Source organism: Virgibacillus profundi, assembly GCF_002287375.1.
GTDB classification, from domain to species: Bacteria; Bacillota; Bacilli; order Bacillales; family Amphibacillaceae; genus Virgibacillus_K; species Virgibacillus_K profundi.
Genome location: NZ_NPOA01000002.1, coordinates 230687 through 346029 on the forward strand (window position 1 = coordinate 230687; position 115343 = coordinate 346029).

Consider the following 115343-nt stretch of genomic DNA (forward strand, 5'->3'; position numbering starts at 1 on the left):
CTGGGTACCTGCAGCAGTGCTAATCCTATTACTGATGCTTGCTGTAAGAAATGTCGGTGAAGCATTAAAACGTGCAGCCGATGCAAGGCAAAGAAGAGGATAATTTTAAGGGGGTGACTACTGAGGAAGCAGAAATGTAAAAATATTAGCTTATGTTACCTACATTAATACGTAGCTTATGTATTAATGTTGAGTATAAATTATCGGTCAGACTATAAAAGGTATGGCCGATGCAAGAAAAAGAAGGGTTTTAAAAAAAAGGGAGGTTACAAGGATGAAGAAGATTAGCTTTAGTAAAGCGCTATTTGCGCTAATGCTTATCTTGTTACTTGCTCTTGCAGCATGTAGCGGTGGTTCCGATGATGAAGGATCAGACGATTCCGGTTCTGACGATACGGGAACTGAAGAGGGTACAGACGAAGGCTCCGATGAAGGTGCCGAAGACGAAGGCGGAGATGAAGAACCTGCAGAAGAGGATGACGGGCTTTATTCTGTCGAAGATTTCGCTCCTTCTAAAACAAATGAAGGTGAAGCAATTGAAGGTGGAACACTTAATTTTGGTTTAGTTTCCAGTTCTGCATTTGAAGGAACATTAAACTGGAACTTCTATGCTGGTGCTCCAGATGCAGAAATTTTAGCTTGGTTCGATGAATCATTACTTGGTAATGATGAAAAATATCGATACAACAATGATGGTGCTGCAACTTATGAAATAAGTGATGATAACCGAACATATACGTTTACGATTAAAGATAATGTAAACTGGCATGATGGTGAACCTGTAACAGCTGAGGACTGGGCATACTCCTATGAAGTAATTGGCCACCCTGAGTACACTGGGGTACGTTACGGTTCTGACTTCACAAACATTGAAGGTATGGAAGCATACCATAATGGAGAAGCTGATTCTATTTCAGGTATTGAAATAGTTGATGAAAAGACATTGAAAATCACTTTCATCAAGGCAACGCCATCACTTCTTACAGGTAGTATTTGGCCATATGCAATGCCTAAACATGTTTTCCAGGATATTCCGGTCGCAGAGATGCAAGAATCTGCAGCTGTTCGTGAAAATCCAATTGGAATGGGGCCATTTAAAGTTGAAACAATTACACCAGGTGAATCTGTAACATATGTTAAGAACGAAGACTACTGGCAAGGTGAGCCAAAGCTTGATGGTGTAACATTAAAGGTTATTAACCCAAATACGGTTGTTCAAGCATTAGAAACAGGAGAAGTTGATATGGTTGATTCTTTCCCAACAGATCAATATCCTGATAATGCTGAAATGTCAAACGTAGAGTTTTTAGGAATGACTGACCTTTATTATGCGTATATTGGATTCAAATTGGGTTCATGGGATGCGGAAGCTGGCGAAGTAGCTACAGATGATTCGATGAAAATGTCTGATGTAAACTTGCGTAGAGCAATGTGGTACGCAGTTGACAATAATGCTGTAGCTGAGAATTTCTATAATGGTTTGCGTTGGGCTGCGGATACATTGATTGCGCCATCACATCCTGAATTCCGTGATGAGTCAATTGAAGCACCAACATATGATCCAGAAGAGGCGAAAAAGATTCTTGATGAAGCTGGATATGAAGATACAGATGGCGATGGAATGCGTGAAAATCCTGAAGGGGAAGAGCTAGTAATTAACTATGCTGCCATGGAAGGTGGAGATGTTGCTGAGCCACTAGCAAACTACTACATGCAAGCATGGGAAGCTGTAGGTCTTAATGTACAACTTCTTGATGGTCGCTTGCAAGAGTTTAATGCTTTCTATGACCGTGTAGGACGGACTGGAGAAGACGATCCTGCAGTTGATATTTACCAAGGTGCATGGGGCGTCGGCTTTGATGTAGATCCTAGAGGTCTATATGGACGTGACGCGATGTTCAACTTCTCCCGTTATTCAAGTGAAGAAAACGATCAATTATTGGAAGATGGCGTTTCTGAAGAAGCATTTGATGTTGAGTATCGTCAACAGGTATACAGTGACTGGCAACAGCTAATGGTTGACGAAGTTCCTGTATTCCCAACACTTTACAGTGCAGTGTTAGCACCAGTTAATAACCGTGTGCAAAACTACTCCATTGCTGTAGATTGGAATGCACCACATGAAATTTCGGTAACTGCAGAAGAGCCGGTTGTAGCTGAATAATTGACTACTGTTGGTTAAGGAGACTCGCTTAGGCGGGTCTTCTTTTTTTGGCAGTTAAGAAAGTATAACTACTTTCTTACTGCATAAGTGCAAGCTATGAGCATTCACCTAAAGGGTTGGTGAATACCAAGTTTTCTAATTTTGGAGAGCGGATATATTTAGAGGGGATTGGATTTATCGTCATTAGAGCGGATATATCTGCCAGAGAGAAAATATATCATCCGTAGAAAGAAGGTTCAACGATATATAGGTATTTTTAATCTTAAAAAATATTCTGTTATCCATTAAGCTAGATGTATCATGCTTATATCAAAGGAGGCAGAACATTGACTCAGAAAATTGCGGTTGCAGTTATTCACGGGGCAGGTACTCCAGATGAAAATTTTGCAGAGGCAATCATTAAACGTATTTCCAGGGACTTTACAAAAGAGCTTGCGATTGAAGATGCAGAGCAGGAATTAGTATTTGAACCAGTGTATTGGTCGTCGATATTTGAACCCGAACAAAAGGAATTATGGAATAGGTTGCAAGCAACTTCAGATCTCAACTTCTCCGGTTTAAGACAGTTTATTATTGAATTTTTAGCAGATGCTATAGCATATCAGCCAACAATGCTTGGAAACCAGAATTATGATAAAGTGCATTCCTTCATAGCAAAGGCAATCAATAGATTAAGAGAAAAAGCTGGACCGAGAGCCCCGTTATGCATTATCAGTCATAGTTTAGGCTCTATCGTTTCCAGTAATTATTTTTATGATCTGCAATTCAAGCGTAAAAATAGAGGAATAGAAACGGTAAAATGTACAAGCAATTCCCCAATCGAACAATGTGAAACACTGACACTGTTCTACACACTTGGCAGCCCAATGGCATTATGGTCACTTAGATATATCGATTTTGGTTCACCGATTACTGTTCCGGCACCGATGATTCATTCATTTTATCCGGAAGTTCAAGGAGAGTGGCTTAACTTTTATGATAAAGATGATGTGCTGGCATTTCCTTTAAAAGGGGTTAATGATGCATATAGAATGGCTGTTACGAAAGATGTGGAAGTGAATGCCGGCGGATTATTTACGAGCTGGAATCCATTATCACATAATAAATATGATACAGATCATGAAGTGATTAAGCCTATTGTAGCTGGTCTCGTGCGTACCTGGAAAGCGATTAATAAATAGATGGAGGAAATAAGTATGTTAAATGAAAAGGATAAAGTAAAGAAGTTAGTCGGTGAAGCATCGGTAGAATATATTAAAGATGGAATGAATATAGGGTTGGGATCAGGATCAACCGTATATTGGATGGTAAAAAAACTTGGAAAGCTTGTTGAAGTAGGCTTAGATATAAAGGGGATACCTTCTTCTAATCAAACAGCGGAATGGGCAGAACAATTTGGAGTATCTCTTACTGACTTTTCCCATGTAAAACAGCTTGATCTGACAATTGACGGTGCAGACGAAGTGGATCAAGATTTTCAGCTTATTAAAGGTGGTGGGGGAGCACTTTTTAGAGAAAAAGTAATTGCAGCTGCCGCAAAAGAATTAATCATTATCGTGGATAAATCAAAAATGGTAACACAGCTGGGAAAATATCCTTTACCTATAGAGGTATTGCCATTTGGTTGGCAAATGACTGCTAATGAAATTTCCCGGTTGGGGTGTGTACCTCAAGTGAGGAAAAAAGCTGGTGGGCCTGTTGTAACTGATAATGGAAATTATATTTTGGATTGTCCTTTCAAGCTTATATCCAATCCGAGAAAGCTGGATGAAGAATTAAAGAGAATTGTTGGTGTTGTAGAAACCGGTTTGTTTATAGGAATGGCTGATAAGATTATTGTTGGGGATGGTGATGGAATAAGAACGATGAATGTATGAACTAAACTTGTACCCATAGAATGGTAATAACTGTCATGTGGTTTCCATAAAAATTTCATGAAAAGGAGTACATTATGAATATTGTCGTTGCACCAGATTCATTTAAAGGAAGCTTAACATCAATTCATGCATCTGAAATAATAAAAAAAGCTATTAAGGTCGTTCTCCCTTCATCAGAGGTTGTATTAAAACCAATGGCTGATGGGGGTGAAGGGACACTAGAAGCATTGCTAAGAGCAACGAAGGGGGAGCGGGTTCCTATAGTATGTACGGGCCCTCTAGGAGAAAAAGTTAATACAAGTTATGCAATTGTTGATGGGAAAAAAGCTATTATTGAGTGTGCAAGCATAGCGGGTTTAATTCAGGTTCCGGAAGAGAAGCGGAATCCAGATTTTACAACTTCTTATGGTATTGGCGAAGTCATCATCGATGCATTAGATAAAGGTTGTACAGATTTTGTGCTTGGTCTTGGTGGTAGTGCTACAAATGATGGCGGACTTGGAATGCTGCAGGCATTAGGCATGAAGGCGCTGGATGCAAATGGGGCAGAGGTTGGATCTTATGGTAAGAACCTGCACCATGTAAAGAAGATAAGTTTATCAGAATTAGATTCAAGACTAGCAAAAGTTAAGATAAAAGTAGCTAGTGATGTGGATAATCCACTTTGTGGTGAAAGGGGGGCAACAGCTGTTTATGGACCACAAAAAGGTGCTACAGATGAGCAAATCAAGCAATATGATCAGTATTTAGACGATTATAGTAATCTAATAGAAGCAGAAATGAAACAGTCATTAAAAGATATCCCAGGATCCGGTGCTGCAGGTGGGCTTGGTTTTGCCATGCTGGCACTTGGTGCGAATCTTGTTTCAGGGGCAGAGCTTTTAGCTAACACTATAAAGGTTGAGGAAGCAATTCAGCACGCTGGCCTTGTTATTACAGGAGAAGGACAAAGCGATGAGCAGACACTTTATGGAAAGGCGCCTGGCTATATTGCAACACTGGGTAAAAAGCATCACGTGCCGGTTATTTTACTATCGGGAAGTCTTGAGGGGGATTTAGATATTTTAAGGGAGAGATTTTCAGGCTGCTTTTCCATTGTAAATAAACCGCTATCTCTTAGTGAATGTATGGAAAATGCAGATAAGTTGCTTTATGAACAAACGAGGCAGGTAATTCATTTGATCAGTTCAATTCAGGGAGGTTAATAGATATAGCTTTAGCTTAGGTGCTTCTTGTGTCAATATAATCCAACAAACTGTTCAATTAAAAAGGATTTTGCTAAAAAATGTCGAATTATATGTTGAAAGGAATTTGAACAGGGGGATATGAAAATTGGACACGAGTGCTTATAAATTAGATGTACCTCAGAAGAAAAAGAGGAACAAGAAAAAAATAGTCCTGATTGTGTTAGGTATTATCATTATCATAGGGGTTATTTTATTTATTTTTGCAAACGTATACATAAACCGTACACTTCCTCAAGTTGAGGGGGAAATTGAACTGCCAATGCTTGAACAGGAAGTAACTGTCATTACAGATGAGAATGGTGTGCCTCACATTCAGGCTGCCAATGAGCATGATCTGTACATAGCACAGGGCTATATTCAGGCACAGGATCGTATTTTTCAAATGGAAATGTCACGCAGACAGGCTTCAGGGACATTGAGTGAAATTGTTGGTGAATCAGCGGTTGATCATGATAAATATTTTCGATCACTTGGATTAAGAAGAGCAGCAGAGAAGTCATATGATATATACACAGATGAGTCTAAGGAAGTATTACAGTGGTTTGCTGATGGTGTAAATCAGTATATAAATGAAGCGAAGGAAAATAACACATTGCCAATTGAATTCACATTAATGGGCGCAGTACCTGCAGAATGGACACCTCTTGATTCACTGACGATTGGAAAATATATGGCATTCGACCTTGGTGGGCACTGGGAAAGGCAGGCATTTAACTATTATGTGATGAATAATTTTGAAGAGGAAAAAGCATATGAGTTATTCCCGAGCTATCCTGAAGAGAAGCCGACAATAATTGGGGACAATGAAATTGATATTGCAAGCAGTTTTGAAAAAGCTGTCATCCCACATGCATTCAATGGCAGTAATAACTGGGTGGTAAGTGGGGAGAAAACAGCATCAGGCATGCCGTTGTTGGCTGATGATCCACATCTCGGCCTGGCAACACCTTCCATCTGGCTGCAAATGCATCTGGAAACAGAAGATATAAATGTCAGTGGCGTTATTTTTGCAGGAGTGCCCGGGATTATACTGGGGCATAATGAAAATATCGCATGGGGTGTAACAAATACTGGCCCCGATGTGCAGCAATTATATATGGAGAAGCGAAATCCCGAAAACCCTCATGAATTTTTATTTGAGGATGTATGGGAAGAAGCTGATGTAATTGATGAACCTATCAAAGTAAAGGACAGTGAAACAATAGACTATCAGGTTGTGGAAACAAGGCATGGGCCGATTATCTCAGAATTTGCCGAGGATAGTGGGAAAGATACGGTACTTTCATTGAGGTGGACAGCTTTGGATCCAACTACTGAGCTTGAGGCAATTCTCGATATTAATAAGGCTCAGAATTGGGAGGAATTTGAAGCGGGCTTGGAAAAATTTCTGGCACCTGCACAGAATTTTGTTTTCGCGTCCACTGATGGAACCATTGCCTATAAAGCTAATGGAAATATCCCAATCTATGAAAATGGTGATGATGCGCTCCTGCCATTGCCGGGCTGGGAGGCAGATCATGAATGGAACGGATTTATTCCATTTGATGAATTACCGCGGGTTGTAAATCCGGATAAAGGATTCATCGCAACAGCAAACAATAAGATTGCCGGAGATGACTATCCATACCATATCAGTAATGTTTGGGCTCAGCCCTATCGTTATGAGCGGATAGCTGAAGTACTTGAGTCAAGTAATGATTTAACAGCTGAAACTATGATGGATTTACAAATGGATGTTGGTAATTTACAGGCGAGGGAGTTTGTGCCGATCTTTTCAGATGTATTAGGGGGTGTTGAATTAACTGAAATCGAAACAGAAGCTATGGAACTTTTAAATGATTGGGATTTCATGGATGAAGCCGGATATGCACAGCCATTAATTTTCCATAATTGGATGGATGAAATGGAAGCATTACTATATAATGATGAAATTCCTGAGAATGTAAGGGGATTATTTGGCAGTCGAGCCCAAACGACAGATGAATTATTAAGAAAAGCAGCAAGTGGGGACGGCTCCATTTGGATTGAGGAAAATGGCGGAATTGAAGAAGTGCTGCATAGCGCTTTAAAAAATACACTTACTGATCTGGAAGAAGAACATGGAGAGGCTATGAGTGAATGGCAATGGGGAGATTATCACAAGGTACAGTTCCATCATCCATTATCAGGAATCCATCCAGTCCTCGCATTCTTTTTTAATAATGAGAAGTCAATGTCTGTCGGCGGAAGCAGTGTGACACCAATGGCGGCGAGTTATGATGCTTCCGATGGTGAGGTGGATCATGGTGCATCCTGGCGATTTGTCATTGATATGAATGATACAAGCAGGGGCCATCATATTGTTGGACCAGGACAATCCGGCCATTTCAAGAGTGATTGGTACCATGATCAGATGGATGATTGGGTGGAAGGAAATTATCATGAAACGAAACTGGATGGAGTGGAAGGCAAGCGGTTGGAGCTTGTGCCATAGATGTTGAGTCGTGTTTAGAGAAAGTGATAGACTGAACAGCATGGACTGAGAGATAGAAAGGTTAAGTTGAGAGATAATCCTATTAGTTGAGAGAAATTCGTATATAGTTGAGAGAAAAAAATGGAAGTTGAGAGACAGTTATGTAAAGTTGAGAGATAGCCGTTTATGATTCGATTATCTCTCAACTTTCTCCCGCTATGTCTCAAGTTGACTGGTATATCTCTCAACTTCCAACCAAAATCCATACCACATGCATTCGAAAAATTCATATATAATAGAAATAGACTACGGGAAAGGAAGATAGCTATGAAATATTTTGCAGTATTTTTACCAATGTTGGATGAAGAAAAAAGTAAGCAGTACAGACCGGATCACTTGGCGTATTTGGAAGAGAAAGGCAGCGAGGGGAAAATCTTTGCCAAAGGGCCTTTTGTAGATGGTGCTGGTGGACTTGTTATTTATAAAGGAGAAAATTTAAAAGAGGTAGAGGAAATTGTGAAGCAGGATCCTTATATTGTCTATGGTGCCAGAGGATCTGAAATACATGAATGGGATATGGCGGTTATTGAAGAAAGGTAATGTTAATTGGAAAGCATATTATGAATAAAGCGAGAGGTGAGGGCTTTAATGGTATTAAAGAAGAATTTTATTCGTCATGGCTGGCTTGCTCTCTTGCTACTTGTATTAGGATCGAATATTGCATTGTATCATACAACATTCGGGGTTAACATCCTGCCCGAGAATACAAATGGTGTCGTCATCGGGTCAATGTTTGATTTAGTATTGGTTTCCCCGATTTTACTTATTGCCTGGCTCAGAAAATGGAACTGGAAATTATTCATAGTGACAATGGCTTCGGGGCTTATACTGGTGCGCTTCTTCATCCCTATGGAATTTTTAGCACCATTCGAAGCGGTAACATGGATTGGATTTGCTATCGAAGGTTTTCTTATTTCACTAGAAATTTTACTTATTGCGACACTTTTTAAATATCTTCCGGGAATTATTCATTCAGTAAAGAAAAATCCTTTACCAGTTATTTTCTCTTTTACCGATGCAGTTCATGAAAAAGTGAATGATGTTCCAATCATACGGGTCATTTGTTCAGAAATATTGATGTTTTACTATGCATTTGCCAGCTGGCGGAAAAAGCCCACAGTAAATAATCATAATTTTACCTTGCATCAGAAATCGAGTCTGGTTGCACTGCAATTAATGCTTGTCCATGCAATTATTTTTGAAACAATCGGGATTCATTGGTGGTTACATGATAAGTCGCTTATCCTATCGGCGGTTTTATTAATTTTGAACATTTATTCGGTAATTTTATTGGTTGCGGACATCCAAGCAGTAAGATTAAATCCATTACGGGTAACGGGGAAGCGGATGTACATATCGCTCGGTCTCATGAAACGAATGAAAATCAGCTGGTCTGATATCGAAGAGGTAATTGAAGAACCAAAGATTTTACAGAAAAAACCTCCCAAAGATACAATTGAATTCATTGCACGTGATTTTGAACAAGTACAACCAGATGTGATTTTAAAATTAAAGTATCCAGTTGAGGCAACGCTTATTATGGGAATCAAAAAGAAATATAATCAGGTAGCTATTCGGGTGGATGATCCGGAGAAATTTAAAAGTGTGGTAAAAGAGAAGCTATCAAAATGAAAACTGAAATATCCGCAGTAGCCAGAAAGTTATCTTTGTTTTAAAAAAAGTAGGAAAACTCAACCATTATTTGTTATAATATGGCTTCCGTGGGTGAGCTAATCGCTGAGAGTCCGCAGTTTTTATGACAATGAAGAGGTAGACAAGTATAGGAGTATCACTTGATAATTTCAATTCTCAAGGGCAATCTTTTACGGGCTGCTCTTTTTTGCACTGATAGGAAAGCATAACTTTTTAGGAAATCAGTATAATTGCAATTAAGCTTGGCGATCAGCCAAGGTTACTAAGAGTGCCTAACCATCAGTATGGTAAAGTGTAAATGAAAGTTATCGAAAATACGATGAGTGTCTTAAATCTGTTACAGTAATCAAATCTATCAAAAACTACATAAGAAATATTATCCCAGCACAGCTTATATTATTCAATTAATTTAAAATATTACTTATATAATAATAAGTTGCATTATTAGGTAATAAATACTATAATTAAAAATAGAATGATAGCGCTTGCATAGTTTACACCTTTAAAAACTATTATATTTTAAGGAGTGGTTGGTGTGTCAGGAAACAAAGCAATTGTTTATGTCAAGCCAGGAGAGGTAGAGGTAAGCGACATTAGCTATCCGGATTTAATATTACGAGATGGCCCAGGTGTAAATCCACTGAATGTTGGGAGAAAATGTAACCATGGGGTAATAGTTAAGGTTATTTCAACAAACATTTGTGGTAGTGATCAACATATGGTGAGAGGGCGGACAACTGCCCCAAGTGGATTGGTTTTAGGTCACGAAATTACAGGGGAAGTTATCGAGGTAGGCAGTGATGTTGAATTTATTAAAAATGGAGACATCGTATCTGTTCCGTTTAATATTGCCTGTGGTCGTTGTCCAAGCTGTAGAAAACAAGATACACATATTTGTGAGAATGTAAATCCAGATCGCCCTGGATCAGCCTATGGTTATGTAGACATGGGGGGCTGGGTTGGCGGACAATCCGAGTATGTTATGGTTCCTTATGCTGATTTCCAATTATTAAAATTCCCTGATAGAGACCAGGCTATGGAAAAGATCCTTGACTTAACGATGCTTTCTGATATTTTCCCAACTGGATATCATGGTGCAGTAAGTGCAGGAGTAAAAACGGGATCGACTGTTTATGTTGCTGGAGCGGGTCCTGTAGGTCTTGCTGCTGCTCACTCGGCTCAATTACTTGGTGCATCAGTAGTTATCGTCGGTGATTTAATCGAGGAACGCTTAGCACAGGCAAGAAGTTTTGGATGTGAGACGATAAATCTGCGTGAGCATGACGATGTTGGTGAACAAATTGAACAAATTTTGGGGACACCAGAAGTGGATTGTGCAATTGATGCAGTAGGTTTTGAGGCAAGTGGTCATGGAGAAGATGGTGGAGAAGCACCTGCTACAGTACTGAACTCCATTATGGGAATAACAAGAGCAGGGGGACGTTTAGGAATTCCGGGTTTATATGTAACTGGAGATCCTGGTGCCTCAGATGCTGATGCAAAAGAAGGAACCCTGAAAATCAGATTTGGCTTAGGCTTTGCTAAAGCACATACATTTGTAACTGGACAAACTCCAGTAATGAAATACAATCGTGATTTAATGAAAGCGATATTAAGTGGCAGAGCCCAAATTGCTAAAGCTGTTAATGCCACAGTAATTTCTCTTGATCAGGCACCGGATAGCTATAGAGCGTTTGACGGTGGAGCATCGAGAAAGTTTGTGATCGACCCACATGGAATGATAAGTAAGACACAACATCTTGAAGCAGCCCAGCAAATAACAAAATAATAAATTTTTACCATGAAATTTCACCCAGTTGCACACAGATTATTTCCTAATCTAACTAAATAACTGTTGACAACGCTTTCAGGATAAGGTAAAATTTTTGGTACAAGTTAATTATGTGGTGGAGAGATGAGACCCACACTTTAATAGTACTTTCCTAGGAAAAGTATGTCTATTAGAGTGTGGGTCTTTTTGTATCTAAAATTAACTGGCTTGAAAGATTGTTAGATAATAAATGGACAAGGGGTGTTTCAAATGTCGGAGTTTTTAGCTGAGTTGATTGGAACAATGATTCTCGTTATTCTTGGTGGCGGTGTAGTAGGTGGTGTTGTTTTAAAGAAAACAAAAGCAGAAGGTGCAGGATGGGTAGTTATTACAATTGGTTGGGGACTCGCTGTTACAATGGGAGTTTATGCAGTTGGAAATTTTACAGGTGCACATATTAATCCAGCAGTAACATTAGGCTTTGCAGCTGCAGGAGAGTTTCCTTGGGCAAAAGTTCCCACGTATATTTTAGCTCAAATGATTGGTGCAATAATTGGAGCGGGCATTGTGTTTTTGAATTATTTGCCACATTGGAAAGCAACAAAGGATCAAGGTGCTAAATTAGGCGTTTTCGCAACAGATCCTGCTATTCGCAGTCCTTTTTCAAATCTGCTCAGTGAAATGATAGGTACATTTATATTATTAATGGGCCTTATGTTTATTGGAGCAAATGAATTTACAGAAGGTCTTAATCCATTAATTGTTGGGGCTTTAATTATTGCGATTGGAATGTCTCTAGGTGGGGCAACGGGTTATGCGATTAACCCTGCTCGTGATCTTGGACCAAGAATTGCCCATGCACTTCTCCCAATACCGGGTAAAGGAGGTTCTGATTGGGGATACTCCTGGATTCCTGTAGTTGGGCCAATTCTTGGAGGTGTTTATGGTGCAGTATTTTACAATGCAATGTTCTTAGGTAATTTTTCGCTTGTTTTTTGGATATTAAGTGCTGTTGTAGCTGTAATTATAATTGGAGCTACTACGGTAGAACTTAAAAAGAACGAAAATGATTCTGAAGAAATTAAAAAAAAAGCAGTATAGGAGGAGTTTAAATGACTAATCAATTTATTTTATCAATAGACCAAGGAACAACTAGCTCGCGTGCAATTCTTTTTAACCATCAAGGTGAAATTGTGGAAACAGCTCAAAAGGAATTTGAGCAATTTTTTCCTAAGCCTGGTTGGGTAGAGCATGATGCAAATGAAATTTGGACTTCTGTATTGGCGTGTATAGCAGAGGTATTAAGGAAAGCAGACGTAGAGCCAAGTGATATTGCTGGTATTGGCATTACAAACCAGCGTGAAACAACGGTAGTTTGGGATAAACATACCGGAAAGCCAATCTATAAAGCAATTGTCTGGCAATCCAGACAGACAGAAGGTATTTGTAAAGAATTAAGGGAGGCTGGACATAACGATTTATTCAGAGAAAAAACAGGTTTATTACTTGATCCTTATTTCTCTGGAACAAAGGTGAAATGGATTCTTGATAACGTTGAAGGAGCAAGGGAAAAGGCGGAAAATGGCGATTTACTATTTGGAACAATGGATACATGGCTTGTTTATAAGCTTTCAGGTGAAAAGACACATATTACCGATTATTCCAATGCATCAAGAACGTTAATGTTTAACATCTACGACCTTAAATGGGATGAGGAATTACTGGATATCTTAACCGTTCCGAAAAATATGCTTCCTGAAGTCCGTCAATCATCTGAAGTGTATGCGAATACAGTAGATTATCATTTCTTTGGTCATGAGGTACCAATCGCTGGTATTGCTGGTGATCAGCAAGCAGCACTATTTGGTCAGGCGTGCTTTGAAAAAGGAATGGCTAAAAATACGTATGGAACGGGCTGTTTCATGCTGATGAATACTGGTGACAAAGGTGTTGCATCAGAGCATGGATTGTTAACAACGCTAGCTTGGGGTGTTGATGGAAAAGTAGAATATGCTTTGGAAGGTAGTATTTTTGTTGCTGGATCGGCAATTCAATGGCTTCGGGATGGATTGAAAATTATCGAGAATGCACCACAAAGTGAAGATTTTGCAGCTAAAGTAGATTCGACTGATGGTGTATACATGGTACCAGCATTTGTTGGACTTGGTACGCCGTATTGGGATAGTGATGCACGTGGTTCTGTATTTGGAATAACCCGTGGAACAACGAAGGAACATTTTATTCGAGCAACACTTGAATCATTGGCATATCAAACGAAAGATGTATTAGATGCAATGATTGCCGATTCTGGAATTGATTTGAAAACACTGAGAGTAGATGGTGGTGCGGTTAAAAATAACTTCTTAATGCAATTTCAAAGTGATATGCTCGGGGTTTCTGTTGAACGACCTGTTGTTCAGGAAACAACTGCATTAGGGTCTGCATATTTGGCAGGATTGGCTGTAGGCTATTGGAAAGATAAAGAAGAGATTGCTAAACAATGGAAGAATGAAAAGACATTTAAAGAAAATCTTGATAGCGAAAAGCGAGATGAACTATACGCGGGATGGAAAAAGGCAGTAGAAGCAACAAGAACGTTTAAATAAGGGTATTTTATAAAGAGAGATCATAATTATCTTTAACAGAAGGTAAGTTGATCTCTCTATTTTTACTAGATATAGGAAGAGTCAAATTATTTAACAAATTTCCATAAGAATAATAGTATTATAGACAAAGGATAAAATGTAGGGAGAGAAAAAGATGAAGAAGATTATTAATGATCCAAACCATGTTGTACAGGATATGATTAAAGGCATGGTTATGGCAAATCCAAAAACTGTAAAACAATTAGAGGATACTTTGATTATTGCCAGGAGTGAAGCACCAATTGCGAATAAAGTAGGGCTTGTAAGCGGTGGTGGCAGTGGTCATGAGCCTGCACATGCAGGTTACGTAGGGAAAGGGATGCTTGACGCAGCGGTGGCTGGAGAGGTTTTCACTTCGCCCACGCCAGATCAAGTGCTGGAAGCAATTAAAGCACTTGATAGTGGTAAAGGTGTATTTTTAGTAATTAAAAACTATACTGGAGATGTACTCAATTTTGAAATGGCTCAGGAACTGGCTGAAGCAGAAGGAATCAAAGTAGAAAAAGTTGTTGTAAATGATGACGTTGCTGTTGAAGACAGTTCATTTACTACAGGAAGAAGGGGGATCGCCGGAACGGTTTTTGTCCATAAAATAGCTGGAGCAAAAGCAGAAAGTGGTGCTTCTCTGGAAGAAGTGAAAGCAGTTGCTGACAGGGTAGTGAAAAATGTTCGATCAATGGGAATGGCCCTGACACCATGTACAGTGCCTGCTGCCGGTAGGCCAAGTTTTCAATTGGATGAAAATGAAATGGAGATTGGTATTGGAATTCATGGGGAACCTGGAATTGAAAGAAAATCAATAGCAACAGCAGATGAAATAGCTACTGAACTAACAAATAAAGTACTAGAGGATATTGAGTTCTCGATTGGCGATGATGTAGCAGTTATGGTAAATGGATTAGGTTCCACACCGGAAATGGAGCTTTATATTTTAAATAGCAAAGTTCATGAAATTTTAAATGAAAAAGGTATTAATGTATACAAAACATTTGTAGGGGAGTATATGACCTCATTAGAAATGGCGGGTTGCTCTGTTACCTTATTAAAATTAGATGAAGAACTCAAAGTATTATTAGATGCAGAGTCCCTTGCACCAGCTTTTCTTAATTAAGAAAGGAGATAAAACGTGGAACTTCAGGTGAAAGATATTATTCAATGGTTTGAATTAACAAATGAAAAAATACAAGCAAATAAAGATTACCTTACCTCTCTAGATCAGCCAATAGGTGATGGAGATCATGGGATAAATATGGCCCGCGGTTTTAAGGAAGTAGTAAATAAAATATCTACACAGGATTACGAGAATGTCGCTGATGTATTAAAAGATGTTGCTATGACATTAATGTCCAAGGTTGGGGGAGCGTCTGGACCAATATTTGGAACTGCTTTTTTAAAGCTATCTATTGCTGTAAAGGGCAGTGATTCCTTAAATTTTGAAACTTTTACGAAAGGGCTTGAAGAAGCGGTTAATGGTGTGAAACAACGTGGTAAAGCAACTGAAGGAGAAAAAACGATGATCGATGTTTGGTCGCCAGTTGTTGATTATCTCAAGAGTGAAAAGGATTTTCAAGGAGATCAAATCCGGAAAACAGCCAAACAGGCTATGGAAAACACGAAAGAGATCATGGCTACGAAGGGTCGAGCCTCTTATTTTAAGGAAAAATCTATTGGGCATATTGATCCTGGGGCTGCATCATCTTTTTATATATTCGAAGCACTTGCAGAAGTTATAAAAGGAGGAAATTAAAATATGTCCCGTGTGGGTATTGTATTAATCTCTCATAGTTCTAAAATAGTTGAAGGAATTAAGGATCTTATCGGGCAAGTTATTCAGGATGTACCAATCGAATTAGCAGGTGGTACAGAAGAAAACGATATTGGTACAAGCATTGATATAATAGGAAAAGCGATAAATAATGCCGATCAGGGGCAAGGTGTTTTGCTTTTTTATGATATTGGCAGCGCAAAAATGAATGCAGAAATTGCAATTGAAATGGCAGAAACAAAAGATATAAAACTGGTGGAGGCACCATTGGTTGAAGGATCTTATGTAGCAGCTGTTGAATCCAGTATGAGGAAAAGCCTGCAAGAGGTTTATGACTCGGTAGTTAAAGCTTTTTAGATAGCTAGACATATTGATGTTTTTCCATTCCTAATAATTCGAATATAAGTGGTTAGCGGTACAAACAGAAACTAAGTAATACATTCTTCTATAGATAGGGGGATGTATTTTTTTAATATTTTAAATAGAATATGTTAAAATTGAATTTACAGAATTAATAATAATATTTTGTCGGAAATAGGAGGCTAAAACATGGGAGAAACTAATCAAATCATGAAAGAAGCTGAGGAATTTTATTTCCCGGGTAATAAAACAGGGGTTCTTGTCATACATGGCTTTACTAGTTCGACATAAAGTATGCGATTTCTCGGTGAGCAGTTAGCAAATAAGGGATTTACAGTACTTTTATAGTATGATAAGTTTAAATACTATGAAAAATGCTTTCATTGGAAAGGGCAACAGTTATGAACAGATTCTCTTTACAAACCAAAATACTCGTATTGATCATTGGCTTGATTTTACTAATTACTATCCTTTTAACAGGGATTAATGCATATTTTGAATCTCGTGATATCGAAGAACAAATTGGTGAACGGGCACTTCATGTAGCAACAACGATTTCATTTATGCCATCAGTAAAAGAAGCATTCGAAATGGAACATCCTGAAGAAGTTATACAACCAATTGCTGAAGAGGTAAGAGAGTTTATCGGTGCGGAATTTATTGTAGTTGGTAATAGAGATAGTATTCGAGTTGCTCATCCGGATGAAGAGAAGATAGGGAAGCATATGGTAGGTGGCGACAACGATAGGGCGCTGATTCATGAAGAATATTATACGTCAAAAGCAACTGGTAGTCTCGGTCCATCATTACGGGGGAAAGCTCCAATTTTTAATAATCAAGATGAAATTGTTGGAATTGTGTCTGTTGGTTTTATGGTTGAAGATATTAAATCCATTGTTTTTAATAAATTACTGAAAATAAGCGGGGCATCATTTCTTGTTCTTATTATCGGTATTCTCGGAGGTATATTTCTAGCCCGGGACATACGAAAAGATACTTTTGGATTGGAACCATACCAAATTGCCTCGTTATACAGGGATCGTACTGCAATTCTTTCCTCTATCAAAGAAGGCGTTATTGCGATAGATAAAGATGGGAAAATAAACTTAATGAATGAGTCGGCTCAAAAAATTCTGGGATTATCCAGGGATAACCTCAATAAAAAAATTGAAGAGGTGTTTCCTAATACGAAAATGTACAATGTTCTTCTCTCAGGAGATGTGATAAAAGATGATGAGATGACATTGAATAATCGTCAAGTTATCGTCAATCGTACACCTATAATAGAGGATTCCAAGGTGGTAGGGGTGGTTGCAAGTTTTAGAGATAAGACAGAACTGAATGAAATGATCAATACGCTATCAGAAGTTCGAAAATATTCGGAAGATCTGCGTGCTCAAACGCATGAATATACAAATAAATTATATGTATTATCCGGGCTGCTTCAATTAGGTCATTATAAAGAAGCAATTGAACTGATTCAAATAGAATCCCGGTTAACTGGCAGTCAAAATAAAATTTTACTTGGTCAGATAAATGATAGAACTGTTCAAGCTATTTTATTAGGAAAGATTGGTAAAGCTTCAGAGAAGAAAATTGACTTTGAAATTGAACCTAATAGTTATCTGGATCTGCTGCCAAATCGTATTGATATGGGTAAATTGATCACTATTTTAGGTAATTTAATTGATAACGCACTCGAAGCCGTTGAAAACAATGACCATAAGCATGTGGTATTCTTTGCTACAGATTTAGGAGAAGATATTGTATTTGAAATAGCGGATAATGGAGCTGGGATTACGGATGACATGCTTACCCAAATTTTTGAACAGGGATTTTCAACAAAGGATAAAGAAAATCGCGGTTATGGATTAGCAATTGTAAAAGAAACAATAAACGAGTTGCAAGGGCAGATTGAGGTACATAATCAACCAGGTGGGGGCACGGTGTTTTCTGTATTTATACCTAAGCAATTCATGGGTAAGGGGGATATTCATGATTAAAGTTATTATTGTAGAAGATGACTATCGAATAGCTGGTATTCATGAGGAATTTTTAAATAAAATCAGTAATATTACAGTTACAGGAAAAGCATTAAACGGGAATGAAGCGATAAAACAAGTTGCGGCTACACATGTTGATCTTGTGTTACTCGATATTTATATGCCGGACATTCTTGGAACTGATATTATACAAGAATTGAGAACCATTAATCCTGATATAGATATTATAATGATTTCTGCTGCAACAGAAGCGGATATAGTTAAAGAAGCAATCCGAAATGGTGTGTTTGATTATATTATAAAACCTGTCAAAATGGAAAGGTTTATTGAGACAATTGAACGATATAAAAATGTGAAGAAAAGGCTCGACGCGGAGGAAGATGTGGATCAATCGTTTTTGGATGAATATTTTGGACATAAAACAGATGCAATTCCTCATGAAAAACAGACACCTAAAGGGATTGATCCTCTCACGCTTGAAAAGGTAAAAGAAATTATTAACCGTATTGATGAAGGGATTACCGCAGAAGAAATGGGTACAAGGATTGGAGCTTCCCGCACAACAGCCAGAAGGTATTTGGAATATTTAATTTCAGTTGGGACGATCACTGCAGAACTGGAATATGGCGTTGTTGGAAGACCGGAACGAAGATATCATAAAAAATAAAAATCTAAACTGAAAGATGTCATGTGTAAGTATGTGTGACATCTTTTTTTATGGGATGAACTTTATGAACTAAATATACTTTAAGAACTTTTTACGCATTATTTTGAAAACGGTTACAAGATGGAAAGGTTTATTTATAATTCTTATTAAGGAAAATATTTGTACTATTATTAACAAATTATGAGGGGGAAGAAGAATGAAAAAATTAATACCATTAATCGCAATGATGTTTTTATTGTTAATTGCTGCAGCCTGTGCTGATGAAGAAGAAGCTAGCGGGTCAGGTGATTCGGGGGACACAGCAGAATCATCAGACTGGGCACCTGAAAGTCCAATTGAAATCGTTGCACCAGCTGGGGCAGGCGGAGGCTGGGATACTACAGCGAGAATGGTAGCAAAGGTTTTCACGGAAGAGGGAATTATTGATGAAAGTATTGGTGTAGTGAATAAAGCTGGAGGTGGGGGTGCAGTTGGCTGGGCATATATTGCCGGCCAGGATGGAAGCCCTCATAATATGTTTGTTGCATCACCTCCACTATTGTTCATTCCATTAAATGGACAATCCGAATATGGACATGAAGATTTTACACCAATAGCAAATGTGATTGCTGACTATGCAGCTTTTGCGGTTGCGGCAGATGCAAAATGGGATAATTTAAATGAGCTTTTTGATGATATGAAAGAGGATCCATCAAGTATTACTGTAGTTGGAACATCTTCTCCTGGTAGTATGGACCACATTCAATTTGTACAAATTGCAAAAGCAGCGGGTGTTGATGTTACAAAAATCAAATATGTATCTGATCAGGATGGCGTTGGTCTAACTCAGCTTCTAAATGGAAGTGTTGATGTATTCTCTACTGGAGTTTCAGAAACGGTGGAGCAAGTAAAAGCTGGAACAATCAGAGTATTGGGTGTCACTTCTGAAGAAAGATTAGAAGGTGAAGTGTTAGAGGATTTCCCAACTGCTATAGAACAAGGTATTGATGAAACATTTGTTAACTGGAGAGGATTCTTTGGACCACCAAACATGGATGAAGCAGCAATTGCTTACTATGAGAAGAAATTCAAAGAATTAAGTGATTCAGAGGCATTTGCTGAAATTCGTGGACAGTTTGGCTGGGACGAAATGTATATGGGAAGTGAAGAGTACAGTCAGTTCTTAGATGAAGAGAAAGAAAATATTCAAACATTGTTAGATGAATTAGGACTTGGTGAATAAGAACAGATCATATGGAAGTCAATGATCAGATACAACGATCATTGACTTCCCTTATTTAAAGCTTAAACTTTAAAATTTTCAGGTGGTGATTCAATGTTAAAAACACTAAACCAAAGAATAAGTGTGATTTTAGTTTTAATAGCTGCAGGATATTTAATATTGGCCTTTCAGCTTCCGTCCTATCCATATGCTCCGGTTGATGCGGATTTGATACCTATGGTGCTGGGATTTTTATTAATTATTTTAGCTGTTTGTTTATACTTTTCAAAGGACTCGGAAACAGAGGAACAAAAAGCAAGAAGAGACATACCCAAGAAAGATATAGGAGCTTTATTAGCAGTTTTTACATTTATTCTGCTGTACATCATGCTTCTTGAAATACTTGGGTTTGTAATTATTACTTGTGTTTTTATCTTTTTTTGTTCATGGTTTCTTGGGTATAAGAAGCATATTACGAATCTGATTGTATCTATTGTTTTTCCTTTATTTATGTATATTATGTTTACTGAATTTTTAAGAATTAGTTTACCACAGGGAATTATGCCGTTTTAAAGGAGGGATCATATGGGCTCAATAGAAGGAATATTAACAGGTTTTCAAGTTGCGTTTAGTTTAGAGGGAATTTTATTTGTAATGATAGGTGTTTTCGTAGGTACATTTATTGGTATGCTTCCAGGACTTGGACCAATTAGTGCCATTGCAGTTATGATTCCAATTACCTTTGGAATGGATCCCACACCTGCATTAGTAATGATGGCCGGAGTTTATTATGGAGCAATATTTGGTGGTTCAACTTCCTCTATATTATTAAATGCTCCAGGAGTCTCCGGTGCGGTTGCCACTGCATTTGATGGGTACCCAATGGCACAGCAAGGGAAGGCTGGTAAGGCATTAGCAATTGCAGCAATTTGTTCTTTTATAGGGGGGACGGTCAGTGTTGTCCTGCTAATGCTTCTGGCACCTTTGCTTTCGAGTGTAGCAATATCTTTTGGACCACCCGCATATTTTGCACTTATGCTGATGGGACTAACAGCAATTTCCAGTTTATCAGAAGGAAGTACCATAAAAGCTCTAATTTCAGCTGTTGCCGGATTCATAATTGTAACGATTGGTATCGATGCACAAACAGGAACACAGCGCTTTACTTTTGGAAATGTAAATTTACTTGAAGGATTGGACTTTCTCGTTATCGCCTTGGGCCTATTTGCATTGGCTGAGGTTTGTACACTGATTATTAAAAGAAAGGATCTTTCTCAGGACACACATAAATTAGGGAGCATGCGTCTCAGTAAGAAAGATTTTAACGAAATGAAGGGACCTGTTACCAGGCAGTCATTTTTAGGTTTTATCCTTGGTGTTTTACCTGGTGCCGGTGCTACGATAGCTTCTTTCATTGCTTATATTACAGAAAAGAAAATTTCCAAAAATCCGGAGGAATTTGGAAAGGGTTCTGTTAAAGGTCTGGCTGCACCGGAGACAGCGAATAATGCTGCAACAAGTGGGGCATTTGTTCCATTACTAAGTTTAGGAATTCCTGGATCTGGAACGACAGCGGTTATGCTGGGAGCCTTCCTGGTTTTAGGTGTACAGCCCGGGCCTTTGTTAATGACGGATCGTCCGGAGATTTTTTGGGGGATCATAGCAAGTATGTATATTGGTAATGTATTCCTGCTAGTTTTAAATTTACCGTTAATCCCTTATTTTGCAAAAATATTAAAGATACCAAGACCACTCCTCATCTCACTTGTTATTATGTTTAGTATTATCGGGGTATACGCAATTAGCTTTAACACATTTGATTTATACATGTTGTTATTATTTGGAGTTGTTGGATTCTTAATGAGGATTTTTTCTTTTCCTGCACCACCATTTATCCTTGCATTTATTCTCGGGGGAATGATGGAGCAAGCATTTAGACAATCGTTGACCATATCAAATGGCAACTTGATGGTTTTTGTAAATGATCCAATTGCTATCTCACTATTAATTGTTGCATTGCTTTCATTTATATTCCCACTTATCCGGGTATTACGTAAGCGTAAAGGATAGTTCTGTATGAGAAGCTTTTTAAGAGATATCTATTGGAATAAAAAATTACTGCAATTCTTGTTTTTTGCGATCGTTATTATTCTAGTAATATGGATGAACCATGCTGATTTTGTCATAAGCTTTACGGATGAGCAGCAGCGTACATTGTTATTGTTAGGTATAGCTATATTTTTATGGATTACCACACCAATCCCAACAGGGGCAAGTAGTATATTCATTTTAGCACTGATATTGTTGTTTGGTTTGGTGGATAGCATGGATGAAGCTGTAGTCGGCTTTTTATCTCCTGCACTTTATTTTATTTTAATGCTATCCATTATAAGCCAGGCACTTGTGAAGGTTGGAATTGACAGGGTCATTGCTCGTTTCCTGTTAAAAATAAGCAAAGGTGGACCTCTATTTATTATACTGGGCCTGCCATTATTTATTTTAATCCTGCCAATATTGCTTCCTTCAGCAGTTGCGAGATTTAAAATGTTACTTCCATTAGTTAGCCGTTTAAATAGTTATTATGGGTTAGATGAAAAAAGCACCTTTAAAAAATTTTGCCTATATGTAATCGGAATGATGAATCAAAATGCTACCATGATTATCTACACTGGTGGTGGGTTTCCCATTCTTGCATCCCAGCTTTTACGTGATTATAATATTGCAAATTTAGGGTGGTTGGATTGGTTTTTGATAATTGCTCCGCCATTATGGATTGGCTCGCTAATTATGGTGTTTTTTGTATGGCGGTATTTGAAACATTATGCATTGGAAAGTGACGAAGTAATAATAGATTCAACACGTGAAGAAACACAGGAAAAGGGAGAAATCCCTGTGAAGTTTTGGGTTGTTATTATTAGCTTTCTGACAATGATTGTTATATGGATTGTTACAGATCAACAGCAGATCCCGCTACTTATACCACCAATGTTACTTGTGGTGTTTTATTCCTTACCAAAAATAGGACTTGTTACAAATAAGGTTATTCGAAGTTTTGATTGGGAGAATTTTTTGCTGCTTGGTGCATCTTTTTCACTAGGCATTATAATGGAGGAAAATGGAACTGCAGCTGCTTTAGCGAGTAAATTAATCGAAGTAATACCTCAAGACGCAGGTATAATAATTAAAGTAATTATTATTGCTCTTATTATCTTTACACTTAGATTCTTTTTTATTGTTCCGTCATCTGCGGTTATTGTTATCTTTCCAATTGTTATGTCCTATTCAGAATTGATCGGTCTGCCACCTATTCAATTAGCATTTCTGGTGATCATGATTATCGGAAGTATGATGGTTCTGCCAATCCATGCTACGACAACGTATCTTGCTTATGATACAGGTGTCCTGATGAAAAAAGAACAATACGTTATAGGATTTTTCTCCAGTGTCTTTTTTATGGTTGTCGCCATTTGTGCAACACTTTTTTATTGGTAAAGAAAAGGTATCATGCATTTTATAATGCCTGATACCTTTTTAATTTTACAGCTTATAGCCTGTCCGACTCTTAAACCGCTTCAAAATCACAGAGCTTTCCACGCGGGTAATTCCACTAACCGCATATAACTCTGTATTGATAAAAACTTCAAGCATTTGAAAATCCTCAACCAGAACATGCATATGCAGGGTGCTTGGTCCTGTCATCTGATAAATACTTGCCACGTTCGGATTATCTGCCAGGTTTTGTGCTACTTCCTGTAATTGCTTTGGCTCCACATCGACTTCAAAAAAAGCGGAAACCTTTTTGCCGAATTTTTCCGAGTTAATAACGACAGTGAATTTTTCAATAACACCTTTATCCTTCAGGTTTTTAATTCTATCTTTTACAGCTACACGGGATAGGCCAACTTTTTCGGCAAGCTCAACGTAAGATAATCTGCCATCTTCGGCTAATTCTTCCAGTAGTTTTTTATCGATTTCATCATATTTCATAGTAGTGACCCCTTTACTTTACTAATTATAACACATAAAGAAAGGTTTATAATAGAAGGTTGTCTAAAATGTAAGTACAATCACTAATAAACTTTATTTTTGTATTGACAAATAGCTTATAATTTTGTATTATGTTATATAATTCAGAAAATAACTTTCATATTGAAAAAGGAGTGTTTACATATGATGTCTTTTAATAATCAATCCTCTCCATATCCGGTAACGCGAAATGCTACCTATGCTAAAAAAGGGATGGTGGCGACATCACAGCCACTAGCTTCACAGGCAGGATTGGATATCTTGAAAAAAGGTGGAAATGCGATTGATGCTGCAATTGCTACAGCAGCCTGCCTGACAGTCGTGGAGCCTACCTCCAACGGTATTGGTGGGGATGCCTTTGCTTTGGTATGGACAAAAGATAAACTGCATGGATTAAATGCAAGCGGCAGATCCCCGAAGAATATTTCCATCGAAGCTGTGAAGAAGGCGGGCTATGAGGAAATTCCAGCACACGGCTGGATTCCGGTAACTGTTCCTGGAGCACCAGGTGCATGGGCTGAATTATCGAAAAAATTTGGAAAGCTGCCATTAACAGAAGTTTTAGAGCCAGCGATTACCTATGCTTCTGAGGGATTTCCTGTATCACCAACTTTGAGTAAGTATTGGAAAAAAGGATATAATTCTTTTAAAAAGCATTTAACAGATGATGTTTACGAAAATTGGTTTAAAACATTTGCACCAAACGACCGTGCACCAAAGGCGGGGGAAATTTGGTCATCACCTGATCATGCAAAGACATTACAGTCAATTGCCGAAACAAATGGAGAATCTTTTTACCGTGGTGAATTAGCTGAAAAAATTGCTGCTTTCTCTAAAGAAAATGGCGGATTTCTAACTGCTGAGGATTTGGCTGAACATAAGACCGATTGGGTTGATCCAATCAGCGTCAATTACCGTGGGTATGATGTGTGGGAAATTCCTCCAAACGGGCAAGGGATTGTTGCACTTCAGGCATTGAATATTTTAAAAGGATTTGAGTTTACGGAAAAAGAATCTGTTGAAACATATCACAAGCAAATTGAAGCCATTAAACTGGCATTTGCTGACGGTCAGGCCCATGTAACAGAAGAGGGGAACATGAAATATAGGTCTGATGATATTCTGAGTGATGTTTATGCAGAGACAAGAAGAAAACTAATTTCAGAGGAAGCACTGCAGCCGGAAGCTGGCGAACCAACAGGAAGTGGCACGGTTTATTTAGCAACAGCGGACAGTGAAGGGAATATGGTTTCATTTATCCAAAGTAATTATATGGGCTTTGGCTCAGGCTTAGTTGTACCAGGTACTGGAATTGCGCTGCAAAATCGCGGGCATAACTTTTCCATGGATTCAGGCCATGTTAATGCATTAGCTGGTGGAAAAAGAACTTATCATACAATTATTCCTGGATTTTTGACAAAAGACAATCAGCCGGTTGGGCCATTTGGTGTGATGGGTGGATTTATGCAGCCACAGGGTCACCTTCAAGTAGTGATGAATACCATTGATTTTGGACTGAATCCACAAGCAGCACTGGATGCACCGAGATGGCAATGGATGAAGGAGAAGACAGTGGAAGTGGAAAATAGATTTGGCCATCATCTTGCACAAGGTTTAGCAGATAGAGGGCATGATATTCAAATACAGCTTGAGCCAAATAGCTTCGGGAGAGGTCAGATCATTTGGAGAGACCCTGAAACTGGCGTGCTTGCTGGTGGCACCGAGTCGCGAACAGATGGCACGGTTGCGCCGTGGTAGGCTAATTAAATTACTGCAAAGGTTAGTGACATATGAAAACACATTGGAATTTATTTATTGCGTTTTTTCGTGTAGGAATGCTTGGTTATGGTGGTGGTCCAGGATCGATTCCTTTAATCCATAAGGAAGTAGTGGGTAAATATAAATGGATGAGTGATGAGGAGTTTGGTGATTTGTTGGCACTGGGAAATACATTGCCTGGGCCAATTGCTACAAAATTGGCAGGATATATTGGCCACCGTGTTTCCGGTTTTTGGGGAATGATTAATGCTGTATTAGCTACTATTTTTCCAACGATTGTTTTAATGATCGTTTTACTCGCATCATTGTCATCGATTAAAGAATTTGACTGGGTACAGGGAATGACCGCTGCAGTGATACCCGTTGTTGGTGTGATGCTTGCCGTTTTAACCTGGCAATTCCTTGATAAAGCTGGAAAAGGAATGGGCTGGATACAGACAGGAATTATGGGGCTCATCATTTTTGTCCTGCTGCAATTTTTATCTGTACATCCAGGAATTATTATCGGTGCATTGATACTCATCGCGTTGTTGAAAAAAGATAAACCGAAAAACGATGACCCAGCAAAAGAAGGTGATCCATCATGATGAAATATTGGGAAATATTTCAAGCGTTTTTTATTCCAGGAATACTCGGATATGGTGGGGGACCTGCATCTATCCCACTTGTTGAAAATGAAGTCGTTACACGCTTTGAATGGATGAGTGTTCAGGAATTCAGTGAAGTGCTGGCACTGGGAAATTCATTGCCAGGGCCAATTGCAACCAAAATGGCAGGATATATTGGTTATGATGTTGGTGGTATCTTAGGTGCAGTGATTGGAGTTTTTGCCGCTGTAGCACCTTCACTGATCATCATGATATTATTGCTTGGACTACTTACTAAATACAAAGATTCTCCTAAAGTAAAACGGTTAACTCTTTATGTGAGACCGGTTATTGCAATATTACTTGGTGTAATGGCCTGGCGCTTTTTATTTGAATCCTATGAGGGAATAGGAATATGGCAGACAGCCATTATAACAGTTGTAAGTTACTTACTGATGGAACGGTTTAAGGTGCATCCCGCATTTGTAATAGCTGGAGCGCTGTTGTATGGTGGGTTTTTGTTGTAGGTTTATTGGGGGAGCGTGTGGATGTGTGGCTGGAGGACGATATATCATCCGAAGAGCGAGGATATCCTCCAGAGAGCGAATATATCATCCGGAGCCAGAATATATCGTCCGGAGCCAAGATATATCCTCCGGAGCCAAGATATATCCTCCGGAGAGCGAATATATCATCCGGAGCCAAGATATATCGTCCGGAGAGCGAATATATCATCCGGAGCCAGGACATATCGTCCGGAGAGCGAATATATCATCGGGAGCCAGAATATATCATCCGGAGAGCAGATATATCGTCCGGAGAGCGAATATATCATCCGGAGCCAGAATATATCGTCTGGAGAGAGAAAATATCCTCCGGAGAGCGAATATATCGTCCGGAAAGAAAATATATCAGCAATACCTCAAAAAAAGCCTTTCATGACAAATCATGAAAGGCTTTTCTGCATCATCCATTATTGCACTAACCCTAACTTTTTTAATCCATTAAAAATCCCTGAATTCGTTACAGAGCTTGTCTTGTGTTTTGCGTATTCGAATAGTGCCGGATCGCCATTTTCCATAGCAAATCCTTCACCGACAACCTGAAGCATCTCTTTGTCATTCATTCCGTCTCCAAAAGCGATTGCCTGTTCTGCGGATAAGTTCAAGCGTTGAAGTATCCTATTTATGGCTTCACCTTTGTTCACATTTTTACGGATAATATCGAAGCTGTCCTGTGCGCCTTCAACGTTTACCTGGGAAAGTTGGATATTTGCATCATGTTCGTAAAGTGCTGCCTGCTCTTGATTTAAATTCATTGCAGTTGCACCTAAAATTTGATCGGCTACACCATTCGTATATATTTTATTTCGTTTCAACTGAAAGATATCTATAAAATTTTTAACGATAGGGCTGTCAAGTGATGTAAAATAGTTATTTTCCGATGTGTACAGTACCATCTCATGTCCATTTGCCTGAGCAGCATCTAGAAACTTGCCGATTGCGCTTTTGCCCATCGGTTCATCAACTACAGTTTCATTTTGATACACAGCATAGGCACCATTATATCCAATGATCGACTCGACATTCAGTTCTTCAGCAAGTTCCTTAACCTCATGTGATGGTCGACCAGTACATAAAAATACTTCTATATCCTGCTTCTGCAGTTGGGAAATTGCCTGCTTTGTTGATTCCGTATAGGTGTGATCCGGTTTTAAAATGGTTCCATCAATATCGAGAAAAAGTATTTTGTAATTCATGAAGTTCTCCTTTATATATGTAATCAAATATAAGTAGATTTTATCATAGATGGACAGAATCTGGTATTAATCTACATCTAACTGTAACTGAAGGCCTTGTTTCAAGCATAAAAAAGCACCACCGGAATGGATATCCAGGGTGCTTATTATTGATGTTACATTTTATTTATAATGCTTTGTCATCCACTGAATCAAGCCATGCCTCAATCGTACCAATAACTTCTTCAACAGTTCCTTCTTTAAATGGTGAGCTCAGGTTTGCAGCTTCCACAAGCCCAAGGAAGGATTTTGACCCACCTAATTTACATAAATTAATATAATCACTCCAAGCTTCTTCCTGATTTGATCGTGATTTTTTCCAAAATTGGAATGCACAGATTTGTGCCAGTGTATAATCAATATAATAAAATGGCACTTCATAAATATGCCCCTGACGCTGCCAGAACCCGCCTGCTTCTAAATAAGCATTTCCATCATAATCGCGATGTGGCAGATAGGTTTCCTCCAGCTTTTTCCAAGCTTGCTTTCTCTGGTCCGGTGTCCATTCCGGGTTTTCATAAACAAGATGCTGGAATTCATCCACGGCAACACCATATGGCAGGAACTGAAGTCCATCTGCCAGATGTGCATATTTGTATTTATCTGTATCCTCTTTAAAAAATAACTCCATCCATGGCCATGTGAAAAATTCCATGCTCATGGAATGTATTTCGGCTGATTCGCTGGTGGGGACCAGGTATTCAGGAATTCCGATATTGCGACTGGAATAAAACTGAAAGGCATGTCCGGCCTCATGTGTAAGTACATCAATATCTCCAGAGGTACCATTGAAATTTGAAAAGATAAATGGGGATTGGTAGTCTTCGATAAAAGTACAATATCCGCCAGCTTCTTTTCCTTTCTTGGCTTCCAGATCCATTAGATTTCTATCCAGCATAAAGTGGAAAAAATCATTGGTTTCATCAGATAATTCCTCGTACATTTGTTTTCCATTTTCAATAATCCAATCAGGTGACCCTTTTGGCTTCGCATTCCCATTTTTGAATTTAAAGTTTTCATCATAAAATTTTAATTTCTCCACACCAATGCGCTTAGCCTGTTTTTCATACAGCTTTGAAACTAATGGTACAATAAAATCACGAACCTGCTTACGGAAAACTTCGACCATACTCCCGTCATAATCAATTCTTTGCATGCGAAGATAGCCAAGCTCTACAAAATTTTTATATCCAAGTGTTGTAGCTATTTCATGGCGGACTCTTACAAGCTGGTCATAAAGATCATCAAATTTAGCTGCATGACTTTCAAAAAATCCGGCACTTGCATTAACTGCTTCCCTGCGAATAGACCGATCCTTGACTTCAGTATATGGAGCAAGCTGGGCAAGTGTATAGGTTTCTCCCTGAAAATCCACTTCTGCAGATGCTACAAGCTTGGAGTATTCGGATGATAATTTATTTTCCTTTTGAAGCAAATGAATGACTTCCGGTGAGAAAGACTTCATTTCAAAATCAGCAATCCGGAATAATTGTGAACCCCATCGGTTTTCCAGTTCTTCACGAAACCCTGAAGTAACTAATTCCTTATAAAATGCCGTATTCAATGCTTGTATCTCAGGCTCTAATTCATCAAAAAAGTCACGCTCTTTCTGGTAGTATTCGTCATTAGTATCGATTGACGCCCGTACGTAAACCAGATTAAATAGAGTTGATAACCTATTACGAAATTCATTTATTCCTTCAATTGCTTTGTTTGCCTCTTCCAATGAATCAGCATTCTTAAAGGTATTCAAAAGCACGGTAAATTTATCCTTTTCCGCTTGTAGATTCGGCCGTTCATACTTATAGTCTTCGAATTTTAACATATGTAGTCCTCCTTCTGTATAATTATATAGTATTCGACATTGGGGGTGTGAATTCCTGTTTCAGTATAGATACAAGTTGTAAAACTATTTTATGGGGCATTCGGCAATAGTCTTGATAAATGCCATGTCTTCTATTGTTTCAAAATATCAGGCGATTAGTGATAAACTATAGATAATATTATACATAAAGGAGATTTCCATGAAACCAAAATTCGAACTAACTAAAGAACAAAAAGACGAAATGATTGGATCAATCAAAGGCTATTTCGAAAAAGAACGGGATGAAGAGATTGGCGATTTAGCGGCAATGCTTATGCTGGAGTTTTTTATGGAAGAGCTCGCACCAATGTTTTATAATATTGGGGTGGCGGACAGCCACGCATATTTACATGAAAAACTTGAAGATATATTCGAGATCCAAAAATAGGGTGGGAAGCAAATGACAATTGATGGAAGACATCGGAAAAATATTTATCCTGGATTAGAAGTGGAAATTGTTCTAAAAAAGGATCAAAGAACAGGTAAAACGACAAGCGGGATTGTTAAAGATCTACTGACAAATTCCCAGTTTCATCCACATGGAATTAAAGTTCGTTTAGAAGATGGCCAGGTAGGGAGAGTTCATACAAAATAATTAAAAATGTCTGTTGGTTGTCTGAATAAGATGATTGACAGATTTTTTAGCTTAAAGTCCTATGACTATATAATCATTTATGAATTTTTTTAGTATTTTTCCAGTTGAATATGTAGTTAAAAAAGCTCATTTTTGCTAAATAGCTTAAATTCTAATATTTACCAATCCAATGTTTGATACAATAATATAGGTAATTTAAGTCACTAACAGGAGGGACAAAATGACCAGAAAAATATATTATTTTGGTTTGGTAATTTTAATTATTTTATTAGCGGCATGTTCTTCGGATTCATCAAATGAAGAAACACCTGTTGCAGAAGAAACATCCAACGCGGAAGCACCATTGGAGCCGGAGGTTTTATTTTCCTATGAAGAAGGGGAAGATGACCGGTATGAAATTCATAATATTACTAGTTCATATGATGCAAGTACCGTTTTATTCAATACAAAAGAAACGATAAAACGAGATGATGAAAGGTATGACTATGTCGTATATGGTGGAAAAGATGCAGTGGAACTGAGGGAGCTTTCAACATCAGGGGATGAAGAAGAGGCTTGTCAACAGGAGAATATTTCGCCAAATGGGCAGTATCTGATTGTTAAATGCCTGAAAATGGATCATGCGTTTATGATTTATGATTTAGAAAAAGATGAGATCATTCATGAAGAGCCTGAATTTGAAGACTATGGTACAGATGTTATGGGGATTACAAATGATATGGAAGTAGTCTTGAAATCAATCGATGGGGATCTATTATCCATATACAATGTGGAAAATAAGCAAACAGAGGAATATTCTTTACCGAAATTAACCGGTATTGAAGATGAAGTATTTGAGAATTTTGCTATTTCCAATGATGGTCAAAAAATTCTAATCAATGCATTTTATCGGCTTTATTTAGTAGATAGGGGTACAGGTGAATTACAGGAAATCCTCAATCTTGATTCCTATCAGGAGCAATTTGAAACAGAAGAACTCTATCTTTATAGCCAAAGATTCTCTCCTGATGGAAAATATGCTTTTATCAAAATAAGTGAAAATACGTCGGATCCAATATACCAAAGTCATAATTTTATCAATCTGGAGACGGGTGAGATCCAGAGTTTTTCCGAATTTGAGTATAATCGTATTGGTGATATTGATGAAAATGGGAGAGTGCTTTTGACGGATTCTGATGATGAAATATATATATATTCCATTCCGGATGAAGAAACATACCGTATTCCTGATTTAGATTTAAGCACATATGCAGATGAGTTTACATTATCTACGGATGGAAACTATTTATTATACAGTGATAAAAAAAGCGATGAAGTAAAAACAAATTATGTATATAAGGTAGCTCTCGGTGATGTCAGTACATATGAGACTACAGATTTCATGGCAACACCAGAGGAATTAGAGGAACTCGAGTCGAGCCCTGGTGAAGGTGATACTACTGCTGATAGTATTGAATTATCACCAGTGGAAGAAGATGTGAACAATCTTTACATGGAAAATTGGAACAATATATCCAATGTACTGTACCCTACTGAATTTCCGGAAGAGGTTGAAAGTATCAGCTACCGAGTGAATACGGGCAGATATGGGCAAACTATTAAATTTGTTTCTGATTCTACCGTACGGAAGGATATGTCATTCACCGCTGTTGACCGAACAGGTGAAGACCATCCAGCTGTTTGTATTGATGATGATTTAGAGCTGACAGAGACGAAAGATGGCATAGACTACTATTTTTATTTATTCAGCAATGATGAAGGGGAAATTTCCTTTGTAAAGGATGAATGGTGCTATACAATAGAAGGGGAAGACTTTACGGAAGAGGAATATTTTACTGTTGCTTATTCACTGGCTAAGGCCGGAGAGATACCGCACGAGCTACCAATTGATGAAGTATCATTTCCAACAGAATTGCCTATTCAGGATGTAATTGTTTCAAGGAATGCACTTTATCATTATGATGAAATGAAACATAAATATGTTGTAGATTATTATGGTGACAACGAAAATGATGTGAAAATCGATTTTGAAATAGATCAAAATGAACCGGATTTTTATGATTATGAGGAAAATGAATCGATAGAATTAACAAATGGCATGGAAGGTTCGTACAACGAAGAGTATTTAAGGGTATTTATGTATGACGATAAATATTATTATACAATTAAAGCAGATATTGATAATGAATTGATTGATAAATTAGGTATTGAAAATATAAAAAATGCCTTGATTGAAGTAGGTAATTCGGTGGAATAGATACACTCAGGTATCTGAACCGTCACTTGTTAGGGAGGAACCCTTCAAGTGACGGTTTGTTTTTTTATGAAGCTTTTGCTTCCCGCTTTCTTTCCGATGCTTCTACAACAACACTTGCAGTTGCATCACCCATGATATTTACAGATGTCCGCATCATATCAAGCACCCGGTCAACACCGGCAATCAATGCAATCCCTTCAAGTGGAAGGTTAATTGCTGCAAGAACCATCGTTAACATGACAAGACCAGCACCAGGCACACCAGCTGTTCCAATAGAAGCAAGTGTTCCTATTAATACAACCATCATAATTTGGGCAAAAGTTAACTCCATTCCAAAATATTGTGCGATAAAAACGACAGTAATCCCCTGGTATAATGCTGTTCCATCCATGTTTATTGTTGCACCTAATGGAAGAACAAAGCTACTGGTTTCCTTGGATACACCAAGACTTTCCTGTGTGTTTTTCATCGTTACAGGCAGCGTACCAGAGCTTGAGCTTGTACTGAATGCGACAGCTGCTGCAGGGAAAATACCTTTGAAAAAGTGAACCGGATTCATTTTTCCGAGTGATTTTACAGCTAAAGAATAAATAATTCCCGCATGAATGACACATCCTATTAGTACAGCAATAATTAACTTGATTAGCGGAAGAAGTACGGATATTCCATACTCTCCTACAATCGGAGCAAGCAAGCCGAAAATACCAAAAGGTACCAGTATCATGATGAGTGCAGTAATTTTGTACATGATTTCTGCCAGTCCATCAAAAAATCGCTGTACCGGAGCAGCCTTTTCGCCAACTAATATGATACCAATTCCTAAGAAAATGGCAAAGAAGATAATTTGCAGTACATTTCCTGTCGTTAAGGATTCCATTGGATTTGTAGGAATAATATTTAATAATGTTTGGACGACACCTTCTGTTTCCGTTGGTTCTACTGCTGTATCCTCAACTGTAATATCAGCGCCGGTCCCAGGTGAAATGACAAATCCAGCAGTTAGACCGATTGTTATTGCGATAAAACTTGTCACTAAATAAAAGGAAATTGTTTTACCGCCTAACCTGCTCAGTTTTTTAATATCTCCTGCACTGGTTACGCCAACAATAATGGTTGAAAGGATTAATGGAACAATGATAAATTTAATAAGACGTAAAAATATATCACCAATCGGCTGAACAAAATTCGCTCTTTCTCCAAAAATTAAACCAACAATAATAGCGAGGATAAACGCGGCAATAATTTGCCAAACTAAACTTTTCTTCATGACATCCTCCTTTAAAAGGTGATTAAATGCTAGTAAATACCTCCTTTTCAAGTTTGTACTATTATCCTATTCAGCTATATGTGTAAAAATTCAATTATTTGGTGAAATGACTTTCCTTGAGATCAAAAAGGCTAAGAAAAAAATGTCCGGTTCAATTGACTTTATTCGGGTTCAATTGTAGACTATATAAAGATACATATTTATTTTATGAGGTGAAAAATCATGATACAATCAGTCTTTCTAATAGGGGCTATTTTAACAGTAGCTATTGTTGTAATTAACATTGTTCTTCTTAAAGCTTCACCAAAGGAAAAGTATACTTGCTATTATCCAAGTTTCGTTTTCATTATTGCAGGCCTACTATTCCTCGGTCTTGCTTCCCTTATGGACAAAGTTGAAGTTATGGGAGCAGGCTTAGGTGGATGGGGAATTGCATCCCTATTCGCAGCAGCTATCGGACTAATTGTTACATCCATTTTAGATTCCAATGCAAACAATGCAAATGCTTAAGTAAGAATAAAAAAAGAGCGACGGATCGCTCTTTTTTTGTGGGCAAAATATATGTGAAACATGGATTGTAAACCAGCTCACGGGCTGATGTTCTCGCTGATGAGCTGATGCCCCAGCCCTCGAGCTGATGTTATTTCAAATACGTATTCCCATCAAGCTGTTCAATTTTTCCTTCTTTCATTAATTTTCCGAGTGCACGTTTGAAAGCTGCTTTACTTATATTGAAAGTCCCACGGATATCTTCTGGATCACTTTTGTCACTGAAAGGAATTACTCCATCACCAAGTTCCAGCTGTTCTAAAATGGCGTCTGCATCTTCGCCCATACTATGCTGCTTCAATGGCCGGAGTGAAACATTCAATGTGCCATCTTCTTTTACCTCGATTACACGACCTTCAACCAATTCTCCCAGGCGGGGTTCCACTTTACGCTCGGTATGGTGGATGAATCCACGATAATCTTCTTCTGTTATAATAGCTGAACCTTCTCTATCCGTACGGTAAACGTTGCCGGATACTTTTTGATTCAGTAATTCATCTGGAGCAAGCGCTATTTCTCTTGCAAAAACGCCTTCTGTTGCAGGGATGGCAAGTAGTCTCCCATTTTGATCCTTACCTAATGTAACAAATAGTTTGTCGCCTGCCTCAGGCCAAACGTTTTCAAATAATGGCAGATCATCTTTTGAAACAAGCATTTCTTTCGTCGTGCCAATGTTGACGAATGCTCCGAGATTTGGAATAACCTCCACAACATCAGCCCAGCCAAATTCATCCATTTGCACAGTGGGTAATTGTGTTGTTGCTGTAATATTTCCTTTTTTATCGGAGTATAGAAAAACTTCTACCTGCTGATCAGGCTCCAGCTCGATTTCCGTTTCATTATGATGCAACAAGGCTTCTTCCATATCTTTTTGCAAAACATATCCTGAGTCGATTTTTCGTAATACAGTCATTGTTTGAATGGTTCCCAGTGGTAACATAGCTCAACCTTCTTTCTTTTATGTATGTATTGGAAAAGGGGTACCCTTCTATTAAGAGTACCCCTTTGAATTCTAAAGTAACACATAAGTTTCATTTTTATTTTTAATCCCGATGAATTCGGGTGGGAAATTCTCATTTGGTGTGCTCATTTAAGCATTTCTTTAATGTATCATGGAATAACATTAACTTCTTTTTTTCTAAACTCTTATCGAATTTCACTTTACCGCGGTACATGTTCCACTGGTTGTCTTTTAACTTAAGCAACGTAAGCCCTACCTGCTCTTACGTCCTTGCGACCCCTTAGTCGCGCCAGTGTGAATAAGCATCTTCAAAAACATTGTAGAATGCCAGATGACTTATTTGTTACTTCAATTTGTTAACTTGACTAGAATATCACATGCCTCAATATTTGTCAAATTTCAAAGATCCTTTTTCAAATAGAGCAGTTGTGATAGTTTCATGGATAGATAAAAGATTACAACCGAAGCCAGCACTAAAATGATAAATGGCTGGTACGGTATATATTTTTCCACTACCAATACAAAGCCAGGATCAAGTTCATTAAAAATAATCACTTCTTCCAATTCCAATACCGTCACAAGTGGTGTTAATGAATAGTAACTTCCTAGCATCAAGAGAACCATTAGACAGCCAACAGATAGTGTAAATGATCGAAACAGGTAGAAGAAGGGAACAGTAATAGCTATTATGATTACGCCAATGCTGAAACATACAATAATATCCTTCCAGCCGTAGATATATCGATCGAGATCAGTGAAGGATATTATCGCATAACCGATTATCCATTGATACAGGATGATGCAAATGGATAACAGCATAATAGATTGGTACCTTCGCTTGACAACCTGAGAAGCCTGAATAGGTAGGCTTCTCAGGAACTTATTCACATTTGCACGATCATCATAATAAAACAGTGCGATAATAAGGGTTAAAGCAGTTGCGATAAACATGAAAATAGGCGGTAAAAATACGAAATATGTTATTGATAAAAATAATAGTATGGACAGGTAGGTTATCCAGGTGTTTATAAATAAATCCTGTTTGATTAGCTGCAGCATTTCTGTACCTCCTTTACAAAATGTCTTTTTTTACATAAATCCATGAAGCCAGCCTATAGGAAAGATATAGACTACCAAGCGAAAAACCAATAAGAATAAGAACAGGTTGCAGGTCGATGATATCAAGGATGAAGCGTATTATCTTATCACTTACCTGAATATATGGGTTTCCAATGATAATTACGATACCAAATATGATTGAAAACAATAGAATAATTTGAATTAAAAAGGCTTTTATATAGGACTGGAAAACATAATAAATCGGAATCGAAATGGACAGCATCATTGCAATGGAAGTAAATATTAATAAAACTATAAACCAATCCATCGGTTTTGATTCCAGGTACGGCAATCCGAATCGGGCAATTTTGTCAATCAGCCAAACGTATAGTAAAAAAGCTGAAGTAACAATAAGAAAGAATACATATTTACCCAGGACGATATATTTTTTTCTGAAAGGAAGGCTTGCTGTGAATCGATTAACATGATTTTTGCTGTCATAGTAAAATGCATTAAAAATAAAACCTAGTATTGTACCAATGTATAAAGAAGTACTGGGCATATTCATTACAAAGGATAATGGGATAAATAGAATAAGAAAAATTATATAGATAAGATTTAACTGAAATTCCTTCTTTATTAATTGAACCACGAATCAATTCTCCTTTCGTGTCATGAAATACATAATATCTTCAAGTGCTGCTTTCTCAATAATAATTTCTTCGCCATATGGGTCGAAAATAGATGGATCCCCTTCAAATAACCCGCTAAATCCGATTTTTGTTTTCTGGAGACCGGAAAATAATTCTTTTGTATCAGCATCAATGATGTCTGATTTTCCTTTAATAATATGAAACTGGCTCTGTAATTCCTCCATGCTCTTTTGAAAAATAACTTTACCCTGAAAAATGAATACAACATAATCTGCCATACGATCCAAGTTTGTCGTTATATGGGTTGAGAGAAATATCGTTTGATTTTCATTCACCATCAATTCCTGAAGGTGATCGAGTAATTCTCTTCTGAAAATAGGATCAAGCCCAGAGGTTGGTTCATCCATGACGATAAATTCCGGTTCATGTGATAGTGCAAATAATAACGAGCATTTCATTTTCATCCCTTTAGAAAAGTGCTTTATTTTCTTTCTTAATGGCAATTCAAATTTTGCAAGATTTTCCTGAAATAATTCCTCGTTCCAGGTTTCATAAAAAGGCGCAATAAAGGATTTCATCTTTTTAATGGTAAATTCTTCGTACATATAAAGGTCATCATACACAAATCCAATTTTTTGTTTGACATGATGATCCTTGTGACTCCTGCCGAAGAGTTGAATGTCCCCTTCGTCCACTTGCAAAATGTTCATCATCAGTTGAATTGTAGTTGTTTTCCCACTTCCATTTGGACCAATAAAACCTGTTATATAGCCTTTAGGTATGGTTATATTTAAATCTTCAACAGAAAACCCCTTACGTTTCTTTGTGACATTATGAAATTCAACCGTATTCATATTACAACTCCTCTTCAAAATAAATAGATATCAACTCAAATAAATCCGCTTTCGTTAAGCCAAGTCTTTTTCCCTCAAGTACAATTTTTTCCAACTCATTTTCCAGCTCGCGAACCTGCCATTCCTTGAGCACATGAGGCTGCTGCCCGGCGACAAATGTTCCTTTACCAACAGCGGAAATTAAATAACCTTCCTTTTCAAGGTCTTCGTAAGCCCGCTTTGTTGTAATCACACTGACTTTCAGATCCTTCGCCAACACCCTCATGGAAGGAAGTGCATCGCCTTCTTTCAGTTCGCCTGAAAAAATATGCAGTATAATTTGTTCCTTGATTTGCTGGAAAAGTGGCTCCTTACTATTGCTTGCAATTAGAATATTCATGGAATAATCCCTCGTTTTTAATTGTATATATACACTATATACAATATATACATACTTAAAAGATATGTCAAGAAGTGAATTTAAATTTTTGCGTGCTTTAATGCTTTAGAGGAGCAGGGGGACAGGTGCTTTTTAGTATGATAGACTTATAAATGTTCTAATTATTTAATGGAGTTGTCATCATGAGTTTATTTTTAAATGTTATTTTACCTATTATGGCTATATTTACTTCGGGGTTTATCCTGCAAAGAATCCGACTTCTGGATGTGAAGTCGATTTCAGCAGTGACATTGTACATATTGTCACCAGCTTTAGTATTTGTATCTTTGTACGATGCTGACTTTGATAGTGGATTTTTGATTATTTTTATTTATATGTTCGTCCTATTTTTTATCATGGTTCTTTTGAATAAAATACTTGCCCGCATTTTTAAGTGGTCGACATCTGTGGAGAGTGCTTCCATATTAGCTTCGGGATTTATGAATTCAGGAAATTATGGACTTCCCGTTGTGCTGTTCAGTGTAGGGGAGACAGCCCTGCCATATGCGATATTTATTATGGTGGTACAGGCTTTGCAGAATAATTTCTTCGGCGTATACTATGCATCTCGCAGTACGAGTGGGATGAAACGTGCATTTGTAAATGTGATGAAAATGCCGACAACTTATGCGGCAATTTTGGCATTTGTTTTTCAGCAATTTTCAGTGGGGGTGCCTGAATCCATCCATTCCACATTATCCATGGTTGGTAATGCAGCAATTCCGGTTATGATGGTCATGCTCGGCATGCAGCTCGCTTCCATTACAGCATTAAGTCTAAATTGGCAGGTAATCATCTCTTCTGTAAGCCTAAAAATGATCGTTGCACCATTGATAGCATTTGGATTCATAACGTTGGTTGATGTGGATCCAATAATCGGGACAGTATTAATTATTATTTCAGCAATGCCAACAGCCGCTACGACAACGATGTATGCCATTGAATTTGATACCGAACCGGATCTGGTTTCAAGCATTACATTTTTAGCTACACTAATCAGTATTGTTACATTAACAATTTTATTGAACATAATCACCTGAAGATAAAGCTGATGTTTTCATCTTTTCAATTATGGGTAACTTATAGACATGAGCATTATAAGTGAAACCTGATTTCCCTCCCGAGAAAGGATGAAAAAAATGTTACGTACTATATTAATGATTATTGGTGCAATTGTTGTAATTGGCTGGATTATTTCATTACTCTAAAAATAAAGACTATAACTTTGCAATACCCGAACTCCCTTCTTTATAATGAAGTTAGAGAGTTCGGGTATTTTTAGGTAGAAAGCATAAAATACTTCCTTACTGCATAAGTGCAACTAAGACATTCGCCCAACCTAAAGCGAATGCCAAGTTTTCTAATATTGCATTACTTTTTACATTGCAGGTGGAATACTGCTGAGTGAAACTTCACAGTTCAAAGAATATGATAAACCTAATAGGGGAGTGGGAAGAATGGATTTTGGTTTAAAAGGAAAGTCAGTAATTGTAACAGCTGCAAGTAAAGGACTGGGTAAAGCTGTAGCGACAGAATTTGCAAAAGAGGGTGCACATGTTTTAATCAGCAGCCGGAATGAGACGACTTTGCGTGAAACAGTGAACGAAATCAAAGAGATGTCAGGAAATGAATCAATAGATTTTGCTGTTTGTAATATGAAAAGTGCAGCGGATATCAAGCAGCTTGTGAATAAAGCAGTTGAATGGAATGGTGGAGTTGATGTATTAATTAATAATGCTGGTGGTCCACCTGCAGGCAGCTTTTTGGATATGACCGATGAAGATTGGTACCACGCATTTGAATTGAATTTACTCAGTTTTGTTAGAACGATTCGTGAGACTGTACCTTTTATGAAAAAACAGAATGGCGGACATATTGTTAATTTAGCTTCATCGTCCATTAAGCAAAGTCTTGATAACCTGGTACTCTCAAACACGATGAGACCAGGCATCGTTGGACTTGCTAAAACATTGGCTCAGGAACTGAGTGAAGATAATATTTTAGTGAATACAGTTGGACCAGGCACAATTGAAACAGACCGCATTCTGGAATTGAATCAGGTGCGAGCTAACAAGCAAAATATTTCCACAGAATCATTAAGAAAAAATGCCGAGCAGAAAATTCCGATGAAACGCTATGGACAGCCGTATGAGTTTGCAAAAGCTGTTGTATTTCTAGCCTCCGGTGCAAATACGTATATAACAGGACAGTCACTTATTGTGGATGGTGGGCTGGTTAAAGCGTTATAGAATATTGAAAAACCCCAGTGCAATTAATAATATTGGTGGCAAAAAAGTCATGCCCTGTAATTGTTTGTTTTTGGATAACAGAATTCCTGTTCGAATACCGCAGAAAACAAATAATCCACTCATGAATGCAATAAGAATAGCAGTTAAAATTGGCGAATAGCCAAGCATCGAAGCACCAATCCCTGCGCCAAATGCATCCAGGGCAAGCGCAGCGCCGAGCAATACAGCTTCGTTGGCAGAAATGATTCCTGACTGATCCAGATCTGCTTTGTCCGGCGTTGTCAGGACAGCTGTTAATATGTTTTGATTCGATTCGTCCGAAGTATTTTCCCGTTTCGGACGAACAATATTATAAAGCGAAAAAAGTCCTAAAAAAATTAAAATACTTCCACCGATTATTTTAGCGATATCCGGTGATATAAATGAACTAAGGAGAGATCCTATTGTCATTGCCAGTAGCACAATAATTCCTGAGCAGCACATAATAATGAACAATGCATTGAATGGAACGATGATTTTACGCATTCCATAGGTCACCCCAACACCAAAACCATCCAAACTTACAGCAATTACTAACAGAAATAACCCCGTATAAAAAAGCATTCTACCAATTCCTTTGCTATAATTCTAGATTATTGTATGGAATAGTCGCCGGCGATGTGAGTAACATTGAACTTCGAGGAGCGCACGAAAATGAATTCCACTTCACTACCTGCACGTAAGCACCCACTTATGGTAAAGTTATGATAGATGTTTTTTTACAGAGAGGATTTTTATAAAATGAGTAAAACAGTTGTATTAGCAGAAAAGCCTTCCGTTGGCCGGGACATTGCACGTGTACTTAATTGCAATAAAAAAGGCAATGGTTACCTGGAAGGATCAAAATATATTGTGACATGGGCACTCGGTCATTTAATCACATTGGCTGATCCTGAAGTGTATGATGATAAATACAAAACATGGAAGCTTGATGATCTGCCAATGCTGCCATCCCAATTGAAACTGGTTGTGATCAAGAAGACTGGTAAGCAGTTTAGTTCAGTGAAAACACAGCTGAACCGAAAAGACGTAAGTGAGATTGTTATCGCAACAGATGCTGGTCGTGAAGGGGAACTGGTGGCACGCTGGATTTTGGAAAAAGCACGTGTTAACAAGCCTGTGAAGCGATTATGGATTTCATCCGTTACTGACAAAGCGATTCGTGATGGCTTTAAACAGTTAAAACCGGGGGCAAAATATGAAAATTTATATGAATCAGCAGTGGCACGTTCAGAAGCGGACTGGTATGTAGGACTCAACGCGACACGTGCACTGACAACCAAATTTAATGCACAGCTTTCCAGTGGGCGGGTTCAGACACCTACTCTGGCGATGATCGCTGCACGTGAGAAGGAAATTAAAGAATTCAAACCGAAGAAGTTTTATGGACTGGAAGCGAAAACGAATAAAGGCTTTAAACTTACCTGGCTGGACGGGAAAAATAACAGCCGAATTTTTGATAAAAAAAGAGTTGACGACTTGCTTGGCAATCTGAAAAGTAAGCCGGCAAAAGTAGTTGACATAAATAAAGCCTATAAAAAGAAATTTGCTCCACAGCTGTATGATTTGACTGAATTGCAGCGGGATGCGAACCGAATTTTTGGCTATTCCGGAAAACAAACTTTATCCCTGATGCAAAAATTGTATGAACAGCATAAAGTTTTGACATATCCAAGGACTGATTCACGGGTGATTACAACAGATATTGTGCCAACATTGAAGGATCGTGTGAAAGCCTGCGGGGTTGATGAATATGCCCGTTTTTCCGGTAAAATTGCGCGAAAGGACCTCAAACTTGGGAAGTCTGTTGTCGATAATGCGAAGGTTTCTGACCATCATGCAATCATCCCGACAGAACAGCATGTGATTCTGGATGAGTTGAATGATAAAGAACGTAAAATTTATGATCTTGTTGTGAAGCGGTTTTTAGCAGTCTTGTCAGATCCATATGAATATGAACAAACAACCATCACAGCACAAATCGAAAATGAGCGATTTTCCGCAAAAGGCAGGATTGTTAAGAAGCAGGGCTGGAAGGAAATCTATGATAATCGTTTTGAAGACAGTGACGGCAGTGATGATCAGCAATTGCCTGTGGTTGAAAAAGGTGATGCCATGAACGTGCGGATTTCCATGACAGAGGGCGAAACAAAACCGCCAGAGCGATTTACAGAAGGGGCACTGCTTCAGGCGATGGAAAATCCCGTACGTTACATGAGCTCTGAAGAAAAGCATTTAGCAAGTACAATCAATAAAACTGGTGGTCTTGGAACTGTTGCAACACGTGCCGATATTATTGAAAAGCTGTTCAATGGGATGTATATGGAAATGAAGGGCAAGCATATTTTCATCACTTCCAAAGGCCGACAGCTGCTTGATCTGGTACCGGAGGATTTGCGTTCACCTGCACTCACAGCAGAATGGGAACAAAAGCTTGGACAGATTGCTGAAGGGAAATTAAACAAGAACAAATTTATTTCCGAAATGAAGAGCTATGCGAAAGAAGTTGTTCAGGAAATAAAAGGCAGTGACGAAACATTTAAGCATGACAACATGACTGGCACGAAATGTCCGGACTGCGGCAAACTGATGCTGGAAATCAATAATAAACATGGGCGCATGCTCGTCTGTCAGGATCGTTCATGTGGACACAAGAAAAATATTGCCAAACAAACAAACGCCCGCTGTCCAAATTGCCATAAACGCCTGGAATTACGTGGGGAAGGTGAAGGGCAAATGTTCATATGCAAATGTGGTCATCGTGAAAAGCTGTCCACCTTTAATAAGCGAAAACAGCAGGAGAAAAAGCATAAAGTATCGAAAAAAGATGTGAATCAATATTTGAAGAAACAGGATGAAGGCTTTGCGAACAACGCATTAGCCGAACAGCTGGCTAAGCTGAAGAAATAGTATGATGGAGACTCTCTGCACAAGGCAGGGAGTCTTTTTTTGTATGGAATCTGAGGAAATGCTGAAGTTCACATTTAGACTAGCTCTTGTTTCAGCAATTCTAGGTAATGAAAAAGGATGCTCACTCCAACAGTGAGCATCCCTCTCAATATCTTCTCTTTTCCACTATATTATGATTTTTATCTAAAATTTCCACCTTACTTGGACTGTTTTCCTTCGCCATTTTTTCTGCAGCAGCTATGGCATCATCTTTCGCATCATATACTTCTTCTGGTGCCACATCTTCTAATTTTACGAACCAGCTTGTGGCATCTACATTTGGTGCTACACTATAGGTCTTCATCTATTAAAAACTCCTTTAGTCTAATTTAGTTATCACATTCCCGCTACAGGGCACTAGTTAAACATATTATATTTTTGGTAAAGCTGTTTACTTGCTATTACATTTTCATGTATCATTAAATCAGAGATAGAAACTTTTTGATAGCATATAAGGGAGGTATCATATAGATGGCTTTTGTAATTTTGGATCCCTGTGGTCCGGAGAAATCAGCAGAGTGTGTGAGTGTTTGTCCAGTAGATTGTATCGAAGAAGGGCCGGATCAGTTTTACATAGACCCGGATGTTTGTATAGATTGTGGTGCATGTAAAGCAGTTTGTCCGGTTGAAGCAATCGAGGAAGAATATGATCTCACACCAGATCAGGAAGTATTCCTGGATAGGGCAGAAGAATTTTTTGCAAATAGGTAAGCTGCGTGAGCAATGCATAGCAGACGAAAAAGGGTAGTTTTAAACAGGGCGCTCATTCATGGTATGGGTGCCTTTTTAAATTGTATACCCAGGGATACATTACACCGCTAAAGGACTATGCTAAGATAAATTCAGTTAAAGGGAAGTTAGGGTGAGGGGGAAATGGGTTGGTTAATGAACAAATACCAGTCAAAAGTCTTACATATGATCAGGAATGGGTTTATTTGATTACACTTGCGAAAGAATCAGGATTAAGTAAAAGTGAAGTACTCCAATTTCTAAAACTGGCTAGCGAAAAGGAAAAAACAATGAAACGTTAAATTCAGGTACCTCAATACATCACTCATCCAGAAAAACTCCACTCAACAAATTTACTGAAAACTCACATTATATACCTAGGTATACATTACATCATGTGCATACCGTGTTATTATTTTCATAACGTCGAAGCCAATCAGGATAGCTTTTTCATTACTTTTTATTTAGTAAACATGAAGCAATTGGCATAGGGAGGTGTTGTAATGTCAAAAGAAATGAATACAGAGGAAACACCTGTAGTAATTCAGCAGGAAGAATCTGCTGATGTAAAGGAAAATAAAGGGATGGCTATTCTAGCATATATTATTTTCTTTATTCCGCTTCTTGCAGCAAAAGACTCGAAGTTTGCTATGTATCACGCAAATCAGGGACTTATATTATTTCTTTGTTGGATTGGGGTATCTGTTCTTGGAACTGTTTTGCCATTTATCGGGTGGTTATTAATTTTGCCGTTTGGTAGTCTGGTTCTTGTAATATTTGCTGTGATGGGGATTATTAATGCAGCAAATGGCAAGGAAAAACCTTTACCAATCATAGGGAAGTACAAATTGTTAAAATAATAATCAAGGGAGTCAGTACATCACGTCTGTCTCCCCCTTTAAAAACCAATTAAATAATTTCCATAATTCTTTTGATCAACTGGGTTCTGTTCCTGGCTTCAGCCTTGGATAGAATTCGGGTAATATGTTTCTTCACCGTTACTTCTGCAATATAGAGCTGACTTGCAATTTCGGCATTGCTTTTTTCATCGAGAATCAGTTTAACAATATCCACTTCGCGATCAGTGAATGCAAAAGTACTAGTAATCATTTCGATTTGATTGCTAACCGAATCTTTAGAAGTGAATTGCTTTAAATAAACAGCTAATTTTGGACCGCTCACATCTAGTATATAGGTTGATGATGGATAGTTCTCTCCGTAATCGTAGTGCAGAGCGTCTGGAACCTCCTGGAATCCAAAGTTCTTAAGTAAGTGCTGGAAAAAAGGTAAAGGAGTAGAAACAATAATTTTCCCTCCGGATAGCAGCAATGGAAATAAATTATATAGTGAAAAGGAACGAGCTTCTGTATTTGATGAATCAACATAGTCAAGCATTCGGATAAACCATCCGGCATTTCTGTCTTCTGGAACAGCAAATTCCTTCTTTTCGCTTTCAGTCAGTCGCGAAAAAAAGGCTCTCGAGACAGGCTCTTTTGTTAAGTGGGGCAGTGTGTTTTCATTAATTGGTACAAGAATGGAAAGTCCCAGCGTCTCGCCATATTCGTTTTTTAAAATACGTGCCACATGTTTCCCCATTTTTTCAATATATTCTGCGTTCATCAATTCCAGTTCTTTTTGATTATGCTGTAAAGATGCATGGAAATGATAGGAATTATTTGTTCCTCTATTATAGAACTGCACATCACTTGTTGATACATTTCCTTTTTTATATTCAAAGAAATCTGTAACTTCATGGAAATTATAGGATTCCACTTGTTCAAAATACATTGTTGTGTCAATCGAGTCTTGAAAAAAGGCAGATTGAATAAACTCATCCCCAAGATGATAAAAAAACTGAGCAATATCGTGACGTGATCGGGTGGAAATTGTCTTGTGATAGTAAAATGCGGCACTTCGCTCACTCAAGGCTTTAAACCGCTCGGGATTTCGATGTTTTAACTCAACTCGAATAGCATCCCGTATTAAATCATGCATCGCCCAGTCACTTCTTGTAGGCTTGATAAAGGATAAAGATGTAAGTTCATGAAATTTCGATAAGCTGACTTCACGATTCAAAATGGAGGACAGGCTTTGTTGATCAAAGTGATGCAGAATTGCCGCAGCTTCAACCAAATTATGCAAATTCTCACTTTTCACCTCAAGCAGCCATCTTCTAGTTAACTCCATTAAAATTTGAGGAATGTTTTCCGTTAATTGATCAGCTGGATCTATCTCCGGCTTTTCATCCGTAATTGCTGCAAGGGACAAAGTGAGTGGGTGCCCCTCAGTAAATTGCCATAAGGACTTAATATGATGTTTGTTTTTAATTCCGTAATGACTTAAATACGAGCTTGTTTGCGCGAGACTGAAATCCTTCAGTTCCAGCTGTTTTGTTATCCTCCTCCAAGCAGGGGACTCTTTCCATTCTCCTTTTAAAGCTTGCCGTCCCGCCAGAATAAAAAATATACTTGAATCAGCATGCCGGACAAAGAGTTGTCGAAACCACCGATCAAGATCATCCATTTTTTCATACGTATCAATGGCAATAATAATTCTGCGTTCTATTGCCAGATCCTCGAGATTTTCAAAACAATTTTGCAGATTGTTTTGATTATGGTAGGTCACATTGCTTGTTTTCAATTCAAGTAGAGTGAGTAAATACTCGGCAAATCCTGAAGGCGTATGGGGAAAATCTTCGCTGTCCAGCTTTAAAAAAAGTACCCCGTTTTCTTCAGCAATGCTGGAATACTTTGATAATAGATAGGTTTTACCAATTCCACCGGTACCATAAATGCTAAGCACTTTTTCATAAGGATTATCTGATTGGATAAACTGCTGGAAAACTTCAATCTCATGTTTTCTTCCAATGAAAAAGTCCTTTTCTATTTCTGTAATGATGTCATTCATGCTTTTTTGTTCTGTGGTAATGTTTTTGTTTACCTCCAAAACAATAAACCCCTTCCGGATGAAGCGTTTATATAGAAAAATCTAATTATTATAAATATAGTCAATAACTACTATAATGTCAATAGTTATATGGAACTTATTGTCTAATAGAAAAAACAGAAAGGAAAAGAACCAGTAGCATTGAGGAGGTTTCGTGAAATAGTTGAAAATTGAGTGAAAGTTATCCCCGTTACAAATGGCTGGCTGTAGCGGGGATTTCTTGCGTTTGGTATGGGAAATTATTCTATGAAGTAATTCTTGCGGGAGTAGGGAATCAATCTTCGCGGAGGATTCTAATTAAAAGTTAAATTGATTTTTGAATCTGGCAAACTCTCTTTCATTTCGAACTGCTTTCTCCCAGATGTGATCCTGATCCGATTCTATGCTTTGTAATTTCCCCATAACCACATGATGGCGGGACTTGCTTTCTTCCCTCATAGATCTCTGCTCTAATTTTACTGTAGTTAGTTCTTCACGAATAGAAGCTTGTTCTTCTTTCATAGCGTTTTGTTCTTTACCCTGAGCATTTTGTTCTTCCACTACTTTTGCTACTGTCGTAATTAGCTGTGTTACCATATTCTCCATGCGGTCTAATTTCTCATCCTGAAGATCAAAGCGTTTCCCCATCTGATCAAATTTCTGATCCTGAAGATCAAAGCGTTTCTCTAAACGGTCAAAACGTTCTTCACTCATTTTCTTCACCTCCTTCGTTCAAGTATAGCTCATATTACTAGCGAAATCCATGCAGAAAATATCGAATTCTTGGCTTAGTTTTCCTCAGCTTTTACCGCAATCTTGCTGGCAATCCAGCGCTTCGCAACTGTTTCATCAATTTCATAGATTTTTCCTGCACGCAGCAGGTCACCATGGTATGCTGTTTGGACATTCATTTTTACTTTGATCATTAGGTGTGCTCCTTTAATGTATTATGTGTTAAGTATACATGATTTTTTCGGAAAAAATAAGTGACATTCCTTTGTAAGGATACGCCACTTAATGTTTGTATATTATTCTAAAATCATCTGCAATGCTTTATCCATATCAGTTGTTGGCTGCTGACAGGCAAAATTTTCACAAACGTAAACGGTAGCTGCATTATTGATTTGTTTATATTCAGTAGCAAATGGGGCTGCTTCTGATAATTGTTCAGGATTTTCTGTATTAATGATCGTAACATTGGGCAGGAATTTATCCTGTAATTGCTGCAATAATTTTTCCCTTTGTAGATCTTTTTCCGAACCGATAATAACAACTTCCTTTGTAGGGTTTTCCGTCAGTAGCAGGCTTTGGACAAAAAATGGACTTGCAGAAGCATACTCCCCAAGATTATCAAAAAAGCTATAATACATTTCTTCCACTTTGTCCAAATAATCTGTCTCCCCGGTTAAATAACCCAGCCTTGTTAGCATTACTGCTGCGACACTATTGCCTGAAGGGATCGCACCATCGTAAACTTCTTTATCCTTAGCAATCAAAGCTTCACTATCCTTGCCACTAAAGTAAAAGCCACCATCCCTTTCATCCCAAAACAAATCGATCATCTGGTCTGAAAGCTCCCGTGCTTTTTTCAGGTATTTTATCGAAAATGTTGCATCATATATTTCAATATATCCCCATAAAAGAAAAGCATAATCATCAATATAAGCTTTGAATTTTGTTTCCCCATCACGGTAACGAGCCATTAACCTGCCATCACTGAAAAGTTTGTCCTCAATGAAATTCATTGCTTTTTCAGCTTTTTGAACATAGTCATTCACTCGGAAAACCTTGCCAGCCTTCGTAAGTGCTGCAATCATCATACCATTCCAAGCTGTTAAAACTTTATCATCCACATGTGGATAAATTCTTTTTTCCCTAGTCTCCAGCAGTTTTACTCTTGCTTTTTCCAGTTTTTCTTGAAGTCCCTCGATTGATAGGTTATTCTCAAGTGCCGACGACTCCAGATTCGTTTTGATCAGATTTGGAATATTTTTCCCTTCAAAATTACCATTTGGCGTGATGTCATATATATCTGTGTATATTTCTCCGAGTTCTTCGCCCAAAATATCGAAAATCTCCTCATAATCCCACACATAATACTTACCCTCCACACCTTCTGAATCAGCATCGATCGCGGAATAAAAAGCACCAGCTGAACTGGTCATTTCACGCTCTATAAATGTAATGATTTGCTCACTAATCTTCTTATAAAAAGGATTTTTGGTTACTTGATAACATTCCGTGTAAGCAATCAACAAGAGTGCATTGTCATAGAGCATTTTTTCAAAATGGGGAACAAGCCATTTCTCATCAGTGGAATATCGGGAAAACCCAAATCCAATATGGTCAAAAATTCCACCTGCAGCCATTGACTGTAAGCTGCTTTCAACCATTTTAAGCGCAGCTGTTTTCCCTGTAAAATGATAGTATTTCAGCAAGTACAGTAAATTTTGTGGTGTTGGAAACTTTGGTGCAGCTCCGAATCCACCATTTGTAAAATCAAAATTATTCCCTAACTGCTGAAATGCTGTTTCAGCCGACTCTTTAGTTAGGCGATTTTTACTTTTTGCTGTCACTGTTTTTTGAAGTACATTGGTCACACTTTGCGTAACTTCCGCAATATGATTAGGATCCCGGGTGAATTTTTCATGCAGCTGAGTGAGTGCTTCCATTATTCCGGGTCTTCCGTATTTACTTTCTTTCGGAAAATAAGTGCCCGCATAAAAAGGAATCTTGTCAGGTGTCATGAAAATGGTTAAAGGCCAACCACCATGACCTGTCATCATCTGACAAACCTTCATATAAACTGAATCCACATCCGGACGCTCTTCCCGGTCGACTTTGATAGAGATGTAATTTTCGTTTAAAATTGCAGCAACTTCCCCGTCTTCAAAGGACTCATGGGCCATGACATGACACCAATGACATGTGCTATATCCAATAGAGAGGAAGATTGGTTTGTTTTCTTGTTTGGCTTTTTCGAATGCCTTCTCGCCCCAAGGAAACCAGTTCACAGGATTATGGGCGTGTTGGAGTAGGTATGGGGATTTTTCTTTGATTAAATGATTAGATTTATGAGTCATCTGACAAACCTCTTTTCATAAAAAATCTCTTTGTATTTAAGTTTCCCTAATATAATAAAAAGACACCTCATGAGTATCTCTTGTTTTAGGCCAAATCTCTATTTCAAGTTCTTCAGAAACCTCTTTATCGAGATGCCACCACCATTCATCTTGGGACCCGGTAGATTTTGTGAAATCAATAATAAAGCGGCGATGATTACAGATAATTATACTAATAATTCGAATCAAACGCTAAGGTTGATGTAGGTTACATTCGCCTATAGGCATGGCGAATGCCAATTTTTCTAATATTTAGAAATATGCCACAGGCGCAATTGGTTTCATAATGAATTTATGCTAAAGTAAATACAATACCTATCAAATATAAGCAATTGGGGGCGAGCAATAACTATGATAAATAACAAGATAAAATCCGGTGAATTAAAAGTTATTTGTACTGAAGATTGCGGAAATGCACCAAAGAAACAGCAACTTAAAGATTTCAACATAGCATTTGCTAAAAATGATCTGGAATTTTTAATGGAATATGTTACTGATGATATTATCTGGAATATTGTCGGTGAAAAGCAAATCAAAGGGAAGGAGAATTTTGAGGAAGAATTGAGGAAAATGAATACTGATATTGCTGAAGAACTTCAGATGACGAATATTATCACACACGGCAAGACGGGAGCTGTTAATGGTGTGTTAAGGTTTGATAAGAAGAAAAACTACTCTTTTTGTGATGTGTATACTTTCAGTAGTGCAGGGAAAAAAGCAAAAATTAAAGAAATAACTTCGTATGTGATTGAAGTCGTTTAACGGCAGAAAAACTATCTTAATCCTGAAAAATCATTTTATTTTTAAACCATCCTTCACAATAAAAGCAATACATGGAATATGTTTAGAAGCAACTACATCATCAACTTCAAATACATTGACTAATTCATAGGGCTGTCCATCTGCTGCGAGCACATATTGTTCAATAACCTGATTTTTATGGTCGACAATCCAATATTCCGGAACACCAAAAGAAGCATAGCTATCCTTTTTCATGATTCGATCCCGTTTTGCACTGTTTGGGGAGAGTATTTCAATCACTAAATCCGGGGGCCCAACCACAGCATGCTCATCAATTATGTGCTCACGACTGCGGTGAATCATAAGTATATCAGGCTGTCTTGTTTCATTATCAGATAGGATGACATCAATAGGTGCATGCATAATAATATAGTCATTATCACACGAATCGGTTAAAGTCTGTACTAAACGATGACTAACACGCTGATGGGTAGTTGTGGGAGAAGGCTTTAAATCAAGTTGGCCGTTAATTATTTCGTATTGATTCCCGTCCATCGGTAATTTATAGTAATCGTCTACAGTCCACCCGGTTTCTTTGATCAAAGGCTTTTTATCAGTTTTCTTTTGGTACATAAGAATCAGCTCCTTTTCTAAGCTTATTATCTCATTATTTGAAAAAAAACTCCAGATAAATCAAATGTTCAAATGTAACAAAATAAACACCAATTCTTCATATAGAAGAACTGGCGCTTGGGATGCTTTTATTTATACCTCTAACAATCAACTCTTCGAAGCGGCGGTAAACCCTTTAATTACATGTGTATGGCCATCACTCTCTGTTGTTTTAATTTCAGCATAATGTGTGTGATACCCGTTTGGCAAAGGAATCGCCGGGCTGGTATTTGCTTCATAATGGTGGATATGTTCATCATCAAATGTCGTATTTCCATAGATTTTATGGATATGTCCTTCGCTTGACTCAATTGGTGGGCCTGTGACTCCCGGATGCAGATGGGTATGTCCGTCATTACAGGTTGTTGCACCATAATGGGCATGTGTGTGACCACCGCTTTCTGCTGGGTTTGTGTGCTGCCTCTCATTCATGCTGTACATTTTTCCGTCCGGATGATTCAAATTATGTGGGTGTTGCATTCTGTTTTGCATTTGCGAGTAAGAAGCATAAGAAATTGGTATCATACCATAATACATCGTGGTTTCCTCCTGAATTATTTTTTACATCAATAGTATGATATGCATGATGGGCTTGTGGGGTAACAGTAAAAATAACTATATATCTACCTAGATAATCATGTATTCAAGTAGTACCAGACTTTATATGTTTCCATCAGACATTGATTATCTTTTCAATCATGAGGATCGCCAAATAGAAGGATAACAGCGGTGACCATATCATCCTTTTTGTTTGTAAAACATGTAGTGTTACATTTTAATACGCATAAACAAAATTATTCTTTGGTCGGTGATAGAAAGATTATTTTAATATCATGTATTCCACCTTTGGACAAACGTTTGCGCAAAATAATAATTGAAATGTGATATAACAAAGTTGTGATCTCAAACTAGGGTCACTTTTTATGCTGTTATTATAGCCGTTATTATAAAAACTGTAAGCGTTAACCTTATTATAATACTAAGGATTATAAAAATTAATAGAATGAGAGTTTTAAGCTTGTTTTTTTAAAATATCGATGTATAATAAAAGTACAATGTATGTGCAAACGATTTCATGAACTGGCTTAAAACAGACATTGTTAATTCTTACAAAACATAGGGGAGGTTAATTGAATGAGAAAGTCGTTAATTTATATTTTTGCAATGTTACTTATCGTCGGAATACTTGCAGCATGTGGTCCGGATGATGCTGAACCAGCAGATGAAGGTGCAAGTGAGGGAGATAGTACGGAAAGTACAGAAAGTGAAAAGCCTGAGAAGTTAATTGTTTGGGAAGATCAGGATAAAGGAGCCGCATTGGAAGATGCTGCAGTAAAGTTTGAAGAAGAGTATGGGATAGAAATTGAATATGTGGAATATAACATTACGGAAATACAAGAAAATTTAGCATTAGATGGTAACACTGATAATGCTCCAGATGTGGTTACCATGTCTCATGATGGCGTTGGTCCATCAGTAGTTAAAGGGTATATTTCACCAATCGAAGTTAGTGAGGACATTTTAAGTCAGTTCACAGACTCTTCTGTCGAGTCACTAAAATATGAGGGTGAGTTGTATGGATTACCGAAAGCAACTGAAACGACAGTTTTCATTTACAATAAAGACCTTCTACCAGAAGTTCCGGAAACAATGGAAGAAGTATATACATTATCTCAAGAAGCTACATCAGGAGATGATTTCGGATTTTTAGCAATATGGGATGATTTCTATCATAGTCATGGTATTTTTGAAGGATTTGGGGCCTATGTCTTTGGTGACGACGTAACAGATATTGGTTTAAATAATGAACAAGCAGTAGAAGCATTAGAATATATTAATACATGGTATGAAGAAGGCTTATTCCCTAGGGGAATTATAGGCGAAAATTCAAATGATCAAATGAATGCTCTATTTAAAGAAGGAAAAGCATTTGCTGTTCAAAATGGACCATGGGCATTCAAGGATTACCGTGATTCAGGAATTAATATAGGAATTGCTCCAATGCCAACTTTACCAAATGGAGAAGAAGTAGGAACATATATGGGAGTTAAAGGTTGGTTTGTCACAAACTTTACTGAAAATAAGGAATGGGCACAGAAATTTACAGAGTTTATAACAAATGAAGAAAATGCAAAAATACGTTATGACCTAACTGGCGAAATCCCACCATTAATATCATTAATTGAGGATGATGAGTGGGTTAGTGAAAATGAAGGTGCCGCAGCCGTAATGGCACAATCTCAAAACGCAATCGCAATGCCATCCGTTCCAGAAATGGCTGAAATATGGGATCCAATTGCAGCAGCAGTTCAAACAGTTGCTACTGATAAAGCGGAACCGAAAGAAGCATTAGAGCAAGCTGTTGAATTAATTTCTCAAAATATTGAAATGAATCATGGTGGCGCAAACTAATAGTGATTGCAGGCGGTATTTTCTTCGATGAAATACTGCCTGTGTTTTTAAGAAAGGAGTCTCTTTCTGTGGATAATATATATAAATCAAACCACCGAAAAATTGCAACATGGCTTTCAATTATTCCAGGGATTGGACAATTTTATAATCGGCAAATTCTTAAGGGAACTTTATTTTTAATCCTAGGTGTATCATTTTTAATTTCGTTTTGGGATTTTATCGATCTTGGTATATGGGGAATTATTACACTTGGTGAACAATTACCTAGAGATAATTCAATATTTCTAATGGTATATGGAATAATTTCGATTTTTTTACTTGTACTGGCTGCTATTTTTATGGTCATCAACTTGCGTGATGCATATAAAAATGGACAAAGAAGAGATATGGGACAACAACTTAATTCTGTACGCAGTCAATATCGTAATTTGATAGACAATGGATTCCCGTATTTAATGTTGACTCCTGGATTTTTCCTTTTGTTATTTGTTGTTATTTTACCAATTATCTTTGTGCTGTTGTTAGCATTTACGAATTATGATTTATATCATACATGGCCTGCACAATTATCAGATTGGGTGGGATTGCAAAATTTCACTAATCTATTTACATTAGAAGTTTGGCGTGAAACCTTTATTAGTGTTTTTGCCTGGACTATCATTTGGACGTTTGGTGCAACAACTTTACAAGTTGCACTTGGAATATTCCTAGCAATTTTAGTAAACCAGAAAGACTTGAAAGGAAAAGCGATTATACGTACTGTTCTTATACTTCCCTGGGCGGTTCCGGCATTTGTGTCCATCCTCATTTTTTCCGGAATGTTTAACGAATCATTTGGGGCAATAAATACAGTTATTATGAATGCATTGGGTATTGATTCAATCCCTTGGATGACTGAAGTATTGTGGACTAGAATAGCATTGATTGTAATTCAAACCTGGTTAGGATTTCCATTTATTTTTGTTATGGTTACAGGTGTATTACAGGCAATACCGAATGAATTATATGAAGCAGCCACAGTTGATGGAGCAAGTGTCCTCCAAAAGTTCAGTAATATTACTTTTCCGCTAGTAATGTTTTCGGTAGCACCAATATTAATTACTCAATATACATTTAATTTCAATAATTTTAATGTAATTTACCTATTTAACAGTGGTGGACCTGCCGTTCCTGGTCAAAATGCGGGAGGAACGGATATTTTAATTTCGTGGATCTATAATTTGACTATGTCTACTCAGCAATATGGCATGGCTGCTGCAATTACAATGGTGATGTCTGTAGTAGTTATTGCTGTTGCAATTTGGCAATTCAGAAGAACAAAATCATTCCAGGAAGAGGATATGATGTGATATGAATACAAAAATTACAAAAGTTCTTAGGCTGACAGTAAGCTATTTAATTATAGCTATCATGGCGGTAATAATAATTTATCCACTTGTATGGGTGTTCGGAGCTTCTTTAACACCCGGGACAAGTTTATCGAACTTCAGTATTATTCCAAAAAACCCAACATGGGAACATTATAAAGAATTATTTAATCCAGATGAGAGTCTTTATTTAACGTGGTATTGGAATACGTTAAAAGTAACGGTAATTACGATGATTGCTTCTGTATTTACGATAAGTTTAATGGCGTTTGCATTTTCCCGATATCGATTTGTCGGTAGAAAAAATGGTTTAATGACTTTTTTAATTTTGCAAATGATTCCGAATTTCGCAGCTCTAATTGCTATATTTGTTTTAGCAAATGTGACTGGATTAATTAATACACACTTAGGTTTAATTCTTTTGTATATGGGTGGTGCTATTCCTATGAATACATGGTTATTGAAAGGATATTTAGACACCATCCCGAAGGAATTAGATGAAAGTGCCCGTATGGATGGAGCGGGACATTTCCGAATTTATTGGCAAATTATTATGCCATTAGCTAAACCGATGTTAGCTGTTGTTGCAATCTTTTCATTTATAACTCCATTCACAGATTTTATTTTAGCAAAGGTACTACTGAGACAACCAGAGCAATATACACTTGCTGTTGGGCTATATGAGCTGGTATCACGTCAATATGGCAGTGAATTTACGTTGTTTGCTGCAGGTAGTATTTTGATTGCTGTACCAATATCTATATTGTTTTTGTCATTACAAAAATATTTCGTATCTGGCCTAACAGCAGGTGGAATAAAGGGATAATGAAAAAATATTAACTAATTACTTCATCGATGAAGGAGAGAAAAAAATGCTTGGAGATACTAGTTTTGCAATTCACCCAGGAAAAGAAAAACAATCGGCTGCGGTTGTATATAGAGATATCGGAAATATAATAAGTAATAAAAAAACGGATGATACCTACTTGTTTGTGTGTGTGAATGGAAGTGTAGCTGTGCAGTTTTATTCGGATTCAATTGTACGGATAACCATGAATCAGAAGGGTGATCCGAAAATAGATCAATCCCAAACAGTTATGAAAAAACCAGATAACGTAGCTATTACGGAGGACTTTTCAAAAGATATTTATACGTTAAAAACAAGCAAGATCAAACTTGTAATATATAAAGCCCCCTTCCGCTTAATTGTAAAAGATGAGAATGGACAGATTATAGTTTCTGAAAGCGATCGTGGCATGGCTTTCAGGGAAAATGGAGAAGTGACAGTATTCAAGAAAATGCATGAAAATGATCATTTCTATGGTTTTGGTGAAAAATCAGGTTTTCTTGATAAGCGTGGTGAAAAATATGAAATGTGGAATACAGATGTGTATGCACCACATAATCCGGAAACAGACCCGCTTTATGAGTCTATTCCATATTTTATGACATTACGCGCGGGCAAAGCACATGGGGTATTTTTTGATAACACATTCCGCACCGTTTTTGATATGAAATCTGAATCTGATTATTATTCTTTTTCTGCTGAGGGTGGTCAGATGGATTATTATGTGATGGCCGGGCCTGAGCCGAAAGACGTTTTGGAACAGTACACACATCTGACAGGGAGAATGCCGATCCCGCCAAAGTGGGCATTAGGTTATCATCAATCCCGCTACAGCTATGAAACAGAGGCTGAAGTTCGTGAACTAGCGAAAATTTTTGTGGAACGTGATATTCCAGTTGATGTGATTCATTTGGATATTCATTATATGAATGGTTATCGAGTGTTTACATTTGATAAGGAACGTTTTCCAAATCCGAAAAAACTAATAGCTGATTTGAAAGAAATGGGCATTCGCATCGTTCCAATCGTTGATCCAGGTGTAAAAAAAGATTCTGAATACACGATTTACCAGGAAGGTGTGAATCAGGATCAATTCTGTAAGTATATTGAAGGTGAAACCTACTTTGGTGAAGTTTGGCCTGGGATTAGTGCTTTCCCTGATTTTACGGATGAAAAGGTTCGTAAATGGTGGGGTGAAAAACATGCATTTTACACAGATATGGGAATCGAAGGTATTTGGAATGATATGAATGAGCCTGCTGTTTTTAATGAATCAAAGACGATGGATGTCTCTGTAATGCATCGAAATGATGGGAATCCCACTACACATCGGGAGCTTCATAATGTATATGGATATTTAATGGGACAGGCAACGTATGAAGGAATGAAGGAGCAGCTTCAGGGCAAGCGTCCATTTTTACTTACCCGTGCAGGCTATGCCGGTGTGCAGCGGTATGCATCTGTCTGGACAGGAGACAATCGCAGCTTCTGGGAGCATTTGCAAATGTCCCTGCCAATGGTGATGAATCTTGGACTGTCAGGTGTACCTTTTACCGGACCGGATGTTGGTGGTTTTGCACATGATACAAATGCGGAATTACTAACGCGTTGGATGCAGGTTGGAGCATTCACACCATATTTCCGAAACCATTCAGCTCTGGATACGGTAAATCAGGAGCCATGGCAATTTGGTGAAAAATATGAAGCTATTATGAAAAAATATATTCAAATGCGGTATGAATGGATGCCACAGCTCTATTCCTTATTCTACCAAGCGAGTATTTCAGGACTTCCTGTAATGCGGCCATTATTGATGGAGTTTCCGGAAGATGAGAAAACCTACAACCTGAATGATCAGTTTATGATCGGTGATAATGTGGTGGTGGCACCAATCCTTGCCCCAGCAATTACAGACCGTGCAGTTTACCTGCCGAAGGGTGAGTGGGTGGAATTTTCTACAGGTGAAGTGTACGATGGAGAAAAAACACACTTAATCCATGCAGAGCTTGAGGATATGCCTATTTTCGTAAAAAAAGGGACTACAGTCATGCAAGGTGAATGGATTTCCAATAAGGATAAAGTTGCCAAAAACATACAAATGAATATTTATGCAGGGGATTCCGGGGAAACCTACCGATTCACGTATTATGATGATGACGGGGAAACATTTGATTATGAAAATGACAGCTACATGGAATTAGATATTGAAGTTGTCTCAAAAACGGATGCGATTGAGTTGAAGGTACTGAATCAGAAAGGTAATTTCAGCCCGACATATAAAGAAATAGATGTGAATGTAATTGGTCTGAAAAAGACACAAAAAGTAATAATAGACGGTAAAATTAGCCGTGAGAATAATTATAAAATAAGTATTTAAGAAAACAAGAGGGTGAGTAGAATGGTGACAATTAAAGATGTAGCAAAAGCAACAGGTGTATCACCCTCTACTGTATCCAGAGTGATAGCGGATAACCCGAGGATCAGTCCAGACACCAAGAAGAAAGTCAGAAAAGCAATGAAGGACTTAGGGTATCATACAAACATAAGCGCACGAAATCTTGTAGTTAAATCAACGAAAGCGATTGGTGTCATCATGCCATCATCTGCAGACAAAGCATTACAGAATCCTTTCTTTCCGGAAATTTTACGTGGAATTGGTTCAGTGACACACCGGATGAAATATTCAGTAACACTTTCCAGTGGACAAACCGAAGAGGAAATTTATGAGGAAGTGCAGCGCATGGTATTTGGCAGCTATGTTGATGGCGTGATTTTACTTTACTCGCGGTTGAATGACCGTGTAACCAACTTTTTAATTGAAAGGGGATTTCCATTTGTCATCGTTGGAAAGCCATATGAAAATGTGAATGGAATTACACATGTTGATAATGATAACTTCACAGCAGGCAAAGAAATAACAGAACATCTAATCGACCAGGGCCATGAAAAAATAGCTTTTATTGGAGGTTCTAAAGATTTATTTGTAACAATAGACCGTGAAGCAGGCTATGAAGCAGCATTGCAGGAAGCTGGCCATGAGGTTTCTGACAGCTACAAGATCCACACCGAATTTTTAAAATCCGGTGGAAGGGAAGCAGTGGAAAACCTGATGTCACTAAAAACACCTCCGACCGGCATTGTTGTCAGTGATGATTTAATGAGTGTCGGTGTACTTAGCATGCTTGAAGAATCTGGTGTGAAAGTACCGCGTGATGTTTCCCTTGTCAGCTTCAACAATGTATATCTTTCTGAAATCATTCTTCCTGCATTGACGACTGTTGATATCCAAATACATGAGCTTGGTGCACAATCAGCCAAAGCTTTAATTGAGAAAACAGTGAATAAAACAGAACCTGTGAAACGGATTAGTATCCCGTACGAAATTGTTTATCGGGATTCGGTGAGCAGGCTACCATGATATATTAAAAACCGTCACGTGAGGGCGGTTTTCTAGTTAGGAATACTGCGAAGTGAACTTTTAATAATGTTTCATAGCAGACGAAGGGATACCTGGAAAAATGATGGATGAACAAACTGCCACAATTCTGGTACCACTCATTAAGAGATAAATATAAATATACAAAAGAAAAACTATTTCTCTATTGCACCCATGGTTATTGAAGAATTGCGTAATAATATTCCATGATTTTGTCAAAAGCTGAATCATATTGATTTGGCTTTTTTATATTAATTCACAAAAATGTAAAGCCATTTTAAACCGCCACAACTTAGACAAATATAAAACGGTAAATAGGTGCAATTAATTGAAATCGATTCTCATTATCAATTATAATAAACGTAGGAATGGATCGCTTTCATGTGGAGGAATTAGAAATGAATAAAATTCTAATGCTTTATGCGAGCACTACCGGAAATACTGAATTAATGGCTGAAGCAATGGTTGCATACCTTGAAGATAAAAATTATGAAGTGGTTACAAAAACATTCGACTTCGATCCGATTGATGTCGGGGAGCTTTTGGACTATGACGCTATATTGGTCGGAACACATACATGGGATGATGGCGACCTCCCGTATGAAGTGGAGGATTTTTATGAAGAATTGGAAGATGTAGATATAACCGGGAAATTATTCGGTGTGTTTGGATCCTGTGATTCTTTTTATGATACGTACGGAGGGGCAGTTGATTTAGTGGGAGACCGACTGAAAAATCTAGGTGCTGTATTGGTGCCGGAAAGATTAAAGGTTGATTTGGATCCGGATGCTGAGGACATTGTGCGATGTGAGGCGTTTGTAAATACGCTTTGTAAAATGCTAACAGAACCTGGGGTCCGCTCACGGATCTAAAATTATTTTTATTCCTATCACTAATTTTTTACTTAAAGACCAATCTCAAGGGCTTGGTCTTTTTACTGTTTTAAAAGTAAACAAAATTATCCCCATCAACTGCTAGTACATATCCGATTCGTTCATTTAACAATCAGTGGGAAAGAAAAACCCCCACTGATTGAAGATTCACCTTCTATGGAACCTTTTAAATCCCCGATAAGACGAGAACAAATTTTCATAAGAATTAAATCACTTCAATAAAATTTTAGTACATTATTATTTTAAAAAACTGATTTTATATTTCGAAGTTGAATATTCTATGTTATAGTAAAAGTATCATGAAGGAAACATAATGCACTCATTAATTTTTGAATACTCCTAATATTACATAATGCTTTTAATGACATCAATTGACAACGCTGTCATTGGGGGGGTTCTTTTATCCTCCGTGAACTTTCAGTAAGACCCCACTTCAGGATTACAAGGGAATCTATGAAAGATAAGTGGGGGATAAAGAAAACACCATTGAATGAAGTTTCACTTTATGAAATCTGCTCTGCTGGAGGGAGAAAGAATTCTATAAATGCGTACGGCTTGCAATGGAGATAATGACGCAAGTGAACGTAGGAGATTACCGTCTGAAAATTATTAGGGGGGTTATTTTTTGAAAATTAAAAAGTGGATTCTTTTATTATTCACTGTGGTACTTTTTTTGTTGCTTTTTGCAGCTTGCAGTGAGGATGTCACTGAAAATGATAGCAAAGAAAATTTGGATAATATTACTGATGAAGGAATGCCGATTGTCGAGGAACCAATTACCCTGGAAATGTTCGCAACACAGCAAAGAATTCCAGCGGATTGGAACGATTTTTATATTTGGAATGAATATGAAGAAATGACAAATATAAACGTTGAATGGGAGCAGGCACCGGGGGAAGCAGTGGAAGAAAAGAGGAATCTTGCACTGGCAAGCGGGGATTTGCCTGATGCTTTCTATATTTCTTCAATTCCCACAGTCGATATATTCAAATATGGCAAGCAGGGAACTTTCATAAAACTTAATGATTTGATTGAAGAGCATGCACCAAATCTCACAAAGTTAATGGAGGAGAACCCTGAAATACGAAAAGGTATGACCTTTCCTGGCGGGAATATCTACTCCCTTCCATCAATCGTATCGCCGGAGTATTTATCCTTTCGGGTTAGCAGCAGACCCTATGTGAATCAAGAATGGCTTGACACCTTGGGAATGGAAATGCCTGAGACAACAGAGGAATTTTATCAATATCTTAAAGCTGTTAAGGAGAAGGATCCCAATGGAAATGGGAAAGCAGATGAGATTCCATATGGGGGAACAGGGATGGGCGATCTTATCGGCTGGCTTAAAGGCTCATTTGGCATAGGCAATAAAGGTGTGCGAAATGCAAATATTGACTTGAATACCGAGGAAGATAACGTCCGCTTTTTTCCGATTACAGATGGATATAAAGAGATGCTGGAGTATGTAAATAAACTCTATAGCGAAAAACTGATTGAACAAAATATTTTTACCATTGAATGGAATCAATATCTCGCAAATGCTTCAGAAGGTGTTTATGGCAGTACGGTATTTTATGATCCTGTAGAACTTTTTGGTGAAGAGGCTGGAAAGGAATTTAATAGCGGCCATGCTTTGGAGGGACCAAATGGGGACAAAGCATTTATTAAAGTTGCTCCTACAGTTGCAAGCATCAGCAATTTCGCAATTACAAATGAAAATGAAAATCCGGCAGCCACAGTCAGATGGCTGGACTATTTTTATAGTGAAGAAGGCACCAGATTCTTTTATATGGGTGTCGAGGGGGAAACTTATGAAAAAACCTCTGACGGGAAATTTGAATATGTTGATAAGATTAAAAATAGTCCGGATGGTTTAACAATGGAACAGGAAGCAGCAAAATATTTTGCTTGGATTGGTGGATTTGTTGGGATTGTTGACGCGAAATATTATAAGGGGTCGGAAAGTACCCCGTCTTCCATTGAGGCTGCAGAGAAATTGGAACCTTATATACCTGAGGAACTGTGGGCTGGATTTACGTATACGGAAGAGGAAAATAAGACATTATCCGCTTTGGGATCAGATATTGATAAATACGTACAGGAAATGCAGGATAAATTTATTACTGGTGAAGTTGCATTTTCCGAATGGGATAATTATGTCGAAACAATAAAGGATATGGGACTGGATGAATATATGGAAATTCAACAGGCGGCCTATGTGAGATATAAAGAATACTAAAATGATATTTTCTAAAGAAAAGTTCTGTGTGGGCGGATGTTTTATCCTGCCCACACTTCAATAAAAGGAGGCAATAAAAGTGAATTTAGTATTATTAGGTGCACACTGCGGAGATGTAGAGCTCCAGGCTGGCGCTATCGCACATAAGTATGCGAAGGCCGGTCATGAGGTTACATTTGTCCATCTAACAGCCGGTGAAAAAGGGAATCCGCCTGGTATATCTGTAGAGGATTATCGCTTGCAAAAAATAAGGGAGTCGGAAAAAGCAGCAGAAGTTTTAGGTGTAAAGACTATCACGCTGGAGTATAAGGATGCAGAGTTAACTTTTAACGATGAAATAATCACACGTGTCGCTACATTAATGCGGAAATTGAAACCAAATGTTGTCATTACACACTGGGAAAACAGCATTCATCCCGATCACGCTCTTTGCCCGAGAATTGTCCAGGCTGCCCAATTAAAGGCTGGACTTCCGGGATTTGATTTAGATGGTTTGCCGGCACATTATTATGGATTCTATCATAGTGAAAATTGGGAGGACATGGAAAAATATGATCCAGATATATTCATAGATGTAACGGATGAATTTGATACATATCTAGAAGCTTTATCTCAATATTGGTTTGTGATGAATTCAAGTTCTTTCCGCTACTATGATTATTACAAAGCACTTGGAACTGTCAGAGGATGTGTTAATCGTACAAAGTATGCACAGACCCTGAAGTTTCCAACAGGTTCAAATGTGAAGAAAGGTGGAAATATCCCAGCATACGAACTGTCAACTTAGGAGGGTTTTTATTGAAAATAAATAAGTTGTTATTATTCATGCTTGCATCAGTTCTTTTGATTCTTGCGGCATGCAGTGATGAAGAAGCAGATTCAGAAGATGGCAAGTCAAATGAAGAGGCACTTGAAAATCTTAACGATTCCGGTATGCCTATTGTGGAAGAACCAATAACATTAAAATTATTTGCGGGAAAGTCTGCACAGAATACAAATTCAGATTGGAATGATATTTTGATTTGGAATGAGTATGAAGAAATGACCAATATAAATCTGGAGTTTGAACAGATACAATCTGATTCCTTAGAAGAAAAGCGAAATCTTGCATTAGCCAGCGGGGATTTACCCGATGTTTTCTATTTAGCTCAACTAACAAACTTGGACTTATATAAATATGGTCAACAAGGCACTTTTATTGAACTGAATGATTTAATTGATAAATACGCTCCAAATTTGAAAAAACTGATGGAAGAAAATCCGGAAATTAGAAAGGCTATTACTTTTCCAGATGGAAACATATACTCACTTCCATCAATTGTATCACCGGATTTCTTATCTGTCCGTCTGAGCAGCAGGCCATGGTTTAATGAGGAATGGCTTGATGCTTTGGGAATGGATATGCCTGAGACAACAGATGAATTTTATGAATATCTGAAAGCTGTTAAAGAGGAAGATCCAAATGGAAACGGAAAAGCTGATGAAATTCCATATGGCGGAACTAGTATTGGTGAATTGATTGGTTGGCTCGAAGGCTCATTTGGAATAGCAAATAGAGGTGTAAGAAATGGGAATATCGACATGGATCCAGAAAGTGACAAAGTAAGGTTTTACGCAACTACAGATGAATATAAGGAAATGCTTGAATTTGTGCACAAATTATATAATGAAAAGCTGATCGAGCAAAATATCTTCTCCATTGAATGGGGGCAATATTTGGCTAATGCTTCACAAGGGGTATACGCCAGTACGATGTTTTACGATCCAGTAGAGCTTTTTGGTGAAGAAGTAGGCAGTGCATATGAAAGTGGTTTAGCACTTAAAGGGCCTAATGGCGATCAGTCGTTTATAAAAGTAGCTCCGGCAGTCGCCAGTATGGGAAATTTTGCGATTACCTCACAAAACGAAAATCCTGCGGCCACAGTTAGGTGGATGGACTATTTCTATAGTGATGAAGGAGCTAAACTTTATTATATGGGTGTTGAAGGAGAAACCTATGGGGAGACTTCAGATGGTGATTATGAATATTTGGATAAAATCACTAACAGCTCGGAAGGATTAACATTTGAACAGGAATTATCAAAATACCTCACTTGGCTTGGTGGTATTATGGGAATTATTAAAGAAGAGTATTTTCATGGTTCAGAAAGCTCACCAGGTTCTTTAAAGGCAACGGAAAAATTAGAACCTTATGTACCTGAGGAAATATGGCCGGGGTTCACCTATACAAATGAAGAAAATAAAGTATTATCCTCAACAGGTGCCGATATTGACAAATATGTTGAAGAAATGCGGGATAAGTTTATTTCTGGTGATGCTTCCTTTTCAGAATGGGATAATTATGTAGAAACGATAGAAAACATGGGTCTTGATGAATATATGGAAATTCAACAGAAAGCTTATGAAAGGTATAAAAGTGAGTAAGTTTTTCTAGTTTTCTTCCCCTGGAAAGCCGATGCAACTATCGTTTTTTTCAGGGTTCTTTAGTAGTATCCTTCCAATTTCATTGGAAAAGTTGATTCAGTCTTGGAATAATGTTGATTGCTAAGAAGTCATTACCAAAATATAAAATTAAAGTCGGTGAGGCAAAATGAAACTTGGATTAGATATTTTTCTTGAAGAAGAGTACAAACAATTTAAAGGAAAGCGTATTGGTTTAGTTACTAATATGACAGGTGTTAATGAAAATCTAATCCCTTCAATTGATTTATTCCACGAACATTCAGGTATCCAATTAACTGCTTTATATGGTCCCGAACATGGCATTCGAGGAGACGCAAAAGAAGGAGAAAAGGTTGAATCTGTGAAGGACCCTTATACGGGGTTGCCAGTATTCAGTTTATATGGAGCAAGCAGGAAACCTACCGGAAAAATGTTGGAATCAGTTGATGTGGTAGTATTCGATCTTCAGGATATCGGGTCAAGGTATTATACCTTTATTTATACAATGGCCTATGTCATGGAAGCATGTATGGAATTTGGGAAGCATTTTGTTGTATTAGACCGGCCAAATCCAATTGGTGGTAACAAGCTGGAAGGAAATCTGGTTGAAAAGGACGTCAGATCATTTGTTGGATTGCTGCCGATTCCAAATAGGCATGGAATGACTGTAGCAGAGCTTGCATTATTATTTAAAGGTGAATTTGGTTATAATTGTGATTTAACAGTTATCTCGATGCAGGGCTGGAGCCGCGATATGTATTTTGATGAAACAGGATTGTTCTGGGTCCCGCCATCACCAAATACGACAACAATTGATATGACTACTTTATATCCGGGGACATGTCTGATTGAAGGGACGAATCTGTCTGAAGGAAGGGGCACAACAAGACCCTTTGAGCTGGTTGGCGCACCTTTCATTGATGGTCAGAAGCTTGCAAATACATTTAATATAAAAAATATACCTGGTGTACTGGCAAGGCCTACATCATTTATTCCCACATACCAAAAGCATGAGGGTGATATTTGTGGGGGGATACAATTACATGTGACAGACCGCAGTGTATTTAATTCCGTGGAGACTGGACTTTTATTAATTGAGATAATAAATGAATTGTACCCGGTTGACTTCACTTTTTTAAGCAATGAAAATGATAAGTATTTCTTTGATCTTCTTGCAGGAACAAAATATTTAAGAGATTATATTGTTAATGGTACATTAAGAAAATTCTTGATTAAAAGTCATGATCAAATAGAAAAATTTAAAAAACAAAGAGAACCATATCTTTTATACAAATAGGGTGGATGATGGATGAATAAGATTGCAGCACTAACAACAGAAATGAGAAATGAAACCTCAAAAAATATTGATAATATGGATACTTTAGATATATTAACAACAATTAACAGGGAAGATATAACCGTTGCTCAAAGTGTACAGGCAGTTATTCCTCAAATTAAAGAAACTGTCGACAAGGTGCACCAAGCCTTCAAACAAGGAGGAAGGTTATTCTACATAGGTGCTGGAACAAGTGGGCGGATTGGTGTGTTAGATGCAGTGGAATGTCCACCAACCTATAGTACCCCCCCAGACTTAGTGCAGGCAGTAATAGCTGGTGGAAACGATGCTTTTGTAAAAGCTGTAGAGGGTGCCGAAGATAATGAACAGCTAGGAGCTAACGATTTAGAGGGTAGAAATGTGACCGAGTTGGATGTAGTTGTTGGAATTGCAGCTAGCGGCAGAACACCATATGTAGTAGGTGCATTAAAATATGCTAATGAGATAGGAGCTAGTACAGTAAGTCTATCTAGCAACGAAAATGCTATCATAAGTCAACATGCAGGTATTAATATCGAGGTATTAACAGGACCTGAGGTTTTAACAGGATCTACTCGAATGAAAGCTGCAACTGCCCATAAGCTGATTTTAAATATGATTACAACTACATCGATGATAAAAGCTGGTAAAGTCTATGAAAATCTTATGGTGGACGTAAAAGCTAGCAACCATAAGCTTAAAGAAAGAGCTAAAAGCATTGTCTCTACAATTACCGAAGTTACATTCGAAAAGGCGGAAGAAGCATTAAGAATAACGAATTTCGAAGTGAAGCCTGCAATTGTGATGCTCAAAACAGGTATAGAGGTGCAACATGCAAAAAAGTATTTAAATGAAGCAAATGGACTTGTTCGAAAAGCTATTGAATTAGCAAATAAAGGAGAAATAGAATGATTTCATATAGATGCTACCAATCAGGGGACGAAAAACAAATCGTGAAATTATGGAATGAATCATTATTGAAAGATCCAATTACTTCCAAACGTTTTCGTAATTTAGTATTATTAGATCCGAATTTTGATCCTAAAGGATTGCGGTTAGCATTTGATCATGAAAATCTTGTTGGGTGTGTCTATAGTGTCAGAAGACTGCTGCCAATGTTCGGAACGGATTTAGAACCTGAAAATGGCTGGATTTCTTTCTTTTTCGTTGCAGAGAAATACCGAAAAACAGGTGTTGGAGAACAACTCATCAAGGAAGCAACTGAATTCCTTAAAGATAATGGCAGAAAATACGTTTTCTTTGCTTCCTACGCACCAAATTATATAATGCCGGGGATTGATGAAACAGCATACCCTGAGGCGCATCAATTTCTGCTGAATCAAGGATTTACGAAGCTTTATTCACCTATTGCAATGGATAGAAATCTTGTTGATTTTCAGCTGGATGAAGACATCAGGCAGCTTGTGACTCAACGTGAGAAAGAGGGCTATTCCTTCAGAAGGGCAAAGGATAAAGATCTCTATGAAGTTATCCAATTTGCCAATTTGCAATTCAATCCCGATTGGGGCAGAGCAATCCGTGAAGGAGTTCTCCAAGGCCTGCCAATGGAACGTATTCTTGTTGCAAGACATGATGAAAAAGTGGTAGGATTCTGTATTTACGGTGGATATGAAGGGGTCCCTGAAAGATTTGGACCATTTGGAGTGGCTCCAGAACAACAAGGGAAAAAGTTGGGTAAAATCCTGCTGAATGTATGTTTACAGCAAATGAAAGCAGAAGGTCTGCATGGTGCCTGGTTCCTGTGGACTGGTGAAAAGACTTCTGCTGGCTATCTTTATAAAAAAACAGGTTTTAAGATTACGCGGACATTCCATGTTATGAAAAAGGATTTATAAGAGAGAGAGCTGATATGATGTCAACAACTGGAGGACTTGTCATACTTACAGAGATGCTGCCACTGCTGCCACCATCCGAAAAAAAAATAGCTAATTATATTATTGAGCACCCACACAAAGCAATTACATTAACTGCAATGGAATTAGGCAAAAGGAGTTCAACCAGTAGTGCTGCAGTTATTAGGTTATGTAAGTCATTGAATTTAAAAGGTTTTCAGGATTTAAAATTGCGAATTGCCGGAGACCTTCAAAAAACAAATGCATCTGGATTTAGTGATATTGAACCAAATGAGCCTTTATTATCGGTCATTGAAAAAATGACCAATAATAGCATCCAAACCATTCGTGAAACTGCTGAATTATTAATCGTAGAAGAGCTGGAGAAAGCAGTGGAAGCGTTAAGACAAGCCAGAAGAATTCATTTTATAGGGATAGGAGCCTCAAGCATTATTGCGCAGGATGCACAACAGAAATTCCTCAGGATTAATAAGTCTGCATACACTTTTTCAGATATGCATATGGCTGCGACTCAGGTAGCGAATGCGTCTAAAGAGGATGTTGTAGTGGGAATATCGTTTTCCGGTGAAACGAGTGAGGTAGCTAAGGTGTTACAGCTGGCGAAGCAAAATAATGTTTGTACTATTTGCCTTACGAAATATGGAAATTCCAGTGTGAGTGCACAGGCTGATATCAAACTGTATACATCAGCAACAAAGGAGCCTACTTTCAGAAGTGCTGCGACCTCTTCGCGAATTGCACAATTACAGGTTATTGATATTCTTTTCATGTCTGTCGCATCACTGCAATACGATGAAACAGTTATGCATTTGAATGCAACACGGGATGCTGTCCATTTTTTAACTAAAAATGGACAGAAGAAGAGCTGACTCAGGATGAGTTGGCTCCTTTATGATAAAGCTACGATTTAGCAGGGGGATTCGAATATGTATGTACTGGGAATCGATGGTGGCGGAACAAAAACAAAAGGTGTAATTACAAGCATAGATGGCAAGACTGTTGCTGAAGCAACAGTTGGTGCCACTAATCCAAATAGTATCAAACAAGATGATTTGAAGAATGAATTACATAAACTTATCCATTCTTTAAAAGAACAAAGCGATAAAGAGTTCCCCAAAATAGTAAGTGTTTTCGCGGGGATGTCTGGTGTGGATCGTCTAACTGATAGAACTGAAATGGAAAAAATCATTAGAACACTGGTACCGGAGACGGTCATGGTGTCTGCAAATAATGATGCCATCATTGCATTATATTCGGGAACGCTGGGAGACCCTGGAATTGTTCAGATTGCCGGCACAGGATCCATTACGTTTGGACTAAATGAAAAAGGGGTCCTAGACCGGGTTGGCGGCTGGGGTTATTTGCTGGGAGAAAGGGGCAGTGGATATGCCCTGGGAAGCGATGGACTGCGGGCAGCTTTTTTAGCTCATGATGGGCTTAGCGAAGCAACTGCAATACATCATCTGATTCTTGAACATTTCCAGGTAAAGTCGCTACCGGGAATCCTGGATTCCATTTATCAATCTAAAAATACAAAGGAAGTCATTGCATCATTAAGCAAACTGGTGGTTAAAGCAGCTGATCATGGTGATAAGACTGCTAAAAGTATTATAAAGGAAAATGGTTTATATATTGGCAAATCTATTTCCTGTTTAATAAAAAAACTTTTTTCTGAGAAGGTAATTCAAGAACAAATACCAGTTGTCATTACGGGGGGGCTTTTCAAGAGAATTGATTTATTTGAGGAATCCATTGATAAGGTATGTCGTGAAAATAATATAGATGCTAGATTAGTAATACCAAAAATGGATCCAGTTGGGGGAGCTGCTATTGCTGCATTAAAAGAAGCAAATATAAGTGTTGATAACAATTTCCCGGATATTTTTAGTCACCACATAAATTACAATTATTTGGAGGGAAAAAAATGAAATATGTTCCATGGAAGCTGGATAGATTAGATGATTTAATAAACCTCTGGAATAAAGAATTAAGCGAAGAATTCCCGATGCGGAAGGAATTATTTGTTCAAAACAGTTTTAGGGATATCAATGTTTTTGAAGAGGGTTCACTGATTGCAGTAGATGAAGAAGATCAGGTAATTGGTTTTATTGTAGCCAAAAAGTGGAATGACGAACTTGATGTTGGCATTAGCAAAAAAACTGGTTGGATCCAAGCTTTGCTAGTTGATCATAACCACCGCCATCAGGGAATTGGCGAAAAATTACTAAATCATGCTGAGTCAAAGTTGAAAGAGAGAGGTACTAACCATATCTGGCTCGGCAGAGATACCTGGCACTATTTCCCAGGGGTGCCTGCAGAATATAAAAATACTGGAGACTGGTTTGAAAGAAGGGGCTATCAGTATAATGGAGAAGATTTTGATTTAGATCACCATTACAAAGCTTCTAATAGAATAGAATCAATTCCTGAAAAAGAAGGTGTTGAAGTATCATTACTAAAAGTAGAGGAAAAAGATCCACTTCTTTCATTCCTGCACCATTCCTTTCCTGGAAGATGGGAATATGAGGCCATTCAATACTTTCAAAAAGGCGGTACCGGCAGAGAGTTTGTTGTTCTTAAAAAGCAGGATAAAATTATCGGGTTTTGCAGGATTAATGACTCCAAATCACCAGTAATTGCCCAAAATGTAAATTGGGATCCATTATATCAAGGTGAACTAGCTGGCATTGGTCCACTAGGGATTGCTTCAAGTGAACGTAAACATGGGTATGGATTATTTATTGTAGAGGCAGCTGTAGCCTTTTTAAGGCAACGTCGAATTCACTCGATATTAATTGATTGGACTGGATTGGTGTCATTTTATAATAAGCTGGGATTTGAAGTTTGCAAAAGTTATTATTCTTATCAAAAGTATTTATAATAATGAGGACGGCGATTAGTAATGCAAGAAAAAGTGCTTCATTTTCTCCAAGAGGAAATTGAAATGAACCATATCCCGGGGGCTGTTATTAGCGCATCCTATAAAGGGGAAGTTATATTGCAAGAGGCAGTTGGAAATAGAATTGTATATCCGGCAAAATTACCTATGAAATTAAATAACGTATTCGATCTTGCTTCCTTAACAAAAGTAGTTGTTACACTTCCTGCTATACTCCAATTAATTGATAACGGAGAGATTAGGCTTGATGATCCTGTTGCTTACTTTCTTCCAGAGTTCGCTCAGAATGGGAAGGAGAACATAAGGCTCAGACATTTATTGACACATACATCAGGATTGCCATCACACAAGCAATATTACCTTGAGGATTTAACAACTGAAGAAGTCATTCAAAGAATATATTCAGAGGAGCTGTCAGCTTCAACTGGCAGTAATGTGATTTATAGTGATCTTGGTTTAATGATGCTTTATAAAGTAATAGAAATAATCACGGAAGAGAAATTTGATCATTTTGTTCATAACGAAATCTTGGCACCACTTGAGATGTTCGATACTGGATTTAATCCAACTTTTGAAAAGAATAGGTATGCAGCAACAGAGTATAGTAACAAATTAAAGGTCTATAAACAAGGAATTGTCCATGATGAAAATACTGAAACAATGGGTGGAATCAGTGGACATGCTGGTCTTTTCTCTACGATTCATGATTTACAAAACTTTACAACTATGATAGAAAATAATGGAGTTTTCAAAGGGAAAAGGATATTATCACAGGCTGTACTGGAATTATCAAGAAAAAACTACAGTCCGTTTGATAGCGAGTTTCGAGGATTAGGCTGGATTTTAAAAAGTCCTGTCTTGTCTTCCTGCGGTGATTTATTTTCAGAAGTATCTTATGGTCATACAGGATTTACAGGTACAAGTATATGGTTTGATCCTACGATTGATCTTCATGTGATTCTTTTAACCAACCGTGTGCATTTTGGGAGAGAACCACATATTTTAAGACTAAGGCCAAGATTGCATAATATGATACGAGCTTATTTTTCATAGTTTCATATAGAAAGGAAAATGATCATGACCAGGACCAGTAAAACTGTTAACTATGTTGTTGGCCTCATGTCAGGGACTTCGTTAGATGGTATTGATGCAGGATTAGTAGAAATTAAAGCTGATACAAATGATGACATCGATATTAAACTAATCCATTTTCAATCACAGTCTTTTTCTAGTGAAATAAAAGAGAAAATATTAAATCTTTGTATTGCTGATGAAGCTAGGATAGAAGACATATCAGCAATGAATATGTTACTAGGAGAATTATTTGCTGAAGCCGCCGAAAAAGTGATAGAAGAGGCGGGATTATCTCCATCTGATATTCTCTTAATTAGCTCACATGGGCAAACAATATACCATCAGCCCAATCCAATTCCAATAGATAAACGGAAAATAACCTCTACTTTACAAATAGGAGATATTAGTGTTATTGCTGAAAGAACAGGGATTACAACAATTGGGGATTTCAGGACACGGGATATGGCAGCTGGCGGGCAAGGTGCCCCATTAGTTCCATATGCTGATTATATGCTGTTTAGAAGTAAGGAATTTGGCAGAGTGCTTGTTAATATAGGTGGTATTTCGAATATAACGGTTCTCCCAAAGAACTGTACAGAGAAAGAAGTAATTGCCTATGATACTGGCCCAGGCAATATGCTTATTGACGCTTTTACAAATTGGGCTACAAATGGAGAACAACCATATGATAAAAATGGATTATTAGCTGCAAAAGGGAAAAGTAGTAATAATTGGTTGGAAAAGCTTTTACAGCATAATTACTTTAAACTTCCATCACCAAAGAGTACTGGTAGAGAATTGTTTGGTATCCAGTATGCTGAAGTTCTATGGGATGAAGCTCAACGACTAGCTATCGATAATCATGATAGACTTGCAACAGTTACTGAATTAACTGCTAAGAGTCTTACAATGGAGATTAATAATTATATTGAATCAGGTATTGTAAAAGAAGTTTTAGTAAGTGGTGGCGGGCGTTACAATGGAACTTTAATGAAAAGTATCTGTTCTCATCTTCCGAAAGATGTACAATTAATGGGCACAGAAGAATATGGTATGTCTGCAGAAGCAAAGGAAGCAATAACTTTTGCATTACTTGGCTACCAATGCTATAACAAAAAAACAAATAATTTCCCCTCTGCAACAGGAGCAAATCATGATGTTATTATGGGAAAAATAGCATGGTGAATACAAATATAATGTCGATACAAGAAGTGCTGACCGATAATGGTTGGCGCTTTTTTTTGGATTTTTATGTAACGAATTGTTCATTCCCCAGAACATAATGAAGTTTTTAAGACTAAAATTATCTGTTTGTCTCATTAACTTCAAATACATAACATATAATTTTAAAAAAGGAAGGGGGAAAAAGATTGAATAAATTTCTAAAATATAATGTTTTATTATTACTGATTACGTTAATTATGTTATCACTTATGGTTGCTTGTTCATCTGGTAATGAAAAAGGAGAAGATGGCACGGAAAAGTCAGATGACTCAACAGCAGAAGGCGGAGAAGGAGAAATTTCAGGGGAGCTTGAAATTCAATACTTTGTTGGTGGATATGGAGATTCCTGGTGGAAGGAAGTTATTGCAGACTTCCAGGAAGAATATCCGGATGTAAGCATTGTTGAACATGCTGGACCGAATATTAATGAAGAAATGCGTTCCCGTTGGGTATCAAATGATCCACCTGATGTTGTATACATTGATGGTGCAGGTTCGAGTGAAACACAAATGGTTGAAGACGGACAACTAATGAATTTGACAGAATGGCTTCAGGAAATGGAGCTTGAGAATGGCGACAAACTAGCTGATAGTTTTATCGTAGAACCAGCAACATACGATGGCGAAATTTATAGTCTCCCATTAGTTTTTGATACATGGGGCACATGGTATGACAAAGCTTTATTTGAAGAAAAAGGTTATGAAGTTCCAACTGACTTTGATAGCTTTATGAGCTCTATGGAAGAAATAAAAGAGGGAGAGGATATTGATCCATTGGTAACATCTGGACAACACCCTTATTACTTCCTTCGTGGAATGCTTTATCCTGCATTTGGTGCAGCTGGTGGAGATGAGTTGTTAGCTGATTTGATTCAGGGTAAAGAAGGTGCATGGACTCAAGATGTTGTTCTGGACACAATGAAAAAAGTAGAAACAATGGCAGCAGAGGGCATGTTTGATTCTGGTTTAGGTGCATTAAACCATACCCAATCACAAATGAACTTCTTGCTTCATGAAAATGTATTTGTACCTGTAGGTTTCTGGCTGCCAAATGAGATGGCGAATGATATTCCTGAGGGATTTGAATTTGGCTTTATCCCATCACCAATGCAGGATGCCGGTGACCCATATGCGGTAGTTCCGGATTTGCGTCCATTAGCAATTGCTGAAAATGCAGAGAATCCCGAAGCTGCAAAAGCCTTTGTAGAATTTGCATTTACCAGAGACTATGCAATGTCATTCTCCGAACATACCGGTGCAATTATGAACCTGACTGGTGTTGATCTATCTCAAAGTGATGATGTCCCTAGTTATTTAACTGAAGCGAATGCAATGATTAATGATCCAGAGCAAGTACAAATTTATCACAAGCCACATCCAATGAGTGCAGATTTGGAAACACCTATTGGTAATGCATTAATGTCCTTAATGCTTGGCAATATGACTGCAGAAGAGTTTGTGGAAGAGGCAGAAAAAGCTGCGGCAGAATATCGTAGTTAGTTGAATGAAGCAGGTATGGAATATAGATATAACCCTCTAAATTCCATACTGTTATTTCTTTTTAGAAAAGAGTGATTGGATGGTACAGTCTAAAAAACAAAAATATATGTTTTTGGCCTTTTGTTTAATTCCTACCTTTATTATGTTTGCTATTTTTACACTTTATCCTTTGTTTAGTGGTTTGTACTATTCCTTTTTTGACTGGTCAGGATCGGCACAGAATAAGGAGTTTATTGGAATTGACAATTATATAAAATTAATAAAAGATGCGATTATCCCCAATACGATTATCCACGATTACTTCCTGGTTGTTACAAAGGTTATCGGCATTATGATTCTGGCAATGTTTTTTGCTGTTGCTTTAACACAATTAAAAATAAAAGAGGCACCATTTTACCGGATTGTGTTTTTCTTCCCGAATATTATGTCCGTTGTAGTAATTGGGATCCTATGGACATTTATCTATAATCCAAGCATGGGGCTTGTTAATTCTGGACTTGAGTTTCTCGGACTTGAGTCTTTGGCCAAACCATGGCTGGGGAGTGAAACATGGGCACTTCCAAGTTTGGTATTGCCATCTATCTGGGCTGGGATCGGTTTATTCATGTTAATGCTCATGGGGGGTATTGCGAATGTCTCGAAAAGTTATTATGAAGCGGCTGAAATTGATGGAGCAACAGAATGGCAGCAATTTTGGAAGGTGACCTTGCCACTCGTATGGCCACAAATAAAAATCTCCATTCTTTATATTGTTATTACGACATTAAACGGCTCTTTTATTATTGTACAGGTTATGACAGGTGGTGGGCCAAATAACTCCACACATGTTATGGGTTCCTACCTTTATCAGCAGGCATTTGTACAATATAACTTTGGATATGGAGCAACAATCGGTGTAATGATTTTAATTCTGTCATTAATCACTGTATTAATTTTACAATTCTTTATGCGAAGAGATAAAGTCGAATACTAGAATTTAAAGAAATGGAGGGATAGTAGTGAAACGAAGTGTTGGTCAGATTTTAGGCAAAACTGGAATACGAATTCCACTCATATTATGGACAATCGCCGTGTTATATCCAATATTTTGGATGTTCCTCGGTTCATTCAAATCAAATGCTGAAATATACAGAAATCCCTGGGGCTTCCCAGAAACTTTTAATTGGCAAAACTTCGCCGATGCATGGACAAATTATAATATTGATACAAGTGTGTTTAATAGTTTAATAGTAACAGTAGTTGGAGCAGTGCTAACGCTGGTACTTGCTATCCCAACTGCATATGCGATTGAACGTTTGAATTTCAGGGGGAGCAAGTTTTTATTTACATTGTACGTTTCCGGCATGATGATTCCGATGGTGTTAGGTTGGATTCCACTTTTCTTTCTATTGATGGAATTTAATTTACTCGATAATATTTTTGGATTGGCTATTGTTTATGCAGTTAGTCAGCTTCCATTTACAATATTTGTGTTAACAAGCTTTATGAGTACCATTCCTAAATCACTAGAGGAATCAGCCGCAATTGATGGGCTCTCACCATATGGTGTGTTATGGAAAATCATCACACCACTGAGTATGTCCGGTATTATAACAGTAACAATTATGAATGCCATTCAGTTCTGGAATGAATATTTCATGGCTTTAATCTTTCTACAAACGGAGGAAAATTACACACTTGCCTTGGCAATTGACTATATCAGCAGTGAGGCACAGTATACAAATGCCTGGGGAACGTTATTTGCAAGTCTTGTCATCGCAATAATTCCGGTTATTATTCTTTATGCGATTTTCCAACGGAGAATTGCAAAGGGAATGACGGAAGGGGCGATTAAGGGGTAGGAAAAAAGCAACAATCAGCTATTTGATTGTTGCTTTTTTATGCTAAATATGTGAAGATTTTTTCTGTTTTTCAAGTAGAATAAGTATAAGTGAAGAAAATCTTATAGATAAGGAGATTGTTAATATGTCCTCATTAAATAAATATGAAGCAAGCTTAAAAGAATTTTATATACTAAGAGGAGACTCTGATCAATTGATGGGATAGTTCATATGACACCATCTCCGTCAACAATACATCAAAGAATTTCCGGTCGTTTACATGCGAAACTTTTTAACTTTTTGGAACGAAAGGACTTTGAAGTATTTCATGCCCCATTTGATGTGGAATTAAGTAAGGGTGATTCCCCTTATCAAAATGGTAGGTCTGGATCGTCAATATTAAAAGTTCCATCTACTATCTTCTTGGGTATCTATTCATTGGTAGAATCCTGATTAAATTCTGGAACAGCAATAGAAGCTGAATTCCATGGCCAATTGACCTCGCAGCAGGAGGAAGCTGTCCAAAGCCTGCTAAAATTTGAAAACGGAATATTATCAGCAACTACAGGGTTTGGAAAAACTGTTGCTGCAGCTTCGTTAATAACGAAACGAAAAGTAAATACCTTGATAATCGTTCATCGAAAGCAATTGATGGATCAGTGGAAGCAGCGCTTATCGTCATTTCTTAATCTGGATATAAATAAGATTGGACAAATTGGTGGTGGGAAAAACACAGCAAAAGGGCTTATAGATATCGCTACGATTCAAAGTCTGAATTATAAAGGTGAAGTAAAAGATTCTATTTTAGAGTATGGACAAATTATCGTAGACGAATGCCATCATATTTCAGCATTTAGTTTTGAAAATGTATTAAAACAGGCCCAAGCTACATATGTACATGGTCTAACTGCAACTCCGACAAGAAAAGATGGTTTACAACCAATAATGACAATGCAATGTGGCCCTATTCGATATAAAGTAAGTGCGAAACAACAGGCTAGGGTCAGGCCTTTTAAACATGTGTTAATACCTCGGAGGACATCTTTTAAAAGTAAGTCGAACAACAAAGGAAATATTCAAAGCCTTTATAAAGAAATGATAAAGGATAACCAACGAAATCAAATGATTTTCAATGATGTATTGAAGGAATTGGATAACGGAGCATCCCCGATTATATTGACCGAAAGACTTGAACATGTTAGAAAATTTGAGACTATGTTTAAAGGTTTTGCCAAAAATATTATTATTCTTACAGGTGGAATGAGTAAAAGGGAAAGTCAAAATAAATTAAAACAATTAGAAGAAATCTCTGATCAAAAAGAAAGGTTAGTGATCGCAACTGGTAAGTATATTGGCGAAGGGTTTGATAATGCAGTATTGGATACATTATTTTTAGCTATGCCTATATCATGGAAGGGAACCTTGCAACAATATGTAGGTAGATTTCACCGTATTCATGACAATAAAAACATTGTAAAAGTATATGATTATGTTGATCACAGAGAAGAAATTTTCAATAATATGTTTGAGAAAAGAAAAAAAGGTTACAAGGCAATGGGGTATATAACAGAAGGAGCTGACACTATAGCAGGGATAAATACAGAACAAATGGAGCTATTTTGAATAAGAATGTTAATTCGTAAATTACTATTATATTATCAAAAGTAACCGCCTCATGACCAGTGGATAAATCGGTTACTTCTTCTATTTTGCACTATTTTCAGTAGGTCAACCGTTCTTTATGCGGTTTGTAGTTGTTGCTACCAGGTGGTTCATAAGCCACTTGGTGCACCCCACGGCCCAAGTTGCGCAATAATAGCTGAAAGTCGTGCCCTACCCCAAACCACAAAACCCACACAACATCCCAATAACTTCCTCACAAACTTCAACCAGTCCACAATAAAATAACATATTCACATTCCACCAATCATATGTCTAATTACATAATGAATTAATGGTAATTTCCCATTAAATGAAATTTTCTGCTAACTGTGTTATGATAAAAAAAATCATAGAATTTAGGGGTATATGTAAGAAAAAAATATAGGAGGGGTTTTATGGAATATGCAATTACCGGCTGGACACTGTTTTGGTTCGCTGTACCCATGCCACTGCTTGTTGTATGGGCAATCATTACCTTTTTCACGGAAAGGGGGAATGAGGACTGATGGATCCAACGTTAATAACCTTTGCAGCTTACTTAATTGTAATGATCGTTATTGGGATCATTACATATCGGATGACAAATACATTGTCTGATTATGTTCTTGGCGGTCGAAAATTGAATAGCTGGGTGACAGCATTTTCAGCATCAGCCAGTGATTTTAGTGGTTGGCTCCTAATTGGCTTGCCAGGTGCTGCTTATGCGGCTGGTCTTGGTCAGTGGAGTTTGTGGATTGCTGTTGGTTTAGCAATTGGGGCGGTGATTAACTGGCAATATGTTGCAAAGAGACTACGGATTTACACAGAGTATACAAATGATTCAATAACACTTCCACAGTTTTTTGAAAATCGTTTTCGGGATAAATCTCATTTATTACGTGTTATATCTGCATTATTTATTTTGGCTTTTTTCTTATTTTATACCGCTTCAGGGCTTGTTGCCGGTGCAAAGCTTTTCCAGGGGACTTTTGAAATTGATTATCATATGGCACTGATTATTGGTGCAATTATTATTGTTGCATATACTTTCCTGGGCGGGTTCCTGGCGGTAAGTTATACAGACTTCATTCAAGCGGCACTCATGTCAGCAGCCTTATTATTTACCTCTGTTTATGGATTGATTAAAATCGGTGGGTTCGGGGAATTATTTAATCAGCTTGGTTCAATTAGTCCAAGTCTGGTTGATGGTTTTGCAGCAACCAGCTATGATCAGGCAAGTCTATGGGAACCTGCAGGTGCAATTGGGGCTATAGGAATTATTTCTGCACTTGCCTGGGGACTTGGTTATTTTGGACAACCACATATTCTGGTAAGATTTATGGCGATTCGCTCTCATAAAGAAGTAAGAAAAGCACGTTTGATCAATGTAGCACTAGGACTCGTTATTCCACTTTATGGTGCATTGATTGTCGGGATGTTAGGGATCGTAACCTTTGATCAGCCTTTAGCAGATTCCGAGCAGGTGTTTATCCAACTGGTTCAGTTTGTTTATGATCCATGGGTTGCTGGATTTTTGCTTGCAGCTGTTTTAGCAGCTATTATGAGTACAGTAGACTCTCAGTTACTCGTATCTTCCAGTGCATTGTCAGAGGACTTTTACCGAAGATATTTCCGGAAACAAGCCAGTGATAAAGAATTGGTTTGGGTTGGCCGGGTATCCGTGTTATTGATTGCGCTTATCGCAGTAATGATCGCATGGAATGAAACGAGTTCCGTACTTGATCTTGTAAGTTACGCCTGGGCTGGGTTTGGTGCCACATTTGGACCACCAATTTTGTTTTCACTATTTTGGAGGAAAACTTCCCGAAATGGGCTTTTAGCAGGAATAATTGTTGGTGGAGTAACCATATTCTTATGGCCTTTAACAGGCTCGGCTCTGTATGAAATGGTTCCAGGATTTGTTTTATCGAGTATTGCTATCGTAGTATTTAGTCTAGTTGGAAAAGGTCCTTCAAAAGAAATCCTGGAAGAATACGATAAAGTTGCCGGAGTAAAATAAGTTTAGGAGTTGATGCAGCATGAGTCAGGAAAAAATATACGGAAATACACCTTGTTATTTAGGCGGGAAAAAAGTCAGCCTAAAAGATGATAGTGCTAGTGATAGAGATGTACTAATTTATGGCGTGCCATGGGAAGGTTCTGTAACCTGGGGTGATTATACCGGCTGTGAGTTAGGACCAAAGGTAATCCGCTTAAATTCAGCACGTTATTCCGGTTATTTGCCAGAATTAAATCATATGGATGTTCTAAGTCATTATACCATTGGTGACTTAGGTGATGTTGATGTGGTACCTGCTGATACGATAGAAACGATGCGTCGTATCGAGAATTTTGCAAGTAATGTCTGGAAAACAGGTAAATTCCCGGTCGCATTTGGAGGCGATCATGGGATTACCTATCCGATTGTAAAAGCTCTAAGTGAAGAAGTCGAGGGAAAAGTTGGGATTATTCATCTGGATGCCCATTATGATAACCACCCTGATTATGAAGGCGATTTATATGCGCGCAGTACACCTTTCCACCGAATTTATGAAAGTGAAAGTGTGCGTAATGAAAGTATCGTTCATATGGGTATCCATGGGCCTAGAAACGCTCCTGAAACAGGAAAATATGCAGATGAAGTAGGTGCAACTACAATCTCTGTGAGAGAAATCCGTCAGGCAGGAACCGACTTATCAGAGCTGGCAAAGAAGGCTTATAATATTGCGAGCGAGGGAACGGAAGCTGTTTATTTAAGCATCTGCAGTGATGTACTGGATTTTGCGTTTAATCCAGGCGGGCCTGTTGATGGAAATGGCGTAACTTCCTATGAATTGCTGGAGTTGGTTCATGAATTTGCCAAATTGGGAATTCGCGGTATGGATTATGTTGAGGTTTATCCACAACAGGATGTCAATGATAATTCTTCGCATTTCGTAACATATGCAGTGCTTTATGCATTGGCGGGTAATATTTTAAGGGAACAAAAAAAATAAAGGCTATTTAAATGAAATCCACTTCCTGCTAAAGGGAGTGGATTTTTAAGTAATAGATAAATAGTACTATAAATTTCCTTAAGATTGTCCGATATAATAGTATAACTATTTTTATAGGGAGAGTTTGGACAACATGGTATTAACATTATTAAATAGAAAAAAGAAAGAAAAGAAACCGGAACAATCGTTATATAGTCTTAGTAAGCAAATGAAACCGACATTCAAAGTAAAGGCAGGAACAGATTTAGAAAAGCAATTAAATATGCTTGATTTAACGGAAGAGGATTTTGCGATCGCACAAGTGCTAAAGCCTTATGTTGAGGAAGAAAATACGAATATCATCGATGGATTTTATAAAAATCTGGAGCATAATCCAAAATTGATTGAAATTATTGAAAAGAATAGCTCCATTGAAAGACTGAAGAAAACATTAAGCAGACATATTGTGGAAATGTTTTCAGGGGAGATGAATGAAGATTTTATTAAAAGAAGAAAAATTATTGCACATATTCATGTAAGAATAGGATTGACCCAGAAATGGTATATTGCATCTTTTCAAAAGATTTTCGCTGGCCTAATGGATGTTATACAAAGAAATTTGCCTATTCAGGAAGATCGTATCCTTGCAATAAAAATAGTAAATAAATTATTAAATTTAGAGCAGCAAGTTGTATTGGAAGCTTATGATGATGAAGTAATTCGGTTGAAAGAAGAGGAAGCCAAAAAGAAAATGGAGATGATTGGATCTCTGGAAAAGGCATCGGATGAATTGGCTGTCTTATCAGAGGAAACAAATACATCCCTAGAAGAAATGACAACTCAAATAGATGTAATTACGTCTAATTCGAAAATCAGTACTGACCTTGCCGAAGAGACAAAAAGAGCAGCTGATGGCGGAAGTGCGCTTTTAGGTGAAATGAGCAGTTCTATAGAAAATATGGAAGAGAGTACAATGAAAGTAAATGAGGATATGACCAGTCTGGAAACGACTTCGATTCAAATCAAAGAGATTATTGAAATTGTAAAATCAATTGCAGATCAAACAAACCTGCTGGCATTGAATGCGTCTATTGAAGCAGCAAGGGCAGGAGAACATGGTCGTGGTTTTGCAGTGGTCGCTAATGAGGTGCGAAAACTGGCAGAACAAACTGGTAGTTCAGTGACAAATGTTACTGAATTGGTAAACCAAACAAATGAACAAATTTTCAATAGTTCTTCTTCGATTATAGAGGTTCAGGATTATTTAACAGCTGTCAAAAATCAATTGGAAAATACGGAACATGCTTTTGCTGATATTGACAATAGTATGGAGAAAACAAAAACAAGCAATAAAAATATTCAGGCTGATTTAGAGATATTTGGCCAAGCCATTCATGGGATTGAACAATCTGCTGTAACGATTTCTGAATCAGCTGAATATCTGAACAGGATGATGGGAGATCGGAACGATTAGATACCAATAATTAATAAGGAAAGCTCTTTTCGTAAGTTTTAGGACTGCACTTCGTTCGCCCCACCAAAATACTGTTGCTTTTTAATCCTCGCATTAGATATAAAAGACGACGTATGCGCTGGATTGTTTTCTGCTGCGGACCATTGCTTTCCGCGGGCACGGCTTCAGCCTCCTCGAGAAAACCACTCTGCGGGGTCTTCAGACACGTGCTTTTCCCGCAGGAGTCAACGGTCCTCCGCTCCAAACAACCGCATAAATGTGCAAGTATTTGTTTAAATTAATCAAGAATTTTTTTTAAATTTTAAAGCACAATTCCAGCGGAGGAAACACATTGAAGACTCCTGCGGGAGGAAAGGCATAGGTGAGACCCCCGAGTGCGTAGCACGAGGAGGCTCACCAGCCGCCCGCGGAAAGCGAAATGTGTTTCCGGAGCGGTCATTGAGACCTACTACCATTAATTTTACGTTACCTTTTACATCTTTTATGGCAAAAAGAATAATCTTTTAGAAAACAGCCTAAAGAAAAAAGGATATTACAATAACGGAATATCCTTTTTTCTTATTGTTTTTAGAAATGCAATATCAACACGGATAATTATACCTATTTTGAATTCAGAATATCCTCCTTATGACTCTTGTTGCTAAAATGACCGGGTGTTACGATAGTATTATAGAAATGAAAAAGGGGGGAACAGGTTGACCAAAGATATGGTGGAAGATCTGTTGCATACTATCACGCTATGGTTGGAGGATTTAGAAGATATACAAATAAACGGCCATCAAATCGATGAAAACTACACAAAACTGGAAGCTGAAGCAACTAATATAGAATTGGATATCAATGGATTGAAGCAAAATATAAGAAATATCGATAAACAATTAGCCGTAGTGATGGAATGTCATTTAGGAAAAGGAACCGATAAGTTAATCGTATGAAATGTAATTAACTTAAGCGTGCATCGGCAGGCTTATTTTTTTGGTCTTTTTTGGTATAGACTGCTATCATGACAAGCAGGAGGGAAATTGTGGGGAATCAATTCAATTCATTTATATCTATTTTACAAAAAAACAAGAAAATCTTGTGGCTGCTGATTATAATAATTACATTGCTATGGGGCTATGCCTGGGTGCTGATGAAGGCTTCCCTTGAATACATGGGCCCATTTACTTTTTCTTCGTTTCGCTTTGGGGTAGGATCCGTCACCTTATTGCTTGTCGTCTGGTTATTGAAAATTGGCCTTCCAGCTAAAAAACACTGGAAACATTTAATTATCGTTGGCTTCCTGCAAACGACTGTCGTTTTTCTGCTGGTCATGTATGGGCTTCGCTTTGTGGATGCAGGAAAATCTTCCGTACTTCTTTACTCTATGCCATTGTGGAGCACCATTCTGGCAACGAAATACCTTGGGGAAAAAATTACGCCTGCTAAACTTTCGGGCCTATTAATAGGAATGGTTGGGCTGTTAGCCATTTTAGGCTGGGATATTTGGAAGGAACCAAATATAAAAATGATCTTTGGTGAATTTCTTATCATCATTTCTTCTGTATCATGGGCGGTAGCAAATGTTTATTATCGAATAAAACTCCAAAGTCTGCCAAAACTTCAGGTCAATGCCTATCAAATGTTTTTCGGTACAATTGGAATCGTAATTGCAACACTTTTCATGGAATGGGGCAAGCCCATCGCGCTTAATGTACATAGTATTTATTATATACTGTTCACTGGAATACTGGCATCTGCTCTTTGTTTCACTGTATGGTTTTTAATTCTTAGTTTGATCGACATGGCGACAGCTACAATATCTACATTACTCGTTCCGATGTTTGGCTTGCTGTTCAGCAGTTTGATTTTGGGTGAGAAAATGTCAATTGGTGTAATTACAGGTTCTATCCTGATTATAGTTGGTATTGTTGTTGCACAATTGCCGAAAAACAAGCCTCGACACAGGTAGTGCCGAGGCTTGTTAGGTGTTTTTGAGGAAGTGCAAATTAACTTAATATTATTGCTTTTATCCAATTTCTAAAGGATTGCTTACAATGAACCGATAGACTAACAGTGAGGATCTTTCCTACATAGACATTAAATGAAAACAGAGGTGCGGAAATTGAAAAGGAAATTTGGCTTTAAAAGTATCAAATCAAAAATAATATTTGGTTTTTCGATTGTTATTTTATTGGTAATATTATTATCTGCGTATAATATTTATAGCACAGTAAAGACGAATGAAGATATACAGGAGATAATGGACTACCAGCTTACGTTGCTGATTGCTGATGAGAAGATGGTTATCAATATGGCGGAACGAACAGCCTTATTACGCGGTTATTTATTATTTGGAGATGCAGCATTATTAAATCAATTTAGTGAAGGTGTAGAACCATCTATTGCCTTGGAAAATCAGGTGCTTGAGCTAAATGATTCAGAGGAAGTCCAGGCTATTATCGATAAAAAGATAGAATGGGGACATTTTACGGATGATGTGATTGCAGAATATGAAAGCGGGAATGAAGACCGTGCATTAGATATTATGTCATTATTTGTAAGACCACTTTCAAATGAAATCATGGCAGACTTTCAAGAAATGGCTGATAAGAGAGAAACGATCATAAATGATATGGGTAACGAAATTATATCCAATGGAGAAAGTAATTTTATGTTCAGCAGTATTATTACTGGTCTTGTATTAATTTTAGGTATTGCAGCAGCCAGTATTACGTCACGAAGTATTAGTAAACCAATTATTAAAGTAATGAATCGTATGAATCTCATCGCAAGTGGTGATATGAGTCAGGAGCCGCTTGTTACAAAATCAAAAGATGAAGTAGGTCAGCTTGTTGTTGCGACAAATAATATGGCAAAAAACACACGTCAATTATTGAACAGAGTTCAGGTTGTATCTGAAACGGTCTCGAGTCAAAGTGAAGAGCTTACGCAATCCGCGAATGAAGTAAAAGCTGGTTCAGAACAGGTTGCAATTACCATGCAGGAATTGGCAAGTGGTTCAGAATCACAGGCAAATAGTGCAAGTGATTTAGCATCAGTAATGGGCAGTTTTTCGGAGAAAGTTCAAGAGGCAAATGAAAAAGGTGAACTTATTCAGAAAGCTTCAAATGAAGTACAGCATATGACAACAGAAGGCAGTACTTTAATGGAAAACACGACAAAGCAAATGGCAAAAATTGATCAAATTGTTCAAGTCGCTGTTAAAAAGGTGGAAGGCTTAGATGCTCAATCTCAACAAATAGCAAACTTAGTGTCTGTAATAAAAGATATTTCGGAGCAAACAAATCTTCTTGCATTAAATGCAGCAATTGAAGCAGCAAGAGCAGGTGAGCATGGGAGAGGGTTTGCGGTAGTTGCGGATGAAGTGAGGAAGCTGGCTGAACAGGTATCTGATTCGGTAATGGATATTACAGATATAGTAAACGGCATTCAAAATGAAACGAATGAAGTAACTGATTCCCTTCAAAGCAGTTATACAGAAGTGGAACAAGGACAAAAGGATATCAAAGCTACTGGTGAGACTTTAAATGGAATCAATTTATTTGTATCTGAAATGGCAAGCAGCATTCAACTGGTTTCACAAAACCTAGCAGACATTGCCGCAAACAGCCAGGAAATGAATGGATCGATTGAAGAAATAGCTTCGATTTCTGAAGAATCAGCTGCCGGAGTTGAGGAAACCTCTGCATCATCTGAACAGACAAGCAGTTCAATGGATGAAATTGCATCAAGTTCCGAGCATCTTGCTAAGTCAGCTGAAGAGTTGAATGGCTTGGTAAAACAGTTTAAGCTTTAGGAAAATCATAGGTATATATGGAAGTTAATTTTTTAATTGGCTTCCTTTTTTATTTAATATAACTATTAGTATACATGATCTTCACAAGATGATTGAGAAATTAGAGTCGAGGGTAAGTGAATTAGAAGAGGTAGTGAACAATTCAAAAAACAACCTGGTGTAAAGTACGCTACGAAATTGCTTATAAAATCCCTTAGCAGTAAACTAGTAAGAAAGGGGACAGCGCTAAAGCTATCCCCTGCATTCAATTCCTCAATCTTAAAATTACTCCAGCATATCGCCAGAATGCAAGTCCAGTATTCAAAAAACTTTTTGACTCCCACTACCTTTTACTGTATACTTAAAAATCGTTAATAAAATGTATTTAAACATGAGGTGAGTATAGTGAAGAAATTAATATCTTCGAAGATGGGGTTCTTCGCGATTGCTTTAATTTTATTTTGGATAAAAACGTATGTCATATATGCTACAGAATTTAATTTAGGTGTTAGTGGGCCAATGCAGGAGTTTCTATTATTCTTTAATCCTCTTAGTTCAGGATTGATATTTTTAGGAATTGCATTATTTGCAAAAGGAAGAAAAGCAGGTATTTGGATTATTGTAATTGATGTTATTTTGACCTTTATATTGTACGCCAATGTTGTCTTTTATCGTTTCAATAGTGATTTTATTACTTTTGCAACAATGATGCAGACAGATAACTTTGGTAGTCTCGGAGGAAGTATTGCGGATTTAACAGCAATGCACGATATTCTGTATTCACTCGACCTGATTCTTTTAATTGGATTATTTATTTTGACGAAATCCAATTGGTCGACGGTACGTATGCCGATTCGTAAACCTTTATTAGTGTTGGGTGCCGGCGTTCTTGCATTTACTATTAATCTAGGTTTGGCTGAAGCCGATCGTCCACAGCTGTTGGAACGTGCTTTTGATAGAAACTACTTGGTAAAATATCTTGGTGCTTTTAATTTTATGATCTATGATGGTATTCAGAGTGCAAAGACATCTACACAACGGGTTTTAGCCGACAGTAGTGATATTACAGAAGTAGAAAATTATACAAAAGCTAAATATGCTGAACCTAATCCGGAGCTTTTTGGAAAAGGGGAAGGAAAAAATATTATCAAGATTCATTTGGAGTCCTTCCAGTCATTTTTAATAGATTACAAGTTACATGGTGAGGAAGTCACACCATTTTTAAACGACTTGGTAAGTGATCAGAGTAAGGATTTCACGTATTTTGATAACTTTTTCCATCAAACAGAACAAGGGAAAACAGCGGATGCTGAATTGATTATGGATACATCTCTTTATGGTCTGCCTCAAGGATCTGCCTTTGTAACAAAGGGAGATAATACGTATCAGGCATTGCCTGCGATTCTGGATCAGCAGCAGGATTACACAAGTGGTATATTCCATGGTGATGGTAAATCATTCTGGAATAGGGATGAAGTATATAAATATCTTGGAGTCAATGAATTCTATCACGAAGATTATTATGATATGAGTGAAGAAAATGTTATTAACTATGGCTTGAAGGATAAACCATTCTTTGAAGAATCCATTCCTTTGCTGAAAGAAATGGAGCAGCCATTCTATGCACATATGATGACATTGACACATCATCATCCGTATTTAATAGATGAAGAGGATGCAAGTATTGCTCCTGCTGAGACTGGTGATGGGTCTGTTGACCGTTATTTCCAGACAGCACGTTATTTGGATGAATCTTTAGAGCAATTCTTTAATGATTTGAAAGAAGCAGGTCTTTATGAAGACTCGATTATAATGATTTATGGTGACCATTACGGTATTTCCGATAATCATAACAAGGCAATGGCAGAAATAACTGGTGAAGAAATCACACCATTAAAAAATGCTGAATTGCAGCGAGTGCCATTTATGATTCGTGTTCCTGGTGTAGAAGGACAGGGAACAAATCATGAGTACAGTGGGATGGTAGATGTTATGCCAACACTATTGCATATCCTGGGAATTGATGCGAAGGATTACATTTTGTTTGGTACTGATCTATTTTCTGAAGGTCACAAAGATTTTGTTCCATTCCGTAATGGTGATTTTATCACAGAGAAATACAGTTCCATCAATGGAACCTTCTACGATAATAAAACAAAAGAAGTAATTGAAGAACCGACACAGAAGATGCTTGATATGAAGGAAACTGTTATGCAGGAGTTAGAGCTTTCAGATGAAGTGTTATACGGGGACCTATTCCGTTTCTATACACCAAATGAAGCGTGGGAACCAGTGGATATAAGTGATTATTCCTATATTAAAGAAGAAGAAAAAGGTACAACAAATAATTAAGAATAAATTATATTAGAAAACTTGGCATACGCCAAGCCTTTAGGCGTATGCTTTAGTTGCACTTATGCAGTAAGAAAGTAGTTATACTTTCTTAACTGCCAAAAAAGCGTCTCGTTAAATCGAGGCGTTTTTTTGTTGGGTATTTTATAAAACCAAAAAGTGAAATGGGAAAGGCGAATTTTTACCAAAAGCCAAAAAGCCCCTGCAAATAATAGTATTTAAAAATATTATGCAAACAAATGTTCTGTTTTAATGATTATATTACTTAAAATTATGATATACTATGCTTAGATAATGTTCTTTTAAGGATTGGACGGCTGGCCCTGCTGCAGATATGAGGGGGTGATGCCTTTTGGAAATTTATGAGGTCTTTATGGTGCTGTTTGCATTTGGAACTTTTCTAATTGCACTACTGACACTCGTAACACGAATGATCAATAAAAAATAGACCTCCCTATTCACCGTCAAAAACTGAAAAGGAAAGGTCTATTCTCCGGATAGCCGCCCCTTAAGGGAACCGCTTATCTTAGGGTGACCACAGTTGCAACTGTGGTCTTTTTAAGTATATGCTACATTCTACCTATAGTATACCATAAAGCTATTGATTGAACAGAGAAAGGCGATTAACTATTCCACATTAGTGGTTAAAAAAGCATATTCCGGTAAGTATAAGAAAAAACGAAAAAGGGGTGCCTTCATGAAAGAAAATAATAATAAGAACGATCGTTTTACTGCTGCTGGAACAGATATTGAATCCGTCAAAAGGAAAAAAGCACAGTCCGGTATGTCCTATAATGAGACAAAAAAATTTCTTGCTAAAACAACTGGAGGACATGGAACGTGGATCTACAGTGATACAGATGGTGAAACAGAGAAACAGAACAATCAACGGATCCCTAAAAAGGACAGTGAGTGAGGTGCGTAAAATATGAACGAAAAAGACTTTGAAGAAATTTATGATCAGTATCAGAAACAAAATGAACCACAGACGGCGACAGAGCGGAATGTAAGTAAAGAAGAAATTACAGCAGTCCGCAAAAATGATGATGGCAATATAATCGCTTTTAAAACAAATTCAGGTCGTGAGCTTGATTATATAACAGCATTAGGGGAGCAAAGGAAGGGAGAATGGCCGATATCGATGTGTTTCACAAGTATGGAAGAGATATTATCCGAAGCGAACCAGATGGAATAGAAGAGAATAATTTGGATAATCTTTCTTTATTTTAAGGAATAGGTTTAACGCTCAGAATATTAGTCTGAGCGTTTTTCTGTAGTTTGGTTAATTCAGGACCGGGCATTCCAACAACACGTAACAAGTCTACGAGCATCTTGCTTCTTCCTATCCCTTTCAGATATGCTATATTAATACATAGAGATGAAAAGGGGAGATATATAAGTGGGATTACAAAATGCAAGCGATCGATCTAAGGAAATCCATCGCTTTTTATTGATAGCAGGTATCATAGTTGTTGCGTTTAATCTGCGGCCATCGATTACTTCAGTTGGTCCACTTCTTGGTATAATCCGGGATGATGTGGGCTTATCCAATTGGAGTGTAGGAATTTTAACAAGTCTGCCTTTGATTGCATTTGCTATTATGTCACCAATTGTTCCAAGACTTGGCAATCGATTTTCGAATGAACGGGTAATGCTTCTCGGTTTAATTCTTTTATTATTTGGTATTAGTATCCGTTCCATTTCCCTTATATTTTTTCTTTTTCTTGGTACTTTGTTTGTTGGGCTGGGGATAGCGATATGCAATGTGCTTTTGCCTGGAGTAATCAAGGGAAAGTTCCCTGCCAAGGTTGCGATCATGACGAGTATCTATTCAACTTCAATGGGGATCTTTGCAGCAACAGCTTCAGGATTGAGTATTCCAATTGCAACAGGGTTGGGATTAGGCTGGCAGCTGGCACTGGTCGTATGGGTTACTCCTGCTGTTATCGGAATCATTATTTGGATTTATATTATTAAAAAAGACAGTACAGATGCTGCACATGTTAAGGCGGGCTATTATAAATCCTCTGATAATCGAATCTGGAAATCTCCACTCGCCTGGCAGGTGGCTGCATTTATGGGTTTGCAGTCTTTTTTATTTTATGTAACGATTTCATGGCTCCCTGAAATTCTACTAAGGTTTGGAGTCAGCCTGACTACTGCAGGCTGGATGTTATCCTTTATGCAGTTCATTGGATTACCAGCAAGTTTTCTTGTTCCAATGATTGCTGATAAATTTAAATCACAACGTGGAATAGTTCTCGTTTTGGGGGCACTATTTATAAGCGGTTATGGAGGATTGCTGCTTGGAAACTCATTCACAGTTATGGTTATTAGTACAATTTTGCTTGGTTTCACATTAAGCGGAGCATTTGCATTAGCATTGACCTTTTTAGGGATGCGTGCACGAAATGCAAGACAAGCTGCAGAATTATCCGGGATGGCCCAGGCTTTCGGCTATGTTTTGGCTGCAACAGGCCCAATGTTCATCGGCTATTTATATGACGTGACACATGTTTGGACAGTACCGCTTCTAACGATGATTGGTGTTGCACTTTTAGTGGTATTGTTTGGAATGGGTGCAGGCAGGGATAAATATGTACTGGAATAATTGCTTACTTTTGGAAGATTAACCCGGTCAGATCCACCAGATTTCGATTTCATTCGTATACCTTTTTGGGAGTATGTTATCATTTTATAAAAAGCTGTTTCGTGGAGGTGGGGATAGTGAATATTACGATGCAGGCAGTTGGTGATTCAGCAGTTAAAGTAAACTTTACCGGTAGAGTTACACCAGAATTAAATACTGCTATACAGTCATTTTGCCATAAATTGGAGCAGGTCCTGATTGATGGGGTAATCGAATGGGTTCCTGCATTTGATTCGGTAACCATTTACTATCAACCTCAGAAACTAGTGTACAAAGAGATAACTGAAAAGATAAATGATTTATTTGAAATGCCAGCAGTGCAGAACGAGCGATCATCCCGCACTATTCAGGTACCTGTTTTATATGGGGGATTATATGCCCCTGATTTAGAGCGAGTGGCTGAATATAATGGGCTTAACGTAAATGACGTGATAAGGATCCATCAAGAGAAGGAATATCTTGTATATATGCTTGGCTTTTTACCCGGATTCCCTTATCTTGGTGGGCTTGATAAAAGAATAGCAACACCGCGTCTGGAGGAACCCCGTGCGAAAACATTTGCCGGGGCGGTTGGGATCGCCCACGAGCAAACTGGTATTTATCCGGTTGAATCTCCTGGTGGCTGGAATATAATTGGAAAAACCCCGCTGGAATTATTTGATCAGGATAAATTTCTGTTTAGACTAGGTGATCATATTCAATTTTATAGCGTAGAGGAAAATGTGTTTGCACAAATAAAGGAACAAATTAGAAATGATACCTTCAAAATGATTATAACTGAGGGGTGATTTAGAGTGGGAAAGCGAATTGATTTAAATACCGATATGGGAGAAAGCTTTGGTACCTATACATTTGGTGCAGATGAGAAACTGCTGAAGCATATAACGACAGCGAATATTGCGTGTGGCTTCCATGCAGGTGATCCGAATGTGATGGATCAGACGGTACAATTAGCCAAAAAATACAATGTTGCCATCGGAGCACATCCGGGATTCCCGGACGTAGCTGGATTTGGTCGCCGAATGATTGAATTTACTCCAGATGAAATCTATCGTTTGGTTGCATATCAAATTGGTGGACTTCAAGCGTTTTGTAGAATTCACGGTGTGAAAATGCAGCATGTAAAGCCACATGGCGCATTATATAATCTTGCGGCACGTAATCGTGAAGTTGCTGATGCTATCGCAAAAGCTGTTAAAGATATCGATCCGTCATTTATTTTATTTGGTCCTGCTGGAAGTGAACTACTGGAAGCAGGAAAACGATCTGGTTTACAGGTTGCTGCAGAAGTTTTTGCTGATCGAACCTATCAACCTGATGGAAGTTTGACTTCAAGGTTTGAAAAAGATTCCATGATAGAAGATGTGGATATAGCAGCGGCTCAGATTGAACAGATCATTAAAAATGGTGTTGTGAAAGCAGTGAATGGTGAATTAGTAGCAGTAGAAGCAGATACAGTATGTGTCCATGGCGATGGCCCCCATGCAGTAGGATTTGTAAAAAAGTTAAGAGAAATGCTTGATAATGCCGGAGTGGAAGTAGTTGCGTTAAGTAAACAAGAATCCCCTGAATGATAGGCCTTTTCGGATAGATTTTGGGAAAAGCAGAATTTAAATTGGCTTTTAGAGCACCTTCTACACCACCAAAAAGTATTCCATACAAATCTAAAGATGGTGATCCAATGCAAAGCGAAACAATTTTTCATGTAATCAAACCAGGTGTACTCACAACCTTTCAGGATATGGGTCGCATAGGCTATCAGCGTTTTGGTGTTCCAGTCTCAGGTGCGATGGATAGATTTTCCCTTCAGGTAGCTAATATATTAGTCGGAAATAACCGGAACACCACATGTCTGGAAGTAACTTTAATCGGCCCAGTGCTGGAGGCCCGCACATCAATAACGATTGCGATTACAGGAGCAAATCTCCAACCGAAAATTAATGATAGACTGGAACCAATGTGGAAGACCATTCGTATGAATAAGGGAGATGTTCTCACATTTGGAAAGCATCAGTCAGGTGTCCGAGCATATATTGCTGTGGGCGGTGGCTTTGATGTGGAAACATTTTTTGGCAGTGCGTCCACTGACGTGAAAAATGGATTTGGTATGCAGCTTCAGAAATCAACAAGAATCAATGCTTTTCCAATGGATGTGAAGCAGGGAATTGGATTGGGGAAACAATTTATCCCAATCTATGAAAAGTTAGTAGAAGTAGCGGTTGTCGAAGGCCCACATACAGCTAATTTCACCGAAGAAGCAAGAGAGCTATTTTTCAATTCCATCCACACCGTTGATGCGGACTCCAATAGAATGGGATATCGTCTGAAGTCGGAAAATATTCCGCTTCAAAATAGTTCAGATATTTGGTCTGATGCCGTTCCCTTTGGCGGGATTCAAATCCCGGGTAATGGTCAGCCGATCATCTTAATGGCTGACAGGCAAACAACCGGTGGCTATCCTCGAATAGGTACAGTAATTTCTGCTGATTTGCCGAAAATCGCTCAGCTTATGCCAAAGGGAGAAGTGAAATTTTATCCTGTTACCGTAGAAGAAGCACAAAAACTTGTGATTGAAATGGAGAACTTTTTATATAAATTAGATGTCTTTCGGAAGAACTTTTAATAAAGGGGTGTCATTTGTGGAAAAATTATTGCTTACAGGATTTGAACCATTTCTGGAATTTCCGATCAATCCAACCACTGAAATTGCCAAAGCTTTAAATGGTGAAAGTATTAATAACTACAACATAATCGGAGAAGTTTTATCTGTAGACTTCGAAAAATCTGGCTTGCAGTTGATTGAACTAATTGAAATGCATGAACCGGATATTGTGATTTCCCTCGGATTAGCAGCAGGAAGAAACTGTATTACCCCTGAAAGAATTGCGATCAATTGCAATGATGGACCTGTTGATAACAGGGGGCATAAGCCAAATGGTGAAAAAATAGTTGCTGAGGGGCAGGATGGTTACTTTTCCACGCTTCCTATTAATAAAATGGTGGAAACGTTACAAGCAGCGAATCTTCCTGCAAAAATATCCAATACCGCAGGGGCGTATCTCTGTAATCATGTGATGTATCATGCACTGCATTATTTTAAAGAAAATAAGCTTGACCGGCAAGCAGGATTTATACATATACCGGCATCCCATGCATTGGCTATTGAAAAGAATATACCAAGCTGGTCGGAGGAAGATTTATTAAAAGCAGTTAAAGTTTCAATTTCATCCTTGTAGGGGGCCTGAGAAAATGGCGAACCATCCAAAAATTGATGTGCCTTTGATTGCAGTTCTTTGCTCTTCATGGTCATGTATTTTCTGAGCAAATCCCCGGATTCTTTGAATGTGAAAGTAACAAAAGAAAATGCGCCCCGTATCTATGCTACTGCCCGTTCCTTAATGACAGTTCTTAACTTTGAGGTAGTTTTACTTACAGCCTATATGACCTGGGGGATGGTACAGACTGGAAAAGGAAAGGATACTTTAGGGATAGGGGCCCTAGGATATCCCTTTGCTAATTATTATCCTATTAGGCACGGTTGTATATTTTATGGTTAAAATGAAACGTCTGAAATAAAGAATTGTTGCCCATTGCTACCCGATCACAAATGTATTAAAATAGCTTGGATTGGCCTTATTATATCAACGTTTTTAATAATAAATATTTTTGATTGTTATACAAAGTAAATAGTATAAAAGATTAATTGGAGGAATACTTACATGACCAAAAAGAAAAATGATATTAAACTAATTGCACTGGATATGGATGGAACCTTATTAAATAGTGAGCACGAGGTTTCAGCGCACACCAGGGAGGTTATTGCTAAAGCATTGAAAAAAGATATTCATGTTGTACTAAGTACTGGACGTGGATTTAAAACATGCTATCCCTATGCTGAGTCTTTAAAGCTCACGTCCTATCTTGTAACAACAAATGGCGGTGAAATCTGGACAATAGATAAAAAGTTATTGGATCAGCATTTAATGGAAACAGCAACCATTGAAAAACTGTGGACCATGGGCAGGGAAATTGGTGTAAATATGTGGATGATTTCTACAGATAGCGTATTCCGTAATGAAGCCCCTGACAATTTTTATGATCATAAATGGCTGAAATTCGGCTGTGAATCTTTTGATAAAACCAAGCTTGATCAAATGATTAAAGAGCTATCCCATTTCGAAGGTTTGGAACTGACCAATTCGCTTCCAACAAATGTTGAAGCAAACCCTAAAGGAGTTAGTAAAGCCAAGGCATTGAAATTTGTTTGTAAGGAGATTGGCATCACAATGAATCAAGTGATGGCAGTTGGTGATAGCTTGAATGATATTAAAATGATTCAGGATTCCGGGGTTGGTGTTGCAATGGGCAATGCGCAGGAAGCAATAAAGAATGCAGCAGATTTTACAACGGAAACGAATAATAATGACGGTGTCGCAATGGCGATTGAGCGGTTTGCATTATAGAATTTAATTAGTAGCTCCATCTTCTTTAGTGGAGCTGCTTTTGTGATGTTATTTTGAAAATTGGTTCCTGCTTGGCAATGCAGGTACCCTGTATAAATGGCTTGCTCAAAAAATTACTATTCAATAAAGCAACTCCACAATTTATAAAATGTTCACTTCATTTGACGTATAAGCATTAAGGTAATAGGCAATCCTGTTTATATCCAATAAGATTTATCAGCAGTCCTTTCTTTGTTAAGAAGAAAGGAGTATAATAGAAGTGTAATATGAAAGGGGATGCTATCATGTCATTTTCTCGCGGACCAAAAGAGCCAGTTCCAGAAGTGGAAACAAAAGTGTGGTCATGTACAAGTGACGAATGTCAGGGCTGGATGAGGGAATCATACAGTTTTGAGGAAGAGCCACAATGTCCACTATGTCAATCAACAATGGAGCAAGAAGTACGCGTGCTTCCAGAAATGAAGTAAAGCATAGTACCTCTTATAAGTATTGAAGCTATATTTTTTCCACGGAATTATTTATTAATATAAAATGTCTAATGAGGGCGTTGGGATTCCAGCGTCTTTTACATTAGAAAATAGCTTCATTACATGAAAACCCTGGTTCATAAGAATCAGGGTTTTTTATTTGGAAAAGAGTAAACTAATTGTTGGAATAATTCAGAAGTCAGTGCTATAATCTTAACTAGAGTACTAGCTTGTGCTTCGTCATAATTTCTGTAAGCGATTACAATATTAGGAGGAGTAAATGTATGAGATATGAAAATCCAAACACGGAAGGTTCTCTTGTGAATTTTAAAGAACGGTATGACAATTTTATTGGCGGTGAGTATCGTCCGCCGGCAAATGGCAAGTATTTTGAAAATGTCACACCTGTGACGGGAAAAGTATTTTGTCAAATTGCCAGATCAACAAAAGAAGATGTTCAGGCAGCAGTTGATGCAGCAAATGAGGCAAAGGATGCCTGGGGAAAAACATCTGTAGCAGAGCGGGCAAAAATTTTAAATAAAATTGCGGATAGAATTGAAGAAAATTTAGAAATGCTGGCAGTTGCTGAAACCTGGGATAACGGAAAAGCCGTACGTGAAACATTGGCAGCAGATTTACCTCTGGCAGCAGATCATTATCGCTATTTTGCCGGAGCAATTCGTGCACAGGAGGGTGGCCTCAGTCAGATTGATAATGATACTGTAGCCTATCATTTCCACGAGCCGCTTGGGGTAGTTGGTCAAATTATTCCGTGGAACTTCCCACTGTTGATGGCAACATGGAAACTGGCACCAGCATTAGCTGCAGGAAACTGTGTCGTGTTAAAGCCAGCAGAACAAACGCCCGCATCCATTCATGTTTTCATGGAGTTGATTCAGGATCTATTGCCTCCGGGTGTTGTAAATATTGTTAACGGTTTTGGCGTAGAGGCTGGAAAACCACTTGCATCAAATAGTGGTATTTCAAAAGTGGCATTTACCGGGGAAACTACTACGGGCCGTTTAATTATGCAATATGCATCCGAAAATATTATCCCTGTTACATTAGAGCTTGGTGGAAAGTCACCAAACATTTTCTTTGAGGATGTAATGGATGAGGATGATGGATTTTTGGACAAAACAATTGAAGGTTTAGTTATGTTTGCATTAAACCAAGGTGAGGTTTGTACATGTCCATCCCGTGCCATTGTGCATGAATCTATTTATGATGAATTTATGGAACGTGTAATTAAACGGGTAAACGAGATTAAAATAGGTCACCCACTTGATACAGAAACGATGATGGGTGCACAGGCATCACGGGAGCAAATGAAGAAAATCGAATCATACCTGGATATCGGAAAACAGGAAGGTGCAGAAGTTCTTGTCGGTGGTAATGTGAACAAGCTTGATGGAGAACTGGAGAGTGGCTATTATGTTGAGCCAACTATCTTTAAAGGAAACAACAAAATGCGTGTATTTCAGGAAGAAATTTTCGGCCCGGTTCTTTCTGTTACTACATTCAAGGATAAGGAAGAAGCAATGGAGATTGCGAATGATACACTCTATGGTTTAGGTGCAGGTGTTTGGACACGTAATATCAATACAGCTTATCGCTTCGGCCGTGGCATTGAGGCAGGTCGTGTATGGACAAACTGTTACCATCAATACCCGGCACATGCTGCTTTCGGGGGATATAAGAAATCTGGTATCGGCAGGGAAAACCACTTAATGATGCTTGATCATTACCAGCAAACTAAGAATCTACTAATCAGCTACAGTGAAGGGCCTGCAGGATTGTTTTAGTTAAAAGCTTTGCTATAATACAGGAATTTTGGAAAAGGGGCAGAAATTTAGGCCTCTTTTCTGCATAGAATATAAAAATAGGAAATTTAGAAAGGATGGTGAATATGGTTGAGCGTGTAACAGTAACAAAAGAAGCCCTGGATCTGATCAATACGTTGAAGGAGGTTCATGGTGATCTCATGTTCCATCAGTCAGGTGGTTGTTGTGATGGCAGTTCACCGATGTGCTATCAACGGGGAGAGTTACGAACAGGGGAATCTGACCTGTTACTTGGAGAAATTGGTGAAACACCTTTTTATATTTCAAAAGACCAATACGAATATTGGAAGCATACCCAGCTCATCATTGATGCAGTAGATGGACGTGGAGGAATGTTTTCACTGGAAGGACCTGAAGGAAAAAGGTTCCTGTCAAGATCAAGGGTGTTTACCGAAGAGGAACGAACAGAACTGGCCGGGGCAGAGGCTTAGGAAACAAAATCGCCAAATCTCAGCAAATAAGGGATTTGGCGATTTTTATTTGAATAGACATTTTTGGTAAGTTTTGTTGCTCATTCATCCTCACAGTAGATAGAAAGTGCGACGTAAAATCAATAGTAATAGGTTTAATCCATCGCTACGGAAATACACTACGCGGACCTTAGGGTGGCTGATGAGCCTCCTCATGCTTCGCACTGCGGGGTCTCATCTAGGCCTCTGCTCCCGCTAGGAGTCTTCGTGTATTTCCTTCGCTGAGAGGGTGTGTTGCAACTTCAAAAGGTGATTATTATTGATTGAATTAAATTATTGCTACCTATTCTTATTATGATTGATTGGAGCGTAGGGCAGTCGACTCCTGCGGGAAAAGCACGAGTCTGAAGACCCCGCAGCGGTGATCTTCCGCGAGGAGGCTGAGGCCGTGCCCGCGGAAAGCGACTGCCCGAAGCGGAAATCAACGGAGCAGTTACGTCGCAGTCTATATCTTTTATGACAAAACAATAACTCTTTTCGATGTGACGAGCAGTCCATTTCCTTTCGGCGGTACGAATAACTATAGCCCATAACTTATAGAAACCAACCTTATAACATAATCCACAACAATAAAAGACAAACTGGTTAGGGTATATCTAAAAAATATTGTAAAATAGATGAATGAATCACCTTGTACAGCTAATATACATAAATTAATAAAGAACAAATCAACAAAAAAGGATGTGTCTCCCTTGTCCAGTAAAAAATATTATTATGTTACAGGTAACACGGCTGAAGGGCTTGTTAATTTCCTTCCACCAAACGTAGAAAACTTTAATCAGATCATTATTTTAAAACACCCATCACACCAATTAAAAACAGCTGTTTTAAAAAATATAATCAAAACATATGAGGATCAGTATAATCTTGAAATTCTTCTCAGTACATTAGGAAATGATTTTATAGAAGGGGTTATTATCAGGGAAATATCTGTAGTTTTTATAATGGATAGAATTGCTTCAGGTGATCTGGGGGCTGCCATTGAACTTGATATGAATTTGTTTCTAAATGAAGAAGTGCCAAGTAGTAACGAAATGATCGAAGCAAGAAAAAATTTCGATGATTTTACTAATATGGCCTATGAAAATTTTAAAACAGGGTTGCAGGTGCATGATGAACTTGAGGGTATATTTATTGCGGAAATGGATTTTGATAGCGCAAATCGGATTACGGAAGAACTTATTGATGACTTGCTTAAGCAAACTAAAAAACAAGATCGAAAAGTCCATGTTTCCCATCGTCTCTTTGGTACGAATACCGTGGATGGCGTTGTAAATGAAGTACCACATATAATAGAAAACTTAGCAACCGTTATTCATGTCAAGGGACGTGCAGGGACAGGTAAATCAACCTTAATGAAGAAAGTTTCAGTAGCCTGCCAGGAGCATGGGTTGGATGTTGAACTCTATCATTGCAGCTTTGATCCAAATAGTATTGATATGGTGCTTGTTCCTGACCTTGATTTTTGTATATTTGACAGCACAGATCCACATGAATTTTTCCCTGAAAAGTCTGGGGAAAAAATCATTGATTTATACGAAGAGACTGTAACTCCCGGAACTGATGAAAAATATGCGGATAAAATTTATGAAGTAAATAGAAACTATAAATCCTATATGAAAAAAGGCGTGCAGCATTTGAAAAAAGCAGGCAACTATTTAAATAGTCTGGAGGAAAATTATTCATTCAGTGAAAGTGAAATAAATAAAATCACAACATTTATTCTGGATAAGGTTGTAACTTAATCCACACTCTCTAGATCGTAAAGGCAATTTTCCCTTCCTGAAAGTTGCCTTTTTAAAAAAATTAACGTTTCTCTTGTAATTTACATGAAAATATTGTAGAATTAATTAACTGAAAATTTAGAGAAAATACACGGGAGGTGGAAAGGATGTTAACAGTAAAAATGTTGAAACCATATTATATTAAAGCTGATGACAGTTATGTACGAGTAATCCTGGCATATCAATATTTCTCCGTTATGATTAATAAAAAAGTGTATCAATTTATTCCAGTTGAAGCAAAGGAAATACGGATTAACCGCAAAACGTATAAAGTGGAAAATATTGATGCTAAATTTGCATTTCAAAAAGGAAAAGATGTAGTATATGTAACCATGGGCGAATTAATTTCCCTTCCCGATTTTTTAAATCAATTATATTCCATTGTAGAACCGTATTACGTAAAAGATATCAATTTAAGTAAAAATGAACAAAAGAATGAAGTGTCCGATTTTATAGATCAAATGGAAAGAAACAATGTTAAACGTATGATAGACATAGCATTGGATGAGCGTGATGAAGAAGCATTTAATGCATTAATAAAATTATTGTAATGAGCTTTGATGAATAGACATGCCGCTTCCCTGGATGGAGTGGCATTTTTCTGCATTAAAAAAGTCTACCCTATTTGAGTAGACTTTTTATTTATTTAACATTCATTAAAATATCTGTAACCTTTTCCACTGTATAGCTGCTGCCACCACGGTCTTCGGTATGTTCAACCATCATCGCTATAAGAATATCCTGATCATCTGTAGGATAGCCAACAAACCAGCCATTTTCCTGACCTGATTTATCGTCACCGGTTAGTTTCAATTCTGCCGTTCCTGTTTTACCTGAGATAGGAAAGTCTGCTTCGTCTGCTTTTTTTGCAGTACCATCTGTAACCACTTCCCTAAGCGTGTCTTGCAGCATGGTGGCATGATCTGCAGATAGTAAATTTTCCTTCCAGATTTGAGAGGTTTCTTCACTCATAAGTAATGTTGGTTTGACCATATTACCTTCATTCAAAATAGGCGTATAGGTTAGTGCCAAATGAATGGCGCTCATTTCCAGTTCACCTTGGCCATAGCTTGAATTTGCCAGTAAAACCTCATCATTTATTTCACCAGTTGATGAGACAGTGGATGAAGTTATCGGGTATTCGTACGGTAATTCTTCCCCAAAGCCAAAATTATTTAAACCGATAATAAATGCTTCGCTTCCCATCTCCACACCCATCGTTGCAAAATAAATATTATCTGAGCGAACCAGGGCATCTCTGAGATCGACGGGTCCATTGGATTCGGAAACCCGACGTACTTCATAATTCCCCCAGCCTTCGCCATTACTCCAGGTTAATCCGTTTATTTCGATGCCTTCATCAGGTATGATGGAACCATTTTGCAATCCAATAGCTGCGGTCACTGGTTTAATAACTGAACCAGGAGCAAAGGTTGCCGAAAATCGATTAAGAAGCGGTTTTTGTTCGTTATTCTGTAATCCTTCCCAGAGGTTTGTCCCGGTACCATACAAAATTTCATTCGGATCAAAAGCGGGACTGCTCACAAGCGCCAGCGTTTCACCGGTTTTTGGATCAATAGCTGCAGCGTTTCCTGCATCACCATCATAGGAATTATATATTCTTTCCTGTACATTAACATCGACTGTAAGCGAAATAGTTTCCCCATCCTTTACAGTTTTCTCAGCAAGGATAACACTCTCTTCTCCTTCTTTTTTTTCAATGATAATTTTGAGCCCTCTTTCACCTTTAAGGCGCTCTTCATACCACTGTTCAAGACCCCGTTTTCCAATAACGTCATTTGCTCCATATTCTCCAGGCTCTTTATCTTCCAGATCTTCTGCAGTAACCTGACCCACATACCCGACTAAATGTGCAGCTGCCTCACCTGCAGGGTAGATACGGCCGGTTCCGTTATCAATACTAACTCCATCAATTTGCAGAAGCTTATCTCTCGTTTCTTCACTATATATATCCTTAATTGGTACCAATAAATGTGGCTCAATCCATCCAGCTCCCAGAGCAGTATCGATCCCATCAACGGAAATACCCAAGAGGTCAGCTATTTCCTCTTTATTCTGTTTCGGATTCACGCCCAGTTTTTCCGGTACAATCCCAACTTCAAAAATAGGACCATTCATTGCTAAAGGCATTTTATTACGGTCGAGAATTTCCCCGCGTTTTGGTTCCACTGATTGAATTCTAATTTTACCGCCATCTTTAATTTCAGGAAAAATAAAACCTGGATCCCATTGTACAAACCAGTTTTTCTCCTGTTCTTCACCCTTCTGAATCAGTGTTGCATCATAATCAAATGCAATAGGCCCAGCAAGGCTCTCCATTTCTACTTTGAAGGGAAGTGTAGCTGTCCCTTCTTCCATAGCAATTTCCAGTTCGTCCTCATTCAATTTTTCAAATGTAACTTTCAAGTCTGATATATCAAGATCCTCATAAATTTTAGCATAGCGATCAACAAATTCTTCTGTCGGATATGTTTCCGTTGACTTAGCTGTTAACATTCCGTACATTTCTGCAAACTCCTCATTATTCCACTGCTTGACATAAGTATCAAACCGTTCATTTGGAGTGACTTCATCTTCAGAACAGGCAGTAAGAAAAACAATGAAAATTATGGATAAAAATAGTGTGATTTTTTTCATGTGAACCCCTCTCAGGTCGTATCGACTTTACTATTATTATAACACTTTTGATCTATAAAGAAATTGTTGTAAACAAAAAGCCACACTGCATTTTAATTCTACAGGTGACTTTTATTTTCTATCTTGCTTCCATATGATTGGTAATTTCTGTTGTAATTCGATTAAATTCAGAATCCGGTACAATATAGTACCATCCACCATTAATCATTTTACCACTACCGCTAATTTCTAATGTTTTCGTGTTTCCAATTGTTCCGCGGTAACCACTGAACATTGTTTGCATTCTATCCATATTCAAATCTGTATTCACATTGTCGCCCAGAATATTTAATATCTCGCCAACTTTTGTAATACTTGAGAAGCTCGCACCTTCTTTGATGGCAGCCTGAACAACATTTCGCTGACGTTCATTACGACCAAGGTCACCACGTGGGTCATTTTTCCGCATCCGGATATAACTTAATGCCTGTTCACCATTTAGTTGAATTTGGCCTTCCGAAAAATTCGACCCACCTTGGGAAAATGCCTGATCATTGGTAACGGTAACCCCGCCAATAGCATCAATTCCCTGCTTAAATCCTTCCATATTCACCTTCGAATAAAAATGAACGGGCAAATCGAAAGCCTCTTCAACTGTTTGTACTGCTAATTCCACATCACCAAAAGCATATGCGTGATTGATCTTATCCATCCCGCGACCAGGGATATTTACATACGTATCCCTAGGAATACTCACCATTGCCATGGAATCAGTATTTGGATTTAATGACATGAGAATCATCGTATCAGAGCGGCCTTTATCACCCTCACGCTGGTCCACCCCAAGCAGTAAGATATTCAGTGATTTTTTATCCTCAAAAATATTTTCCAATTCTTTCTGGCGTTCAGGATCGTCATCTCTAGCCAATGGATTATGCATGGTTTCTACAGTATCGCCAACCTTATCCCATACATAATACACATATCCGACAACGATTAATAATAAAACTAGTATTATTCCACCAACCAAAAAAGGCCATTTACGTTTTTTCTTTGTTCTTCTTTTATCAACTCTGGAATTCACTCGTATTCTCCTCTTTAGTGAAGCAGTTTCATGTAACTGAATATATAGCTACGTAAAATATCAAATCATGAATAGATTATATCGAATTTTGGAGGTTTAGTCTATGTATTTTTTTAATTTTCGTGGATTGGAACTCAAGTAATAATGTTATTCAATGCAAGCAACCCTAATATAGTTCAGCGATTATTTATGTAATATAGTACAAATTCCTTAAGTTTATTGATTTTATGTGAATAAAGGAATATTTATTGGCATAAACAGATATTGTAGTGAAAGTCTAGATTACCTACAACTTGCCAATTGACATATTGAGAGGTTTTTTTCTGACTAGTACAACAAAACTAGTTGAAATATGACAAAACAAGCCACCCAAATAGTCTTGTATCTATAGTATGATAGTCTTATATCTTAAGTATGGCAGAAAAAGGCAAACCTTTTGAAAAATAGGGGCGCAAAGTCACAGATCTAACGTCTTTTTGACCAGGATGGCTGGATTGTCTGGACTAAAAATGGGGGACGGGATTATGGAAAAAACAGCTGAAAATATAACGCTAGATCGAGAGTGGATAAAGTTAATGATGGAAGCCAAAACATTAGGTTTAACTGTGGATGAGGTCCGTTTGTTTTTAGCAGAGACCGGAGGGAAATAAAACATGAATGAATTTTATTGTGCTGTATATAGAACTGCTCACCTATTTTATGTTATAATTCCCATTGAAAGCAGGTGAGGGTGACTTGATCGGTGAAAAAATTAAAAAACTACGCCAAAATAAAAAGATGTCTCTATCAGAACTAGCCGAAAAAGCTGGTGTGGCCAAATCATATTTAAGTTCAATTGAGCGGAACCTTCAATCAAATCCATCGATCCAGTTTATCGAAAAGATCGGAAAAGTATTAGGTGTTTCTGCAAACGATTTAATACGGGAAAGTAATTCGGAGCAAACAGATAACCTAGATGATGAATGGCTGGCTATTGTGCAGGAAGCAATGAATTCGGGCGTAACAAAAGAACAATTCAAAGAATACCTGGAATTTAATAAATGGAGAAATAAACAAGATTAAAAAACTGTAGGGCGATATTGCACTACAGTTTTTTTGGCAGTTAAGAAAGTATAACTACTTTCTTACTGCATAAGAGCAAGCTATGAGCATACGCCTAAAAGCTTGGTGTATGCCAAGTTTTCTAACGTGTTTTTTAAAAAAACATGTAACAAATTCTGATGTACTTCGTTTTATTATATAGAGGGGGGGAGGAAGTTGTTTGAAAAAGTATATATTCACTGAATTATTTGAGCAGTACCAGCTTCCTCTGTTCCGTTATTTAATGCAGATGACTCGGAATCGGGAATTAGCTGAGGAATTGCTCCAGGAAACTTTTTACAGGGCGATGGTTTCTCTAAAGGTTAAAAATATGCTCCATGCAAGGGCATGGCTTTTTAAAGTAGCCCGTAATTTATTTATCGATTCTGTTAGAAAATCAAACGCTGAGCAGCGAATGGTTGATAAGGTAAAAATGGAACATATACCAATTAGTGATCTGGGAAACCCCGAGCAGCAATTGGAAAAAAGAACAAGGCAGGAGGAATTGGAAGAAGTGATGGGCATGCTTCCTGAACGAATGCAGACAATTTTATATCTGAGGGAAATACAGGGATTAACCTATAAAGAACTGTCTACCACAATGAATCTAACGGAAAGCCAGGTGAAAACAACGCTGCACCGTGCACGTCAAAAGTTTCGAGAGTATGATAAGCGGTTGAGGAAAGGAGATTTGGAAAGTGAAAAAAGATGATGTTTTAACAGAATGGAATGAAAAAGAAGTAAAAGTCGATAAAAAAAGCGCCCGAAAATTAGTATGGAAGACAAGACTTTCCATTACATATACAGTTATACGAGTACTTTTCATCATTTTCTTTTTATATTTATTATATATCATTCCTGTTAGTGTTTTCTATGATATGTCTGGGAAGCAAGCAGAATTTGACCGATTGGTTACAACCATTGTAGAAACGAGAAATCCAGGAATTGCAGTGGATAAGTTAGACTTCCGCCGAGCAGAAATTAATCCGTTTTTAACTCAGGAGACCAGTCTCACTTTATATCGTAACATTGGGGAATGGGAAGTTGTTGTTGGTGAAGTAACAGCAAAGAAAACTCTTTTTGGTGAAGTTAAGATAAATCTTGATTTTGATCGCAGATACTTAAATGAAAGTAATACACAATCCTATGCAGTGGCACCTGATTTATTGGGGGAAACTTACACTGAGAATAACGGCCATTCGAGTAACCTAACATTATCACAACTGGAAAAGATGAATGATGGATTTGTTGCTCAAATACAATTTTCCACGATCAAATCAATGACTCCCGAAGAACTAATAAATATCCTTTCTGATTACGATGTACAGGTTTATCAGATGCCTATTTACGGTGGGGAACTAACGGATAGTGAAGTCAGCAATTACATGGGCTATGGTCGTGCAGGACAATTTACCTTTGTATCGTCATTAATGCTAAGACCTTTCATTGAGTACGATGAAAAAAATAGACAATCTTCATCAATTGGTACATTATCAGGAGAAGGTAGTATTGATGAGGCAGAAAGTCAATTTTATCAAGACATGGAATGGTTAATTGAAAATGGAAACTATCAGGATAAGGAATTGGACAAAGCAAGGTTGGCCTATATAAAAGAAAACGGCATGCAGGTCTATGGAGCAACAGTGACAGGGCCAATCAGGGAAGTGGAACGTCTCATGGATGAGGAATTATTTCATCAGTTTCATTTAGGTGGTGTGGAAATCTGGAATTGGTATGAATGAGGATAGTGATTTTTTTCTTGACTTGGATTATAATTAATAAAAATTATCTTGAGCAAATGAAAATGGTGACGACATGCGAAGATTTTTATACTGGCTTTTGCCTTTAACCTGGATGGGGGTAATTTTTTACTCCTCATCCACACCTTATGAAAAACAAAATATTAAACCATTACTCTTTGAAACCATTGATCTCTCCTTTCTGGAACCGTTCCTGAGTTGGATTTCTTTCACATACCATCATTCAGTCGTAAGCATAGAAACACATGGTGTGGCAGGTTTTATTGAATTTTTCATTCGTAAAGGAGCACATGTGGGTGTCTTTTTTGTGTTGCTATGTCTGTTTTATATCGCATTAAAAAAGACTGCTGGTATCTTATTTAGGACAACTCTATTTATTTCCTTTTTCCTTACCGCTGCATATGCTATTTTAGATGAAATTCATCAAGGCTTTACTCCAAACCGCACACCTTATATTGGAGATGTTTTATTGGATTCGGTTGGAGGACTGCTTGCAGCTGGTTTTCTATTCGTTTTTCATCGATGGAAAAAGAAAAATAATGTAAAAAAGCCAAAAAAAATATAAATTTGACGAATTTATTAATGGATAAAGGAATATTTTATGATAAAATTAGAAGTCGACAATTTTCGACAATGATTTGCATATTCATATGCTATAGTTCTATTTAACTAGCAAATGATATAGTAGCATATCAAAAGGTGGGAAGTTAATGGGTGAACAGGAAAAATATAAAAAAATGCTAAAAAAAGTGATTGATGAAACAGAGAGCTATAAAATTCAATCTTCAGAAGAATTGATCCAAATGTTGATCAAAGAATTAACAAATGGAACAGAATTAAAAGGGAACTTTCAAACACTTGCAAAATAGCTAATATACGACTACATTTGTTAATGAAATGTAGTTTTTTATTTTTCATTTGAATTAAAAGGAGCGAATAAAATGGAAATTGTAAAAGTAAAGAATTATGAAGAAATGAGTGAAAAGGCTAGCACTTTAATGATAGAGAAATTAAATAATCTGGAAAAGCCGGTTTTAGGTCTGGCAACAGGTTCTACACCTGAAGGACTGTATGAGATCCTGATTGATAAAAATAAGCGCAACGAAGTAACTTTTGAAAATGTGACAAGCTTTAACCTGGATGAATATGCGGGTTTGAAAAATACAGATCCAAATAGCTATCACCATTACATGAATGAAAAGTTATTTAAACATATTGATATTCCAAAGGGTAATACCCATGTTCCAAATGGCTCTGCAAGTGATTTGGAAAAAGAGTGCCAGGATTATGAAGCATTAATTCGTGACAAAAACCATGTTGATATTCAATTGCTGGGAATTGGGGGAAATGGTCATATCGGTTTTAATGAGCCAGGAACACCTTTTACAAGCAGAACACAGGTCATCAATTTAGATGAATCAACACGTCAGGCAAATGCCAGATTTTTCCCTTCTATGGAGGAAGTTCCGACCCAAGCCATAACGATGGGAATCGAAACAATTATGGAAAGTAAAGAAATTATCTTACTCGCTTCAGGTGAAAATAAAGCAGAGGCAGTAGAAAGTTTAATTAATGGGGAAGTAACGGAAGATTTTCCGGCATCCATCCTGCAAAAACATGCCCATGTTACTATAATTGCTGATGAAGCGGCATTGTCAAAAGTAACAAGTAATTGAAAGTTTGATATACAATAAAGAAAACCCATCAGCACCTCTGCTGATGGGTTTTTTATTACTCCTCTGACGTTGAAAAAACATCAATCTCCACATAAGCAGTATTTTTTTTCGTAATATCTGCCTGGTCACTTGTCAGGTCAATAATCCAATCATTGAAGGCTAGTTCACTTCCAGTTTTTACGTAAACGACAAATTCTACCTTTTCCAAATAGTTTATCGTTTCTAGTATATGTTCAGAATTACGAATTACATTTTCAAGTTTTCCGAGTAAAGGGTAGTCGACAATGATCGAGAAACCTTGCATTAGCTGCCTTTTGACAATGCCTGTAGTTTGAAGTGCACGCGAGGTTGTGCTGCCATATGCACGGATTAAACCGCCTGCTCCAAGCTTAATACCGCCAAAATATCTTGTTACAACGACAGCAGTATCCTTTAAATTCTGTTTTTTTAATACTTCAAGCATTGGTACGCCAGCGGTTCCAGTTGGTTCACCATCATCGTTTGCTTTTTGAATTTCATCATTTTCCCCAATAATATATGCAGAACAATTATGTGTTGCATCATGATGCTTTTTCTTGATTTGCCGAATGAAATTCTGTGCTTCTTCTTCAGTTTCAACACGTTTAACATAACCGATAAAGCGTGACTTTTGTATGATGATCTGATCCGATCCTTCTTGTTTTACGGTGAAATAATTTGCTAACATGCTTGCTTTTGCCCCCTTAAAAGAACATTATAGTATGTAAGGAACCCTTATGTTTATAGTGTTCTGAACGAAAGTTATAATTTTTAGGATAGAATTTCCTATAAGTATGAAAAAAGACCCTATAAAAATGATGATAATATACGTATAATTATAGCATAGGTTGGTGGGAGACTTTGGTACAAAAAATAAGCGATACTGCTTTGGACCATGTAATTGACGAAATGATAGAAGTAGTGGAAAATAGTAAGGACGAGATTTTTAATATTAGTGAAGAAGCTCGCAAGGAACACGAATATCTTGTTAAGGAGCTTAAGGAAACGAAAGAAAAAGTTATCCGTCATATTGAAGATGGGGATCAGCTTGAACAAATGGTGAGATTTTCCAGACAGCGTTTAGCGGAGGTAAGTAAATATTTTGACCGCTATAAGGAAAATGAAATCCGCGAAGTATATGAGAAGACACATGCTATGCAAACAAAACTGGCAATGATCCAGCAGGAAGAAAAAGTTTTGCGCGAGAAACGCGATGATTTGGAAAGAAGATTGATCACATTAAGTCAAACGATCGAACGGGCAGAGGGGCTGGCCAGTAAAATAATAGTAATACTTACATATCTGCATGATGACTTCAGGCAAGTTAATAAAATGATTGAAAGCGCAAAGGAAAAACAGGAATTTGGCTTGAAAATTATTGAAGCACAGGAGGAAGAACGCAGAAGGATATCAAGGGAAATTCATGATGGTCCAGCTCAGATGCTTGCAAATATTTTACTTCGATCAGAACTGGTTGATCGGTCATTCAGATCAAATAATGTGGAACAGGCACTGGAAGAGATAAAAAGTGTCCGTAAGATGGTACGCTCTTCTTTATATGAGGTACGTCGTATCATTTATGATCTCCGTCCAATGGCTTTGGATGATCTAGGTTTAATTCCCACAATAAAAAAATATGTTGCAAACATTGCAGAATACAATAAGACTGAAATTGAATTTTCCTCAATTGGAGAAGAGAAGCGTCTTAACCAGAAATATGAAATTGCATTTTTTCGTTTAGTTCAGGAATCACTGCAAAATGCAATTAAACATGCTGAAGCCAGTTTAATTCAAGTAAAACTGGACATTAGAAAAGATAATCTGACGATGGTAATTAAAGACAATGGAAAAGGCTTTGATCCCGGGATGAAAAGGGATAAATCATTTGGATTAATTGGTATGCGAGAGCGAGTCGAAATGATTGAAGGTAAACTGGAAATCAACTCCAAGAAAGGCAAAGGAACCAGTATTCTGATTCATGTCCCATACAGTCCTTAGTTTTTTATAAAAAAAATAAAAAAGAATGATCATCTGTCATTGTAAATGTAATAGAGAGAACTAAATAAACTCTGGGAGGAACGAAACGATGAATAAAGAGGAAAAAATAAAAATCGTATTAATAGATGACCACAAGTTATTTCGGGAAGGAGTAAAACGGATTTTGGAATTTGAACCTTCATTTGAAGTTGTAGCTGAAGGTGATGACGGTTCAATTGCTTCCAAGCTAGTAAAAGAGAACAATCCTGATGTAGTTTTAATGGATATTAATATGCCGACAATGAATGGTGTACAAGCAACAGCAGATCTTGTCAGATATTTCCCGAACACAAATGTTATCATTCTATCAATCCATGATGATGAAAGTTATGTAACACATGCCCTCAAAACAGGTGCACAAGGGTATCTCTTAAAGGAAATGGACTCCGATTCACTGATCGAAGCGATTAAAGTTGTCAGTGAAGGTGGCTCCTACCTGCATCCAAAAGTAACTCATAATTTAGTACAGGAATACCGTCGTCTGGCAAAAGAAAATACATCTGCAATTGTTGATGGTGGAATTGAATACCGCAAACCACTGCATTTACTTACAAAACGTGAGTGTCAGGTACTTCAGTTATTAGCCGATGGAAAAAGCAACCGTGCCGTAGCCGAAACCTTATATATTAGTGAAAAAACGGTTAAAAACCATGTGAGTAATATTTTACAAAAAATGAATGTTAATGATCGTACACAGGCTGTAGTTTCAGCAATTAAAAAAGGTTGGGTAGAAGTTTTATAGTTTGCCTTTTTTTACCACCAGGGCTGTTTACTAACGTTGAAAAATGGGAAGTATAGTCCCACTCTATTGTCTATCATAGATAGTTATATAAAATACTCCGATGTTGATAGCATTGGGGTATTTTTGTTTGTATTTAATAATGCATTTTTCAATCCGATCATGTAAAATGAAAATAGATAAAATAGTACATGCTATCCTACTAAATTTATTCAAGGTTTAATGGAGGAGAAGGTAAAAATGAAAGTTGCTGTAATGACGGACAGCACGGCATATATTCCTGCCGAGCTACGGGACAAGCACCATATTCATATGGTCCCGCTTAGTGTCGTATTTGAAGATACCTCCTATCAAGAGGAAATAGATATTACTACAGAGGAATTTTATCAAAAGGTCAGGGAATCAAAGAGCTTGCCGAAAACATCACAGCCCTCCATCGGCTATGTTACAAACAAACTGGAGGAATTGGCTAATGACTATGATGCTGTAATTTCGATTCACCTTTCCAGTGGAATCAGCGGTACTTATCAAGCAGTGGCCAGTGCTGGTGAAATGGTGGATGGAATTGATGTTTATGCATTTGATTCGGAGCTTAGTGCAATGCCACAAGGATTTTATGCCCTGGAAGCGGCTGAAATGGCCAAAGAAAATAAAACACCGGATGAAATAATCGTGCGACTGAATCAAATGAAAAGTAATATTCGTGCATATTTCATGGTAGATGATCTGAGTAATTTACAGCGCGGTGGACGTTTAAATGGCGCTCAAGCCATAGTCGGCAGTCTATTGCAGGTAAAACCTGTCCTGCATTTTGTTGATAAAGTGATCGTTCCATTTGAAAAAATCCGCACACGTAAAAAAGCAATTAATCGCATCATTGGTATGCTTGAAGCGGATGCGAATAAAGGAAAAGATCTCAGAGTTGTTTTTATTCATGCAAATAATGAACAATCTGCAATTGAACTCCGTGATAACTTTATAAAGAAATACCCATCAGCTGACACCTCAATAAGCCACTTCGGCCCCGTAATAGGTACCCATTTAGGCGAAGGAGCCATTGGCGTCGGCTGGTATGTGAAATAGCTATTATTTATTTTTTACTATATTTAACCCGCCAGCTCAGACTGGCGGAAATACTATACCATATAAAAAAGGAGATGCAATCATGTCATTACCTGAGGCTCCACCCGATTTGAACAATCAGCATCTTGTTAAACGTTTTTCAGGAAAGCTGCTTCTGCGAAAAGAAATCCCCTTGGACGAACCTGATTTTCAACAATTACTTTCCACTCATTCTTTCACACCTATTAAATCCATTCACAAGAAAAACTTCATCTATCAATGTCAGCGCTGTGGCAACCGGCAGCGATCACTATTTGCTCATATTCCCTGTCAGTCCTGCAAAAAAACACATCTTTACTGCAGAAATTGTATCGAAATGGGCCGTGTCATGGAATGTGAGCCGCTTTACTACTGGAGTGGAGAAGCTCCCAGGTGGTCGCGATATGAAAATCCCTGTTCATGGGATGGTGAACTTACAATTGTACAGCAGAAAGCAGCAGATCGGATTGTTACAGCAATTAACAATCATGAAAATGAGTTGCTTGTATGGGCGGTTTGTGGTGCTGGAAAAACGGAAATGCTTTTTCCCGGTATTACGGAAGCACTACGAAATGGAAAGCGAATCTGTCTGGCTACACCAAGGGCTGATGTCGTCCTAGAATTACTGCCACGTATACAAGCAGCATTTGCAGATGTGGCTGTTCAAGGATTGTATGGCGGAAGTGATGACAAAGATGGTACTGCACAGATAATACTTGCAACAACACATCAGCTGCTCCGTTATAAATCAGCTTTTGATGTATTTATTATTGATGAAATAGATGCATTTCCCTATCATGCTGATCCATCTCTCCCTTTTGCTGCAGAGCGGGCAAAATCCGACATAAACACAACAATTTATTTAACTGCCACACCCCGAAAGAATCATAAAATAGAGATAAACCGAAACAAGCTAGCCCATATTTTTGTACCTGTAAGATTCCATGGCCAACCTTTACCAATTCCAATTATGAAAATATGTTTTGATTTGAAAAAAGAATTAAAAAGCCATATGCCTCCTGCAGCTTTTCTAAAATGGGTCAAGCATAGAAAAAATCCGGATCGTCAGCTATTAATCTTTGTACCTACTATAAGTTTAGCCGAAAAAATGAAAGACAATCTTGCTGATCTCCTGTTAAAAGAAGGGATACTAAGTTCAAAAGCTAATCTTGCAGCTGTTTATGCCTCTGATCCGGACAGAGAGGAAAAGGTTCAGCTGTTCAGGCAAAAGGAAATAGATGTATTGATTACAACTACGATCCTGGAGCGGGGTGTAACTTTTCCTTCTGTGGATGTAGCTATCCTGGATGCGGGACATATAGTGTTTGATGAGGCTGCTTTGGTGCAAATTGCAGGGAGGGCAGGCAGGAGTCCTGAAGATCCAACAGGCGAAGTTGTCTTTTTTCATGATGGAAAAACGGAAGCGATGGTACAGGCAGTAAATTCAATAATTACGATGAACAAAAGGGGAGGCATGTCCTAGCATGCATTGCTTATGGTGTAACATCCAAATTATCCCGGAAATAAGCTGGAAAAATCTATTTATTTTAGAAGCAGCAAAACAATTATGTGCAGAATGTGAAGAAAAGCTGGAGCTATTAAAGGGCAGGCAATGCATGAGATGTAGCCGTATATCAGACAAAGCACTGTGTGCGGATTGCGGGTGGTGGGATGACCAAACTGATGAAATGGACACATTAGCTTTTAATTATTCTATATTTACTTACAATAAATTCATGGAGGACATGATTGCCAAATGGAAATATCGAGGAGATTATCATTTGGGCAATGCTTTTAAGGAACGTTTCAGCAGGTCATTTACAGGAAAATTTTCTTTTCTAAAAAAAGATGTGCTTGTTGTTCCAATTCCATTAAGTGATGAAAGGTTATCAGAGCGGGCATTTAATCAAGCACAGATGCTCGCAGATTTCCTGCCGGCAGAGAATAAGTCAATACTTACCAGAATACATGGTGAAAAACAGTCGAAAAAGACACGTTACGAGAGAATTTTTAC

The 115343-nt window shown here is 37.8% G+C and carries 108 protein-coding genes, 1 pseudogene and 1 riboswitch (2 of these 110 running past the window's edge); of the genes and pseudogenes, 89 read left to right on the forward strand and 20 right to left on the reverse strand.

Annotation, left to right across the window (positions count from 1 at the left end):
- From CIL05_RS04165 to CIL05_RS04265, 20 genes are all read left to right on the forward strand, one after another.
- A protein-coding gene (locus CIL05_RS04165; protein ID WP_095654246.1) for an ABC transporter permease crosses the window boundary here: on the forward strand, positions 1 to 103 show its 3' end. The gene continues 806 nt to the left of window position 1, outside the view; the window shows 103 of its 909 coding nt (coding positions 807-909); the start codon falls outside the window, past its left edge; it ends in the stop codon at positions 101 to 103.
- A gap of 171 nt (positions 104 to 274) precedes the next feature.
- A complete protein-coding gene (gene opp4A / locus CIL05_RS04170) occupies positions 275 to 2164 on the forward strand; it encodes an oligopeptide ABC transporter substrate-binding protein (protein ID WP_095654247.1) in 1890 nt (629 codons plus the stop codon).
- A 326-nt stretch (positions 2165 to 2490) separates the two neighbouring features.
- Positions 2491 to 3345, forward strand: a complete 855-nt coding sequence (locus CIL05_RS04175) for a chemotaxis protein (RefSeq protein WP_095654248.1) — start codon at positions 2491 to 2493, stop codon at positions 3343 to 3345.
- Between the two features lie 15 nt (positions 3346 to 3360).
- Positions 3361 to 4041: a ribose-5-phosphate isomerase RpiA gene (gene rpiA, locus CIL05_RS04180; RefSeq protein ID WP_095654249.1), complete on the forward strand. Its 681-nt coding sequence runs from the start codon at positions 3361 to 3363 to the stop codon at positions 4039 to 4041.
- A 74-nt stretch (positions 4042 to 4115) separates the two neighbouring features.
- Positions 4116 to 5246 (forward strand): glycerate kinase, encoded by a 1131-nt coding sequence (locus CIL05_RS04185; protein ID WP_095654250.1) that lies wholly within the window; start codon positions 4116 to 4118, stop codon positions 5244 to 5246.
- Positions 5247 to 5373: 127 nt separating this feature from the next.
- The gene (locus CIL05_RS04190) at positions 5374 to 7761 is read left to right on the forward strand and encodes a penicillin acylase family protein (protein WP_095654251.1); all 2388 of its coding nucleotides are present in this window, start codon (positions 5374 to 5376) and stop codon (positions 7759 to 7761) included.
- Between the two features lie 306 nt (positions 7762 to 8067).
- Positions 8068 to 8340: a YciI family protein gene (locus CIL05_RS04195; RefSeq protein ID WP_095654252.1), complete on the forward strand. Its 273-nt coding sequence runs from the start codon at positions 8068 to 8070 to the stop codon at positions 8338 to 8340.
- 48 nt (positions 8341 to 8388) lie between these two features.
- Entirely contained in the window at positions 8389 to 9432 is a 1044-nt protein-coding gene (locus CIL05_RS04200; RefSeq protein ID WP_095654253.1) for a beta-carotene 15,15'-monooxygenase, read from the forward strand.
- A 556-nt stretch (positions 9433 to 9988) separates the two neighbouring features.
- Entirely contained in the window at positions 9989 to 11242 is a 1254-nt protein-coding gene (gene fdhA, locus CIL05_RS04205; RefSeq protein WP_095654254.1) for a formaldehyde dehydrogenase, glutathione-independent, read from the forward strand.
- A gap of 252 nt (positions 11243 to 11494) precedes the next feature.
- A complete protein-coding gene (locus tag CIL05_RS04210) occupies positions 11495 to 12325 on the forward strand; it encodes an MIP/aquaporin family protein (protein WP_095654255.1) in 831 nt (276 codons plus the stop codon).
- Between the two features lie 11 nt (positions 12326 to 12336).
- Positions 12337 to 13830 (forward strand): glycerol kinase GlpK, encoded by a 1494-nt coding sequence (gene glpK, locus CIL05_RS04215; RefSeq protein ID WP_095654256.1) that lies wholly within the window; start codon positions 12337 to 12339, stop codon positions 13828 to 13830.
- A 154-nt stretch (positions 13831 to 13984) separates the two neighbouring features.
- On the forward strand, positions 13985 to 14980 hold the full coding sequence (gene dhaK / locus CIL05_RS04220) for a dihydroxyacetone kinase subunit DhaK (RefSeq protein ID WP_095654257.1): 996 nt from the start codon (positions 13985 to 13987) through the stop codon (positions 14978 to 14980).
- A gap of 15 nt (positions 14981 to 14995) precedes the next feature.
- The gene (gene dhaL, locus CIL05_RS04225) at positions 14996 to 15616 is read left to right on the forward strand and encodes a dihydroxyacetone kinase subunit DhaL (RefSeq protein ID WP_095654258.1); all 621 of its coding nucleotides are present in this window, start codon (positions 14996 to 14998) and stop codon (positions 15614 to 15616) included.
- Positions 15617 to 15619: 3 nt separating this feature from the next.
- Positions 15620 to 15991 (forward strand): dihydroxyacetone kinase phosphoryl donor subunit DhaM, encoded by a 372-nt coding sequence (dhaM, locus tag CIL05_RS04230; RefSeq protein ID WP_095654259.1) that lies wholly within the window; start codon positions 15620 to 15622, stop codon positions 15989 to 15991.
- 404 nt (positions 15992 to 16395) lie between these two features.
- Positions 16396 to 17997: an ATP-binding protein gene (locus tag CIL05_RS04240; RefSeq protein ID WP_095654260.1), complete on the forward strand. Its 1602-nt coding sequence runs from the start codon at positions 16396 to 16398 to the stop codon at positions 17995 to 17997.
- Positions 17990 to 18664 carry a response regulator gene (locus CIL05_RS04245; protein WP_095654261.1) on the forward strand — a complete coding sequence of 225 codons (675 nt, stop codon included), beginning with the start codon at positions 17990 to 17992 and terminating at the stop codon, positions 18662 to 18664. The genes CIL05_RS04240 and CIL05_RS04245 overlap by 8 nt, the downstream gene beginning before the upstream one ends.
- 196 nt (positions 18665 to 18860) lie before the next feature.
- Positions 18861 to 19886, forward strand: a complete 1026-nt coding sequence (locus CIL05_RS04250) for a tripartite tricarboxylate transporter substrate binding protein (RefSeq protein WP_095654262.1) — start codon at positions 18861 to 18863, stop codon at positions 19884 to 19886.
- A gap of 93 nt (positions 19887 to 19979) precedes the next feature.
- Positions 19980 to 20438: a tripartite tricarboxylate transporter TctB family protein gene (locus tag CIL05_RS04255; RefSeq protein WP_095654263.1), complete on the forward strand. Its 459-nt coding sequence runs from the start codon at positions 19980 to 19982 to the stop codon at positions 20436 to 20438.
- A 12-nt stretch (positions 20439 to 20450) separates the two neighbouring features.
- Complete coding sequence (locus CIL05_RS04260; RefSeq protein WP_095654264.1) at positions 20451 to 21935, forward strand: tripartite tricarboxylate transporter permease; 1485 nt, start codon at positions 20451 to 20453, stop codon at positions 21933 to 21935.
- A 6-nt stretch (positions 21936 to 21941) separates the two neighbouring features.
- The gene (locus CIL05_RS04265; protein WP_095654265.1) at positions 21942 to 23357 is read left to right on the forward strand and encodes an SLC13 family permease; all 1416 of its coding nucleotides are present in this window, start codon (positions 21942 to 21944) and stop codon (positions 23355 to 23357) included.
- Between the two features lie 45 nt (positions 23358 to 23402).
- Here CIL05_RS04265 and CIL05_RS04270 read toward each other — a convergent pair whose 3' ends face one another.
- A complete protein-coding gene (locus CIL05_RS04270) occupies positions 23403 to 23852 on the reverse strand; it encodes an Lrp/AsnC family transcriptional regulator (protein WP_095654266.1) in 450 nt (149 codons plus the stop codon).
- Between the two features lie 186 nt (positions 23853 to 24038).
- On the opposite strand from CIL05_RS04270, the gene ggt reads away from it, so the two are divergent.
- From ggt to CIL05_RS04290, 4 genes are read left to right on the forward strand one after another with little or no spacing between them, the layout of a single operon-like run.
- Positions 24039 to 25649, forward strand: coding sequence for a gamma-glutamyltransferase (ggt, locus tag CIL05_RS04275; RefSeq protein WP_439144823.1), 1611 nt, complete (start codon positions 24039 to 24041; stop codon positions 25647 to 25649).
- A 32-nt stretch (positions 25650 to 25681) separates the two neighbouring features.
- Positions 25682 to 26257, forward strand: coding sequence for a chromate transporter (locus tag CIL05_RS04280; protein WP_095654268.1), 576 nt, complete (start codon positions 25682 to 25684; stop codon positions 26255 to 26257).
- Positions 26257 to 26784, forward strand: coding sequence for a chromate transporter (locus CIL05_RS04285; protein WP_095654397.1), 528 nt, complete (start codon positions 26257 to 26259; stop codon positions 26782 to 26784). The genes CIL05_RS04280 and CIL05_RS04285 overlap by 1 nt, the downstream gene beginning before the upstream one ends.
- A 17-nt stretch (positions 26785 to 26801) precedes the next feature.
- Positions 26802 to 27209, forward strand: a complete 408-nt coding sequence (locus tag CIL05_RS04290) for a hypothetical protein (protein ID WP_095654269.1) — start codon at positions 26802 to 26804, stop codon at positions 27207 to 27209.
- A 21-nt stretch (positions 27210 to 27230) separates the two neighbouring features.
- Here CIL05_RS04290 and CIL05_RS04295 read toward each other — a convergent pair whose 3' ends face one another.
- Together CIL05_RS04295 and CIL05_RS04300 are read right to left on the reverse strand one after the other, a co-directional pair.
- Positions 27231 to 28016 (reverse strand): Cof-type HAD-IIB family hydrolase, encoded by a 786-nt coding sequence (locus tag CIL05_RS04295; protein ID WP_095654270.1) that lies wholly within the window; start codon positions 28014 to 28016, stop codon positions 27231 to 27233.
- A gap of 166 nt (positions 28017 to 28182) precedes the next feature.
- Positions 28183 to 29880, reverse strand: a complete 1698-nt coding sequence (locus CIL05_RS04300) for a M3 family oligoendopeptidase (RefSeq protein ID WP_095654271.1) — start codon at positions 29878 to 29880, stop codon at positions 28183 to 28185.
- A 199-nt stretch (positions 29881 to 30079) separates the two neighbouring features.
- Here CIL05_RS04300 and CIL05_RS04305 point away from each other — a divergent pair, with 199 nt between their 5' ends.
- The 3 genes from CIL05_RS04305 (at position 30080) to CIL05_RS04315 (ending at position 32771) form a co-directional block, all read left to right on the forward strand.
- On the forward strand, positions 30080 to 30307 hold the full coding sequence (locus tag CIL05_RS04305; RefSeq protein ID WP_095654272.1) for a DUF2164 domain-containing protein: 228 nt from the start codon (positions 30080 to 30082) through the stop codon (positions 30305 to 30307).
- A 12-nt stretch (positions 30308 to 30319) separates the two neighbouring features.
- Positions 30320 to 30514, forward strand: coding sequence for a YwbE family protein (locus tag CIL05_RS04310; protein WP_095654273.1), 195 nt, complete (start codon positions 30320 to 30322; stop codon positions 30512 to 30514).
- A gap of 220 nt (positions 30515 to 30734) precedes the next feature.
- Positions 30735 to 32771: a TolB-like translocation protein gene (locus CIL05_RS04315; RefSeq protein ID WP_095654274.1), complete on the forward strand. Its 2037-nt coding sequence runs from the start codon at positions 30735 to 30737 to the stop codon at positions 32769 to 32771.
- Positions 32772 to 32835: 64 nt separating this feature from the next.
- On the opposite strand, the gene CIL05_RS04320 is transcribed toward CIL05_RS04315, so the two are convergent.
- Entirely contained in the window at positions 32836 to 34038 is a 1203-nt protein-coding gene (locus CIL05_RS04320; protein WP_095654275.1) for a dicarboxylate/amino acid:cation symporter, read from the reverse strand.
- A gap of 222 nt (positions 34039 to 34260) precedes the next feature.
- Between CIL05_RS04320 and CIL05_RS04325 the strand changes: the two genes are divergently transcribed.
- Positions 34261 to 34548: a hypothetical protein gene (locus tag CIL05_RS04325; RefSeq protein WP_095654276.1), complete on the forward strand. Its 288-nt coding sequence runs from the start codon at positions 34261 to 34263 to the stop codon at positions 34546 to 34548.
- 130 nt (positions 34549 to 34678) lie between these two features.
- Here the strand turns inward: CIL05_RS04325 and CIL05_RS04330 are convergent, their stop codons facing one another.
- The 5 genes from CIL05_RS04330 to CIL05_RS04350 all read right to left on the reverse strand — a co-directional run bounded on the left by CIL05_RS04330 (position 34679) and on the right by CIL05_RS04350 (position 38493).
- Positions 34679 to 35527, reverse strand: a complete 849-nt coding sequence (locus tag CIL05_RS04330) for a CvfB family protein (RefSeq protein WP_095654277.1) — start codon at positions 35525 to 35527, stop codon at positions 34679 to 34681.
- A 420-nt stretch (positions 35528 to 35947) separates the two neighbouring features.
- Positions 35948 to 36607: an ABC-2 transporter permease gene (locus tag CIL05_RS04335; protein ID WP_095654278.1), complete on the reverse strand. Its 660-nt coding sequence runs from the start codon at positions 36605 to 36607 to the stop codon at positions 35948 to 35950.
- A gap of 13 nt (positions 36608 to 36620) precedes the next feature.
- On the reverse strand, positions 36621 to 37259 hold the full coding sequence (locus CIL05_RS04340; RefSeq protein WP_095654279.1) for an ABC-2 transporter permease: 639 nt from the start codon (positions 37257 to 37259) through the stop codon (positions 36621 to 36623).
- Between the two features lie 3 nt (positions 37260 to 37262).
- Positions 37263 to 38114, reverse strand: a complete 852-nt coding sequence (locus CIL05_RS04345; RefSeq protein ID WP_095654280.1) for an ABC transporter ATP-binding protein — start codon at positions 38112 to 38114, stop codon at positions 37263 to 37265.
- 1 nt (position 38115) lies between these two features.
- Positions 38116 to 38493 carry a GntR family transcriptional regulator gene (locus CIL05_RS04350; protein WP_095654281.1) on the reverse strand — a complete coding sequence of 126 codons (378 nt, stop codon included), beginning with the start codon at positions 38491 to 38493 and terminating at the stop codon, positions 38116 to 38118.
- Positions 38494 to 38675: 182 nt separating this feature from the next.
- On the opposite strand from CIL05_RS04350, the gene CIL05_RS04355 reads away from it, so the two are divergent.
- Positions 38676 to 39572 (forward strand): AEC family transporter, encoded by an 897-nt coding sequence (locus tag CIL05_RS04355; RefSeq protein ID WP_095654282.1) that lies wholly within the window; start codon positions 38676 to 38678, stop codon positions 39570 to 39572.
- Between the two features lie 417 nt (positions 39573 to 39989).
- A complete protein-coding gene (locus tag CIL05_RS04360) occupies positions 39990 to 40781 on the forward strand; it encodes an SDR family oxidoreductase (RefSeq protein WP_095654283.1) in 792 nt (263 codons plus the stop codon).
- Here CIL05_RS04360 and ytaF read toward each other — a convergent pair.
- Positions 40776 to 41384 (reverse strand): sporulation membrane protein YtaF, encoded by a 609-nt coding sequence (gene ytaF, locus CIL05_RS04365; protein ID WP_095654284.1) that lies wholly within the window; start codon positions 41382 to 41384, stop codon positions 40776 to 40778. The two genes, CIL05_RS04360 and ytaF, sit on opposite strands and share 6 nt — an antisense overlap.
- A gap of 177 nt (positions 41385 to 41561) precedes the next feature.
- Here ytaF and CIL05_RS04370 point away from each other — a divergent pair, with 177 nt between their 5' ends.
- Positions 41562 to 43730, forward strand: coding sequence for a DNA topoisomerase III (locus tag CIL05_RS04370; RefSeq protein WP_095654285.1), 2169 nt, complete (start codon positions 41562 to 41564; stop codon positions 43728 to 43730).
- A gap of 145 nt (positions 43731 to 43875) precedes the next feature.
- Here CIL05_RS04370 and CIL05_RS04375 read toward each other — a convergent pair whose 3' ends face one another.
- A complete protein-coding gene (locus CIL05_RS04375) occupies positions 43876 to 44073 on the reverse strand; it encodes a DUF2188 domain-containing protein (protein ID WP_095654286.1) in 198 nt (65 codons plus the stop codon).
- 167 nt (positions 44074 to 44240) lie between these two features.
- On the opposite strand from CIL05_RS04375, the gene CIL05_RS04380 reads away from it, so the two are divergent.
- The 3 genes from CIL05_RS04380 to CIL05_RS04390 all read left to right on the forward strand — a co-directional run bounded on the left by CIL05_RS04380 (position 44241) and on the right by CIL05_RS04390 (position 45358).
- Positions 44241 to 44480: a ferredoxin family protein gene (locus CIL05_RS04380; RefSeq protein WP_095654287.1), complete on the forward strand. Its 240-nt coding sequence runs from the start codon at positions 44241 to 44243 to the stop codon at positions 44478 to 44480.
- Positions 44481 to 44647: 167 nt separating this feature from the next.
- Positions 44648 to 44800: an anti-repressor SinI family protein gene (locus CIL05_RS04385; protein ID WP_095654288.1), complete on the forward strand. Its 153-nt coding sequence runs from the start codon at positions 44648 to 44650 to the stop codon at positions 44798 to 44800.
- Positions 44801 to 45001: 201 nt separating this feature from the next.
- Positions 45002 to 45358, forward strand: a complete 357-nt coding sequence (locus CIL05_RS04390; protein ID WP_240510105.1) for a DUF4870 domain-containing protein — start codon at positions 45002 to 45004, stop codon at positions 45356 to 45358.
- Between the two features lie 49 nt (positions 45359 to 45407).
- On the opposite strand, the gene CIL05_RS04395 is transcribed toward CIL05_RS04390, so the two are convergent.
- From CIL05_RS04395 to CIL05_RS04405, 4 genes are all read right to left on the reverse strand, one after another.
- Positions 45408 to 47444 carry a LuxR C-terminal-related transcriptional regulator gene (locus CIL05_RS04395; RefSeq protein WP_095654289.1) on the reverse strand — a complete coding sequence of 679 codons (2037 nt, stop codon included), beginning with the start codon at positions 47442 to 47444 and terminating at the stop codon, positions 45408 to 45410.
- Between the two features lie 297 nt (positions 47445 to 47741).
- Positions 47742 to 48137, reverse strand: a complete 396-nt coding sequence (locus CIL05_RS04400) for a hypothetical protein (protein WP_095654290.1) — start codon at positions 48135 to 48137, stop codon at positions 47742 to 47744.
- A 74-nt stretch (positions 48138 to 48211) separates the two neighbouring features.
- On the reverse strand, positions 48212 to 48349 hold the full coding sequence (locus CIL05_RS22035; protein ID WP_165769036.1) for a hypothetical protein: 138 nt from the start codon (positions 48347 to 48349) through the stop codon (positions 48212 to 48214).
- Positions 48350 to 48451: 102 nt separating this feature from the next.
- The gene (locus tag CIL05_RS04405; protein ID WP_095654291.1) at positions 48452 to 50506 is read right to left on the reverse strand and encodes a thioredoxin domain-containing protein; all 2055 of its coding nucleotides are present in this window, start codon (positions 50504 to 50506) and stop codon (positions 48452 to 48454) included.
- A 390-nt stretch (positions 50507 to 50896) separates the two neighbouring features.
- Here CIL05_RS04405 and CIL05_RS04410 point away from each other — a divergent pair, with 390 nt between their 5' ends.
- A complete protein-coding gene (locus CIL05_RS04410; protein WP_095654292.1) occupies positions 50897 to 51307 on the forward strand; it encodes a nuclear transport factor 2 family protein in 411 nt (136 codons plus the stop codon).
- Between the two features lie 30 nt (positions 51308 to 51337).
- Here the strand turns inward: CIL05_RS04410 and CIL05_RS04415 are convergent, their stop codons facing one another.
- The gene (locus tag CIL05_RS04415) at positions 51338 to 51919 is read right to left on the reverse strand and encodes a Uma2 family endonuclease (RefSeq protein ID WP_095654293.1); all 582 of its coding nucleotides are present in this window, start codon (positions 51917 to 51919) and stop codon (positions 51338 to 51340) included.
- Positions 51920 to 52066: 147 nt separating this feature from the next.
- Positions 52067 to 52495 (reverse strand): YmaF family protein, encoded by a 429-nt coding sequence (locus tag CIL05_RS04420; protein WP_095654294.1) that lies wholly within the window; start codon positions 52493 to 52495, stop codon positions 52067 to 52069.
- Positions 52496 to 53092: 597 nt separating this feature from the next.
- On the opposite strand from CIL05_RS04420, the gene CIL05_RS04425 reads away from it, so the two are divergent.
- The 42 genes and pseudogenes from CIL05_RS04425 (at position 53093) to CIL05_RS04635 (ending at position 101748) form a co-directional block, all read left to right on the forward strand.
- Positions 53093 to 54370 carry an extracellular solute-binding protein gene (locus tag CIL05_RS04425; protein WP_095654295.1) on the forward strand — a complete coding sequence of 426 codons (1278 nt, stop codon included), beginning with the start codon at positions 53093 to 53095 and terminating at the stop codon, positions 54368 to 54370.
- 68 nt (positions 54371 to 54438) lie between these two features.
- Positions 54439 to 55719 (forward strand): ABC transporter permease subunit, encoded by a 1281-nt coding sequence (locus tag CIL05_RS04430; RefSeq protein ID WP_095654399.1) that lies wholly within the window; start codon positions 54439 to 54441, stop codon positions 55717 to 55719.
- Position 55720: 1 nt separating this feature from the next.
- Positions 55721 to 56563 carry a sugar ABC transporter permease gene (locus CIL05_RS04435; protein ID WP_095654296.1) on the forward strand — a complete coding sequence of 281 codons (843 nt, stop codon included), beginning with the start codon at positions 55721 to 55723 and terminating at the stop codon, positions 56561 to 56563.
- A gap of 46 nt (positions 56564 to 56609) precedes the next feature.
- Positions 56610 to 58961: a glycoside hydrolase family 31 protein gene (locus CIL05_RS04440; RefSeq protein WP_095654297.1), complete on the forward strand. Its 2352-nt coding sequence runs from the start codon at positions 56610 to 56612 to the stop codon at positions 58959 to 58961.
- Between the two features lie 12 nt (positions 58962 to 58973).
- The gene (locus CIL05_RS04445; protein ID WP_276245329.1) at positions 58974 to 60002 is read left to right on the forward strand and encodes a LacI family DNA-binding transcriptional regulator; all 1029 of its coding nucleotides are present in this window, start codon (positions 58974 to 58976) and stop codon (positions 60000 to 60002) included.
- Positions 60003 to 60418: 416 nt separating this feature from the next.
- Positions 60419 to 60892, forward strand: coding sequence for a flavodoxin (locus CIL05_RS04450; protein ID WP_095654299.1), 474 nt, complete (start codon positions 60419 to 60421; stop codon positions 60890 to 60892).
- Between the two features lie 646 nt (positions 60893 to 61538).
- Positions 61539 to 63152: an extracellular solute-binding protein gene (locus CIL05_RS04455; protein ID WP_095654300.1), complete on the forward strand. Its 1614-nt coding sequence runs from the start codon at positions 61539 to 61541 to the stop codon at positions 63150 to 63152.
- Between the two features lie 79 nt (positions 63153 to 63231).
- The gene (locus tag CIL05_RS04460; RefSeq protein WP_095654301.1) at positions 63232 to 63939 is read left to right on the forward strand and encodes a PIG-L deacetylase family protein; all 708 of its coding nucleotides are present in this window, start codon (positions 63232 to 63234) and stop codon (positions 63937 to 63939) included.
- A gap of 11 nt (positions 63940 to 63950) precedes the next feature.
- Positions 63951 to 65576: an extracellular solute-binding protein gene (locus CIL05_RS04465; RefSeq protein WP_095654302.1), complete on the forward strand. Its 1626-nt coding sequence runs from the start codon at positions 63951 to 63953 to the stop codon at positions 65574 to 65576.
- Between the two features lie 166 nt (positions 65577 to 65742).
- Positions 65743 to 66891, forward strand: coding sequence for an exo-beta-N-acetylmuramidase NamZ family protein (locus CIL05_RS04470; RefSeq protein ID WP_095654303.1), 1149 nt, complete (start codon positions 65743 to 65745; stop codon positions 66889 to 66891).
- A 12-nt stretch (positions 66892 to 66903) separates the two neighbouring features.
- Entirely contained in the window at positions 66904 to 67821 is a 918-nt protein-coding gene (gene murQ / locus CIL05_RS04475) for an N-acetylmuramic acid 6-phosphate etherase (protein ID WP_095654304.1), read from the forward strand.
- Positions 67818 to 68765, forward strand: coding sequence for a GNAT family N-acetyltransferase (locus CIL05_RS04480; protein ID WP_095654305.1), 948 nt, complete (start codon positions 67818 to 67820; stop codon positions 68763 to 68765). Before murQ ends, CIL05_RS04480 begins: the two co-directional genes overlap by 4 nt.
- 14 nt (positions 68766 to 68779) lie before the next feature.
- Positions 68780 to 69652: a MurR/RpiR family transcriptional regulator gene (locus CIL05_RS04485; RefSeq protein WP_165769037.1), complete on the forward strand. Its 873-nt coding sequence runs from the start codon at positions 68780 to 68782 to the stop codon at positions 69650 to 69652.
- Positions 69653 to 69709: 57 nt separating this feature from the next.
- The gene (locus CIL05_RS04490) at positions 69710 to 70711 is read left to right on the forward strand and encodes an N-acetylglucosamine kinase (RefSeq protein ID WP_095654306.1); all 1002 of its coding nucleotides are present in this window, start codon (positions 69710 to 69712) and stop codon (positions 70709 to 70711) included.
- Complete coding sequence (locus CIL05_RS04495; RefSeq protein WP_095654307.1) at positions 70708 to 71664, forward strand: GNAT family N-acetyltransferase; 957 nt, start codon at positions 70708 to 70710, stop codon at positions 71662 to 71664. Before CIL05_RS04490 ends, CIL05_RS04495 begins: the two co-directional genes overlap by 4 nt.
- 21 nt (positions 71665 to 71685) lie before the next feature.
- A complete protein-coding gene (locus CIL05_RS04500) occupies positions 71686 to 72735 on the forward strand; it encodes a serine hydrolase domain-containing protein (protein WP_095654308.1) in 1050 nt (349 codons plus the stop codon).
- 24 nt (positions 72736 to 72759) lie between these two features.
- A complete protein-coding gene (locus tag CIL05_RS04505; RefSeq protein ID WP_206207745.1) occupies positions 72760 to 73941 on the forward strand; it encodes an anhydro-N-acetylmuramic acid kinase in 1182 nt (393 codons plus the stop codon).
- Between the two features lie 236 nt (positions 73942 to 74177).
- Positions 74178 to 75479 carry an ABC transporter substrate-binding protein gene (locus CIL05_RS04510; RefSeq protein ID WP_095654401.1) on the forward strand — a complete coding sequence of 434 codons (1302 nt, stop codon included), beginning with the start codon at positions 74178 to 74180 and terminating at the stop codon, positions 75477 to 75479.
- Positions 75480 to 75558: 79 nt separating this feature from the next.
- Positions 75559 to 76452 (forward strand): carbohydrate ABC transporter permease, encoded by an 894-nt coding sequence (locus CIL05_RS04515; RefSeq protein ID WP_095654310.1) that lies wholly within the window; start codon positions 75559 to 75561, stop codon positions 76450 to 76452.
- 25 nt (positions 76453 to 76477) lie between these two features.
- Positions 76478 to 77320: a carbohydrate ABC transporter permease gene (locus CIL05_RS04520; protein ID WP_095654311.1), complete on the forward strand. Its 843-nt coding sequence runs from the start codon at positions 76478 to 76480 to the stop codon at positions 77318 to 77320.
- 474 nt (positions 77321 to 77794) lie between these two features.
- Entirely contained in the window at positions 77795 to 78922 is a 1128-nt protein-coding gene (locus tag CIL05_RS04530; RefSeq protein ID WP_240510107.1) for a DEAD/DEAH box helicase, read from the forward strand.
- A 544-nt stretch (positions 78923 to 79466) separates the two neighbouring features.
- Positions 79467 to 80960, forward strand: a complete 1494-nt coding sequence (gene putP, locus CIL05_RS04535) for a sodium/proline symporter PutP (protein WP_095654313.1) — start codon at positions 79467 to 79469, stop codon at positions 80958 to 80960.
- A gap of 19 nt (positions 80961 to 80979) precedes the next feature.
- Complete coding sequence (locus tag CIL05_RS04540) at positions 80980 to 81936, forward strand: agmatinase family protein (RefSeq protein WP_095654314.1); 957 nt, start codon at positions 80980 to 80982, stop codon at positions 81934 to 81936.
- 133 nt (positions 81937 to 82069) lie between these two features.
- A complete protein-coding gene (locus CIL05_RS04545) occupies positions 82070 to 83389 on the forward strand; it encodes a globin-coupled sensor protein (protein ID WP_095654315.1) in 1320 nt (439 codons plus the stop codon).
- A 695-nt stretch (positions 83390 to 84084) separates the two neighbouring features.
- Positions 84085 to 84324 (forward strand): hypothetical protein, encoded by a 240-nt coding sequence (locus CIL05_RS04550; protein ID WP_095654316.1) that lies wholly within the window; start codon positions 84085 to 84087, stop codon positions 84322 to 84324.
- A gap of 89 nt (positions 84325 to 84413) precedes the next feature.
- Positions 84414 to 85340, forward strand: a complete 927-nt coding sequence (locus CIL05_RS04555; RefSeq protein ID WP_240510108.1) for a DMT family transporter — start codon at positions 84414 to 84416, stop codon at positions 85338 to 85340.
- A 144-nt stretch (positions 85341 to 85484) separates the two neighbouring features.
- Positions 85485 to 87188: a methyl-accepting chemotaxis protein gene (locus CIL05_RS04560; protein ID WP_338066918.1), complete on the forward strand. Its 1704-nt coding sequence runs from the start codon at positions 85485 to 85487 to the stop codon at positions 87186 to 87188.
- Between the two features lie 384 nt (positions 87189 to 87572).
- On the forward strand, positions 87573 to 89519 hold the full coding sequence (gene ltaS / locus CIL05_RS04565; protein WP_095654318.1) for a lipoteichoic acid synthase: 1947 nt from the start codon (positions 87573 to 87575) through the stop codon (positions 89517 to 89519).
- A gap of 352 nt (positions 89520 to 89871) precedes the next feature.
- Complete coding sequence (locus CIL05_RS21810) at positions 89872 to 89967, forward strand: putative holin-like toxin (RefSeq protein WP_107505445.1); 96 nt, start codon at positions 89872 to 89874, stop codon at positions 89965 to 89967.
- Between the two features lie 249 nt (positions 89968 to 90216).
- The gene (locus tag CIL05_RS04570) at positions 90217 to 90435 is read left to right on the forward strand and encodes a gamma-type small acid-soluble spore protein (protein WP_095654319.1); all 219 of its coding nucleotides are present in this window, start codon (positions 90217 to 90219) and stop codon (positions 90433 to 90435) included.
- 12 nt (positions 90436 to 90447) lie between these two features.
- Positions 90448 to 90749: pseudogene (locus CIL05_RS04575) on the forward strand (DUF3892 domain-containing protein).
- A 169-nt stretch (positions 90750 to 90918) separates the two neighbouring features.
- Positions 90919 to 92130 carry a CynX/NimT family MFS transporter gene (locus CIL05_RS04580; protein WP_095654320.1) on the forward strand — a complete coding sequence of 404 codons (1212 nt, stop codon included), beginning with the start codon at positions 90919 to 90921 and terminating at the stop codon, positions 92128 to 92130.
- A 116-nt stretch (positions 92131 to 92246) separates the two neighbouring features.
- Entirely contained in the window at positions 92247 to 92957 is a 711-nt protein-coding gene (pxpB, locus tag CIL05_RS04585) for a 5-oxoprolinase subunit PxpB (RefSeq protein ID WP_240510109.1), read from the forward strand.
- 6 nt (positions 92958 to 92963) lie between these two features.
- Positions 92964 to 93743: a LamB/YcsF family protein gene (locus CIL05_RS04590; protein WP_095654321.1), complete on the forward strand. Its 780-nt coding sequence runs from the start codon at positions 92964 to 92966 to the stop codon at positions 93741 to 93743.
- Positions 93744 to 93784: 41 nt separating this feature from the next.
- Complete coding sequence (locus CIL05_RS04595; protein WP_240510110.1) at positions 93785 to 94792, forward strand: 5-oxoprolinase subunit C family protein; 1008 nt, start codon at positions 93785 to 93787, stop codon at positions 94790 to 94792.
- A 16-nt stretch (positions 94793 to 94808) separates the two neighbouring features.
- Positions 94809 to 95405 carry a pyroglutamyl-peptidase I gene (locus CIL05_RS04600; RefSeq protein WP_095654322.1) on the forward strand — a complete coding sequence of 199 codons (597 nt, stop codon included), beginning with the start codon at positions 94809 to 94811 and terminating at the stop codon, positions 95403 to 95405.
- Positions 95406 to 95888: 483 nt separating this feature from the next.
- Complete coding sequence (locus CIL05_RS04610; RefSeq protein WP_095654324.1) at positions 95889 to 96632, forward strand: Cof-type HAD-IIB family hydrolase; 744 nt, start codon at positions 95889 to 95891, stop codon at positions 96630 to 96632.
- A 284-nt stretch (positions 96633 to 96916) separates the two neighbouring features.
- Entirely contained in the window at positions 96917 to 97099 is a 183-nt protein-coding gene (locus CIL05_RS04615; RefSeq protein ID WP_095654325.1) for a cold-shock protein, read from the forward strand.
- A 284-nt stretch (positions 97100 to 97383) separates the two neighbouring features.
- On the forward strand, positions 97384 to 98904 hold the full coding sequence (adh, locus tag CIL05_RS04620; protein WP_095654326.1) for an aldehyde dehydrogenase: 1521 nt from the start codon (positions 97384 to 97386) through the stop codon (positions 98902 to 98904).
- Positions 98905 to 99008: 104 nt separating this feature from the next.
- Positions 99009 to 99374 (forward strand): DUF779 domain-containing protein, encoded by a 366-nt coding sequence (locus tag CIL05_RS04625; protein WP_095654327.1) that lies wholly within the window; start codon positions 99009 to 99011, stop codon positions 99372 to 99374.
- Positions 99375 to 100105: 731 nt separating this feature from the next.
- A complete protein-coding gene (locus tag CIL05_RS04630; protein WP_095654328.1) occupies positions 100106 to 101158 on the forward strand; it encodes a hypothetical protein in 1053 nt (350 codons plus the stop codon).
- Between the two features lie 146 nt (positions 101159 to 101304).
- Positions 101305 to 101748, forward strand: coding sequence for an IDEAL domain-containing protein (locus CIL05_RS04635; RefSeq protein WP_095654329.1), 444 nt, complete (start codon positions 101305 to 101307; stop codon positions 101746 to 101748).
- 91 nt (positions 101749 to 101839) lie between these two features.
- Here the strand turns inward: CIL05_RS04635 and CIL05_RS04640 are convergent, their stop codons facing one another.
- A complete protein-coding gene (locus tag CIL05_RS04640) occupies positions 101840 to 103855 on the reverse strand; it encodes a penicillin-binding transpeptidase domain-containing protein (RefSeq protein ID WP_095654330.1) in 2016 nt (671 codons plus the stop codon).
- A 118-nt stretch (positions 103856 to 103973) separates the two neighbouring features.
- A complete protein-coding gene (locus CIL05_RS04645; RefSeq protein WP_095654331.1) occupies positions 103974 to 104918 on the reverse strand; it encodes an LCP family glycopolymer transferase in 945 nt (314 codons plus the stop codon).
- Positions 104919 to 105334: 416 nt separating this feature from the next.
- Positions 105335 to 105420, forward strand: a riboswitch (cyclic di-GMP riboswitch).
- A gap of 22 nt (positions 105421 to 105442) precedes the next feature.
- Between CIL05_RS04645 and CIL05_RS04650 the strand changes: the two genes are divergently transcribed.
- The 7 genes from CIL05_RS04650 (at position 105443) to nagB (ending at position 109434) form a co-directional block, all read left to right on the forward strand.
- Positions 105443 to 105568, forward strand: a complete 126-nt coding sequence (locus tag CIL05_RS04650; RefSeq protein ID WP_100662723.1) for an anti-repressor SinI family protein — start codon at positions 105443 to 105445, stop codon at positions 105566 to 105568.
- 85 nt (positions 105569 to 105653) lie between these two features.
- Positions 105654 to 105980: a helix-turn-helix domain-containing protein gene (locus CIL05_RS04655; protein ID WP_095654333.1), complete on the forward strand. Its 327-nt coding sequence runs from the start codon at positions 105654 to 105656 to the stop codon at positions 105978 to 105980.
- A gap of 199 nt (positions 105981 to 106179) precedes the next feature.
- Positions 106180 to 106710 (forward strand): RNA polymerase sigma factor, encoded by a 531-nt coding sequence (locus CIL05_RS04660; RefSeq protein ID WP_095654334.1) that lies wholly within the window; start codon positions 106180 to 106182, stop codon positions 106708 to 106710.
- Complete coding sequence (locus CIL05_RS04665; RefSeq protein WP_095654335.1) at positions 106697 to 107740, forward strand: anti sigma factor C-terminal domain-containing protein; 1044 nt, start codon at positions 106697 to 106699, stop codon at positions 107738 to 107740. Before CIL05_RS04660 ends, CIL05_RS04665 begins: the two co-directional genes overlap by 14 nt.
- 73 nt (positions 107741 to 107813) lie before the next feature.
- Positions 107814 to 108323, forward strand: a complete 510-nt coding sequence (locus CIL05_RS04670) for a VanZ family protein (RefSeq protein ID WP_095654336.1) — start codon at positions 107814 to 107816, stop codon at positions 108321 to 108323.
- 145 nt (positions 108324 to 108468) lie between these two features.
- Complete coding sequence (locus tag CIL05_RS22040) at positions 108469 to 108627, forward strand: hypothetical protein (protein ID WP_165769038.1); 159 nt, start codon at positions 108469 to 108471, stop codon at positions 108625 to 108627.
- A 72-nt stretch (positions 108628 to 108699) separates the two neighbouring features.
- Complete coding sequence (gene nagB, locus CIL05_RS04675; RefSeq protein ID WP_095654337.1) at positions 108700 to 109434, forward strand: glucosamine-6-phosphate deaminase; 735 nt, start codon at positions 108700 to 108702, stop codon at positions 109432 to 109434.
- A 55-nt stretch (positions 109435 to 109489) separates the two neighbouring features.
- Here the strand turns inward: nagB and CIL05_RS04680 are convergent, their stop codons facing one another.
- Entirely contained in the window at positions 109490 to 110140 is a 651-nt protein-coding gene (locus CIL05_RS04680) for a YigZ family protein (protein ID WP_095654338.1), read from the reverse strand.
- Between the two features lie 173 nt (positions 110141 to 110313).
- Here CIL05_RS04680 and CIL05_RS04685 point away from each other — a divergent pair, with 173 nt between their 5' ends.
- From CIL05_RS04685 to CIL05_RS04705, 5 genes are all read left to right on the forward strand, one after another.
- On the forward strand, positions 110314 to 111450 hold the full coding sequence (locus CIL05_RS04685) for a sensor histidine kinase (RefSeq protein WP_095654339.1): 1137 nt from the start codon (positions 110314 to 110316) through the stop codon (positions 111448 to 111450).
- Positions 111451 to 111538: 88 nt separating this feature from the next.
- Positions 111539 to 112231, forward strand: a complete 693-nt coding sequence (locus CIL05_RS04690; RefSeq protein ID WP_095654340.1) for a response regulator — start codon at positions 111539 to 111541, stop codon at positions 112229 to 112231.
- A gap of 237 nt (positions 112232 to 112468) precedes the next feature.
- A complete protein-coding gene (locus CIL05_RS04695; RefSeq protein WP_095654341.1) occupies positions 112469 to 113311 on the forward strand; it encodes a DegV family protein in 843 nt (280 codons plus the stop codon).
- 82 nt (positions 113312 to 113393) lie between these two features.
- The gene (locus CIL05_RS04700; protein WP_095654342.1) at positions 113394 to 114812 is read left to right on the forward strand and encodes an ATP-dependent helicase ComFA; all 1419 of its coding nucleotides are present in this window, start codon (positions 113394 to 113396) and stop codon (positions 114810 to 114812) included.
- Position 114813: 1 nt separating this feature from the next.
- On the forward strand, positions 114814 to 115343 hold the 5' portion of the coding sequence (locus CIL05_RS04705; RefSeq protein ID WP_095654343.1) for a ComF family protein. 154 nt of this gene lie beyond the right edge of the window; 530 of the gene's 684 nt are visible here — the first part of the coding sequence; its start codon is at positions 114814 to 114816; the stop codon falls past the right edge of the window.

Bases quoted from the DNA above. Each gene is read 5' to 3' on its own strand.
- CIL05_RS04315 (WP_095654274.1), top strand. From the start codon at position 30,735: ATGACCAGAAAAATATATTATTTTGGTTTGGTAATTTTAATTATTTTA.
- CIL05_RS04305 (WP_095654272.1), top strand. From the start codon at position 30,080: ATGAAACCAAAATTCGAACTAACTAAAGAACAAAAAGACGAAATGATT.
- CIL05_RS04670 (WP_095654336.1), top strand. From the start codon at position 107,814: ATGCGAAGATTTTTATACTGGCTTTTGCCTTTAACCTGGATGGGGGTA.
- CIL05_RS04295 (WP_095654270.1), bottom strand. From the start codon at position 28,016: ATGAATTACAAAATACTTTTTCTCGATATTGATGGAACCATTTTAAAA.
- CIL05_RS04360 (WP_095654283.1), top strand. From the start codon at position 39,990: ATGGATTTTGGTTTAAAAGGAAAGTCAGTAATTGTAACAGCTGCAAGT.
- CIL05_RS04255 (WP_095654263.1), top strand. From the start codon at position 19,980: ATGTTAAAAACACTAAACCAAAGAATAAGTGTGATTTTAGTTTTAATA.
- CIL05_RS04495 (WP_095654307.1), top strand. From the start codon at position 70,708: ATGAAATATGTTCCATGGAAGCTGGATAGATTAGATGATTTAATAAAC.
- CIL05_RS04245 (WP_095654261.1), top strand. From the start codon at position 17,990: ATGATTAAAGTTATTATTGTAGAAGATGACTATCGAATAGCTGGTATT.
- CIL05_RS04450 (WP_095654299.1), top strand. From the start codon at position 60,419: ATGAATAAAATTCTAATGCTTTATGCGAGCACTACCGGAAATACTGAA.
- CIL05_RS04335 (WP_095654278.1), bottom strand. From the start codon at position 36,607: ATGCTGCAGCTAATCAAACAGGATTTATTTATAAACACCTGGATAACC.
- ytaF (WP_095654284.1), bottom strand. From the start codon at position 41,384: ATGCTTTTTTATACGGGGTTATTTCTGTTAGTAATTGCTGTAAGTTTG.
- CIL05_RS04250 (WP_095654262.1), top strand. From the start codon at position 18,861: ATGAAAAAATTAATACCATTAATCGCAATGATGTTTTTATTGTTAATT.
- CIL05_RS04285 (WP_095654397.1), top strand. From the start codon at position 26,257: ATGAAATATTGGGAAATATTTCAAGCGTTTTTTATTCCAGGAATACTC.
- CIL05_RS04355 (WP_095654282.1), top strand. From the start codon at position 38,676: ATGAGTTTATTTTTAAATGTTATTTTACCTATTATGGCTATATTTACT.
- CIL05_RS04635 (WP_095654329.1), top strand. From the start codon at position 101,305: ATGTTAACAGTAAAAATGTTGAAACCATATTATATTAAAGCTGATGAC.
- CIL05_RS04540 (WP_095654314.1), top strand. From the start codon at position 80,980: ATGAGTCAGGAAAAAATATACGGAAATACACCTTGTTATTTAGGCGGG.
- CIL05_RS04640 (WP_095654330.1), bottom strand. From the start codon at position 103,855: ATGAAAAAAATCACACTATTTTTATCCATAATTTTCATTGTTTTTCTT.
- CIL05_RS04415 (WP_095654293.1), bottom strand. From the start codon at position 51,919: ATGTACCAAAAGAAAACTGATAAAAAGCCTTTGATCAAAGAAACCGGG.
- CIL05_RS04330 (WP_095654277.1), bottom strand. From the start codon at position 35,527: ATGTTACCACTGGGAACCATTCAAACAATGACTGTATTACGAAAAATC.
- CIL05_RS04420 (WP_095654294.1), bottom strand. From the start codon at position 52,495: ATGTATTATGGTATGATACCAATTTCTTATGCTTCTTACTCGCAAATG.
- CIL05_RS04425 (WP_095654295.1), top strand. From the start codon at position 53,093: ATGAGAAAGTCGTTAATTTATATTTTTGCAATGTTACTTATCGTCGGA.
- CIL05_RS04345 (WP_095654280.1), bottom strand. From the start codon at position 38,114: ATGAATACGGTTGAATTTCATAATGTCACAAAGAAACGTAAGGGGTTT.
- CIL05_RS04375 (WP_095654286.1), bottom strand. From the start codon at position 44,073: ATGAAGACCTATAGTGTAGCACCAAATGTAGATGCCACAAGCTGGTTC.
- nagB (WP_095654337.1), top strand. From the start codon at position 108,700: ATGGAAATTGTAAAAGTAAAGAATTATGAAGAAATGAGTGAAAAGGCT.
- CIL05_RS04690 (WP_095654340.1), top strand. From the start codon at position 111,539: ATGAATAAAGAGGAAAAAATAAAAATCGTATTAATAGATGACCACAAG.
- CIL05_RS04310 (WP_095654273.1), top strand. From the start codon at position 30,320: ATGACAATTGATGGAAGACATCGGAAAAATATTTATCCTGGATTAGAA.
- CIL05_RS04265 (WP_095654265.1), top strand. From the start codon at position 21,942: ATGAGAAGCTTTTTAAGAGATATCTATTGGAATAAAAAATTACTGCAA.
- CIL05_RS04325 (WP_095654276.1), top strand. From the start codon at position 34,261: ATGATACAATCAGTCTTTCTAATAGGGGCTATTTTAACAGTAGCTATT.
- CIL05_RS04505 (WP_206207745.1), top strand. From the start codon at position 72,760: ATGACCAGGACCAGTAAAACTGTTAACTATGTTGTTGGCCTCATGTCA.
- CIL05_RS04545 (WP_095654315.1), top strand. From the start codon at position 82,070: ATGGTATTAACATTATTAAATAGAAAAAAGAAAGAAAAGAAACCGGAA.
- CIL05_RS04435 (WP_095654296.1), top strand. From the start codon at position 55,721: ATGAATACAAAAATTACAAAAGTTCTTAGGCTGACAGTAAGCTATTTA.
- CIL05_RS04350 (WP_095654281.1), bottom strand. From the start codon at position 38,493: ATGAATATTCTAATTGCAAGCAATAGTAAGGAGCCACTTTTCCAGCAA.
- ggt (WP_439144823.1), top strand. From the start codon at position 24,039: ATGTCTTTTAATAATCAATCCTCTCCATATCCGGTAACGCGAAATGCT.
- rpiA (WP_095654249.1), top strand. From the start codon at position 3,361: ATGTTAAATGAAAAGGATAAAGTAAAGAAGTTAGTCGGTGAAGCATCG.
- CIL05_RS04200 (WP_095654253.1), top strand. From the start codon at position 8,389: ATGGTATTAAAGAAGAATTTTATTCGTCATGGCTGGCTTGCTCTCTTG.
- CIL05_RS04320 (WP_095654275.1), bottom strand. From the start codon at position 34,038: ATGAAGAAAAGTTTAGTTTGGCAAATTATTGCCGCGTTTATCCTCGCT.
- dhaK (WP_095654257.1), top strand. From the start codon at position 13,985: ATGAAGAAGATTATTAATGATCCAAACCATGTTGTACAGGATATGATT.
- CIL05_RS04405 (WP_095654291.1), bottom strand. From the start codon at position 50,506: ATGACTCATAAATCTAATCATTTAATCAAAGAAAAATCCCCATACCTA.
- CIL05_RS22035 (WP_165769036.1), bottom strand. From the start codon at position 48,349: ATGATCAAAGTAAAAATGAATGTCCAAACAGCATACCATGGTGACCTG.
- CIL05_RS04500 (WP_095654308.1), top strand. From the start codon at position 71,686: ATGCAAGAAAAAGTGCTTCATTTTCTCCAAGAGGAAATTGAAATGAAC.
- CIL05_RS04270 (WP_095654266.1), bottom strand. From the start codon at position 23,852: ATGAAATATGATGAAATCGATAAAAAACTACTGGAAGAATTAGCCGAA.
- CIL05_RS04615 (WP_095654325.1), top strand. From the start codon at position 96,917: ATGTCATTTTCTCGCGGACCAAAAGAGCCAGTTCCAGAAGTGGAAACA.
- CIL05_RS04440 (WP_095654297.1), top strand. From the start codon at position 56,610: ATGCTTGGAGATACTAGTTTTGCAATTCACCCAGGAAAAGAAAAACAA.
- CIL05_RS04480 (WP_095654305.1), top strand. From the start codon at position 67,818: ATGATTTCATATAGATGCTACCAATCAGGGGACGAAAAACAAATCGTG.
- dhaM (WP_095654259.1), top strand. From the start codon at position 15,620: ATGTCCCGTGTGGGTATTGTATTAATCTCTCATAGTTCTAAAATAGTT.
- murQ (WP_095654304.1), top strand. From the start codon at position 66,904: ATGAATAAGATTGCAGCACTAACAACAGAAATGAGAAATGAAACCTCA.
- CIL05_RS04610 (WP_095654324.1), top strand. From the start codon at position 95,889: ATGACCAAAAAGAAAAATGATATTAAACTAATTGCACTGGATATGGAT.
- CIL05_RS04470 (WP_095654303.1), top strand. From the start codon at position 65,743: ATGAAACTTGGATTAGATATTTTTCTTGAAGAAGAGTACAAACAATTT.
- CIL05_RS04410 (WP_095654292.1), top strand. From the start codon at position 50,897: ATGATAAATAACAAGATAAAATCCGGTGAATTAAAAGTTATTTGTACT.
- CIL05_RS04510 (WP_095654401.1), top strand. From the start codon at position 74,178: ATGTTATCACTTATGGTTGCTTGTTCATCTGGTAATGAAAAAGGAGAA.
- CIL05_RS04515 (WP_095654310.1), top strand. From the start codon at position 75,559: ATGGTACAGTCTAAAAAACAAAAATATATGTTTTTGGCCTTTTGTTTA.
- adh (WP_095654326.1), top strand. From the start codon at position 97,384: ATGAGATATGAAAATCCAAACACGGAAGGTTCTCTTGTGAATTTTAAA.
- CIL05_RS04370 (WP_095654285.1), top strand. From the start codon at position 41,562: ATGAGTAAAACAGTTGTATTAGCAGAAAAGCCTTCCGTTGGCCGGGAC.
- CIL05_RS04300 (WP_095654271.1), bottom strand. From the start codon at position 29,880: ATGTTAAAATTCGAAGACTATAAGTATGAACGGCCGAATCTACAAGCG.
- CIL05_RS04380 (WP_095654287.1), top strand. From the start codon at position 44,241: ATGGCTTTTGTAATTTTGGATCCCTGTGGTCCGGAGAAATCAGCAGAG.
- CIL05_RS04485 (WP_165769037.1), top strand. From the start codon at position 68,780: ATGATGTCAACAACTGGAGGACTTGTCATACTTACAGAGATGCTGCCA.
- CIL05_RS04195 (WP_095654252.1), top strand. From the start codon at position 8,068: ATGAAATATTTTGCAGTATTTTTACCAATGTTGGATGAAGAAAAAAGT.
- CIL05_RS04280 (WP_095654268.1), top strand. From the start codon at position 25,682: ATGAAAACACATTGGAATTTATTTATTGCGTTTTTTCGTGTAGGAATG.
- CIL05_RS04680 (WP_095654338.1), bottom strand. From the start codon at position 110,140: ATGTTAGCAAATTATTTCACCGTAAAACAAGAAGGATCGGATCAGATC.
- CIL05_RS04390 (WP_240510105.1), top strand. From the start codon at position 45,002: ATGTCAAAAGAAATGAATACAGAGGAAACACCTGTAGTAATTCAGCAG.
- putP (WP_095654313.1), top strand. From the start codon at position 79,467: ATGGATCCAACGTTAATAACCTTTGCAGCTTACTTAATTGTAATGATC.
- opp4A (WP_095654247.1), top strand. From the start codon at position 275: ATGAAGAAGATTAGCTTTAGTAAAGCGCTATTTGCGCTAATGCTTATC.
- glpK (WP_095654256.1), top strand. From the start codon at position 12,337: ATGACTAATCAATTTATTTTATCAATAGACCAAGGAACAACTAGCTCG.
- CIL05_RS04700 (WP_095654342.1), top strand. From the start codon at position 113,394: ATGTCATTACCTGAGGCTCCACCCGATTTGAACAATCAGCATCTTGTT.
- CIL05_RS04260 (WP_095654264.1), top strand. From the start codon at position 20,451: ATGGGCTCAATAGAAGGAATATTAACAGGTTTTCAAGTTGCGTTTAGT.
- CIL05_RS04185 (WP_095654250.1), top strand. From the start codon at position 4,116: ATGAATATTGTCGTTGCACCAGATTCATTTAAAGGAAGCTTAACATCA.
- CIL05_RS04400 (WP_095654290.1), bottom strand. From the start codon at position 48,137: ATGAGTGAAGAACGTTTTGACCGTTTAGAGAAACGCTTTGATCTTCAG.
- CIL05_RS04570 (WP_095654319.1), top strand. From the start codon at position 90,217: ATGAAAGAAAATAATAATAAGAACGATCGTTTTACTGCTGCTGGAACA.
- CIL05_RS04490 (WP_095654306.1), top strand. From the start codon at position 69,710: ATGTATGTACTGGGAATCGATGGTGGCGGAACAAAAACAAAAGGTGTA.
- CIL05_RS04650 (WP_100662723.1), top strand. From the start codon at position 105,443: ATGGAAAAAACAGCTGAAAATATAACGCTAGATCGAGAGTGGATAAAG.
- CIL05_RS22040 (WP_165769038.1), top strand. From the start codon at position 108,469: ATGGGTGAACAGGAAAAATATAAAAAAATGCTAAAAAAAGTGATTGAT.
- CIL05_RS04210 (WP_095654255.1), top strand. From the start codon at position 11,495: ATGTCGGAGTTTTTAGCTGAGTTGATTGGAACAATGATTCTCGTTATT.
- CIL05_RS04625 (WP_095654327.1), top strand. From the start codon at position 99,009: ATGGTTGAGCGTGTAACAGTAACAAAAGAAGCCCTGGATCTGATCAAT.
- CIL05_RS04695 (WP_095654341.1), top strand. From the start codon at position 112,469: ATGAAAGTTGCTGTAATGACGGACAGCACGGCATATATTCCTGCCGAG.
- CIL05_RS04240 (WP_095654260.1), top strand. From the start codon at position 16,396: ATGAACAGATTCTCTTTACAAACCAAAATACTCGTATTGATCATTGGC.